The following is a 113,604-nucleotide window of genomic DNA, read 5'->3' on the forward strand; positions in this document are numbered from 1 at the left end:
TGATGACTTCACCGTTGCTCAGAGTGACCTTCATTTCGGTGCCAGCCGGGTTGGTCAGCGTGGCGGTGTAGATGATGTCGCCGCCTTCAGCGACGGAGCCGGTGGCGGTCAGCTTGAGACCGGTAGTGTCGTCGGTGCCTGGACCGTCGGTGACAGTGGTCACTGGGTTACCGGCAGTGTCCAGCTTCTCGTAGTTACCACCGGTGGTACCGGTGATGCTGTTGGTCAGGTCCGGGTTAGTGGTGTGCACGTTGTTTGGTGCAACGAAGTCCACGGTGCCGGAGCTTTGGCCGACTGGAATGGTGATTTGCTTGGCCAGGTTGATGACCAGCGCGGAGCCAGTCACTGGCGCAGTAACCGACGCGGTGTAGGTGACGACACCGCCTTCAGTGACGCTTGGGGTAGCGGTCAGGGTGACGGTCGAAGTATCGATGGTGTCGGTGACTTCAGTCACGGCCGGGGTGTTATCCACAGCCAGCTTCTCGAAGTCGCCGCCGGTAGTACCGGTGACAGTCACGCTGACTTCGCCCGCGTCGACGTACACATCGTCTTCCGGCGCGGGAACAGTGATGCTGCCTTCGGTCTGGCCTTTGGCAATGGTGATGACTTCACCGTTGCTCAGGGTGACTTTCATCTCGGTGCCGGCTGGGTTGGTCAGTGTGGCGGTGTAAACAATCGAACCACCTTCTTCAACCGAACCCGTCGCGGTCAGCTTGAGACCGGTAGTGTCATCAGTACCTGGACCATCAGTAACGGTAGTCACCGGGTTACCGGCAGTATCCAGTTTCTCGTAGTTACCACCGGTGGTGCTGGTGATGCTATTGGTCAGGTCCGGGTTGGTGGTGTGCACGTTGTTCGGCGCAACAAACTCAACCGAACCAGTGCTCTGACCAACAGGAATAGTGATCTGCTGACCATTGGCCAAAGTAATAACCAGCGCAGAACCGGTAACCGGCGCAGTCACCGAAGCGGTGTAAGTAACTACGCCGCCTTCAGCAACACTGCTGTTCGCTGTCAAAGTGACAGTCGAAGTATCAATGGTGTCAGTAACTTGCGTTACAGCCGGAGTGCCATCTACAGCAACTTTCTCGAAGTCGCCGCCAGTGGTGCCGGTAACAGTGACGCTGACTTCGCCAGCATCGATGTATACGTCATCGGCAGGCGCGGCAACGGTAATGCTGCCTTCAGTCTGCCCCGCAGCAATGGTGATGACTTCACCATTGCTCAGGGTCACCTTCATTTCGGTGCCAGCCGGGTTGGTCAGTGTGGCGGTGTAAACAATCGAACCACCTTCTTCAACCGAACCCGTCGCGGTCAGCTTGAGACCGGTAGTGTCATCAGTACCTGGACCATCAGTAACGGTAGTCACCGGATTACCGGCAGTGTCCAGCTTCTCGTAGTTGCCGCCGGTGGTGCCAGTGATGCTGTTGGTCAGGTCCGGATTGGTAGTGTGCACGTTGTTCGGCGCAACAAACTCAACCGAGCCAGTGCTCTGACCAACAGGAATAGTGATCTGCTGACCATTGGCCAGAGTAATAACCAGCGCAGAGCCAGTCACCGGCGCAGTAACCGAAGCGGTGTAAGTGACCACGCCGCCTTCAGCAACACTGCTGTTCGCGGTCAGGGTGACAGTCGAAGTATCGATGGTGTCGGTAACTTCGGTGACCGCCGGCTGGTTGCTGACCACCAGGTTTTCGAAGTTGCCGCCATCGACCTTGTCGATGCTGACGCTGACGTTGCCGGCATCGACATACACGTCATCGCTCGGCGCCGGCACGGTGACGCTGCCTTCGGTCTGGCCGGCGGCGATGGTGATCACCGCGCCGTTGCTCAGGGTCACGGTCACCGGGGTGCCGGCCGGGTTGGTCAGGGTCGCGGTGTAGATGATCGAGCCGCCTTCGGCGACGCTGCCGGTGGCGTTCAGGCTCAGGCCGGTGTCATCGATCGAGTCGGTGATGGTGGTGACCGCCGGGTTCGGGTTCGGTACCAGGTTCTCGAAGTTGCCACCAGTGGCGCCAGTGATGGTGGTGCTGACGCTGCTGCCGTTGTTGTAGACGTCGTTCGGCGGCGTCTGCACATCAACGGTGCCGGTGGTCTGGCCGGCGCCGATGGTGATGGTGCTGCCGTTGGACAGGGTGACGGTCACCGGCGTCTGCGCCGGGTTGGTCAGGGTGGCGGTGTAGGTGATCACGCCGCCCTCGGTGACACTCGGGTTGGCCGTCAGGCTGACCGTGGTGGTGTCGATGGTGTCGGTGATCTGGGTCACTGCCGGGGTGGTGTCCGGGGTGATGATCAGGCCCGCGCCGCCGGTGGTGCCGGTGATGGTCGCGGAGATTTCACTGCCGTCCAGGTACACGGTGTCGTTCGGCGGGATGGTCACGCTGACGCTGCCGGTGGTCTGCCCGGCGCTGATGACGATGACCTGGCCGTTGGACAGGGTCACGGTCAGGTCGGTCAGCGGTGGCTGGCCCAGGGTGGCGGTGTAGATGATTACGCCACCCGCCTCGGTGATCGACGGCGTGGCACTCAGGCTCAGGCCGGATTCGCGCGTAGGCGTGGTGGTGTTGGGGTTGTTGGCATCGTCCAGGCCGCCCAGTTCCTGGGTCGCAGCGCCGGTGGCAAAGCCGATCGGGCCGGTTGGGAAGCCAATGGTCGGGTCGACCGAGCCTGCCGTGGCGTCGAGCATGACGAAGCTATGGCCACCACCGGCCGCGCCGCCGCTACCGGCGGCCGACGGGCCTGCTGCGGTGGCTTCGAGTTCGGTGGTCGGGTCAGCGCCGGCGGCGATGGCCTGCTGCAGCTCTTCGACCGAAGGCGCAGCCTGGGCGGTTGCTGCCGCCAGGTCAGTGCTGCTGTCCGGGGCCTCGGCACTCCACTGGGTGTCACGGCCCAGGTCCAGGGTGCGGCCGTCGGCCAGTTCCAGGGTGACGGCGCCGGCCAGGCCAGTGAGCACCTGCTCGCCAGCGAACAGGCGGTCACCTTCGATGAGTACACGTTGAATCCCTTCTGGGGATACGGCGATTACTTGGCCAACAATGCTTTTGACGATGGCAACAACACTGCTCATTGGACTCTCCGGGCTACCCGTTCAATTTGGCTTCCATGCCAGCCGGCGCTGAATTGCCGCTTTCTGATGGAATGTTTCAATAGTATGTTTGGTGCTTTTGACGTCAATATATTGTCGATAACTGTTGGCTATTAAGTTTATGCCAAAGTATTGACCTTCCTGCTGCCATCCTAAACAATCAGCACCGTAATGTCACATTGATATTTGAGCGGCTGCCACTCTTCCTCCGTACGAACCAAGTACCCCTTCGGAAGTTTCCGACATAAGGTCATTCCGGTTGCCATTTTCTAATGCAGCAACGATTTCTGCTGTGATTTGGGACAAGACGTCCCTGGGAAAAAAGTTAAATGCGCGCGTCACTGTTCACTGCTCTTCCTTTCGTCCTCGCCACCAGTTTCGTTCAAGCACAGAGCCTGCCAGAGGCCATGCAGAAAGCCCTCGAGGTACACCCGGAAATCCAGGCCGGGGTCAACAGCCGAATCGCTGCCGATTACCAACTGCGCGCCGCCAAGGGTGGTTACCTGCCACGTGTCGATGTGCTCGCCGGTTATGGCCGTGAAGGTACCGACAGCCCGAGCACCGGCAACCGCTGGGAAACCCTCAACCGTGGTGAGTCGAGCGTGCGCCTGCGGCAGATGGTCTTCGACGGTTTTGCCACCTCGAGTGAAGTTGGCCGTCAGCAAGCCACCGTCAACTCCCGCGCCTACTCGCTGCTGGGCGCCTCCGAGCGCACCGCGTTGACCGTTGCCCAGGTTTACCTGGACGTCCTGACCCGTCGCGAGATGGTCCGCCTGGCAGAAGACAACCTGCGCAGCCACGAACGCATCTATGACCAGATCAAGCTGCGCACTGCCCGTGGTGTCGGCCGCCTGGCCGACCTTGACCAGGCCGAAGCGCGCCTGGCCCAGGCCCGCAACAACCTGATCACCGAGCAGACCAACCTGGCCGATGCCAAGACCAACTACCTGAGCGTGGTCGGTCAGTTGCCGGACGAGTTAAGCAGCCCTGCGCCGTTTGTCGACCTGTTGCCGGCCAACCTCGACGAAGCCCGTCAGCAGATGGTCGAGAGCAGCCCGATCCTGCGTTCGGCAGAGTCCGATATCGCCGCGGCGGAGAAGCAATACGAGGCTGCAAAGTCTACTTTCTATCCGCGTTTTGATGCAGAACTCGGACGGACGGCCGATAACGATCTGGATGGCATGAACGGCCACAACAACGAATGGCAGGCTATGCTGCGTATGAGTTTCAACTTGTATGCCGGCGGCAGCAACAAGGCCGACCTGGAATCCAAGTCGTACCTGACCAATCAGGCGCTGGACATTCGCAACAATGCCTTGCGCCAGCTCAATGAGGAGCTCGGCCTGGCATGGAACGCTATGGACAACGCCAATGCGCAGGTGCCGATCGCCCAGCAATACGTCGATCACAGCAACAGTGTGCGCAGCGCCTACCAGAAGCAGTTCAGCCTGGGCGAACGTACCTTGCTAGACTTGCTCGACAGCGAGAATGAACTCTTCACTGCCCAGCGCCGTCTGGCTGAAGTGAAGAACAGCCAAGTGTTTACTCAGTACCGAATCAAAGCGACCATTGGTCAACTGCTCAAGAGCCAGGGTGTTGTCGCACCGATGGCCTCCGTGGTGCAGAACGACCTTAAACCGAAAGTGAACCTGCCAGGCATGAACTGAGGTTCACTGTTATAGCCAACCGCAACCGTTAAGAGAGCCCGCGTGGAATCAGAAGTCAGTCGAGTCCAGCTCAGCCATGATCCACGCAGTCAGCACGACGATCCGTTGCTGGACAGCCTGCTGTCTCTCTGCGTGCTGCACCAGAAGCCCGCCAGCCGGGCCATGCTGACCACCGGCCTGCCGTTGCCTGCCCAGCGCCTGAGCCCGGAGCTGCTGCCGCGTGCGGCGGCCCGTGCCGGCCTGCAGGGGCGCTTGCTGCAACGCAAGCTGGAGCAGATCCCGAGCATCGCCATGCCGGCGATGCTCCTGCTCAAGGACGGTCGCAGCACGGTGTTGCTCGGTTGGGAGAATGAGGACACCGCGCGCCTGTTGCTCAGCGAGAGCGACGGCGGCGAGGTGCACGTCAGCCGCGAAGCGTTGCTGAGCGACTACAGTGGCCGGGTGTTCTTCGCCCAGCCGCAGCACAAGTTCGACGTCAACCACGGCAACCTGATTCCGCGTGCGCGTTCGTGGTTCCGTGACACCCTCAAGCGCAGCCGCTGGCTGTACATCGACGCCATCGCCGCAAGCCTGGTGATCAACCTGATCGCCCTGGCCGCGCCGCTGTTCGTGATGAACGTCTACGACCGCGTCGTGCCCAACCAGGCCACCTCGACCCTGTGGGTCCTGGCCCTGGGGATTTCCGGTGCCTACATCTTCGATCTGATTCTCAAGGGTTTGCGCAGTTTGTGCCTGGACCTGGCCGGGAAGAAGACCGACCTGATCATCTCGGCGACGCTGTTCGAACGCATCGTCGGCATGGCCATGAAGTACCGGCCGGCACGGGTCGGCAGCTTTGCCCAGAACATTCATGAATTCCAGGGCCTGCGCGATTTTCTTGCCTCGCTGACCCTGACCAGCCTCATCGACCTGCCGTTCACCCTGTTGATCCTGCTGGTGATCGCCATCATTGGCGGGCACCTGGTGTGGATTCCGATCATCGCCTTCCCGCTGGCCCTGGGTATCGGCTACGCCCTGCAAAAGCCGCTGGTGGCGACCCTGGAGCGGACCATGGCCCTGGCCTCCGAGCGCCAGTCGAGCCTGATCGAAACCCTCGCCGGGCTCGATGCGGTCAAGGTCAACAACGCCGAAAGCGAACGCCAGTACATGTGGGAGCAGACCATCGGCACCCTCAGCCGCCTCGAGCTGCGGGTCAAGGTGCTCTCGGGCCTGGCGATGAACATTACCCTGCTGATCCAGCAACTGGCCGGCGTGGCGCTGATTTGTGCCGGCGTCTACCAGATCATGGCCGGCAACCTGAGCATGGGCGGCCTGATCGCTTGCTACATGCTCAGTGGCCGGGCCCTCGGCCCACTAGGCCAGCTTTCCGGTTTGCTGACCCGTTACCAGCAAGCCAAGGTGACCATGGTCTCCACCGACCAGATGATGGAGCTGCCGCAAGAGCGCAACTTCGAAGAGCGCCCGCTGAGCCGTCAGGTACTGCAGGGCGCCATCGAGTTTCGCGGCGTCGATTTCACTTATCCCAACCAGCAGAACCTGGCGCTCAAGGGCGTCAATGTGTCGATCCGCCCCGGCGAGAAAATCGGCATCATCGGTCGCAGCGGCTCGGGCAAGAGCTCGCTGGCCAAACTCATCGTCGGCCTCTATGAAGCCGATGCCGGCTCGTTGCTGGTCGATGGCGTCGACATCCGCCAGATCGACGTCAGCGAGTTGCGCCACAACATCGGCTACGTGCCCCAGGACATCCAGCTGCTGGCCGGTACCCTGCGCGACAACCTGGTCAGCGGTGCGCGCTATGTCGAGGACGAAATGGTCCTGCAGGCGGCCGAGCTGTCCGGGGTTCACGAATTCGCCCGGCTGCACCCGCAAGGTTACGAGCTGCAGGTCGGCGAGCGTGGCCAGAATCTTTCCGGTGGCCAGCGGCAGAACGTCGCCCTCGGCCGCGCCTTGTTGCTCAACCCGCAGATCCTGCTGCTCGACGAACCGACCAGCGCCATGGACAACACCGGTGAAGAACGCCTCAAGCAACGCCTGCAAGCAGTTATCGAGAACAAGACCGTGGTCCTGGTGACGCACCGGGCTTCGCTGTTGTCACTGGTCGACCGCCTGATCGTTGTCGATCGCGGGCAGATAGTCGCGGATGGCCCGAAAGCCGCCGTCATGGATGCGCTGAAGAAGGGGCAGATCAGTGTTGCTTAAGATGGATATGGGCCAGATCAAGGACAGCCTGCGCAGGTATTTCAAAGGTTCCGAATCGCTCAGCGGCCAGCCGCTGCCCGAGGTCAACAAGGCGCTGATCGAAGATGCGCCGCGCATCGTGCGCCTGACCATCTGGGGGGTAATCGGATTCTTCCTGTTCCTCGGGCTCTGGGCCAACTTCGCCATTATCGACGAAGTTACCCGTGGCGAAGGCAAGGCGATTCCGTCGTCGAAACTGCAGAAGATCCAGAACCTGGAAGGCGGCATCGTCGCGCAGATCTACGCCAAAGAAGGCGAGATCGTCGAAGTCGGTGACCCGCTGCTGCGCCTGGACGACACCCGTTTTGTCTCCAATGTCGGCGAGACTGAGGCTGATCGCCTGGCCATGGCCCTGCGCGTCGAGCGCCTGAGCGCCGAGGTTGAAGACCGGCCGCTGAAGATCGACGAAGAAATCCGCAAGGCTGCGCCAAGCCAGGCCGCCAACGAAGAATCCCTGTACCAGAGCCGTCGCCAGCAACTGCAAGACGAAATCGGCGGCCTGCAGGAGCAACTGGTACAGCGCCAGCAAGAGCTGCGCGAGTTCAGTTCCAAGCAGGGCCAGTACCGCAACAGCCTGCAACTGCTGCGCCAGGAAATCAGCATGTCCGAGCCGCTGGTGGCCCAGGGCGCAATCTCCCAGGTTGAAGTGCTGCGCCTCAAGCGTGCCGAGGTTGAAAACCGCGGCCAGCTGGATGCCACCTCGCTGGCGATCCCGCGGGCCGAATCGGCGATCAAGGAAGTCGAGCGCAAGATCGACGAGACCCGCGGCAAGTTCCGCAGCGAAGCCCTGACCCAGCTTAACGAGGCGCGCACCGACCTGAGCAAGGCCCAGGCCACCGGCAAGGCCCTGGACGACCGGGTCAACCGGACCCTGGTGACCTCGCCGGTGCGCGGTATCGTCAAGCAGCTGCTGGTCAACACCGTTGGCGGTGTAATCCAGCCGGGCAGCGACCTGGTCGAAATCGTCCCGCTGGACGACACCCTGCTGGTCGAAGCGCGCATCCGCCCGCAAGACATCGCCTTCCTGCACCCGGGGCAGGAGGCGATGGTCAAGTTCACCGCCTATGACTTCACCATCTACGGCGGCCTCAAGGCCAAGCTCGAACAGATCGGCGCCGACACCATCACCGACGAAGACAAGAACACCTTCTACGTGATCAAGCTGCGCACCGAGCGCAGCCACCTGGGCACCGACGAGAAGCCGCTGTTGATCATCCCGGGGATGGTCGCTTCGGTGGACATCATCACCGGCAAGAAGAGCGTGCTGAGCTATCTGCTCAAGCCGATCATCCGCGCCCGGGCCGAAGCGCTGCGCGAGCGCTAAAAGCATCGCTGGCAAGCCAGCTCCCACAGTTGGACTTTGTGGGAGCTGGCTTGCCAGCGATGAGGCCCTGAAGCTCACCATATGCTTATGCACTAAAGATATTTAAATTCTTCCTCTTATGACTTTATAGTCACTCCCCTGCGTACCTGCCGACCAATCGGCGCGCCGCACGACCGAATCAACACGGAACACCGTGAGTTTCTGATCGATGCGCGCACCTTTGGGCGCGCTCTGCGTGGGAGTGAATCATGTCAGCGGCCTCTAACGCCTTGTCGTCCATCGACAGCGCACAGCAGCAAGCGTTCGAAATCCTGCCGTTCAGCGGTGCCGTCGGCGCCGAGATCATCGGCCTGGACCTGAGCAAGCCCGTCAGCGGCGAAGATTTCACCCGGATCCACCGGGCTCATCTCGACCACCACGTGCTGGTGTTTCGCGACCAGCGCATCAGCCCCGAACAACAGATCGCCTTCAGCCGCCGTTTTGGTGAGCTGCAGATCCACGTGCTCAAGCAGTTCCTGCTCAGCGGCCACCCGCAAATCCTCATCGTCTCCAACATCGTCGAGAACGGGCAGAACATTGGCCTGGGCGACGCCGGCAAGTTCTGGCACTCGGACCTGTCATACAAGGAACTGCCAAGCCTGGGCTCGATGCTGCACGCCCAGGAGCTGCCCAGCGAAGGCGGCGACACCCTGTTCGCCGACATGCACAAAGCCTGGGACGGCCTGCCCGAGGCCCTGCGCAAAGCCGTTGAAGGCCGCAGCGCCGCGCATTCCTATACCGCTCGCTACAGCGAGACCAAGTTCGAAGGCAACTGGCGCCCGACCCTGACTGCCGAGCAACTGGCGCAGGTGCAGGAAGTGATTCACCCGGTGGTGCGCACCCACCCGGAAAACGGCCGCAAGGCGCTGTTTGTCAGCGAAGGCTTCACCACCCGCATCGTTGGCCTGCCCGACGATGAAAGCCGGCAGATCCTGACCGAGCTCTACGCCCACAGCGTGCTCGAGCAGAACATCTACCGCCATCAATGGCAGCCCCATGACCTGGTGTTCTGGGACAACCGCTCGTTGATCCACCTGGCCAGCGGCTGCCCTGCGCACCTGCGCCGCAAGCTGTACCGCACCACCATCCAGGGCGATGCCCCGTTCTGATCTTTCGAGGAGTACAGCATGCGCAAATCAATCAGCCGCCTGGCGGCCAGTATCGGCCTGGGTGCCAGCCTGCTCGCCGGCAGCCTGGTGGCGCCGGCCACGGCCCAGGCCGAAGGTGAAATCCGCGTTGCCGAGCAGTTCGGCATCGTTTACTTGCTGCTCAACGTGGTGCGCGATCAGAACCTGATCGAAAAACACGGCAAGGCGCAGGGCATCGACATCAAGGTCGACTGGACGCAATTGTCGGGCGGTGCTGCGATCAACGACGCCTTGCTCTCAGGCTCGGTGGACATCGCCGGTGCCGGCGTCGGCCCGCTGCTGACCATCTGGGACCGCACCCAGGGCCGCCAGAACGTCAAGGCCGTGGCTTCGCTGGGCAACTTCCCTTATTACCTGGTCAGCAGCAATCCCAAGGTCAAGACCATCGCCGACTTCAGCGAGAAAGACCGCATCGCCCTGCCGGCGGTGGGTGTCTCGGTGCAGTCGCGCTTTTTGCAGTACGCCGCCGCCAAGCAGTGGGGCGACAAGGAATACAACCGCCTCGACAAATACACCCTGGCCGTCCCTCATCCGGATGCCACCGCAGCCTTGCTGGCCGGCGGCACCGAGCTGAACGCGCACTTCTCCAACCCGCCGTTCCAGGACCAGGTATTGGCCAACAAGGACGTGCACGTGGTGCTCAACACCTACGACCTGCTCGGCCCGAACTCGCCGACCGTGCTGTTCGCCACCGAAAAATTCCGCAATGACAACCCCAAGACCTACAAAGCCTTTGTTGATGCTCTGGCCGAAGCCGCCGAGTTTGCCCAGAACGACAAGGCCGCCGCAGCTGACACCTACATTCGCGTGACCAAGGCCAAGATCGACCGCGAGGCGTTGCTGAAGATCATCGACAACCCGCAGTACGAATTCAGCGTGACGCCAAAAAACACCTACCCGCTGGCCGAGTTCCTCTACCGCGTGGGCGCGATCAAGCACAAACCCGAATCCTGGAAAGACTACTTCTTCCAGGACGAGAAACCGCTGCAAGGGAGCTGACCGGATGAACACCCCATTGCCAGGCCACACGGTCAGCAAGCTGAGCAGCGTCGCCACGCCGCCGCTGCTGCAGGTGGATAACGTAAGCCTCGAATACCGCACCGCGCAGCGCGTGGTGCGGGCTACCCATCAGGTCAGTTTCGAAGTGGACAAAGCCGACCGCTTTGTCCTGCTCGGGCCTTCGGGCTGCGGCAAGTCGACCCTGCTCAAGGCGGTGGCCGGCTTCATCGAGCCCAGGGAAGGGCAGATCCGCCTGCAGGGCCAGGCCGTGCAGGGCCCGGGCCCGGACCGCATCGTGGTGTTCCAGGAGTTCGACCAGCTGCCGCCGTGGAAAACCGTCAAGCACAACGTAATGTTCCCGTTGCTCGCCTCGGGCACGCTCAAGCGCAAGGAGGCAGAACAGCGCGCCTTGCACTACCTGGAAAAGGTCGGTCTGGCGGGTTTCGCTGATGCCTATCCGCATACCCTGTCGGGCGGCATGAAAGCCCGCGTGGCGATTGCCCGGGCGCTGGCCATGCAGCCAAAGATCCTGCTGATGGACGAACCCTTCGCCGCCCTCGACGCCCTGACCCGGCGCAAGATGCAGGAAGAGCTGCTGCTGCTCTGGGAAGAGGTGCGCTTCACCCTGTTGTTCGTTACCCATTCGATCGAAGAGGCGCTGGTGGTCGGCAACCGCATCCTCCTGCTGTCGCCCCATCCGGGCCGGGTACGCGCTGAAATCCATAGCCACCAGTACAACCTGCAAAGCCTTGGCGCCAGTGATTTCCAGGCCTCGGCGCGGCGTATCCACCGCTTGCTGTTCGACGATGATGCCCAGGTCGAGCACGACCCGGCGATGGGTTTCGCCGACATTCGCATTGCCTACTGACCGGGAGTTTTGCCATGACCACGATTGTTACGCCGCGTCAGGAATACGAAGTGGTTCTCGAACCGTTGCTCAGCGTTCCGCTTGAGCGCCAATTGCCGCTCGGCCAGCGCCTCTGGCAACAGGGCTGGCTGCGCAAGGGCCTGATCCTGATTCTGCTGGCTCTGGCCTGGGAAGCCATCGCCCGCTATCAGGGCAACGACCTGCTGCTGCCGAGCTTTTTACAAACCGCCGCGGCCCTGTACGACGGCCTGCTCAGCGGCGAGTTGCTGGCCAAGGTTGGGGTGTCACTGGTGGTGCTGCTCAAGGGTTACCTACTGGGCATCGTTCTGGCTTTTGGCCTGACCAGCCTGGCGGTGTCGACCCAGTTCGGCCGCGACCTGCTCAGCACCCTGACCTCGATGTTCAACCCCTTGCCGGCGATTGCCTTGCTGCCCTTGGCGCTGCTGTGGTTCGGCCTGGGCGACAACAGCCTGATCTTTGTGCTGGTGCATTCGGTGCTCTGGGCCCTGGCGCTGAATACCTACGCCGGCTTTCTTGGCGTCAGTGAAACCCTGCGCATGGCCGGGCGCAACTATGGCCTGCGCGGATTGCGCCTGGTCGTGCATATCCTGATTCCGGCGGCGCTGCCGTCGATCCTCTCGGGGCTGAAGATTGGCTGGGCCTTTGCCTGGCGCACGCTGATCGCCGCCGAGCTGGTGTTCGGCGCCACCAGCGGCAAGGGCGGGCTGGGCTGGTACATCTTCCAGAACCGCAACGAGCTGTACACCGACAAGGTGTTCGCTGGCCTTGCGGTGGTGATCTTGATCGGCTTGCTGGTCGAGAGCCTGGTGTTCAACTCTCTGGAGCGCATCACTGTGCGCCGCTGGGGCATGCAGCGCTGAGCGGCTCAGGCGCTTTGGTACTGCGCCGCGGCATTGTTGAGGGTTTCGGCAATTTGCTGGCGCAGGCTCAGGGGCTGCTCGACGATCAGCCCGTCACCCTGGCTCAGTAGCCACCAGCGCAACTGCCAGCTGTTGCTGACAGTAGCTTTGAGGCGGTGCCCGGCGTCCAGCGGGGTCAGGTGCATATCGGCCGACAGCGGCGTCTCGCGCACCAGGCGGGCGAGGTTGTCGCTGATCCAGGCCTGCAGTTCGATCTTGTCGGTATCGCCGAACTGCAGGGCGTCGCTGCGCAGGTACGCTTGCAGGTCGAAGGCGCGCAGGCCTTCGGTGGGGCTGTCGAGAATGCGCAGTTTGCGAAAGCGATGCACGGCGAACTGGCGAATGTCGGTATAGGGCGCAGCGGTGGCAATCAGGTAGCTGACCTGGCCGCGCTGAATCAACGCCAGCGGGTTGAGGGTCAGTTCGCTGAGCTTGTCGTTGTGCGCCGAGTAGTACTGGCAGTGCAGCTGGTATTCCTCAAGCAGCGCATGCTGCACGGTCTCGAGGATACTGTCGGGCACTTCCGGGGCCTGCATGTTCATGTCCGGGCGTACGCTGGCGACCTTGTCCAGCCAGCGCGCCACCTTGTTCGCTCCCGACAGGTGTTCGAGTTTCTGCCGGGCATGGCTGAAGCGCGGGTCCAACACCTTGAGCATGCTCCCCGGCAACAGCGGGCGTACCGCCTCTTCCACCAGCGCCAGGCTCAGCGCCTCACTGACACTGATACCGCGCAATTCAATGCAGGCGTTGGCTGCCCAGTGCCAGCCGTACGGGATGCTCTTGTCGTTGCGCTCCAGCGGGAAAATCAGCGAAAGCTCGTTGAGATCGCGTTCGATGCTGCGCTTGCTGATGGTGAATCCTGCGTCCTGCAGGCGGCCAACCAGCTCGGCACTGGTAATGCCCGGTGAGCGGCTGGGCAACTGGCGCAGCAACTCCCATTGGCGGCTGAGGGTGGCGCGTGTCGTGGCGGAGGGCAAAAGGTGGCGTCCTTGTCTAGGCTTGCGGTTGTAGCATGGCGCCAGCGCAGTGATATGGCAATTAGCCATTTATGTATCCAGATCAAGGATGAAGCAGTTGAGTGCCCTAACTGAATCGTTCGCGACAGGTTTTGTCGTGGCCGTGCGCAGAATCACGCCTCATCACTCCCGCTGTTGGATCTGTGGGTAGTTCAATGAGGACGAACATGTCAGCTGCAAGCAACATCTACCCACTGCTTGAGCGCCTGTTGCCCGAGCGGATCATCCCTGCGCCCGGCCGCCCTGGCCGCCTGCAGCGGTTGTACGCCGGGGTCGGCATGCCCAGCCAGCGGGCAGTGCTGGGCGAGAGTTTCGCCCTGATCAGCCGCCTGGACGAAGCCAGCGACCTGCAGGCGGTGTACGACGACCTGCGCGCCCAGGCCCTGGAAGGCAACGTCGGCGCGCTCAACGACCTGGGCTGGATCTGGCTCAATGGCAAGTACTGGCGCGCCGACCCGACCCTGGCCGGGCACCTGCTGCGTATGGCGGCCCTGCAGGGCAGTGCCGCAGCCTGGTTCAACCTCGGCCAGCAGCATTACTTCGGCAAGGGAGTGGAGGTCGCCTATGCCAGTGCGGCAGAGTACTACCAGCAGGCGTTCGAGCGTGGCCTGGAACACGCCGCTGCGGCGTTGGGTGATCTCTACGAAGAAGAAATCTGTGACAGCGACAGCCAGGACTGGCAGGTCGACCTGCAGCAGGCCTACCGCTGGTTCCTGCGCGGCGCCCAGCGCGGTGACGCACGCTGCCGCTTCGAGGTCGGCTATCGCCTGCTGCATGGGCTGACGGTCAACGTCGACAGCAAGGCCGCCGTGTACTGGCTGGAACTGGCCGCAGTGGCCGGGGTGATGCAGGCTGCCGAAGAGCTGGCGGTGCATTTCAGCGAGGTCAACAACGCCCTGCGTTACCTGTTCTGGCGCGAGCAGGCGATCAGCCTGGGCAGCAAGCTGGCGCTGAACATGAAGCTGGACGATCAGCTGCAACCTTGAACATGACGTTTGTCAGCCACTATTGACGGCAGGGGCGGTGATCGAAGAATATTGATAGTTAGCAAACTATGAATATAGCCACGAACCTCCCTTCATGACCCTCGACGCACTGCAACTCAACATCAGCAGCGGCATGGTGGTGGCCGGCCGGCACTGGCGGCGCATCTGCCAGGCGACCCTGGCCGGCTACGGCATTTCCGAAGCCTGCGCGGTCCCTTTGCTGATGATCGTGCGCCTGGGCGATGGCGTGCACCAGGTCGCCGTAGCCCAGGCGGCGGGGCTCGAAAGCCCGTCGCTGGTGCGCCTGCTCGACCAGCTGTGCAATGCAGGCTTTGTCTGCCGTACGGAAGATCCGGTCGATCGCCGGGCCAAGGCCCTGAGCCTGACCGCCAGCGGTCGGGTATTGGCCGAAGCCATCGAAGGCGAACTGGTGCGCCTGCGCCGCGAAGTGCTGCAGGGCATCGACGAAGCCGACCTGCTGGCCACCCTGCGTGTGCTGCGCGCCTTCGAAGACGCTGCCCAGCGCACCCCGGGCGTGCCGACGTGAACGGTTTTTTCAGCTCGATGCCGCCGGCGCGCGACTGGTTCTACGGGGTGCGCACCTTTGCCGCGTCGATGATCGCCCTGTACATCGCCTTGCTCATGCAACTGCCACGGCCTTACTGGGCCATGGCTACGGTGTATATCGTCTCCAGCCCGTTCGTCGGGCCCACCAGTTCCAAGGCCCTGTATCGCGCCATGGGCACCTTGCTCGGCGCCGCCGGGGCGGTGTTCCTGGTGCCGCTGCTGGTGCAGACACCGGTGCTTTTGACCGTCGCCGTGGCCTTGTGGACCGGCACCTTGCTGTTCCTCTCGCTGCACCTGCGCACCGCCAACAGCTATGCGCTGATGCTGGCCGGCTACACCCTGCCGATGATTGCCCTGCCGGTGGTCGACGACCCGTTGGCAGTGTTCGACATTGCCTCGTCGCGGGCCCAGGAGATCTGCCTGGGCATCGTCTGTGCGGCAGTGGTCGGAGCGATCTTCTGGCCACGGCGCCTGACCCCGGTGCTGGTTGGCGCCACTGGCAACTGGTTCAACGAGGCGATCCGCTACAGCGATACCTTCCTGGCCCGCGAGGCGACTGCCGATAAAGTCGGCGGCTTGCGTGCCTCGATGGTCACCACCTTCAACTCGCTGGAGCTGATGATCGGCCAGTTGTCCCATGAAGGCGCACGGCCGCAAACGGTGAAGAATGCCCGCGAGCTACGTGGGCGGATGATCCACCTGCTACCGGTGATCGATGCCCTCGACGACGCCTTGCTCGCCCTTGAAGGCCGTGCTCCGGCCCAGAGCGAACAACTGCAGCCATTGCTGAGCGAAGCCCGCGCCTGGCTGCAGGGCACCGCGCAGGATTCATCGCCGGCACGCTGGTCGGCGTTGCGTGCGCACATCGAACATATGCAACCGAGCGCCGCCGCCCTTGATGAGCGCGCCTCGCTGCTGCTGTCCAACGCGCTCTATCGGCTGGCTGAATGGGCCGACCTGTGGCAAGACTGTTGCAGCCTGCAGCACGCCATCCGCAACGAAGACCTCTCGCCCTGGCGCGCGGTGTATCGGCACTGGCGCCTGGGCCGGCTGACGCCGTTCTTCGACCGGGGGCTGATGCTCTACTCGGTGTTCTCCACCGTCAGCGCGATCATCGTTGCCACCACCCTGTGGATTTTGCTCGGCTGGGGCGACGGCGGCAGCGCGGTGATTCTCGCCGCCGTGGCCTGCAGCTTCTTTGCCGCCATGGACGATCCGGCGCCGCAGATCTACCGGTTCTTCTTCTGGACTTCGCTGTCGGTGCTGTTTGCCAGCCTTTACCTGTTTCTGGTGCTGCCCAACCTGCATGACTTTCCGATGCTGGTGCTGGCCTTCGCCATACCGTGCATCTGCGTCGGCACCCTGACCGTGCAGCCGCGCTTCTACCTGGGCACCTTGCTGACTATCGTCAACACCGCCTCGTTCATCAGCATCCAGGGCGCCTACGACGCCAACTTCCTGACCTTCATCAACGCCAACCTGGCCGGGCCGGTGGGCTTGCTGTTCGCCTTCGTCTGGACCTTGGTGGTGCGCCCGTTCGGCGTTGAGCTTGCGGCCAAGCGCCTGACCCGTTTCAGCTGGCACGACATCGTCGGCATGACCCAGCCGGCGACCCTGGCCGAGCACCGGCACCTGGGCGTGCAGATGCTCGACCGGCTGATGCAGCAACTGCCGCGCCTGACCCAGACCGGCCAGGACACCGGCACCGCCCTGCGAGACCTGCGCGTGGGCCTGAACCTGCTCGACCTGCTGGCCTATATGCCACGGGTCGGCGCGCAGCCGCGCCAGTTGCTGGAGCGGGTGGTGGAAGAGGTGGGCGAACACTTTCAGGCCTGCCTGGACGCGCGCCGTCGGCTGCACGCGCCCGAGGTGCTGTTGCAGAGCATGGAGCGCGCCCGTCGCGCCCTCAACCTCAACGACCTGGCCGACAGCGCCGAGGCCCGGGTGCACCTGTTGCACGCCTTGAGCGGCCTACGCCTGGCGCTGTTGCCGGGGGTCGAGGTGGTGCTTGAGCCATCCGACGATCAGCAACAACTGCCCTATGGCATCGATGGAGCGCCGCTGTGATCGGAGATCTGGATATCAGCGGGGTGTTCCTGCCCACGCTGCTGGTGATGATGGTCGTCACCTATTTGCTGTTTCTCGGTGTGCACGCGCTGCTCAACCGCGTGCATTTCTACCGCCTGGTCTGGCACCGGGCGTTGTTTAACGTTGCGCTTTACGCCGTGCTGCTCGGCACGGTCGATCACTTTTGCCGAAACCTGATGCTGCCATGAAAAAACCCTTGTTGACCCTGGGCCGCGTGGTCCTGACCCTGCTGGTAGTGACGCTGGCGACCGTGTTGGTCTGGCAGATGGTCATGTACTACATGTTCGCCCCCTGGACCCGGGATGGGCACATCCGCGCCGACGTGATCCAGATCGCCCCTGATGTTTCCGGTTTGATCCAGCAGGTAGAGGTACGCGACAACCAGGTGGTCAAGCGTGGCGACGTGCTGTTCACCATCGACCAGGACCGCTTCCACCTGGCCCTGCGCCAGGCCCAGGCGACCCTGGCCGAGCGCAAGGAAACCCTGGCCCAGGCCCAGCGCGAAGCCCGGCGTAATCGTGGCCTGGGTAACCTGGTGGCCGCCGAGCAACTGGAAGAGAGCCAGTCGCGCCAGGCCCGCGCCGAATCGGCCCTGGCCGAAGCCCAGGTGGCGGTGGATGCTGCGCAGTTGAACCTCGACCGTTCGGTGGTGCGCAGCCCGGTTGATGGCTACCTCAACGACCGCGCGCCGCGTGCCCACGAGTTTGTCAGTGCCGGGCGGCCGGTGCTGTCGGTGGTCGACAGCGACTCCTACCACGTCGATGGCTACTTCGAAGAAACCAAGCTGGCCGGCATTCACATCGGCCAGGCTGTGGATATCCGCGTGCTCGGCGACAACACCCGCCTGAGCGGGCGGGTGCAGAGCATTGCCGCCGGTATCGAGGACCGCGACCGCAGCAGCGGCGCCAACCTGCTGCCCAGCGTCAACCCGGCGTTCAGCTGGGTGCGCCTGGCCCAGCGGATCCCGGTGCGGATTGCCTTCGATGAGGTGCCGGCAGACTTTCGCATGATCGCCGGGCGTACGGCGACGGTGTCGATCCTTGAGGACAAGGGCCAATGAAACGGCTGTCACTGCTCGGCTTGAGCCTGCTGCTGTCGGCCTGCCAGATGGTCGGGCCGGACTACAACGTGCCCGAGGATGCCGCGATCCAGCGCGCCGACTTGCAGGGCCAACTGCGCCAGGACGCCAGCAGTGTGGTCTCGGCGCCCGTGCCGAAAGACTGGTGGCACCTGTATCAGGACGAACGCCTCAATGAGCTGGTGCGCCAGGCCCTGGCGGCCAACAGCGAACTGCGTGTGGCGGCGGCGAACATCGCCAAGGCCCGTGCCCAGGTCGAAGAGGCCGAAGCCCAGGGTGGCCTGAACGGCGGTGTGAAGCTGGGCGCCCAGCGTTTGCAGGAGTCCGGCGAAGCCTTTTTGCAACCAGAGAAAGTGCCGGTGGCCAACATCGGCGAGGCGATCATCAGCGCGTCATACCAGTTCGACCTGTGGGGCACCCTCAAGCGTGGCGTCGAGGCCGCCCAGGCCAATGCCGACGCGACCCAGGCCGCCGCCGATACCGCACGCATCACCCTGGTGGCCGACGTGGTACGTGCCTACACCCAGGTCTGCGCGGCCAACGAGGAATACCATATCGCCCATGAGTCCCTGGACCTGCAGCAGCAGAGCGTGACCCTGACCCAACGCCTGCGCGATGCCGGGCGTGGTGACGAAACCCAGGTGACCCGCTCGCAAACCCAGTTCAAATCCTTGCGCGCCGAGCTGCCGCGTTACCAGGCTGCGCGTGAAGCGGGCCTGTACACCTTGTCGATGCTGCTGGCCAAGCCGCTCAACCAGTTGCCGGCCGGAACCGCCGATTGCGCCGAGCTACCGCATATCGCCCAGGTGCTGCCAGTGGGCGATGGCGCCGCGCTGCTCAAGCGCCGTCCGGATGTCCGCCAGGCCGAACGCAGCCTGGCCGCGGCCACGGCGACTATCGGCGTAGCCACCGGGCAGTTGTATCCGGACATCAGCATCGGTGCCCAGGTGGGCACCATCGGTATCCTGGAAAATCTCGGCAAACCTGCGACCAACCGCTGGGGCTTCGGCCCGCTGCTGACCTGGAATGTACCGACCAACGGTTCGCGGGCGCGCATCCGTGAGGCGCAAGCTTCGACCCAGGCGGCGCTGGCGCATTTTGACGGGGTGGTGCTCAACGCCATTCGCGAAACCCAGACCAGCCTTGCGCAATACAGCGCCTTGCTCGAGCGCCGCGATGCCTTGGCCGATGCCGAGCGTTCGGCGCAACTGGCGGCAGACCAGACCCATAGGTTTTACCAGGCCGGGCGGGAGTCGTTCCTGGCGGACCTGCAGGCGACCCGCACCTACACCGAGATGCGCGCGCAATTGGCGGCGGCCAATACCCAGGTGGCGATGGGGCAGATCGGCTTGTTCCTGGCATTGGGTGGTGGTTGGTAAAAGCGGCAAGGCTGCGCCTTGCATCGCTGGCAAGGCCAGCTCCCACAGGTGCTGTGTAAACAGAGCACTTGTGGGCGCGCCTTACTTATCCACAAGCCCCTTGAGCATCTCGATCGGCAACGGAAACACGATGGTCGACGACTTGTCGCCGGCAATGCTGCCCAGGGTCTGCATGTAGCGCAGCTGCATCGCCCCCGACTGGCGGCCGAGCATTTCTGCCGCTTGCATCAGTTTCTCCGAGGCTTGCAGTTCACCTTCGGCATGGATCACCTTGGCCCGCCGCTCACGTTCAGCCTCGGCCTGGCGGGCAATGGCGCGGATCATCGACTCGTTGAGATCGACATGCTTGATCTCGACGTTGGCCACCTTGATGCCCCAGGCATCGGTTTGCGCATCCAGCACCTGGCGGATGTCCAGGTTCAGCCGTTCGCGCTCGGCCAGCAGTTCGTCCAGCTCATGCTTGCCCAGCACCGCGCGCAAGGTGGTCTGCGCCAGTTGGCTGGTGGCCATGAGAAAGTCCTCGACCTGGATGATCGCCTTCTGCGGGTCGAGCACGCGAAAGTACAGCACCGCGTTGACCTTGACCGAGACGTTGTCGCGGGTGATGACATCCTGTGGCGGCACATCCAGCACCACGGTGCGCAGGTCGACCCGGACCATCTGCTGGATCCCCGGAATCAACAGCACCAGCCCCGGCCCTTTGACCCGCCAGAAGCGCCCGAGCTGGAACACTACCCCGCGCTCGTATTCACGCAGGATGCGAAAGGCCGACAGCAACAATACCGCCAGCAGCGCCAGCAAGGCGCCAAAGCCCAGTTCGAAAAACATCTCAGTCTCCTTGCGCCGGTGGTTGTGCCTCGGCGCTGACGTCCAGTAGTACGCCCTTGCGTGTCATCACCCGGACGCGTTGCCCCACCTGCAGTGGCGTCTGGCACTGGGCCTGCCACTGTTCACCCTGCGCCTGCACCGAACCGATGAACGGGTCGCTGTCATTGACCGCCATCACCGTCGCCAGGCTACCCACCAGCCCGGCATCGCCACTGACCAGCGCGCGCTGGCGCGCCTTCATGGCCATGCCCAGCACGCCGCCGAGCAGCAGCGCCGAGAGCAGGGCGAGGGTCAGGATCAGCGCCAGGGGGATGCCGAAGCCGGGCACGTCGGTGTCCATCAAGATCACCGCGCCGACCACGAAGGCAACGATGCCGCCAAAGCCGACCACGCCAAAACTGGGCAGGAACGCCTCGGCAATCATGAAGGCGATGCCAAGCAGGATCAGCGCCGCGCCGGCATAGCTCACCGGCAACAACTGCAAGGCATACAGGGCCACCAGCAGACAGATACCACCGATCACCCCGCCGACCCCGGAGCCCGGGCTCATGAACTCGAACATCAGCCCGTAGATACCGATCATGATCAGGATCAGCGCCACGCTGGGGTTGGTGATCACCGCCAGCAGGCGCGTGCGCCAGTCCGGCTCGCGTTCGATGATGCTGACGTTGGCGGTGTGCAACTGCACGGCTTGGCCGGCGGCTTCGAGGCTTTTGCCATCGAGCTGGCGCAGCAGGTCGGGCAGGTCGTTGGCGATGCGGTCGATGACTTTCAGGCGCAAGGCTTCGTTGGCTGGCAGGCTGACCGATTCGCGTACCGCCTGTTCAGCCCAGTCGGCATTGCGCCCGCGCAGTTGCGCCAAACCGCGAATATAGGCGGCAGCGTCGTTGATCTGCTTGCGGGTCAGGGTGTCTTGTTCGCTGCTCGGTGCTGGCTTGTCGCCGGTGGGCGCAGCCGGGTCTTTCGGCGGGCCTGGCATCCCGCCAATCTGCACCGGCGTGGCGGCGCCGAGGTTGGTGCCCGGGGCCATGGCCGCGACATGGCTGGCGTAGAGAATATAGGTGCCGGCGCTGGCCGCCCGGGCGCCACCGGGGGCGACGAAGGCAGCTACTGGCACGGGGCTGGCGAGGATCGCCTTGATGATCGCGCGCATCGAGCTGTCGAGCCCGCCCGGGGTGTCGAGGCGGATGACCACCAATTGCGCCTGCTGCGTCTTGGCCTGCTCCAGGCCGCGTATCAGGTAGTCGGCACTGGCCGGGCCGATGGCGTCGTCGATACTCAGTACCAGCACCGGATTGCCGGGCGCAGCCACACCGCTCGTCAGGGCGCCGAGCATCAATAAAACCAGCAGGTGCCGACACCAGCGAGCGATCACCTGAATTCACCCGGGCTGTGCGTGTCCAATAAGTTTAGTCGGCTGCTTGCGGCAGCACGGCCTAAACTTCAGAAGTGGGGGCGCTGTATCCGGAGGTGCATCATGCGTATGGCAAAAACCCTGCAGCAGTGCCTGGACAAGGCCGGCTGCGATTACGACATCATTTCTCACCCGCACTCATCCACCAGCCTTGAGTCGGCCCGTACCGCTGGTGTGCCCGCCGAGCGGGTGGCCAAGTCGGTCATGCTCGACGACCGCCATGGCAACTATCTGATGGCCGTGCTACCGGCCAACCGTCACCTGGACATGAGCAAGGTGCGGGCCACCGGCGCCTGGCAAATGACCCATGAAAGCGGGCTGCCCCATCTGTTCGGCGACTGCGAGCGTGGCGCCATTCCGGCACTGGGCGATGCTTACTCGATCAAGATGCTGCTCGACCCGACCCTGACCCGTCAGGGCGATATCTATGTCGAGGCCGGTGATCACGATCACCTGATCCACATGAACATGACGCAATACCTGAAACTGGTGCCGAACGCCGAAGTGCGTGAGGTTTGCTGATGATCAACCCACTGCCAGGCTGGCGTCGTGGATGCCCGGCCTGGCCCCAAGGAGTCACGCATGGAATCAAATATTCATCCGTTTTCGGAGCTCTTCAAACAGCTGGGCCTGGCTGATGATGCGAAGGGTATCGACCAGTTCATCACCAGCCACTCGCCACTCAAGGGCGATATCAAGCTGGTGGATGCGCCGTTCTGGACCGACAGCCAGCGGGCATTTCTCAAGGAAAGTATCCTCGAAGACTCCGACTGGGCCGTGCCGTTCGACCAGCTGAACGAGGCGTTGCGGCGTCCGAAAAAATAAACGCCGAGCGGCACATCGACCGGCGAATGGCGTTGCTATGCTCAGGAAAAACAACAAGGGGACAGCGCCAATGAAAGATCCCTATGCCGCCGGTTTCTGGTGTGCCGTGACCGCCCTGGGGCTGCTGACCGTCGGTTATTTCTATGGAATCAAACAGACCCACCAGCTGGGTCAGGCTCTGGTATTTCTTTACGCCGCCGGGGGCGTGATCGGGGCGCTGGCCCTGACCGCGCTGGCGTGGATTGCCTGGCAGCAACTGCGGGTGAGCAAACGCCAGTTGGCCCAAGGGCGAACCTTGGTGGCTATCTGGAACACCAAGGTTGCCTTGCGCCGGGTCGAAACCGTCTTCGACCGTTATTTCTGGGGCAGTTACTGGCAGCCCGGGCGTACCTTCCAGGAGGTAATGGGCGAGCTTGAAGGCACGCCGCTAGAGCAGAGCCTGGAAGCGCTGAAACGCCAATGCCGCGAGCTCGACCGCGAAACCCATGACCACCGCCGCCACTGGCTGGACAACGCCCGCGAGCTGTCTACGGTTGCCACTGCAATGGCCCGGGAGCGTTATCAACTGGACTTGTGCGACTCGCAGCAGAGCAGCGGGCGCGGCGCCGCGGTGCTCAACCGCGACCTGGAAGTGCTGGTGTACACCTGGTCAGCGCGCCTGCGCAGCTTCGACCACCAGCTCGATGAGCTGGAGGGCGAATACCGCTGAGCCCGCCGCGAATCAGTCGCCGCGAATGTACTGTTCCAGTTGCAGAATCATGTTGGCCTGTTCGGCGATGGCTTCCTTGACCAGGTCGCCAATCGACAGCAGGCCCAGCAGCTCGCCGTTCTCGACCACCGGCAGGTGGCGCAGGTGACTGTTGGTCATCATGTTCATGCAGTATTCAACGTTCTGGTGTGGGTCGACGGTAATCACCGGCGCACTCATGATCGCGCTGACTGGCGTGCCCACCGAACTACGGCCCTTGAGCACCATCTTGCGCGCGTAGTCGCGCTCACTGACGATCCCCACCACACGCCCGTCCTGCACCACCGGCAGGGCACCGACGTTCTTCTCGGCCATCAACCTCAGCGCATCGAGCACCATGTGGTCGGGGCCGATGGTGTGAACCTGGTGGTGCTGCTGGGCTTTTGTTTTTAGAAGCTGTGCCACGGTTTTCATAGAGGCCTCTGCGATGCTGGGAGTGGGTGACGGCAGATAGCTAAAGAATCGTGTACAGATCGCTGCAGGGCAAGGGCGAAAGCGGCATCGATGTGATTGAAAAACGTCATGGGCGCAAAAATGCAAAAGCGGCCAATGATGGCCGCTTTGCTTTGACTCTCGATCAAGCCGTGATCAGGTGTTTTTCGGGTTTGGGCCGAAACGGTTCGGGCCACGCTGGCTGTCCTGGCACAGGAAGATCAGGTTGACGAGCGGGAACAGCAGCCACCAACCGCTACGGTCGGTGTCGTGCATGCGCCGAACGGCTACGGCAATGCCCGGGACCAGCAATGCCACGCTGTACAGGTAAGAGAAGAGCGTGCCGGTACGGAGCTCGCGGTCGAGATAGGGCACCAGCATGTACACCAGGAAGGTGACCAGGATGAACAGCCAGTATTCCTGGCGGCGTGACCGACCGGAGAACAGGGCGTATTTCTTCAGTAGTTCAACGTACCAGATGCCGGCTGGCGCAGGTGCTGCAGTGAAGGTTGCAGCAGGTTGCGCTGCACCGCAGGCTGGGCAAGCCACGGCGCTGTTGTGGATTTCCTTGGCGCAGCCACGGCAAAAAACCATATTCATGTGGTGTCCCTTACATGACTAGCCAGATCAGCAAAATGAGCAAAACGCCTGACAACACCGCGCCAGTAATTGCCATGTAGGTTCGCGGTTCTTTTTTGACCAGGCTGAGCGAGCTCAGGACCAGCCCGGTGAGTGAAAACAAGCCCATCCCCCACAGGGTGTTACGATCCCAGCTGGCTGGTTCGAACAGCGTCAATACACAGGCGATGCACAGGATCAGCGAGCTGGCTGCCATCCAGGACAAGCGCTTGCCGGCAGGTTGCGTGGTGGCAGAGGGAGTCTGAGGGGCGCCGCACTGTGGGCAGCTGGGTGCCGTTTCATGGATTTCCATGGCACAACCGCGGCAAAAAACCATTGCCATGACAATTCCTTTTGATAGTTCCGCTTGCGTGACGCAGCGCAGGGCGCGGCGGAGTTTATCAAAGACTTCGACGTTGGCGTAACAGCGACGGCGCCCTGCTGACCTCCGGAGGGATTTGGCAGGGCGCAGTACCTCAGCTCTTCTGCACGATCACCTGACTGTTCAGGTCGTTGAGCATGGCGTCCAGGGTTGGCTTCATCTTTTCGAAGTCTTTCACGCTGCACACCGCTTTCGGGTTGTGGAAGTCCAGGCGGCGTTTGATCACCAGGCTGTTGCCTTGCAGAGCATAGTCGGCGCTGTAGTCGAAGTGTTTGTCCTTGAGGCTCACAGGCTTGGGCGCGGCGATGATCTTGACGTCGGCCGGGAACTCGAAACGCGCTTGTTCTTCGGTGATGCCGGAGATGCAGGTGAAGTCCTGGGTGCGCTGCTTTTCAGCGATAAAGCCGAAGATATTCTGGGCGATGCCGCCAGCCAGGCTGGTCAGGGTCGGTACGCCGATCGGGCCGGGCAGGTTGACCAGGTTTTCGCTGCGGCCGTTGATGTGCATCTCGAAGGCGCCGCTGGCTTCCAGGTCGTCGCTGCTGATCTTGCCGCTACCACGCTGGCCGTAAGCGGCGAGGATGCGCTGGGTCAGCAGGTCGCGCTCGGCCGGTTGCATGTTGCGCATCATCCAGCGGTTCATCTCGGCGGCCCAGCCGTCGATTTTCGAAGCGTGGCTGAAGTCGGCGGCGCCGCTGCTGGCCACGGTGTAGGTGGTGCTGTTGTGCACCAGGCCTGTTTGGGTGGCCGGAGTGTGGCCGAGCTTGCCGGAGCGGGTCAGCACGGTGGGTTTGTCCAGCACCGGAGCGGGCAGGTAGCCGCTGGCAATGGCTTCGGCGGTGGAGTCCAGGTACAGGTCCAGGCTCGGGATGTAGGTGACCACATGGTTGATCACGCCCAGGGTCGGCACCTTGGGCAGGGCGTAGGCATTGCCGAGGTTGATCAGCGCCGGGGTGCTGTCGATATTGACTGCGGCCAGCAGCGCTTCGAGCAGGGCCACGTGGTCCTTGCAGTCGCCATAACGGTTGCTCAGCACGGTATCGGCAGCATGCGGCACCACGCCGCCAGCACCGATGTACACCGCCACGTAGCGAATGTTGCGGCGCACCCAGTCACCCAGGGCCAGGGCCTTGTCGCGCGGGTCGTCGATCTTGGCCGTGAGCTTTTCCGCCAGTTCGCGGATGGCGGGCGTCACTTCGCTGTTGGCGCGCGCCGCGTAGGCTTTGGCGAACTCGCTGTAGTCAGCGAAGGTGGAAACCGCCAGGTACTTGCCGTAGTCCGAGTAGGCTACTGCGCCCAGTTCTGTACGGGCGTTGTCACCCTGCACATAATCCCACTGGTAGACCTTGCGACCAGGCTCGGCCTTCGGGCTGGACGCCTTGAAGCCCTTGGCCTCGGCATTGAGCTTGAGGTTCTTCGGCAGGTCGTAGATCAGGGTGAACTGCTGGGTCGGGTGGAACTGCGGCATCGCCAGGTCTTCGAACTGGCCAGGGAACAGCGGGGTCTTGCGCTGTTTCTTGAAGCTCAGCACCAGGCGATCGCCGACGGCGACTTCGGGGAAGATCACTACCTTGACCAGGCTGTCATGGAACATCGGCGCCTGGGACGATTGCTGCTCCTGTTGCTCCTTGATCTGCTCGGGGCTGACCTGCACTTTGCGGCCATCGGGCTTCTGGGTGTAGGCCTGGGTCACCTCGAGGGTTTCCAGGGTGCGGTTGTAGTACAACGACTGCTGGGCCTTGGCCTGGATCGCGCGTTCTTCATTGATCAGCAGGACCAGGTCCTGGGTGGCGGCGTAGCTGCCGTCTTCGGCCACCACGGTGCGTAGAATGTCCTTTTCGATGGTGACGGAGGGGTCGGTACCGTCGTCCTTGGCCTGTGCGATGTTCAAGGCGAACAGGCAGCACAACATCCCGACCCACCGGGCCGGGGTCACAGCGAACCGCTTCATAAAGATCCTTCTTGCTGGTGTATTCCAGGGGTCTGACTCGTTAAATGCGAATCAGTTAGTAGCATTTTGCCTTATAACTGGCTGTTGCTGCTGCGCCAATTTTTTCAGCGCAGGTTTTCCTGCGTTTTCTGTCCCTATCGATTCAAGGATTCAGCATGTTTACCAGGCGGCACTCCGTCATGACCCTCCTGTTGCTCGGCGCCGGTAGCGCCTGTGCCGACAGCGTCGAACTGGCGCCGCTGGAAGTGACCTCGACCCGGGTCAATTCCGCCTGGTTGCAGACCCCGGCTTCGGTAAGCGCCGTGGACATCGCCGAGAAGCCCGGCGAGCAACTGCTGACCCTCGATGGCCTGCTTTCGGCCGTGCCCGGCACCGTGTCGCAGAGCCGCTACAACATGGCCCAGGGCATGCGCCTGTCGATTCGTGGCTTTGGTGCGCGTTCGAGCTTCGGCATGCGCGGCATTCGCGTGATGGTCGACGGCGTACCGCTGACCATGCCCGATGGCCAGACCGAAATGGACGGCGTTGACCTGGGCCTGGTGGAGCGCATCGAAGTGATCCGCGGCTCGGCCTCGACGCTTTATGGCAACGGTGCGGGCGGGGTATTGGCAATCCAGACCCGCGAGCCGTCGCTGACACCGCAATCGTCCATCGATGTCAGTGGTGGCGAGTATGGCTACCAACGCCTGCGTGCGGAAACCAGCGGCACCTCCGGCAACCTTGGCGGCCTGCTGGCGCTCAATGTCACCAACCTCGACGGCTATCGCCAGCACTCCAGCTCCGAGGCGCGCAACCTTACCGGCAAGCTGCGCTGGCAGGGCGATGCAGGGCAACTGGGGGTAACGTTCCAGGCGCTCGACAACCGTTCCGAAGACCCTGGCGCCCTGACCCTCGCCGAAGTGCACGCCAAACGTGACCAGGCCCGCGCCCAGAGCCTGTTGTACAACTCCGACGAAGACATCACCCAGCAGCGTCTGGCGCTGAACTGGACCGGCGATCTTGGCGAGGCCGACAGTTATCAAGTGCGCAGCTGGCTGGGGCGCCGCGAGTTTGGCAATCGCCTGCCTTACGCCAATGGCGGGCAGACCTCCTACACCCGGCTGTTCGCCGGGGTAGGCGGGCAGTACACCCATAAGGCCAGCTGGTTCGGCCTGGATCAACACGTCACCGCCGGTGTCGATCTTGAACAGCAGCGCGATGAGCGTGAACGCCACAACAACCAGATCGGCGGCGGCACCGGGGCGCTGACCCTGCGTCAGCAAGAGAAGGCCGGCAGCGTTGGCCTGTACCTGCAAGACAGCATCGACCTCAGCGAGCGCTGGCAACTGACTCTGGGCGGGCGCTACGACAGCATGCGCTTGGCGGTGGACGACCGCTTCGAGCGTGACGGCGACGACTCCGGCTCGCGCACGCTGGATGACTGGAACTACAGCGCCGGCCTCAGCTATCGCCTGAGCGAGCATTACCTGGTTTATGCCCGCGTCGCCACCTCGTTCGAAACGCCCACGGTCAACGAACTGGCCAACCCGGCAGGTGGCGGCTTCAACCCGGGCCTGCAACCGGCCAAGGCGCTCAACCGTGAGCTGGGAATCAAAGGCGAATGGAGCGACGTGCGCGCCGAGGCGGTGCTTTACAGCATCGCGCTTGAGGATGAGCTGGTGCCTTACGTCGACGGCGGCCAGACCTTCTACCGCAACGCCGGCAAGTCGCGCCGCGACGGCGTTGAGCTGAGCGCCGACTACCAGGTGCTGGAGCACTGGCGGCTGTCCATGGCCTACAGCTTCAACAACTACCGCTACACCGACTTCAACGGCTTTGACGACAACCGCCTGCCGGGCATCCCGCGTCAGACGTTGTTTAGCGAAGTGGCTTACGAGCGTGATGGCTTTTATGCGCGCGTGAACATGAATGCCTACGGCCCGCAGTACGCCGACAACGCCAACAGCGCGCGGGTGGCCGGGGTCGCTTTGCTCAACTTGCGCCTTGGCAAGCAGTTTGATCTTGGCGGCCAGACCCTGGAGCCGTACCTGGGTGTGGATAACCTCAGTGACCGCCAGTACTACGACAACCTGCGCATCAACGATGGCGCCGGGCGTTACTACGAACCGGGGCCTGGGCGCACGCTGTATGCCGGTGCGCGCCTGAGTTTCTAACCCGGTAGGTGCGGCGGTGCGACGATTCTGCCACATCGCCGCGCGGGGCAAGCCCTCTCCCACAGAGCCTCCAGCGTTCTGGTAGGAGCGGGCTTGCCCCGCGATCGCGATCTACCGGCCGCATCGCATTGCGGGGCAAGTCGTACCGCTCCCACAATACCAGTGGTCAGCGGCTATTCACCCACCCGCTCCTCAATCCCATCCAGCAAGGCATCCACCAACCCTTTGGCCATTTCTACCGAATGCAGGGTCGACCACAAGAAGCCCTTGTGGGCCGGATCAATATCGTCGAAGGCCTTGTAGCCAGTGTCGTAAGCGCAGCCTAAGTAGAGAGAGGCATGCACCAGCGCATCATGGGCGGCGACACCGGAGCAGACAGCGAACAGCGCAGAGTGCCCGGCCTGGCAGTTGCCGAAGACAGAGTGTGCGGTGGTGGTGGATTTATCCAGTGGTGGATCTGGAACGATTTTTTTCATGTCGATGCTCGCAAGTCGGAGCTGACACCACAATCCGTTACCACACGAAAGGGTGGCAGCTGTACACGGGGTGGTAAACCGGGGAGAGCATCAATCCCGGCAGGCTCGAAAGCCTCCCGCATACAGCCGCCATTGACTGTATAGGATGATGCGCACTCCGGGTTACCACGCCCGATCACCGAGTTTTCGGTGACGGGCAAGAGCCTAGAGGCACGAGTTCCCAGGGACAAGCAGACGGGCATCGACAGACCGCGTAGGGTATTTCTTAGGACGACACATTTCGAGACTTCGAAACATAATCTGACATAGATGCGCGCTGGTAGGTGCGGCGGTGCGGCGACCCGACTTGCCCCGCGATTGTGGTCTGCCTGCCGTATCGGATCGCGGGGCAAGCCCGCTCCCACACAGGGAGTAACTGGGCCGGAAAACAAAAAAGGCCCAGGTATTCACCTGAGCCTTGATCGATATGGCGCACTCGGCGGGATTCGAACCCACGACCCCTGCCTTCGGAGGGCAGTACTCTATCCAGCTGAGCTACGAGTGCAACGCGGGCGCCATAATACCCATCTAGGCTGGCGGCGTCCATCGTCGAAATGGCTGTGGTCGATTTCGCACACTCCAGGGGCTATAAGTGACGTTGATCCGAAAAAATCCGCCGCACAGCGCTTTTTGTTCTTTTTTTCGAACACCCTATTGTCCTTTCTCGTCGTTGATCCTAGGATTCGTTTGAGATTTCAAACGCTCTCCTTTTTCTACAATCAATAATTCGCTCCGTGCCTGCACGGTGCAGTTAAGGAAGCCCGACATGCAGCTTAAAGACGCCCAGTTGTTCCGCCAGCAAGCCTTCATTAATGGAGAGTGGCTGGACGCGGACAACGGCCAGACGATCAAGGTCAACAACCCGGCAACGGGCGAGATCATCGGCACTGTGCCGAAGATGGGCGCCGCTGAAACCCGCCGTGCCATCGAGGCCGCCGACAAGGCGCTGCCGGCCTGGCGTGCGCTGACCGCCAAAGAACGTGCTGGCAAGCTGCGTCGCTGGTTCGAGCTGATGATCGAGCACCAGGATGACCTGGCCCGCCTGATGACCACCGAGCAGGGCAAGCCACTGGCCGAAGCCAAGGGCGAAATCGCCTATGCCGCTTCCTTTATCGAGTGGTTCGCCGAAGAAGCCAAGCGCGTGTACGGCGACACCATCCCGGGTCACCAGCCAGACAAGCGCCTGATCGTGATCAAGCAGCCGATCGGCGTGACCGCAGCCATCACCCCGTGGAACTTCCCGGCGGCGATGATCACCCGTAAAGCCGGCCCGGCCCTGGCCGCTGGCTGCACCATGGTGCTCAAGCCTGCTTCGCAAACCCCGTACTCGGCCCTGGCCCTGGTTGAGCTGGCCACCCGTGCCGGTATCCCGGCTGGCGTGCTCAGCGTAGTCACCGGCAGCGCCGGCGACATCGGCAGCGAGCTGACCGGCAACCCGATCGTGCGCAAGCTGTCGTTCACCGGCTCCACCGAGATCGGTCGCCAGCTGATGGCCGAATGCGCCAAGGACATCAAGAAGGTTTCCCTGGAGCTGGGCGGCAACGCGCCGTTCATCGTGTTCGACGACGCTGACCTGGACAAGGCCGTCGACGGCGCGATCATCTCCAAGTACCGCAACAACGGCCAGACCTGCGTCTGCGCCAACCGTATCTACGTTCAGGACGGCGTCTACGATGCCTTCGCCGAGAAGCTCAAGGCCGCAGTGGCCAAGCTGAAAATCGGCAACGGCCTGGAAGACGGCACCACTACCGGCCCGCTGATCGACGGCAAGGCCGTGGCCAAGGTCCAGGAACACATCGAAGACGCAGTCGCCAAGGGCGCCAAGGTGCTCAGCGGCGGCAAGCTGATCGAAGGCAACTTCTTCGAGCCGACCATTCTGGTCGACGTACCTAAGAACGCCGCCGTGGCCAAGGAAGAAACCTTCGGCCCGCTGGCGCCACTGTTCCGTTTCAAGGACGAGGCCGAAGTCATCGCCATGTCCAACGACACCGAGTTCGGCCTGGCCTCGTACTTCTATGCCCGTGACATGAGCCGCGTGTTCCGTGTCGCCGAAGCCCTGGAATACGGCATGGTCGGTATCAACACCGGTCTGATCTCCAACGAAGTCGCGCCGTTCGGTGGTATCAAGGCTTCGGGCCTGGGCCGCGAAGGCTCCAAGTACGGCATCGAGGACTACCTGGAAATCAAATACCTGTGCATCAGCGTCTGATCGCAGCGTAAGGCTTTACCTCTGCCAGCGGGGCGCGAGAGCGACGTCTCGCTGGCCTTTTTTACACCGTACATCCAGTGGCCTGGGCCCCTGCAGCAGTCGATCAACGCATGCTGCCTGCAGTTGAATACCGGCCACTCCGACTTGAATCGCGCCACCTTGTGTGTGGCGAATTGAGGACATTATGAGCAAGACCAACGAATCTTTGATGCAACGTCGTGTCGCCGCTGTTCCACGCGGTGTTGGCCAGATCCACCCGATCTTCGCCGAGTCGGCAAAAAACGCCACCGTCACTGACGTCGAAGGCCGCGAGTTCATCGACTTCGCCGGCGGTATCGCGGTACTGAACACCGGTCACGTGCACCCGAAGATCATCGCTGCCGTTGAAGCCCAACTGCACAAGCTGACCCACACCTGCTTCCAGGTACTGGCCTACGAGCCTTACGTCGAACTGTGCGAAAAGATCAACGCCAAGGTGCCAGGCGACTTCGCCAAGAAAACCCTGCTGGTTACCACCGGTTCCGAAGCCGTTGAGAACGCCATCAAGATCGCCCGTGCCGCCACTGGCCGTGCCGGCGTAATCGCCTTCACCGGCGCCTACCACGGTCGCACCATGATGACCCTGGGCCTGACCGGTAAAGTCGTGCCTTACTCGGCCGGCATGGGCCTGATGCCAGGCGGCATCTTCCGCGCCATCTACCCGAACGAACTGCACGGCGTGAGCATCGACGACTCGATCGCATCCATCGAACGCATCTTCAAGAACGACGCCGAAGCCCGTGACATCGCCGCAATCATCCTCGAGCCAGTTCAGGGCGAAGGTGGTTTCTACGTTGCGCCGAAAGAGTTCATGAAGCGCCTGCGTGCCCTGTGCGACCAGCACGGCATCCTCCTGATCGCCGACGAAGTTCAGACCGGCGCTGGCCGTACCGGTACCTTCTTCGCCATGGAGCAGATGGGCGTTGCTCCAGACCTGACCACCTTCGCCAAGTCCATCGCTGGCGGCTTCCCGCTGGCCGGTGTGTGCGGCAAGGCCGAGTACATGGACGCCATCGCTCCAGGCGGCCTGGGCGGCACCTACGCTGGTAGCCCGATCGCTTGCGCTGCGGCCCTGGCCGTGATGGAAGTGTTCGAAGAAGAAAAACTGCTGGACCGCAGCAAGGCCGTTGGCGAGCGCCTGGTCGCCGGCCTGCGCAAGATCCAGGACAAGCACCCGATCATCGGTGACGTGCGTGCCCTGGGTTCGATGATCGCTATTGAAGTGTTCGACAAAGCCGGTTCCCACACCCCTAACGCTGCCGCTGTAGCCTCGGTTGTGGCCAAGGCGCGTGACAAGGGATTGATCCTGCTGTCGTGCGGCACTTACGGCAACGTCCTGCGTATCCTGGTTCCGCTGACCTCGCCTGATGAGCAACTGGACCAAGGTCTGGCAATCATCGAAGAGTGCTTCGCAGAACTTGCGTAAACTGTGACGCATTAGAAGAAAAACCCGCTTCGGCGGGTTTTTTTTCGCCCAAAGGAAGGCCAGGCGGCTAAGGTTGCCTGTAAGGAGACACCTTGGAAGGTGCACAGGATTGCGTGTAGCGGAATATCGGGAGAGTTGTGTATGAGCGTTGTAGAGCCCGCCCAGGCACCTTGCGTGCTGATTGCCGAAGGCGACCCCTGGGTGCGGGACATGCTGAGCCAGATGCTGCTGAGCGTGCGCTGCGATGCGCGTTTGCAGGTGTGTGCCGATGGCTCGCAGGCGCTGGCAGCGCTGGCCAGCAAGCCGGACCTGATCATCGCCGCGCGCGAGCTGCCCGGCGGCGACGGCCTCGACTTGCTGCGCAACGTACGGGCCAAAGGTCGCCAGCCGGCACTGCCGTTCATTCTCATGAGCAACCGCAGCGATGCCGCCAGTGTCCGCGAGGTGCTGCCGTTCGCACCCACCGCTTACCTGAGCAAGCCGTTGAACATGGATTCGCTGCGTCAGCGCCTGGAAGACCTGCTGCTCAGCGCCGGCGAGGAGGTTGCCTGTCCGGTGCCGCCGTTGCAGCCGGGCTCGACCTTGCCGCGTTTTCTCGAAGGGCGTCGCGCCAATTCCGATGGCGGCCCGCTGTTTGCCGACGTGAAACTGGCGATCAAGCGCAGCCTGCAACCCCAGGGCCTGGACCTCAAGGTGCTGGAGGCCGAGATCCGCAATGACCCGCAGGTTACCGCCGTGCTCATTGCCGCCGCCAACAGCGCCGCATTGCATCGCGATGGCGCGGTGCAGAGCCTGATGCAGGCGCTGAACAAGCTGGGCACCACCCAGAGCATGAACTTGATACTGGGGCTTGCGCTCAAGCGCAGCGCCAAACTCAGTGATCCGATCCTGTCGCGTCATGCCGAGCATTTCTGGGAGTTGTCACTGCACACTGCCGAATACGCGCGAACCCTGGCCCGCATGCTCGAGCTCGATCAGGAGCGCTGCTATTGCGCCGGCTTGCTGCATTGCCTGGGCGATCTGGCGCTGTTGCGTTGTTTGCAGGAATGGCAGCAGGCCGGCGGTGAGCTGGATGAAGACTCGGTGGAGCTGTCGCTCAACGAGTTTGGCGCGGCGTTCGGCTCGGCGCTGCGCACCCGCTGGCGCTTGCCGCTGGAGCTGCGTGAGCTGATTGCAGCGATCTACCAGTTGGGCGGCGGCGTGTATTCACGCGATGCGCTGGTGATGAACCTGGCCGGGCAACTGGCGCGCCTGCCGGCGGATCAGGGGCTCGAAGGCCTGGCTGAAAGCAAGACGGCGCGCTTGCTCAAGGTGGGGATGGCGGAGCTGGGCAGGTTGCGCAAGGTTTGAGACTCTGGGGCCGCTGTGCGGCCCAATCGCTGGCAAGGCCAGCGATGCTTTTCAGCCTCTTACAATCTGATTCTTGCCCTGGCGCTTGGCCTGGTACATGGCCGCATCCGCCCGGGCGAACAGGCTGTCCAGCGACTCATCTTCTTCAGTAATCCCGGTCAGCCCCTGGCTCACCGTCACTCCAAATACCTTGTCGTCATGGCTGAAGCTCAAGCGCTGGATCTCGCGCTGCAGGCGTTCGGCAATCTGCTGGGCGATCTCTGGGGTGCAACCCGGAAACACTGCGGCGAATTCTTCACCGCCAATGCGCCCGAACTGATCACCACGGCGCAACACCGCCTTGCCGGTGTCGGCGATGCGCTGCAGCACATAGTCGCCTTCCTGATGGCCGTAGGTGTCGTTGATCTGCTTGAAGTCATCGATGTCGAGCAGCAGGAACGCCAACGGCGTCTGCTCCAGTCGCGCGGTTTCGAAAGCGTGCTGGGCGCACTCGAAAAAGTGCCGGCGGTTGCTGCTCTGGGTCAGGACGTCGGTGGTGGCCAGGCGCTGCAGCTCGCCTTCGAGCTGCTTCTTTTCGGTGATGTCCTCGGCCATGCCAACGATGATCACCCGCTGGCTGGGGTCGGCTTGCTGGTTGATGAAGCATTTGTCGCTGATCCAGCGCACCTGGCCGTCGGCGGCGATGATGCGGTACTCGCGGTCTTCCACTGCGCCTTTGACCAGCACTTCGGCCAGGCTGCGTTCGGCGTAGTCGAGGTCGTCGGGGTAGATGCTGTCGCGCCACTCATTGAAGTCAGCCAGCAGCAGGCCGGCCGGGCGGCCAAAAATGCGCTCGTAGGCGGGGCTGACGTAAAGCACCTGGCGGCTTTCCCAGTCGAAGGCCCAGAGCACGGCGTTAACGCTGTCGAGCAACGAGCTGAACAGCTGTTCACGCTCGCTCAGGCGCGCGACTTCGCCTTGGGCGTGCATCAGGGCCAGCAGGGTCTGGGCGGCTTCAGGTGGCGGATTGCAGGCCAGGGTTGTTGGTTTGTTCTTGACCATTTGCGCGGAAATTCTCACGACGGGGGCGTGCGGCCACGACCCGGCCCGCCACGCGGGCGATATGCCTGTCAGAGTGAGATTAGGCGGCTAAGTTCCGGTCGGCGCGCCGCGGGACGGGCGCGCCGATCAACGGCATCAGGCCAGGGCAGGGCGCAGCGAGTAGGTCTTGAGCTGGGCGGCGAAGTCGCGCAGCGACTGGATACCGCTGGCTTCGGCCTCGTGTACCCAGTCTTTCATGGCCGCGAGCATGTCGTGGCCGTTGGCGCTGGTACGTACCCAGATTTGCTGCAGGGCCAGGCGTTTTTCGTAGATGGTCTTGAGTGCCTGGCTGTGCTCGAGCATGGTCTGGATGCGCAGGTGATGACGGTCTTCCAGCAGGCTGGTCTCCCGCGACAGCAAGCGCTTGGCGCGGCGGAACTGGTGGCGCACCGAGTCGTCGACGCGAGCCAGCTCCTGCTTGACCAGCGGCGCGATCACCAGCTTGCGGTACTGGGCCATGATCTGGAAGCGGTTGTTGAGGATCGCCATGGCGGTGTCCATGTCCAGCTGGCCCTTGCCTTCGACCCGGTGGGCGATGGGCGCGACGCGTTGCACCTTGGCCAGGCGCAGCCAGCAGAACAGCTTGATCCAGGCCCAGCCCATGTCGAACTCCCAACGCTTGACCGAGAGCTTGGCCGAGTTGGGGTAGGTGTGGTGGTTGTTGTGCAGTTCTTCACCACCAATGATGATGCCCCAGGGCACCAGGTTGGTGGCGGCGTCGCGGCATTCGAAGTTGCGATAGCCGACCGCATGGCCCAGGCCGTTGACCACGCCGGCGGCCCAGAACGGAATCCACATCATCTGCACCGCCCAGATGGTGATGCCGGCGGTGCCGAACAGCAGCAGGTCGATGACCGCCATGAGGGCGATGCCGCCAAGCTTGTAGCGGCTATAGAGGTTGCGTTCGATCCAGTCTTGCGGGCAGTTCTTGCCGTAGATACGCAAGGTTTCCGGGTTCTGTGCCTCTTCGCGGTACAGCTCGGCGCCCTTGCGCAGCACCGTGGACAGGCCTTTGATCACCGGGCTGTGCGGGTCATCGACGGTTTCGCATTTGGCGTGGTGCTTGCGGTGGATGGCAGTCCACTCGCGGGTGTTCTGCGCCGTGGTCAGCCACAGCCAGAAACGGAAAAAGTGCTTGAGCCCGGCATTGAGTTCCAGCGAGCGGTGGGCAGAGTAACGGTGCAGGTAAACGGTGACACTGACGATGGTCACATGCGTCATTACCAGGGTAACTGCCAGCAATTGCCACACTGACAAGTTGAGCAAACCTTCGTACCACATAGGCTAAATGGCCCTCAAAAACATAGGGAACAGCGGGAAACATTATCCCTGCGCCAGCAAATAAAACCAGTCGGCCTTTTAGATAGGAGGTCACCGGATGTTTCTACCCTATAATCCCCCACAAATTTTTGTGGGTTTGCCCGGGACCTTATGTCTGCTTCCATTCGAGACGCCATGCGCATGGCGGCGCTCTACCTCGTGCTGTCGGTACTGTGGCTGGCTCTGTCTGATCAATTATTGAACAGTCTTTTCGATGCTCCCGAGCAGATCGCCCGCTGGCAGCTGATCAGCGCGCATTTCTGGGTGCTGTGCAGCGCCTTGCTGATTTTTGTCTCGCGCGCCCGTTTGCTCAACTTCATTGGCGTCGGCGTGCGCTTGCGCCGCGAGGACCGCGAGCGCCTGCGCATGGCGGCGGCGGTGTTCGACAGCACCCTTGAAGGGGTATTGGTCACCGACCGCGATGGCCTGATCGTGCACGTCAACCGGGCGTTCATGCAGATCACCGGCTACGACAAGGACGAAGTGCTCGGCCAGCGCCCGAGCAAGTTCAAGTCCGGCCGCCACGGCCCGGCGTTCTACCAGCAGATCTACGCCACCCTGGCCGAAAAGGGTGAGTGGAGCGGCGAGATCTGGAACCGGCGCAAAAGCGGCGAGGTGTATCCGCAATGGCAGACCATCTGCGCCATCAGCGATGACAGCGGCGAGTTGAGCCATTACGTTGCGGTATTCAGCGACATCAGCGCGATCAAGCATTCCGAGCGCGAGCTGGCCTATCTTGCCCATCACGACCCGCTCACCGACCTGCCCAACCGCCTGCTGTTCAACGACCGCACCCAGCAGGCCCTGGCCGCAGCGCAGAGCAACAAGCGCGGTTGCGCCTTGCTGCTGCTCGACCTCGATCATTTCCAGAGCATCAACGACAGCCTCGGTCACAACATTGGCGACCAGTTGCTCAAGGTGGTCGGCGAGCGCTTGAAGGCGCTGCTGGGCAACGGCGTGACCCTGGCGCGCCTGGGCGGTGACGAGTTCGCCGTGCTCGCCGAGAACTGCCCGCAGGTCGGCCAGGCCGCGGCCTTGGCCCAGAGCATCATCGACGGCATGAAGGCGCCGTTCGAAGTCGACCACCAGCGCCTGTTCATCAGCGTCAGCATCGGCATCAGCCTGTTCCCCAGCGACGCCCTGAGCGCCGAGCAATTGCTGCGCAATGCCGACTCGGCGCTGTTCAAGGCCAAAACCTGCGGGCGCGCCGGTTATGCGCTGTACACCGAGGAGCTGACCGCCCATGCCCAGCAGCGGGTCGAAACCGCTGGCGAGCTGCGCCGCGCCCTGGAGCAGGAAGAACTGCGGGTCTATTACCAGCCGGTGCACGACCTGTTCAGCGGCAAGATGATTGGCGTCGAGGCCCTGGTGCGCTGGCAGCATCCACAGCGTGGGCTGGTGCCGCCCGGGGAGTTCATCCCGATTGCCGAGCGCACCGGGCTGATTGCCGATATCGACACCTGGGTGCTGCGCCAGGCCTGCCTGCAGATGGTTAAGTGGCAGGCCGAGGGGCGGGCGCTGGAGTTTGTCGCGGTGAATATTTCCAGCCGTCTGTTTGGCCATCGCGACCTCTATCAGCAGGTCGCGCAGGTGCTGCACGACACTGCGCTGGACCCGGCCCTGCTGGAGCTGGAAGTGACCGAAAGCGCGGTGATGGAAGACCCCGAGGTGGCGCTCGAGCAACTGCACCGCTTGCGTGAACTGGGCTTGCGCCTGGCCATCGATGACTTTGGCACCGGTTACTCGTCGCTGCTGCGGCTCAAGCGCCTGCCGGTGCAGAAGCTCAAGATCGACCAGGGCTTTGTCGCCGGCTTGCCTTGTGATGAAGACGATGTGGCGATCGTCCGGGTGATCATCGCCCTGGCCCGAAGCATGGGCATGCTGGTGCATGCCGAGGGTATCGAGCAGGCCGAGCAGGCGCGTTTTCTGCTGGAGCAGCAATGCCAGCTGGGTCAGGGCTACTGGTTTGGCAGGCCGGTGCCGGCGCAGCAATTGCGCTGGGCTTGAGGGCCCTATCGCGGGGCAAGCCCGCTCCTACAAGTGCAGGTGCGGCGGGGCGGCGATCCGACTTGTCCCGCGAAACTCTATTTCAGTTATATAAAAATTCTTAAATAGTATTTTTAAGAATATTCGCGCCCCCCTAAGATTGCCCTCAAGCCAGGCGCAGTCGCTCCCCTTCACGCACTGCACGGCACCCATATCACAGGAGCACGAGCATGAGCGCATCTCTGCGTAGCGTTGACGGTCAGGACGAAGCCACCATTCTGCGCGAAATCCAGAGCGCCCTGCGCGACCTGCGGTTTGGCGCGGTGGAAATCACCGTGCACAACGCCCAGGTCGTCCAGATCGAACGCAAGGAAAAGTTCCGCCTGCAGAACCCCGGCAACAAGCCCAGCTGATTATCGCGCCACCTAATTAGAAAAATACGCCAATCGGGAGCTTCACCATGTCCATCCGCCGTTATGCCCTGGCTGCACTCGCCAGCGCCATTTTTGCCGGTTCCGCAATCGCCAAGGACTACGAACTGCTGAACGTGTCCTATGATCCGACCCGCGAGTTGTATCAGCAGTACAACGCCGAGTTCATCAAGCACTGGCAGCAGGCTCACCCGGACGACAAGGTGAAGATCCAGCAGTCCCACGGGGGTTCGGGCAAGCAGGCCCGCGCGGTGATCGACGGCCTGCGTGCCGACGTGGTGACCCTGGCCCTGGCCGGCGACATCGACGAAGTGGCCAAGCTCGGCAAGACCCTGCCGGACAACTGGCAGACCCGCCTGCCGGACGCCAGCACCCCGTACACCTCGACCATCGTCTTCCTGGTGCGCAAGGGCAACCCGAAAGGCATCAAGGACTGGGGCGACCTGATCAAAAAGGACGTCTCGGTCATTACCCCGAACCCGAAAACTTCCGGCGGCGCCCGCTGGAACTTCCTCGCCGCCTGGGCCTACGGCCTGAAAGCCGGTGGCAGCGAAGCCAAGGCCCAGGAGTACGTGAAAGAGCTGTTCAAGCACGTACCGGTCCTGGACACCGGCGCCCGTGGCTCGACCATCACCTTCGTCAACAACGGTCAGGGTGACGTGTTGCTGGCCTGGGAAAACGAAGCCTTCCTGGCCCTCAAGGAAGACGGTGGCGCCGACAAGTTCGACATCGTCGTGCCGTCGCTGTCGATCCTTGCCGAACCGCCAGTGGCGGTGGTCGACAAGAACGCGCAGAAAAAGGGCAACGAACAGATCGCCGAGGCGTACCTCAAGCACCTGTACAGCCCGGCCGGGCAGAAGATCGCGGCCGAGAACTTCTACCGTCCGCGTGATCCGAAAGTCGCCGCCGAATACGCCAAGCAGTTCCCTAAACTGGACCTGGTGACTATCGACAAAGACTTCGGTGGCTGGAAAACTGCCCAACCCAAGTTCTTCAACGATGGTGGCGTGTTCGACCAGATCTACACGGCGCAGTGATGCCCGGCAGGATAATCGCCGTTCAGTAGCCAGCATGGGCCCGGGATTCGTCCCGGGCTTCGTGCGTTCAACCAGGGACCTTTATGTCACGTCGTATTTCCCCCGTCATACCCGGCTTCGGGCTGACGCTGGGCTACACCTTGGTGTACCTCAGCCTGATTGTGCTGATACCGCTGGCCGCCATGTTCATACATGCCGCCCAGCTCACCTGGGAGCAGTTCTGGGCCATCGTCAGTGCCCCGCGGGTGCTTGCGGCGCTCAAGCTGAGCTTCGGCACTGCCCTCTACGCTGCCATCATCAACGGCATCATCGGCACCCTGCTGGCCTGGGTGCTGGTGCGCTACACCTTTCCCGGGCGCAAGATCATCGATGCGATGATCGACCTGCCGTTCGCCCTGCCTACTGCGGTTGCCGGCATTGCCCTGACCGCGCTGTACGCACCGGCCGGCCTGGTCGGCCAGTTCGCCACCGACCTCGGTTTCAAGATCGCCTACACCCCCTTGGGCATCACCCTGGCGCTGACTTTCGTGACCCTGCCGTTCGTGGTGCGCACGGTGCAGCCGGTGCTGGCCGACATTCCCCGTGAAGTCGAAGAGGCCGCCGCCTGCCTGGGCGCCAAGCCGCTGCAGGTGTTCCGCTACGTGCTGGCGCCGGCGCTGTTGCCGGCCTGGCTGACCGGCTTTGCCCTGGCCTTTGCCCGTGGCGTTGGCGAGTACGGTTCGGTGATCTTCATTGCCGGCAACATGCCGATGAAGACCGAAATCCTGCCGCTGCTGATCATGGTCAAGCTCGACCAGTACGACTACACCGGCGCCACCGCCATCGGCGTGTTGATGCTGGTGGTTTCCTTCATCCTGTTGCTGCTGATCAACTTGCTGCAGCGGCGCATCGAAACCCCTTGAAGGAGGCCACGTCCATGTCTGCGACTTCTATTGGCGCGGCCGCTTCGGCCAATGCCGCCCGCCGTGGCAGCGCCACTTCACGGCGTATCCTGATCAGCCTTGGCTGGTTGATCTTCGCCCTGTTCCTGCTGCTGCCGCTGGTGATCGTGGTGTCCCAGGGCCTGAAAATGGGCCTGGGCACGTTCTTCGAGGCGATCTTCGAGCCCGACGCCCTGTCGGCGTTGAAGCTGACCCTGATCGCCGTGGCCATCTCGGTGCCGCTGAACCTGGTGTTCGGGGTCAGCGCTGCCTGGTGTGTGAGCAAATACAACTTCCGTGGCAAGAGCATCCTGGTCACGCTGATCGACCTGCCGTTCTCGGTGTCGCCGGTGATCGCGGGCCTGGTCTATGTGTTGATGTTCGGCGCCCAGGGCCTGTTCGGGCCGTGGTTGCAGGATCACGACATCCAGATCGTCTTCGCCTTGCCGGGCATTGTCCTGGCGACCATCTTCGTCACCGTGCCGTTCGTGGCCCGTGAACTGATCCCGCTGATGCAGGAGCAGGGCACCCAGGAAGAGGAGGCCGCGCGCCTGCTCGGCGCCAACGGCTGGCAGATGTTCTGGCACGTGACCCTGCCCAACATCAAATGGGGCCTGATCTACGGCGTGGTGCTGTGTACCGCGCGGGCGATGGGCGAGTTCGGTGCGGTGTCGGTGGTGTCCGGGCATATTCGCGGGGTCACCAACACCTTGCCGCTGCACGTCGAGATTCTCTACAACGAATACAACCACGTTGCGGCCTTCAGCGTCGCCAGCCTGTTGCTGATCCTGGCGCTCTTCATCCTGCTGCTCAAGCAGTGGAGCGAGTCCCGTATTAACCGTCTGCGCCATAACGCGGCGGAGGAATAATTCATGTCGATCGAAGTTCGTAACGTCAGCAAGCGCTTCAACGCTTTCCAGGCTCTGGACAGCATCAACCTGGATATCCACAGCGGCGAGCTGGTGGCTTTGCTCGGCCCGTCCGGCTGCGGCAAGACCACCCTGCTGCGGATCATCGCCGGGCTGGAAACCCCCGACCAGGGCAGCATCGTCTTCCACGGCGAAGATGTCTCGGGCCACGATGTGCGTGATCGCAACGTCGGTTTCGTGTTCCAGCACTACGCGCTGTTTCGCCACATGAGCGTGTTCGACAACGTCGCCTTCGGCCTGCGCATGAAGCCCAAGGGCGAGCGCCCGAACGAAAGCAAGATTGCCGAGAAGGTCCACGAGCTGCTGAACATGGTCCAGCTCGACTGGCTCAGCGACCGTTACCCCGAGCAACTGTCGGGCGGCCAGCGCCAACGTATCGCCCTGGCCCGCGCCCTGGCGGTGGAGCCCAAGGTACTTCTGCTCGACGAGCCGTTCGGTGCCCTGGATGCCAAGGTACGCAAAGAGCTGCGCCGCTGGCTGGCGCGCCTGCACGAAGACATCAACCTGACCTCGGTGTTCGTTACCCACGACCAGGAAGAGGCCATGGAAGTCGCCGACCGTATCGTGGTGATGAACAAGGGCGTGATCGAGCAGATCGGCTCGCCGGGCGAGGTCTACGAGAACCCGGCCAGCGACTTCGTTTATCACTTCCTTGGCGATTCCAACCGCCTGCACCTGAGCGAAGGCCAGCACGTGATGTTCCGCCCGCATGAAGTGTCGCTGTCGCGTCACGAGATCGAGGGCCATCACGCGGCGCAGGTGCGCGATATCCGTCCGCTGGGGGCGACGACCCGGGTGACCTTGAAGGTCGAAGGGCAGAGCGAGCTGATCGAGGCCGAGGTGGTCAAGGACCATGACAGCCTGAGCGGTCTGGCGCGTGGCGAGACCTTGTTCTTCAAGCCCAAGGTCTGGCAGAAAGTGGCCAATATCTAAGGGCCTCATCGCGGGTCAGGCCCGCTCCCACAGGTACTGCATACACTGAACCCTGTGGGAGCTGGCTTGCCAGCGATGGGCTGCAAAGCAGCCCCTACCACACCCCGATCTTCACCACGCTGTCCTCGCGCGGTTCGCCATAGCGAAACCATTGCCCACGCCGCTCGATCTCGGCATGGCTGATGGTGGTCCGCCGCTTCAAGCTCCTGAGCCATTCGAACAGATAACCCTGGTGGGCCTCGCGCACGCTGGCATAGGCCGGGTCCGCACCCAGGTCGTGCAGCTCTTGCGGGTCGTTGAGCAGGTCGAATAGCTGTGCGCGAAAGCCGTCATAGGCCAGGTACTTCCAGCGCTCGCTGCGTACCATGGTCATCCGGCAACGGTCGATCGGCTGGCCCAGGCGCTCGCGGGCCGGGGCCTGGAAGGCGTAGTCGTATTCGGCGATGGCATAGCTGCGCCAGGCGCTGGCGGTGCCATGCAACAGCGGAATCAGCGAACGCCCCTCCAGCCGATGCTCGGCACTCGGCAGCCCCAGCGCGTCGAGGAAGGTCGGCAGCGCATCGATGGTCTCAACCAATCGCTCATCCACCGTGCCGCGGCTGACATCCGCCGCCGCCCGTGGATCACGCACAATCAGCGGTACGCCCACCGCAGGCTCTAGCAAAAACTCCTTTTCGCCCAGGCCATGGTCGCCGAGAAAATCACCGTGATCACTGGTGAATACGATCAGGGTGTCGTCCCAGCGGCCATTGCTTTGCAGCACATCGAACAGGCGCCCGAGCTGGTCGTCGATCTGTTTGATCAGGCCCATGTAGGTGGGGATCACTTTCAGGCGCACTTCTTTGCGAGAGAAGTTGAGGCTTTCCTGGTGCTGGCGGAACGCGACATACACCGGATGGTCGTTGCCTGGCTGAACAGCTATCGGCGCCTGCACCTGGCTGGCGTTGTACAGCGCGTGGTAAGGCGCCGGGGCGATGTAGGGCCAGTGCGGCTTGATATACGACAGGTGCAGGCACCAGGGCTGCTCGCCCTGGGCCTGGATGAAGTCGATGGCGCGGTCGGTGCTGTAGACCGTCTCGGAGTGCTGCTCGGGCAGGCGTGTGGGCAGGTCGGCGTTGCGCATGTGCCAGCCGCTGAGAATTTCACCGTTTTCGCCTGCGGCGGCATTGGCCCAGCTGTGCCAGGGGTTGTCGCCGGTAAAGCCGTGGTCGCGCAGGTAGCGGGTGTAGGGCGCGCTTTCGCGCTTGTCGGCGAACAGCGGGTCGTCGGGGAAGATGCCATCGTGGCGGGCAACCGGTTCGAACCCCACCTCGTTGAGCTGCTCGGCCATCAGCGGGTCGATGGCCAGCTGTTGCAAGGCGTCCTGGTTCGGCGTGGCGTGGGTCTTGCCCACCAGCGCGGTGCGGATGCCGGCAGGGCGCAGGTAATCACCGAGGGTCAGTTCATCCAGCGGCAGCGGCACGCCGTTCCAGGCCACCTGGTGGCTGCTGACATAACGCCCGGTGTAGGCCGACATCCGCGACGGGCCGCAGATGGTGCCCTGGGTGTAGGCGCGGCTGAAGCGCACCCCGGCGGCGGCCAGGCGGTCGATGTTCGGCGTGTGCAGATGGCGGTGGCCATAGCACGAGAGGTAATCGCGACGCAGTTGGTCGCACATGATGTACAGCACGTTGCGCACGGCAGTGGGGTGGGGCATGGCAGTCACCTGGGCAGATTTCAGCTGACTGTTTTCGCCGCCCGGGGCGCGCATCACAAGCGCATTTGCCGAATGCAGTCGATGCGTTTTGCGCAATGGCTCAGATCGCCAGTTGCTCCAGGTTGCAGGCGTCGAGGGCGCGGTCGGCCTGATCAGTGAGGATGATCTGTTCGATCATCGCCTCGGCCAGCGGCGACAGGCGCAGGCGCGCCTGGCTGACGATGCCGTAGCGGGTGTAGAGCTCTTCGCAGTCGTCCGCCAGGCCATCGATGCTCAGCCGCACCAGTTTGCCGTTGGCGTTGTGCAGGGCGTCGCTGTAGGCGCCGCAGATGCCGATGGCATCGGAATTGAGCACCACCCCAAGCAGGCTGTAGCTGTTTTCGCATTCGACATTGGCGACGAAATCCGGGCGGCCGCTGAGGTCGGCGATCACCTTGCGCAGGTTGGGTGGGCGCAGGGTGACGGCCAAGGGGTAGTGCAACAGTTGCTCGGCGCTGACGCTCGATAGCGCCGCCAGCGGGTGCCCGGCGCGGCAGCAAAAATGCCAGCGTCGAGGCCGCAAGCGCAGGGTCTGGTATTGCGGGTCGGCCTCGAAGCTGCGGGTGTCGGCGACGAAAAATTCGAACTCCTCGGCCAGCAGGCGCTTGTTCAGGCTCTGCCAGTCATCGACCTGAAACTGCACCCGCGCCTTGGGGTAGCGGCCGATGAAGCCGCCAATCGCCTGTGGTACCAGGCCCGCAGCGGGCGCCGGGCCGCAGCCGAAGCGCAGTTCGCCGGCTTCCAGGCCATTGAACTGGCTGATCTCGTTGCTCAACTGGCGCGCGCCGCTGATCAGCCGGCGCGCGTGTTCGAGCACCACCAGGCCCTGCTTGGTCGGTGGCAGTTCTTTGTGTGAGCGGTCCACCAACTGGCAGCCGGCGCTGTGCTCCAGGGCCTGGATGCTGCGGCTGAAGGCCGATTGCGAGAGGTTCACCGCGGTCGCCGCGGCGACGAAGCTGCGGTGCTCGGCAAGGGCGATCAGGTGGCGGAGTTGGCGCAGGTCTATATGCATTTTTCACATAAAAAGTATCGGGCAAATGCATTTGCTCTGCCTCTGGTGCACTCCTTATAAAGGCAATCTCTTATGCAGTAAATGTATGTCGAATCATAAATAAATAACTTAAAGGAATATAGATTCCTTTGCCAGGAGCCGCCCATGATCCCGACCCTTCGCGCTGCACCCTTGTCTTCACGGCGGCTCCAGCGCCTGCCCCTGGCCTTGCTGCTGGCTGGCAGCGCGCACTGGTTGCCGGCTCAGGCCGCCGACTCGGCAAAGCCTGAGGTCAAGGCCAGCGACAGCCAGCTCAAGACCGTCACCGTCACCGCCCGGCGCCGCGAAGAGAGCGCCCAGGACGTGCCGACGCCGATCAGCGTGCTTGACGGCCAGGCCCTGGAAAGCCAGCGGGTGTATCGCATTCAGGACCTGCAGCAGCTGGTGCCCAGCGTCAACGTCGCCTACATGCACGCGCGCCAGTCCAGCGTGTCGATCCGCGGGCTGGGCAACAACCCGGCCAGCGACGGCCTGGAAGGCAGCGTCGGCCTGTACCTGGACAACGTCTACCTCGGCCGCCCGGGCATGGCCGTGTTCGACCTCATGGACATCGAGCAACTGGAAGTGCTGCGTGGCCCGCAGGGCACACTGTTCGGCAAGAACACCACCGCTGGGGTGATCAACATCAGCACCCGCGCGCCAAGCTTCACCCCCGAGCGCAGCATCGAAACCTCGGTGGGCGAGGATGGCTACTTGCAGACCAAGGGCACCTTGTCCGGGCCCTTGAGCGAGACCCTGGCCGGGCGCATTTCGGCCTACCGCACGCGCAACGATGGCGACATCAAGAACGAATTCGACGGCCACACCCTCAACGGCGGTTCGCGCCAGGGCTTTCGCGGCCAGCTGCTGTACAAGCCCAACGAGCAGTTCAACCTGCGCTGGATCGGCGACTACAACGAAGAAGATTCCAGCGCCGGCACTCGCCTACTGTACAGCACCGGGCCGACCATCAATGACGTCAACCGCTATGAAGCGCGGGCCCAGGCGGCCGGGGCGACGCTGGTCGATGGCAGCAAGCGCAAGGTCAACCTCGATGACGATCAGCAGGTCACGGTGTTCCAGGGCGGGACTTCCCTGGAAGCCAACTGGACCCTGGACAACGACTTCACCCTGACCTCGGTAAGCGCCTACCGCTGGTGGGACTTCACCCCGCGCAACGATGATGGCCTGAACGTGCCGGCGGCCTACAACGCCGGGGTGGCGGTGCGTGATAAACAGTACTCGCAGGAATTTCGCCTGGCCTCGCCAACCGGCGGCTTCTTCGACTATGTACTGGGTGCCTATTACTTCGGCTCCGACCTGGACAACAAATCCTTCGTCCATTACGGGCCCCAGGCGGATATCTGGAACGGTACGCCTACCGGGGCGCTGGCCAATGTCAGCAGCGTCGGCAAGGGTCATATCAAGACTGACAGCTTTGCCTTGTTCGCCCAGGGCACTTGGCACCTGACCGAGCGCCTGGACTTCACCGCCGGGGTACGCGGCACCTATGAAGAGAAAAGCGCCTGGGTCGATCGCGCCGCGCCCGTCGGTGGTGCGGCGGTTGCAGGCGCTGCGGCAACTGCGCGCCAGGGCCGGGTGGGTGCCTATGAATCGGGCGACCTCAACCAGTACAGCACCAGCCCTTCGGGCTTGCTCAACCTGAGTTATCGCTTTACCGATGACCTGCTCGGCTACGCCACCTTGTCCCACGGCGAGAAGTCTGGTGGCGTCAACCTGGCGGTTGGTACTGCCCCGGTTGCCGGCGCCGATTCGCTGCTGATCGGCACCGAGCGCGCCAACAACGCCGAGCTGGGCTTGAAGAGCACCCTCTGGGACCGTCGCCTGCAGCTCAACGCCAACCTGTTCTGGACCGAGGTGCACGGCTACCAGACCAACGCCTACGACGACGCCAACCGCGTGCAATACCTGACCAACGCTGGCTCCGTGCGCTCACGCGGGGTGGAGCTGGAAAGCACGCTGATCCCGGTACGTGGCCTGACCCTGAACATCAACGGCTCCTACAACGACGTGCGGTATCTGTCTTACAAGGATGCCCCGTGCGCGCCGGAAGTCGCCCTGCAACCGGGGGCACCGGCGGCCTGCGACCTCAGTGGCCACCAGGTAGTCGGTGCGTCGAAATGGATCGCCAACGCCAACGGCCAGTACCAGTGGGATCTGGACAACGGCCTGCAACCTTACGTCACCGCCAGTTACGCCTTCCGCTCCAAGGCGGTGGGCACGGTCGAGGACTCGGACTTCGCGCAGATCCCCAGCTACGCCGTGGTCAACCTCTCCACCGGCCTGCGTGGCGACCTTGGCCAGGGCCAGTGGGATGTCTCGCTGTGGCTGAAGAACGCCTTCGACAAAACCTACTACACCACCCTCTGGAGCGCGGCCAACGGCGGTTATGAAGGCCTGCTCGGCACCCCGCGGACCTTGGGTGTGACCGGCCGCTACGACTTCTGAAACGGTTTTTTTCGATGCCTTTGGCGAATATTTTTCATGCCCTGCAGGCATGGCGTTTCAGGGCGTTGGCGCCAGCCCTTGAAGGGCGCGGCTTAGAGCGGTTCGACCCATTTGTATATGTATTTTGGTTCTATTCATAACTTTAAAAATTACTTTAAGACATAAGTAACAGAAGTTGATGATCCACCCCAGCGAAGGCAATTGACCTGCCTTCGACGAAACGCACTCACGTCCCAGGAGTTGATCAATGGGTAATGTCCAGACCGCCGCCAGTGCTCACGATGTGCTTTGGCGCCAGTCGCCGAGCGGCGAGCTGGTCGACCTCGGTCGCCCGCTGCGGTTGCCGCTGGCGCAGTTGCGTCTGCAAAGCACGCCGAAAAGCGCGCTGAGCCGTCGGGAGAAGATTCTGCTCGGGGTGTTTGCCCTGGCCTTGCACGGTGCGCTGGCGTACTGGGTGAGCCAGGCGCCGACCCCGGTGTTGCCGGTGGTGCCGCCGGAAATTCCGCCGATGACCATCGAGTTTTCCCAGCCAGCGCCGCCGGCCGTCGAGCCGCCTCCGCCACCGCCACCGGCAGTGGTCGAGCCGCCGCCACCGGTGGTTGATGAGCTGGCCGCCAAGCCTGCGCCCAAGCCGGTACCCAAGCCCAAGCCGAAACCTGTGCCTAAACCGGTACCCAAGCCTGCACCCAAGGCGGTCGAGCAACCGCCCGCACCGCCACAACCGGCAGCACCACCAGCGCCCCCGGCTCCGCCGGCACCAGCGCCGGTGACCCCGGCGTCGGCCAACGCCGCGTACCTGAAGAACCCGGCGCCGGAGTACCCGTCGCTGGCCCAGCGTCGCGGCTGGGAAGGCACGGTGTTGTTGCGGGTGCGGGTACTGGCCAGCGGCAAGCCGGGTGACATCCAGATTCAGAAAAGCAGTGGCCGCCAGCAGCTCGACGACGCCGCCCTGGCTGCGGTCAAGCGTTGGAGCTTCGTCCCGGCCAAGCAGGGCGACGTGGCCCAGGACGGCTGGGTCAGCGTACCCATCGACTTCAAGATCCGCTAATTCGCGCTAACAGAAGAGAGTATTGATCATGACTGTATTGGCATCCCCCCTCGAATCCATCGAAAGCGCGGTGATCTGGCTGCTGGTGGGCTTCTCCGTCGTCACCTGGGGCCTGGCCCTGGTCAAGGGCGTGCAGTTCGTGCGCCTGAAGAACCAGGACAAACGCTTTCACAAACAATTCTGGGCGGCTTCAAGCCTGGATTCCGCTGCCGAGCTCAGCCATGCACAACCCGGCGCCGCAGCCCGGGTCGCCCAGGCCGGTTACGCCGCTATCGCGGTCGGCGAGCCAGGCCAGCAAGCCAGCGACCTGAGCCAGGCGATCAACCATCAGGACCGCCTCGAACGTGCCCTTCGCCAGCAGATCGTGCGTGAGCGCCGCTCGCTGGAAACCGGCCTGGCGGTAGTCGCCAGTATCGGCAGCACCTCGCCCTTCATCGGCCTGTTCGGCACCGTCTGGGGCATCATGGAAGCGCTCAAGGGCATCAGCGCCGCAGGTTCGGCGAGTCTGGAAACCGTGGCCGGGCCGATCGGTGCGGCGCTGGTCGCCACCGGTGTCGGTATTGCCGTCGCGGTGCCGGCGGTGCTGGTCTACAACTACTTCCTGCGCCGCCTGAAGCTGACCGCCGCCGACCTCGATGACTTTGCCCACGACTTCTACAGCCTGGCGCAGAAGAGCGCGTTCCGGGTACTGGTGCACCCGACTGCCTACAAGGCCGCCGCTGGCCAGCACACCCAGAAAGTGAAGGAGGCATCCTGATATGGCCTTCTCGACCCAGGACAGTGACGAAGTACTCAGCGAGATCAACGTGACGCCGCTGGTGGACGTGATGCTGGTGCTGCTGGTGGTGTTCATCGTCACCGCGCCACTGCTGACCAACGCCATCCCGATCAACTTGCCCAAGACCGAGGCCGTGGCTCCGGTGGAACAGAAGGATCCGCTGGTGGTGAGCATCGACGGCGGCGGCAAGCTGTTTATCAACAAGGACGAGATCCAGCCGGATCTGCTGGAAACCAACCTGCAGGCGGCCAAGGCCAAAGACCCGGAACTGCGCGTACAGCTGCAGGCCGACGATGGCGTTAATTATGGGGAGGTGGCGCGCGCCATGGCCTCGATCGAACGTGCCGGTATCACCAAGTTGTCGGTGATCACCGCCCGCTGAGCAACATCTCTCAGGCAATGCTTCAGGGACCGGTCCTTCGGCAGGGGGTGGTCCCTTTTTTTATGGAAAATTTATATTTTGGCTATTAATAAATAGCTTCTTATTCCTTTACGAATATAACCACCCCCCTATACTGGGCCTCATGCACGCAAACGCAGCAGGAGGCGTCCCATGCGCAACGAGTCGATCCGTTACCTGATTGTGCCGGGCTGGCAAGGTTCGCCAGACGAGCATTGGCAAACCCACTGGCAGCAGGTGCTGCCCAACAGCGCCCGGGTCGAGCAGGCCGACTGGTTGAACCCGCAGCGCCAGGACTGGGTCGCAACACTTGAGCAAGCGGTGGCCGCCGATGAGTCGCCGGTGATCCTGATCGCCCACAGCCTGGGTTGCATCACCGTTGCCCATTGGGCCGCGCAAGCCAGCGCTACCCTGTTGCGCCGGGTACGCGGTGCCTTGCTGGTGGCGCCGGCCGACGTTGAGCGGCCGACCTGTGCGCCGGCACTGCGCAACTTTGCACCGATTCCACAGCTGCTGCTGCCGTTCCCAAGCCAGGTGGTCAGCTCCGACAACGACCCGGCTGTCAGTGCCCCGCGGGCCATGCAGCTGGCCCGTGCCTGGGGCGCCGAAACGGGCTTCCTCGCAGGTGCCGGGCATATCAACGTCAAGTCCGGGCACCGTCGCTGGGAGCAGGGCTTCGCTTACCTGTACCGCCTGCAGAACCGTCTCGAACAGCACGCTCTACGCCGCGCCTGAGCTTCAGGCGCTGACCATTTGCCTTGATTCGAACGCCCGGCCGGAAAGCGCCAAGGGCGGGAGTTTGCCATGAGTAATCACGACACCTTCGGCCAGCCTTTGTTGACGTTTCCCGAGCTGGACAAGAGCCCGCTGAGCATCCGCGCCAAGGCGCTGGTGTTCGTCGATCCGCGGTCGCGGCAATTGCGCGAAGAGCTCGAGCTGCTAGCGCCCCTGGCCCTGCCAGTGCTGATCCGCGGCGAAACCGGGACTGGCAAGGAATTGCTGGCCCGCCAGATTCATCGCGCCAGTGATCGCGGCGGCTTGTTTGTTTCGGTCAACTGCGGGGCGATCAGCCCGACCTATGCCGACGCCGAGTTGTTTGGCTACAGCGCCGGTGCTCACAGCGGCGCGGCCAGCAGCCGGGCCGGCTGGTTCGGCTCGGCCAACGGCGGCACCCTGTACCTGGACGAAATTGCCGACCTGCCGCTGCCGATCCAGATCAAGCTGCTCTCGGCACTGGAAAACCGCGAAGTCACCCGCGTCGGTGCCCAGCAACCGAACCCGGTGGACGTGCGCCTGGTCGCCGCCTCAAGCATCGACCTGGCCGAGGCGGTGAGTGCCGGCAAGTTCCACGACCGCCTGTACCACTACCTGCGCGAAGGCCAGCTGGAGCTGCCGGCCTTGCGCGAACGGGTCGGCGATATCCTGCCGTTGGCCGAGTATTTCGTTGGTATCTATAGCCCGCGCCTGAACCTGCCGGTGCCGTTGATCAGCGAGGCGGCGCAGCGGGTATTGGAGCTGCACAGCTGGCCGGGCAATACCCGTGAGCTTGAGAACGTCATTCACTTTGCCCTGCTGGTCAGCAGCGGTGAAGAAATCCTCCCCGAGCATTTGAACCTGCCAACACCCTTGAGCGCTCTGGCCGGCCAGCTGGAGCAGCTGCTGAGCCTTGGTGAGCCGGGTGAGCGCAGTGCTCTGCAACAATTGCTGGAGCAGACCCTGTTGCGCCTGACGCAACCCGCTGCCTGATGCCATGCATGGGGTGCATGGCGGCGTCCGTTGAAAATGGAATAAGCAGCAAAATAAAAGATATTGTTCTGGTATAAAAAATCTAGGTATTGTCCGCCTCAAGCCAGCTAGCAAAGTGCTGGCAACCCCCACCTTCGCCGTCGCCCGATGGCCGTGTATTCGAATAAGGACTGCGCATGAAAAAGGCTCTGTTGTTGACTGCTCTGGCGGCCGCTCTGTCGGTTGCAGGTTTTGCCCAGGCGGGCGAGAAGCTGGTAGTTGCCGCTACCCCGGTACCGCACGCGGAAATCCTCGAGCTGATCAAGCCGACCCTGGCCAAGGAAGGTGTGGACCTGGAGATCAAGGTATTCACCGACTATGTGCAGCCTAACGTGCAGGTCGACCAGAAGCGCCTGGACGCCAACTACTTCCAGACCCTGCCGTACCTGAAGAACTTCAACGAAGGCAAAGGCACCCACCTGGAAACCGTGATCGGCGTGCACGTCGAACCCTTCGGCGGCTACTCGAAGAAGGTCAAGAGCCTGAGCGAACTGAAGGAAGGCGCTACCGTTGCCATTCCTAACGAAGGCAGCAACAGCGGTCGTGCCCTGCTGCTGTTGCAGAAGGCTGGCCTGATCACCCTGAAGGATCCGAAGAACGCCCTGGCGACCCCGAAAGACATCGCCGAGAACCCGAAGAAGCTGAAGTTCCGCGAGCTTGAATCGGCCATGCTGCCGCGTGTGCTCGATCAGGTCGACCTGGACATGATCAACACCAACTACGCCCTGGAAGCCGGCCTGAACCCGGCCAAGGACGCCCTGGTGATCGAAGGCGCCGACTCGCCGTACGTGAACTTCCTGGTGGCCCGTCCGGACAACAAGAACAGCGACGCCATCCAGAAGCTGGCCAAGGCCCTGACCAGCCCTGAAGTGAAGACCTTCATCGAGAAGAAATACAGCGGCGCGGTACTGCCGGCGTTCTAAGAGGCTACACACACACATCCTGTGGGAGCGGGCTTGCCCCGCGATGCGATCTACCAGTCAAATCGCATCGCGGGTCAACCTTGCTCCCACAGTGCTTTCAATTCCCCGCATTGACCGCCCGGCGCAATGCCGTCAGCCACTTGATCAGTTCTTTTGCATCGAGAGTGGGGGCGCTATTCATCCTTTGTCTTCCTTGTTGGTGTGATGGGTCGACAGCGCTTGGATGGCATTTTCAGCAGAAAGATCCCGTCACCGCCAAGGATTTCGCAGGTTAGCTGTTTGGGTGATATCAATATGCAATAAAGGTATTTAAAGAAATATTTTTATACCTTTAGAGTCTACCTATTGTGCTCACCCGCACTGACAACCCCTGTGTAGAGCCGCCCGTTTACCCTCGGGCCGGTCCGAGATCCTGTCCATGTCGCATCGTCATCGTCTGCCGAGGCTCACTCCATGAGCTTCGACTTCGCCTTTATCCTTAGCACATTGCCAGCCTTTCTCAAGGCGGTGGGCGTCACACTGCAAGTCGGCCTGATCGCCATCGGTACTTCGCTGCTGGTGGCGCTGGTCAACGCCGCGATTCTGGTTTACCGCACGCCGTACCTGCAGCGCCTGGTCAAACTCTACGTGGAGCTGGCGCGCAACACGCCGCTGCTGATCCAGCTGTTCTTCGTTTATTTCGCCTTGCCGGAGCTGGGCCTGAAGATTTCCGGCTTCGCTGCGGCGATCATCACCATGACCTTCCTCGGCGGCGCCTACCTGACCGAGGTGCTGCGCGCCGGCGTCGAGGCGGTGCCGGTGGCGCAACTGGAGTCCGGGCGCTCGATCGGCCTGTCGGAAGGCCAGCTGCTGCGCCATGTGATCCTGCCCCAGGCAGGCATCCTCAGCTTGCCGGCGCTGTTCGCCAATTTCATCTTTTTGCTCAAGGAAACCACCGTGGTGTCGGCGGTGGCGGTGCCAGAGATCCTCTACACCACCAAGAGCTACATCGCCCTGTATTACAAGACTTACGAGATGCTCGCGGTGCTGACGCTGATTTGCGTGCTGCTGTTCCTGCCTTTGTCGCTGCTGCTCAGCCGCCTGGAACGGAGGCTGCAACATGGCCAGTTCGGGTCTTGAGTTGTTGCTGGTGTCTTTGCCGCAACTGGGCAAGGGCGCTGCGCAAACCCTGGCGATTTCGGCGCTGAGCATCCTCTTTGCCACCCTCGGCGGCGTGCTCTACGGCGTGCTGGCGACCTTGGGCAAACGCAGTGTGAACCTGCTGCTGCGCATCTACCTGGAGCTGTTTCGGGCGATTCCGGTGCTGGTCTGGTTGTACCTGCTGTTCTTCGGCCTGCCGATTTTCTTTGCCGTGAGCATCCCAAGCTTCTGGTGTGCGGTGCTGGTGCTGTCGTTGTGGGGCGCCAGCGAAGTCGGCGAGGTGGTGCGCGGTGCGCTGCAGTCGTTGCCGCGCGGGCAGCGTGAAGCGGGGCTGTCGATCGGCCTGTCCGGTGTGCAGTTGTACGGCTACGTGCTGCTGCCCCAGGCGCTCAAGCGCATGACCCCGCCGACCATCAACATCTACACGCGGATCATCAAGACCAGCTCGCTGGCCGTGCTGATCGGCGTGGTCGATGTGATCAAGGTCGGCCAGCAGATCATCGAACGCACCTACGAGTCGGTGCTGATCTACGGCGCGCTGTTCCTGTTCTTCTTCTTCATTTGCTACCCGCTGTCAGCCGCCTCGCGTGCGCTGGAGCGTCGCTGGACACACGCATGAGCGCACTGATCGAGTTCAAGGGCTTCAATAAATTCTTCGGCGAGCAGCAGGTGCTCGACCACGTCGACCTGCAGGTGCGCAGCGGTGAAGTGGTGGTGATCCTCGGCCCCAGCGGCTGCGGCAAGAGCACTTTGCTGCGTTGCCTCAATGGCTTGGAAAGCGCCCACAGCGGCAGCCTGCGCCTGGCCGGTGAAGAGCTGCTGACGCCTGGCACCGACTGGCGCCAGGTGCGCCAGCAGGTCGGCATGGTGTTCCAGAGTTATCACCTGTTCGGCCACATGAGCGTGATCGACAATCTGCTGCTCGGCCCGCTCAAGGTGCAAAAGCGCGAGCGCCGCGAGGCCCAGGCCCAGGCCGAAGCCCTGCTGGCCCGGGTTGGCCTGCTGGACAAGCGCGACGCCTTCCCGCGCCAGCTTTCCGGGGGCCAGCAGCAACGCATCGCCATCGTCCGCTCGCTGTGCATGAACCCGCAAGTGATGCTGTTCGATGAAGTCACCGCGGCGCTCGACCCGGAAATGGTCAAGGAAGTGCTGCAGGTAATCCAGGGCCTGGCGCGCGACGGCATGACCCTGCTCATCGTCACCCATGAAATGGCCTTCGCCCGCGCGGTGGCCGACCGCATCGTGTTCATGGAGGCCGGCAGGATCCTTGAACAGCGCGACCCAGAGAGCTTCTTTACGAACCCGCAGAGCGCACGCGCGCAGCAGTTCCTGGAGAAATTCTCCTTTGTTGAAAGCCTGCCCAAAACACCCGCAAAGGAATTGTCATGAAAACTGCCAAGACGTCGAAACTGCTGTTGTCCCTACTCGGCCTGGCCTTGCTGGCCGGCTGCAACAAGGCTGAAGAACCGGGCAAGCCGGCCGCCGCTGGCGCCGCCCCAGCCACCAGCTACCTAGAAACCATCAAGGCCCGCGACAAGCTGATCGTCGGCGTCTTCACCGACAAGCCGCCATTCGGCTTTGTCGATGAGGCCGGGCGCTATGTCGGTTTTGATACCGACATCGGCCGCCAGTTTGCCAAGGACCTGCTCGGCGACGAGAACAAGGTCGAGTTCGTGGCGGTCGAGCCTGCCAGCCGTATTCCGTTCCTGCAAAGCGACAAGGTCGACCTGATCCTGGCCAACATGACCGTGACCCCGGAGCGCAAGGAAGCGGTGGAGTTCACCAACCCCAACCTGCGGGTTGCCGTGCAGGCCCTGGTGCCGGAAGGCAGCAGCGTGAAAAAACTCGATGACCTGGCCGACAAGACCACCATCGTCACCACCGGCACCACCGCCGATATCTGGCTGACCAAGAACCATCCGGACTGGAAGCTGCTCAAGTTCGAGAAGAACACCGAGTCGCTGCAGGCCCTGGCCAGTGGTCGTGGTGATGCCTATGCCCAGGACAACCTGATCCTGTTCAGCTGGTCGAAACAGAACCCGGGCTACCGCGTGCTGGAAGAAAAACTCGGTGAGGAAGCGCCGATTGCACCGGCGGTGAAGAAGGGCAATATCGAGCTGCGCGACTGGGTCAACGCCGAACTGGCGCGCCTGGGCGAGCAGAAGTACCTGCTCAAGCTGTATGACCAGTATGTGCGCAAGGAACTGAGCGATGACACCAAGCCTGAGAGCGTGATTGTCGAAGGCGGTAACTGGCAGGGCTGACCCTTTGGGGCTGCTGGCGCAGCCCATCGCCGGCAAGGCCGGCTCCCACAATGAACTTGTGTCCATCGGACCTGTGGGAGCTGGCGTTGCCAGCGATGCAAGGCGCAGCCTTGCTAATTCCGGGGCACGAGCTTCAAGGTGCTTTGCGCCGGAATCACCCCCATCTGCGCCTTGTGGTAGCGGCCCTCGATATAGTCCTTGGCCTGGTCGCCATAGTGGCGGTCAAACAACACCCCGCTTTGCCCGACCGGGTTGATGGTCAGTGCCTGGCCGGCATCGGCAAAGTCGATCAGGCGCCGGGTCGATGGCCCATAGGTCACCGGCCAGGGCGCCGGGCCGATTTTCGCCGACAGGTTGTTGGGCACTTCATGGCTGCCCGGCGCGGCGAACGGGCCGACGTTGAACAACAGGTTGAGCGGCTTCTGCAGCCCCAATGGGTGGTTGTGGGTCAGGGTGTGTGCCTTGCCCCATTGCCAGCCGGCCGGGTCGTTGCCGAAGGTCTCGCGCAGGTGCGCCAGGGTGTTGCCCCAGGCCTGCTTCACCGCTGCGGTGCGATCGCCTTGCTCGCTGCTGCCCTGTTTGCCCCACCAGGGTGAACCGACGTCGGCCGCCAGGCGCGGCAATGCGGCGTCGATGGCGCGGGTGCTGATCAGGGTCTGGAACCAGGTGTCGCCCAGCTCGTCGTGCAGCGCCGCGTAGGCCAGTTCGTAGAGGAACTGGTTGAACAGCGTGGCACTGACCGAGTCCACCGGATAGTCACCATTCCACGCCGCCAGTTGCTCGACCAGTTCCTTCTCCTGATCGCCCTCGGCCACTTCGCGCAGCACTGCCAGTAGCGGCGCCAGGGTGCGCGGGCCGTAATCGGTGGCGGTGTCCAGTTGCAGCGCCTGGCTGTTTTGCTGGTCCCACTTGATCTGCGGGTCGGCCAGGTGCTGGTTCAGGCGCTGGCCACGGTCGGCCAGGTTGTAATAGCCCGGCACCGGTATGTTCGCTGGCGGCTGGAAGTTGGCCGAGACGATGTAGCCGCTGGCCGGGTTCTGCGCCTGCGGGTTGGCGCTGAAAGGATAAAAACCGAGCTTGTCGGCCTGCGCCGTACTGCCATCGAGAATGAAGCCCGGGTTGACTCCGGCAGGGCGGATCGGCAACTGCGCCGCCGCCCACCAGCCGATATCGCCACGGGCGTTGGCCCAGATCAGGTTGAGCCCGGGTGCCTGGATCTTCGCCGCCGCGGCGCGCATCTTGTCGAGGGTGTCGGCACGGTTGACCTGGTAGAAGCCATCGAGGATCGGGTTCTCGGTCTCCAGGAACGCCCACCACACGGCAATCGGCGTCGGGCCCGCCATGTCGCCCAGCACCGTGTTGACGATCGGCCCGTGGGGCGAGCGGCGCAGGGTGATGTCCACCGGCGCCTCGTTCTTCACTGCGATCTGTTCATGGGTCTGGCTCAGGGTTTGCCACTGGCCGTTGATCTTGACCTGCTCGGGGTTGTCGGGGTTGACCTGTTCGGCGATCAGGTCGACGTCATCGTTCTGGAACATGGTCAGGCTCCAGCCGAAGTCGCGATTGTGCCCGAGCGATGCGAAGGGATTGAGCGCCTGGTGATAGCCATAGAGGTTGAAGCCGGGCGCGCTCAGTTCCGCCTCGTACCACACCGATGGCACGGCGAAACTGATATGCGGGTCGCCGGCCAGCAGCGGCTTGCCGCTGCGCGTGCGGCTGCCGGCAATGGCCCAGGCATTGCTGCCTTCGTACTGGGGAATGCCGGCATCGCCCAGGGCTTGCTGGCTGAGCTGCGCAAGCTGCTGCAGGCTTTGCCAGTCGCTGGCGGCCAGGGCTGGCGTGCTGGCCAGGGCGCCTTGCGGGTTCCAGTCGAGGTCGAAGATTTTCAGGTAGTCGGCGCCCAGCTGGTCACGGATATAGGTCAGCGCAGGCTCGGTGCGGAACGCTGCGGCAAAGCTGTAGGCCATGTAGCCGGCGATGCTGATGGTGTCCTGGGCGGTAAAGGGCCGTGGCGAGATGCCCAGCACGTCGAACTCCATCGGCTTGGGATGGCTGTCCTGCCAGGCGTTGACGCCCTCAAGGTAGGCCTGCAGGGCCAGCCAGGCGGGCGAGGTTTTGTCCTGGCGTTCGACGTAAAGCTCGGCCTGCTCGCGAATGCGCAGGCTGCGGAACAGGGTGTCGGTAGCGACCAGTTTGCTGCCAAGGATCTCGGCCAGCTCGCCACGGGCCAGGCGGCGGATGATCTCCATCTGGAACAGGCGATCCTGGGCATGCACATAGCCCAGGGCACGGTACAGGTCGGCCTCGTTCTGCGCCTGGATATGCGGCACGCCGCGGGCGTCGTAGCGCACATTGACCGGTGCCTGCAGGCTGCTCAGGGTAACCTCGCCCTGGCGTTGCGGCAGCTTGCCGTGCACGTACCAGTAGCCGCCGCCGGCGGCCGCGGCGATGACCACGGCGAGGAAGGTCAGGCTGCGCTTCATCGTGACTCCTTGTGCTTTTTAGCGGATCGTGTGGTCCGATCATCGAGGTAAAGTCGGACAGAGGATAGCCCCAAAGGAGGGAAGATGAGTCTCAGTGAAAAGCAGAAGATGCTCAGCGGCCAGCTCTATCACGCCAGCTGCCCGCAGCTGCAGGCCGAACAGATCGCCAACAAGCACTGGATGCAGCGCTACAACAACAGCGCCGAGCTGCTCAATGAGCAGCGCCATGGTTTGCTGGTCGAGCATTTCGGCAAGGTCGGTGACGGCGCGGTGATTCGCCCACCGTTCTATTGCGACTACGGCTACAACATCAGTGTCGGCGCCAATGTGTTCATGAACTTCAACTGCGTGATCCTCGACGTCACCCCGGTAAGTATCGGCGATGACTGCCAGATCGGCCCGGCGGTGCAGATCTACACCGCCGACCACCCGCTGGACCCGGCGCTACGCCGCAGCGGCCTGGAAAGCGGGCGGCCGGTGAAGATCGGCAACAACGTTTGGATCGGCGGCGGCGCGATCATCCTGCCGGGGGTGACGGTGGGCGACAACGCGGTGATCGGCGCCGGCAGCGTGGTCACCCGCGATGTGCCGGCGGGTGCCACCGTGGTGGGCAACCCTGCGCGGGTGCGCTAGGGCTGCCAGGGGCAGTAGCAGCCCACCGCCATGGTGTGCGTGGCGCTGACGGCGCGGCCCTGGCTCAGGGCGAGCAGGATCGGCTCGATGAAGCTGTTGCTGGAGTTGCAGGTGGCGCCTTCGCTGTAGGGGCCGAAGTAGGCCAGTTGGCCGTTGCGGTCCCAGATCGCCACGCCGGGGGTGGCCGGCAGGTGTTCGGCGCCGGGCAGCTCGCCCAGCGGTTTGAGCGCACTGAGGGTGGCAGGCAGTTGGCCGCGGGTGCCGGGTTTTTGCACCACGTAGAACTCCACGCCTTGGGGGGCGAAGTGCTCGATCAGCTCACCCAGATGCTGCTGGTTGCCGACGTTGCACGGGCAGGCCGGGTCCCAGAAGTGCACCAGGCGGATCGGGCCGGGGCCGGCAATGCTCGCCGGCAGTTGCAGGCGGTCGCCGGAGAACAGCGCGGTCTGGTTGTCGAAGGTGCGCAGGTAGCGGCTCTGAAAACTGTCGTAGGCCCACCACAGGCCGGCGCCGCAGAGGGCGGCGAGCAACAGGCCAAGCAGGGTACGCAGGGGCGAGCGGGGCATGTCGGCAGTGTCCGAAAAAAGTCGCTTAGCTTGCCATGCCGGCGGCGACAGATGAATATCACAGGTCAATAACCCGCTTTTGCGTCTGGAATTCTTTTATGCCCGCGTCATTTCAGCCCGACTCCCTACGTGCCAGCCTGACCTCCCTGGCGGCGCGGCAGCCGCTGTCGACGCAGGGCCAGGCCTATCAGCGCTTCTACGGGCTGGATCTGCCCGCCCGCGAAGAGGCCCCGCAGAGCTGGCTCGGGCGCTTCGACGCCGCAGGTTTCGAGGTGGTCGGCCAGGTGTGGCTGCCGGCAGCACCAGTGGCAACGCTGATTCTGCTGCATGGCTTTTACGATCACATGGGCCTGTACCGGCATGTCATCGACTGGGCGCTGGACCAGCACTATGCGGTGATTTCCTGCGACCTGCCGGGGCACGGGCTGTCCAGCGGCGAGCGGGCCAGCATCGATGATTTCAGCGCCTACCAGCAGGTGCTGCATGCGTTGTTCGAGCAGGCCCGCAGCCTTGAGTTGCCGCAGCCCTGGCACCTGTTCGGGCAGAGCACCGGTGGCGCCATCGTCGTCGACCATCTGCTGCATCGTGGCGCCGAGAGCCCGGCCCAGGGCGAGGTGATCCTGCTGGCGCCGCTGGTACGGCCACGGGCCTGGCGCTGGTCGAAGTTCAGCTACCGGGTGCTCAAGCCGTTCGTCAACGGCATCGAACGGCGCTTTAGCGAGAACAGCAACGACCCGACCTTCTTGCCGTTCCTGCTGGCCGACCCGCTGCAGCCAAGGCGCCTGCCGACGGCCTGGGTCGGGGCGCTGCTCGATTGGGTCAAGCGTATCGAGGCGGCGCCGCTCAGCCCGCGCCAGCCGCTGATCATCCAGGGCGAATGCGACATGACCGTCGACTGGCCGTACAACCTCAAGGTGCTGGGGGAGAAGTTCGCTGCGCCGCGGATCTTGATGATCCCCGAAGCGCGTCATCACCTGGCCAACGAGCTGCCGGCGATTCGCGCGCGCTATTTCGAGTTCATCGACCAGCGCCTGGGCTGATCACTTCAGCTGCGAGGTTTCCTGGCCCACCGCAAGGCCGGCGCGGATCGCCGCCAGGGCCGCCTTGTAGTACGCCTTGCCTTCAGCAGATTCGGCAAAGGTGGCGAACTCTTCAAGCTCGGCGTCGGACAGGTCGCGATAGACGTACAGCAAGGTGTTGTTCAGCTCGCTGCCGATCTGCTCCATCAAACGCTGGCGCTGGCCGTCGAGCAGGCCCTGGGCCTGGCCGCCACCGAGCAGGCCGGGGATCATCTGGCTGAGGCTGTCGGCGGCGACCCCGGCAATCGCCAGGCTCACTTCGGCACCGGCTTCACGGGCCGGCAGGGCCTGGGCCAGGTGGCCAATGATCAGCAGGCGGTTGTCGCTGGCCTGGACCTTGGGCAGGCCCTTGGCATTCTTGGCCAACTGGTCGCGACGGGTGGCGAGCAGTTCGGCGGCGACGATCTTGCGCCCCAGCGGCGACTGGAAGAACGCCAGGGCCGGCGCTGGATCGCTGAGATTGGCGCGCAATTGGGCCTCGGCGCGTTTATCCACGGCCTGGGCCTGGAAGCGCTGATTGCTGTTATTGACCAGCGCCTGGTAAACCGCAGGCGGCAGGCTGTTGCGATAGCGCTGCTGGGCGGCATCGAGGGCATCGGTAAAGTGGGCGCGCTGCTCGGGCCAGCCGGCGACCTTGTAGAGTTGGTCGAGGCTGTCTGCCCAGACAGGCGTGGTGCAGATCATCATCAGCAGTAAAAACAAACGGCGCATTCAGGACTCCTGTCGGCAGGGCGCTATTGTCCTTGCCATGGCGGGGCTTTGTCGAGAAGCCATTGCATACTCTCGGCCAAGTGGCGCTGTCGGATTTCGCAGCAGATCGATACTATGCGCGACATGCACATATCCCCTGATGACCCCCTGCTGTTGCGCATCGTCGACGACCTGGCCACCCGTGGCTGGTCGCAGCAAGATACCTTTCTTCCAGAGCCTCTGACCCTGGCGCTGGCGGCCGAGTGCCGCAAACGCGCCGCCGAGGGCGAGCTGGAACCGGCAGCCGTGGGTCGGGGCGTTGCCCAGGAGGTCCGCGAGGGCATCCGCGGCGACCGCATCCAGTGGCTGGAGCCCGGCCAGGCCGAGCCTTGCGACCACTACCTGGCACTGATGGACAGCCTGCGCCTGGCCCTCAATCGCGGGCTGTTCCTCGGTCTTGAGGACTTCGAGTGCCACTTCGCCCTGTATCCGCCGGGCGCCTTTTATCGCAAACATCTTGACCGCTTTCGCGACGACGACCGGCGCATGGTTTCGGCGGTGATCTATCTCAATGAAGGCTGGCAGCCCGAACATGGCGGCCAGCTACGCATGACCCTCAAGGGTGATGTCGAGCACGACGTGCCACCGATCGGCGGTTGCCTGGTGATATTCCTTTCCGGCGAAGTCCCCCATGAGGTGCTGCCGGCCCATCGCGACCGCCTGTCGTTGACCGGCTGGTTCCGCCGCCGTGGCAACGAGCCGTTCTGAGATGCACAAGGTTCTGGTCAGTGCCTGCCTGCTCGGCCAGCCGGTGCGCTATGACGGACGCGCCAGCGGCCATCCGGAATTGCTCCAGCAGTGGCAAAACCAGGGGCGCATCGTGCCTTTGTGCCCTGAAGTGGCCGGCGGCTTGCCAACGCCACGGCCACCGGCGGAGATCCTCGGTGGCCAGGGCGCAGCGGTGCTCGAAGGTGACACGCAGGTACTGACCGTCACGGGCGAGGATGTCAGTGTGCAATTTCTGGCCGGTGCGCAGCGGGCGCTGGAGCTGGTGCGGCGGCATGGCATCCGTATCGCGGTGCTCAAGTCAGGCAGTCCTTCGTGTGGCAATCTGCTGACTTATGACGGTACCTTCAGTGGCACCAAAGTCACCGGCGAAGGGGTGACTGTGGCGTTACTGCGCCGGGAAGGGGTGCAGGTGTTCAGTGAGCTGGAGCTTGAGGCGGCAGAGCAAGCCTTGAAACAGCTTTAACACCATCGCGGGGCAAGCCCGCTCCTACCGGGCCCGGTGGGAGCGGGCTTGCCCCGCGAAGCTTTTGTTACTTCGGCGGCTTGCTCGCATCCATCCCGAACCACTTCTGCGACAGCTCGCTCAAGCGGCCATCGGCCTTGATTCGCTGCAGGGCGTTGTCCACAGCGCTCTGGAACGCCGGGTTTCCCTTCTGAAACGGAATCGCCAGGGTCAGGATCGGGCCAACGGTGGCCCCCTTGCTCACCGCTTGCTGGCTGTCGCGGATGGCATAGGGCACCAGCAAACGGTCGCTGATGGCGGCATCGATCTGGTCGCTGGCCACGTCTTTGATCGGCTGCATGGCATCCGCGTAGCTGCGCAGGTCCACGCCTTCGACCACCCGCGCCTGTTCGGCGAACTGGCTGCCCTGGACCACGCCCAGGCTATGGCCCTTGAGGGCCTGGAGGGAACCCAGCGGGCGCTTTTCTTCCTTGCGCACGATCAGTTGGGCACTGGAATACGCGTAGGGCTCGCTGAAATCCAGGCGCTCCTTGAGCTCAGGGGTAGCGGCGATGTGGTTGATGGCGATGTCGTAGCTGCCGCTTTCAACGCCTTGCAGCAGGTCTTTGGCTTCAACCACGACAAACTCGGCGCGCACATCCAGTTCGTTGGCCAGCAACTGTCCAAGCTCGACTTCGAAGCCGCTCAGCTTGTCGTTTTCCTTGAAATTGAACGGCGCCATGTTGGCTTCTACGGCAATGCGCAGTTCACCGCGGTCGTTGACGTCGTCGATCAGCTCGGCCTGTGCCCATGGGCTGAGCAGGGTGGCAAGTAGTACCCCAATGGCAAAACGCATTTAAGCCCCTTGAATGCTTGGCAGTGAAATCGAGTCGCCGCGACTTTCTGGTGTTGTCACGGTCGAACACAACTTAAGACCACGTCAGGTGGAGGATGTTTAACGGGCGGCGAAATTTTTCTGTCACCGTTGTTAAACATGTTTTGACGCATTTGGACTATGGTAATCCACCGTTGCCGTTCGTTCAGTGGCAAGGGTTATTGAAGTAAAACACAGGAGAAGTGAATGAAAAGCCTATTTTCGCGTGCAGCCGTCGCCGGATTGCTGATGGGGGTCTCGGCCTTTGCCGCTGCCGCCGATGGCCTGAAAAGCCAGGAGCCGCCAAAAGCCGCCAAGGTCTTCATCGTTTCCCCGGCCGATGGCGCCACGGTCGACCAGACCTTCACCGTCAAATTCGGCATCGAGGGCATGGAGCTCAAGCCGGCGGGTGATCAGACCCCGCATAGCGGCCACCACCACTTGCTGGTGGACGTCGATCAAGAACCTGCAGCCGACCAGGTATTGCCAACCAGCCTGCTGCCGGAAAACAACGCGCCGCTGGCGGCGGGCCCGCAAGTGCTGCACTTCGGCAAGGCACAGACTGAAGTAAAACTGACCCTGACCCCGGGCAAGCACACCCTGCAACTGGTGCTGGGCGACAAGTTCCACGTGCCGTTCAAGCCAAGCGTCGAGTCGAAGAAGATCACCGTTACCGTCAAGTAAGGCGGGCATAAAAAAGGGAGGCCATCACGGCCTCCCTTTTTTGTCGCACGGAAAACTTAGAACAGAACGCGGGAACGGATGGTGCCCTTGATCTGTTGCAGTTTTTCTTGCGCCAGGTCCGAGTACTCGGCGTCAACGTCGATAACCACGTAACCGACTTTCTCGTTGGTCTGCAGGAACTGACCGGAGATGTTGATCCCGTTTTCGGCGAACACTTTGTTGATTTCGCTGAGTACACCCGGGATGTTTTCGTGGATGTGCAGCAGGCGGTGTTTGCCCGGGTGCGCCGGCAGGGCCACTTCAGGGAAGTTGACCGACGACACGGAAGTACCGTTGTCGCTGTACTTGACCAGCTTTTCGGCCACTTCCAGACCAATGTTGGCCTGGGCTTCAGCGGTGGAACCGCCGATGTGCGGGGTCAGGATCACGTTGTCCAGGCCACGCAGCGGGCTTTCGAATTGCTCGTCGTTGGAGCGCGGCTCGACCGGGAACACGTCGATGGCGGCGCCAATCAGGTGCTTGTCCTTGATCGCCGCAGCCAGGTGATCCAGTTCGACCACGGTACCGCGGGCGGCGTTGATCAGGATCGAGCCCTTCTTCATCGCGCGGATTTCTTTCTCGCCGATCATCCACTGGGTGGATGGCAGCTCAGGCACGTGCAGCGAGACGATATCGGCCAGGCCCAGCAGTTCGTTGAGGCTGGTGACCTGGGTCGCGTTGCCCAGTGGCAGCTTGGTCAGCGGGTCGAAGAAGAACACCTGCATGCCCAGGCTTTCGGCCAGGACCGACAGTTGCGTGCCGATCGAGCCGTAGCCGACGATGCCCAGCTTCTTGCCGCGGATCTCGAAGGAGTTGGCCGCGCTCTTGATCCAGCCGCCACGGTGGCAGGAAGCGTTTTTCTCGGGGATGCCGCGCAGCAGCAGGATCGCTTCGGCCAGCACCAGCTCGGCCACCGAGCGGGTGTTGGAGTACGGCGCGTTGAACACGGCGATACCGCGCTCACGAGCGGCGTTCAGGTCAACCTGGTTGGTACCGATGCAGAAACAGCCGACAGCGACCAGTTTCTTGGCGCAGTCGAAAACCTCTTCGGTCAGTTGAGTGCGCGAGCGGATGCCGATGAAATGGGCATCAGCGATCTTTTCTTTCAACTCAGCGTCGGGCAGAGAACCGGTGAGGTACTCGATGCTGGTATACCCGGCGGCCTTGAGGACGTCCACGGCGGATTGGTGGACGCCTTCGAGAAGAAGGAACTTGATCTTGCTCTTATCGAGAGAAGTCTTGCTCATCTGCGTAAACCTGTGTCCCGGAGAAAAATGGCAGGGAAGTGAAGCTCTCGCAGCATCGGCCTGAAGCACGATCAGCGGGGGGCGTATGCTAGCATGAGTCCCCCCCGATACGCCCATCCCTGGGACGTGAAGAGTGCTCAGGGTGACTATGAATAGTTCGAGAGTTCTATCGATGACCGATTCTGCGCTGATTGATGAGCTGATGACCCTGGTAGAGCCCGGCAAGGTGCTGACCGATGCCGCCTCCCTTGAGGCTTACGGCAAGGACTGGACCAAGCACTTCGCCCCCGCGCCCTCGGCCATCGTCTTCCCCAAGAGCATCGACCAGGTCCAGGCCATCGTGCGCTGGGCCAACCGGCACAAGGTCGCCCTGGTGCCGTCGGGCGGTCGCACCGGGCTATCAGCTGCAGCGGTGGCGGCCAATGGCGAGGTGGTCGTGGCGTTCGACTACATGAACCAGATTCTCGATTTCAACGAGTTCGACCGCTCGGTGGTCTGTCAGCCGGGGGTGGTTACCCAGCAGCTACAGGATTTTGCCGAAGACAAGGGCCTCTACTACCCAGTGGACTTTGCCTCGGCAGGTTCCAGCCAGATTGGCGGCAATATCGGCACCAATGCCGGCGGGATCAAGGTTATTCGCTACGGCATGACCCGCAACTGGGTGGCCGGCCTCAAGGTCGTCACCGGCAAGGGCGACCTGCTCGAGCTGAACAAGGACCTGATCAAGAACGCCACCGGCTACGACCTGCGCCAGCTGTTCATCGGCGCCGAGGGCACCCTGGGCTTTGTGGTCGAGGCGACCATGCGCCTGGATCGGGCGCCGAACAACCTCACGGCGATGGTCCTCGGTACCCCGGATTTCGACTCGATCATGCCGGTGCTGCACGCGTTTCGCGCCAAGCTCGACCTGACAGCCTTCGAGTTCTTCTCCGACAAGGCCCTGGCCAAGATCATGGGCCGTGGCGACGTGCCGGCACCGTTCGAAACCGACTGCCCGTTCTATGTCTTGCTGGAGTTCGAAGCCAGCAACGAAGAGGTGGCCAATGATGCCCTGGCCACTTTCGAGCACTGCGTCGAGCAGGGCTGGGTGCTCGACGGCGTCATGAGCCAGAGCGAGCAGCAACTGCAGAACCTGTGGAAGTTGCGCGAGTACATCTCCGAGACCATCTCGCACTGGACCCCGTATAAGAACGACATTTCCGTGACCGTGTCCAAAGTACCGGCGTTTCTCAAGGATATCGACGCGATCGTCGCCGATAACTACCCGGACTTCGAAGTGGTCTGGTACGGCCACATCGGCGACGGCAACCTGCACCTGAACATCCTCAAGCCCGACAACCTGAGCAAGGACGAGTTCTTTGCCAAGTGCGCGACGGTCAACAAGTGGGTGTTCGAGACTGTCGAGAAGTACAACGGCTCGATCTCTGCCGAGCATGGCGTAGGCATGACCAAGCGCGACTACTTGACCTACAGCCGTTCGCCGGTCGAAATCGAATACATGAAAGCAGTGAAGGCGGCGTTCGATCCTAACGGGATCATGAACCCGGGCAAGATCTTCGCGGTCGAGTAAGCCACAGGCACAAGAGCATCCAATAGCGCCAGGAGTCGGTAATGAGCTATCAGCACCAGTATGTAGACGGCACGCGTATTCACTTTCCGTTGGGCAAGGTGGTGTGCATCGGGCGCAACTATGCAGAGCACGCCAAAGAGCTGGATAACCCGATCCCGAGTGAGCCGCTGCTGTTCATCAAGCCGGGTAGTTGCGTGGTGCCGCTGGACAGCGGCTTCAAGATCCCGACCGAGCGTGGCTCGGTGCACTACGAGACGGAAATTGCCGTGTTGCTCGGCAAGTCGCTGTCCACCAGCCCCACCGAAGAAGAAGTGCTCGACGCCATTTCCGGTTTTGCCCCGGCCCTGGACCTGACCCTGCGCGACCTGCAGGCGCAACTCAAAGAGAAGGGCCTGCCGTGGGAGCGCTCCAAGTGCTTCGATGGCGCCTGCGTGCTGCCGCCGTTCGTGCCGGTCGGTGCCTTTGAGGACCTGACCGACATCGGCATCCGCTTGACCCTCAACGGTGAGGTGCGCCAGGACGGCAACAGCGCGCTGATGCTCAACCCGATCGTGCCGATGATCCAGCACATGGCCACGCAATTCTCGCTGCTGGCCGGCGACGTGATCCTCACCGGTACCCCGGTTGGCGTCGGCCCGCTCAACCCCGGCGACCAACTGGTGCTCGAACTGCCAGGCGTCAGCCGTTTCGAAAGCCAGGTGCTCTGAACCACCGACGTGGCAGCCAGAAATACTGGCTGCCATACTGCCCGTCGGCTTTTGCCATTTTTTTCACAATCGATCCGGATAATGCTTGCGGACCTGGCTCTGCGAAATGTGCCGGTACGGTGTTATCAACTGGCAAAAAGAGCACAAATCCATGGCCACTCCTCTTCCTTCGAGCAATTCCCTGCCGCCTGCGCGCAAGCGTGGCCTGGCCCTGCGCTGGTCCACCTGGCTGGTGGCCGCGGCGATCATCGGCTATGGCGTGGCGATCGCCATGCATTGGGATGACCGTGGCCTGCTCTGGTTGCAGGAGCGTTTCGAAAGCCAGAGCGAGCAACAGGCGAGCATCTGGTTGCCGGACTACCAGGTCGATATCGATGCCAAGGTATTGCCGGGCATGGAGGACGATGAAGCTTCAGACCTGTCCTACAACCCGGTGAGCAAAACTCTGTTCGCGGTCATGGGCAAGAATCCCTTTCTGGTCGAACTGACCCTTGACGGCGATGTGCTGCGCAAGATGCCCCTGGTGGGCTGGAGCAACCCCGAGGGCGTGGCCGTGCTTGAAGGCGGGCGCCTGGCGATCGTCGACGAGCGCGATCACAAGATGACCATCGTCACCCTTGCTGCCGACACCAAGTCGCTGAACATCGCCGATTTCCCCCAATTCGACCTCGGCCCCTCGGCAAACCAGAACAAGGCCTTCGAAGCCGTGGCCTGGGACCCTCTGCAGCAGCGCATCATCCTCGGCGAAGAGCGGCCGCCGGCATTGTTCACCTGGAAAAGCGACGGCCACAGCCCGCTGACCGGCGACAAGCAGCCGCTGCCAAGCGACGAACTGGACCTGCGCAACCTCTCGGCGCTGGGTGTCGACCCGCGCACCGGGCATCTGCTGGTGCTGTCGGCCGACTCCAACATGCTCCTGGAGCTGGACGAGAAGGGCGAGCAGGTCAGCTTCATGACCCTGCTGGGCGGCTTCAACGGCCTGAAGAAGCGAATTCCGCGCGCCGAAGGCGTGGCGATGGACGAACACGGCACGCTGTACATCGTCAGTGAGCCGGACTTGTTCTATCGTTTCAAAAAGCCGTGATTTCAGACTTTTCCTACGTCAGGATTTAAGTTTCACTTCAGTTGAGTGTGGGAAGATTCAGGCTGTCACCCAAAGAGTCCACCTGAATGCGTCGCTACATCCGCCTGCCGCTGATTTTCCTGGTTGCGAGCCTGCTCGCCTTGCTCCTGGTCGCCGTTGCCGGGCAGCAATACCGTTTGTTCGAGCGCGGCTGGTTCAACCTCAAGACCTGGTGGCAGCCGTTCGAGCAGAGCATCGGCCTGGATCAATACCAGGTGGTGCTTGAGGCGCAACCCATCGAAGGCCTGGACGACGATATCTCGGCGCTGACCTTCGACCCTGACCGCAACAGCCTGTTCACCGTGACCAACAAGCGCTCCGAGCTGATCGAGCTGTCGCTGGACGGGCGTATCCTGAGGCGCGTGCCGTTGACCGGCTTTGGCGATCCGGAGGCGGTGGAGTACGTCGGCCCTAACAGCTACGTGATTACCGATGAGCGCGAGCAGCGCCTGATTCGCGTGCGCCTGACCGACAACACGCCGTTTCTCGACGCCAAGGATGCCGAACAGCTGACCCTGGGCATTGGCCTCAATGGCAACAAAGGCTTTGAGGGCCTGGCCTACGACTCGGCCGGCAAGCGTCTGTTCGTCGCCAAGGAGCGCGACCCGATGCTGATCTACGAGGTGCATGGCTTCCCCCACGACAACCCCGAGCAGCCGTATGCGGTGCATGTGGTGCAGGACCAAAAGCGTGATTCGCGGTTGTTTGTGCGTGATCTGTCGAGCTTGCAGTTCGATGAGCGCAGCGGCCACTTGCTGGCGCTGTCGGATGAGTCGCAACTGGTGCTGGAGCTGGATGTGCAGGGCAAGCCGTTGAGCACCTTGTCGCTGCGCAAGGGTTTTCAGGGCTTGAACAAGAGTGTGCCGCAGGCCGAAGGCATCGCCATGGACGATGCGGGGACCATTTACCTGGTCAGCGAGCCGAACCTGTTTTACGTGTTCAAGAAGCCGACCGAGTAGGCATTATCGCGGGGCAAGCCCGCTCCTACATTGTAGGAGCGGGCTTGCCCCGCGATGCTATCAGGCCTTGAGGCTCTTGACCCCTTCCGAAGTCCCCAGCAACAGCAGATCCGCCGGGCGCGCCGCGAACAGGCCGTTGGTGACCACGCCGACAATCGCGTTGATCTGGCTTTCCAGCTCGACCGGGTTGGTGATCTGCAGGTTGTGCACATCGAGAATGATGTTGCCGTTATCGGTCAGCACACCCTCGCGGTACACCGGGTCGCCGCCAAGCTTGACCAGCTGGCGGGCCACATGGCTGCGGGCCATGGGGATGACTTCGACCGGCAGCGGGAAGGCGCCCAGCACCGGTACCAGCTTGCTGGCGTCGGCGATGCAGATGAAGGTCTTGGCCACGGCGGCAACGATCTTCTCGCGGGTCAGGGCCGCGCCACCACCTTTGATCAGGTTCAGGTGCTCGTCACTTTCGTCGGCGCCGTCGACGTAGAACTCCAGGTCACTGACAGTGTTCAGCTCGTACACCGGAATGCCATGACCCTTCAGGCGTGCCGCGGTCGCTTCGGAGCTGGCGACCGCGCCGTCGAAGGCGGTCTTGTGCTTGGCCAGGGCGTCAATGAAGCAGTTGGCGGTCGAGCCGGTGCCGACGCCGACGATGCTCTTGTCGTCGAGCTTGGGCAGAATGAAATCGACAGCGGCCTGGGCGACAGCCTGTTTGAGTTGGTCCTGGGTCATGCGGGCTCCGAAGCGGGGAGGAGTATCGTGAAGGCGCGTAGTATAGCGGCTAAAACCCCTGCCTTGCTGTGGTCGCCCGACAGGGCGCTGGGGTAGACTCGCAAACCCCGCCCAACCGCTCAGTGATGCTTTCCCGATGCTCGAACAGTACGTCAAGAAGATCCTCACCTCGCGCGTTTACGACGTCGCCGTCGAAACTCCGTTGCAGACCGCCGGCCAGCTGAGCAAGCGTCTGGGCAACAACATCCTGCTCAAGCGTGAAGACTTGCAGCCGGTGTTCTCGTTCAAGATTCGCGGTGCCTATAACAAGCTGGCCCAGCTCAGCGCCGAGGAACTGGCCCGTGGCGTGGTCACCGCATCGGCTGGAAACCACGCCCAGGGCGTGGCCCTGGCGGCCCGTGAGCTGGGGATCAAGGCCACCATCGTGATGCCCAAGACCACCCCCGAGATCAAGATCGAAGGCGTGCGTTCGCGCGGCGGCAAGGTGGTGCTGCACGGTGACTCGTTCCCGGAAGCGCTGGCTTATTCGCTGAAGCTGGTGGACGAGAAGGGTTATGTCTACATCCACCCCTATGACGATCCGCACACCATCGCCGGGCAGGGCACCGTGGCCATGGAGATCCTTCGTCAGCACCCGGGTCAGCTGGACGCGATCTTCGTCCCGGTCGGTGGTGGCGGCCTGATCGCCGGCATCGCCGCCTACGTGAAGTACCTGCGCCCGGAAATCAAAGTGATCGGCGTCGAGCCGGACGACTCCAACTGCCTGCAGGCCGCCATGGCTGCGGGTGAACGCGTGGTATTGCCGCAGGTCGGGCTGTTTGCCGATGGCGTGGCGGTGGCGCAGATCGGCCAGCACACCTTCGACATCTGCAAGGACTACGTCGACGCGGTGATTACCGTCAGTACCGACGAGATCTGCGCAGCCATCAAGGATATCTACGACGATACCCGCTCGATCACCGAACCTGCCGGGGCTCTGGGTGTTGCCGGGATCAAGAAGTACGTCGAACTCAATGGCGTGGCCGGCCAGACCCTGGTGGCCATCGACTCCGGCGCCAACGTCAACTTCGACCGCTTGCGCCATGTTGCCGAGCGCGCCGAGCTGGGCGAGGGCCGCGAAGCCATCATCGCCGTGACCATCCCCGAGCAGCCGGGCAGCTTCAAGGCCTTCTGCGAGGCGGTGGGCAAGCGCCAGATCACCGAATTCAACTACCGCTACCATGCCGACGGCGAAGCACACATCTTTGTCGGCGTGCAGACCCATCCGGATACCGACCCGCGTAGCGCGCTGATCCAGAGCCTGACCGAGCAAGGCTTCCCGGTGCTCGACCTGACCGACAACGAGCTGGCCAAGCTGCATATCCGCCACATGGTCGGCGGCCATGCGGCGCGGGTCAGCGACGAGCTGGTGCTGCGTTTCGAGTTCCCGGAGCGTCCGGGGGCGCTGTTCAACTTCCTCAACAAGCTCGGCGGGCGCTGGAACATCTCGATGTTCCACTATCGCAACCATGGCGCGGCCGATGGTCGCGTGGTCGCCGGCCTGCAGGTACCGGATGATGAGCGCCACCTGGTGCCGGCGGCGCTGGCCAAGATTGGCTACCCGTACTGGGACGAAACCGATAACCCGGCGTACCGGCTGTTCCTGGGCTGAGCGTCTACGCTGTTGGGCAACGCCTGAGGAAGAAATAAGAAATGGAACTGCTGACTACCCTGAAAACCGCCCACATCCTGGCCACCGTGTTGCTGCTGGGCAGCGCCCTGGGGCTGGCGATCTGGACCTTTATCGCGCGCCGCAAGGGCGATGCCAGTGCCCACACCCGGCTGATGGCCCGGCCGCTGGTGTTTGTCTGGCTGTTGATGGGCATCTGCCTGGTGAGCATGCCCTTTACCGGCTGGTGGCTGGTGCACCTGATCGGCTGGCCGCTGGGCCAGACCTGGGTGCTGGGGTCCAGCGTGATCTACACCTTCGCAGCGTTCAGCTGGTTCTGGCTGCTGGCGCGGGTCAACCGCCTGCGCACGGCGCCGACTGTGGGCAACCCGAAATTCACCCTGGCGCTGGCGGTGTTCAGCGGTGTCTGTTTTATCGCCATCGCCGGGCTGATGGGTGCCAAGCCGGTCTGATCATGCGGGCTTCGGTGGGAGCGAGCAGTCGCTCCCATAGCGGCGATCAATCGCGCAGGCTGATCACCGGCCAACCGCGCTTTTCAGCTTCGGCGCGCAGGTTCGGGTCCGGATCGACGGCGACCGGGTTGGCCACCTTCTCCAGCAGCGGCAGGTCGTTCATCGAGTCGCTGTAGAAGTAGCTGTCGTCCAGGCTGTAGCCGTTTTCCAGCAACCAGCGGTTCAGACGCGTCACTTTGCCTTCACGGAAGCAGGGTATATCGGTACTGCGCCCGCTGAAACGGCCGTCGAGCATTTCGCATTCGGTCGCCAGCAGGGTCTGTACGCCCAGGCGCTTGGCGATCGGGCCGGTGATGAAACGGTTGGTGGCGGTGATGATCACCAGTTTGTCGCCGGCATCCTGGTGCTTTTTCAGCAGGGCCAGGGCCTTGGGCAGGATGATCGGCTCGACGCAGTCGCGCATGAAGTCGCGATGCCATTCGTCGAGTTGCGCCATTTCCGTGGTCGCGAGGATTTCCAGGCTGAAGTTCAGGTAGGCGTTCAGGTCCAGCTTGCCGGCCAGATAGTCCTGATAGAAGGCGTCGTTGCGGTTCTGGTACTCGACCGGGTCGAGAATGCCGCGTTCGCACAGGTAGTCACCCCAGGCGTGGTCGCTGTCGCCACCAAGGAGCGTGTTGTCCAGATCGAATAAAGCCAGGCGCATTTAAGTCACTCGCATAACATCTGAAAAGTCCCACAGAATACGGACTTTTCACATCGGTGCACATAAGGTAAACAGGCGCGTTGCTGGCCTTGTGACCTTTGTGGAACAATGCCGTGACATGCGTTTGCGAGGTTGCTGCCGTGATCGACCCCGATGGTTTTCGCCCCAATGTCGGGATCATTCTGACGAATGATCTTGGGCAGGTGCTATGGGCTCGACGGATCAACCAGGATGCCTGGCAGTTTCCCCAGGGAGGTATCAACCCCGAGGAAACGCCGGAAGATGCCCTGTACCGCGAGCTGAACGAAGAAGTGGGGCTGGAGCGAGATGATGTTGAAATTCTTGCCTGCACCCGCGGCTGGTTGCGTTATCGTTTACCCCAACGCCTGGTCCGAACCCACAGCCAACCGCTGTGCATCGGCCAGAAACAGAAATGGTTCCTGCTGCGCCTGGTCTCCAACGAGCAACGGGTGCGGATGGACTTGACCGGTAAACCGGAGTTCGACGGCTGGCGCTGGGTCAGCTATTGGTATCCGCTGGGCCAGGTGGTGACATTCAAGCGCGAGGTTTACCGCCGCGCTCTCAAAGAGCTTGCCCCGCGCCTGCTGGCGCGCGACTGACGACGGAGTTCGACCCCGAGCCATGCTCAATACGCTGCGCAAGATCGTCCAGGAAGTTAACTCCGCCAAGGATCTCAAGACGGCGTTGGGGATCATTGTGTTGCGCGTAAAAGAGGCCATGGGCAGTCAGGTCTGCTCCGTCTACCTGCTCGACCCCGAGACCAACCGCTTCGTGCTAATGGCCACCGAGGGCCTGAACAAGCGCTCGATCGGCAAGGTCAGCATGGCCCCCAACGAGGGCCTGGTGGGCCTGGTCGGCACGCGCGAAGAGCCGCTGAACCTGGAAAACGCCGCCGACCACCCGCGTTATCGCTACTTTGCTGAAACCGGCGAGGAGCGCTTTGCTTCCTTTCTCGGTGCGCCGATCATCCACCACCGTCGCGTGGTCGGGGTGTTGGTCATCCAGCAAAAGGAGCGGCGCCAGTTCGACGAGGGCGAAGAAGCCTTCCTGGTGACCATGAGCGCGCAGCTGGCCGGGGTTATCGCCCATGCCGAGGCCACCGGTTCGATCCGTGGCCTGGGCCGTCAGGGCAAGGGTATCCAGGAGGCCAAGTTCGTCGGTGTGCCCGGTTCACCCGGCGCTGCGGTGGGCAAGGCGGTGGTCATGTTGCCACCGGCCGACCTCGATGTGGTGCCGGACAAGACCGTTGATGACATCGACGCCGAACTGAAACTGTTCAACAACGCCCTGGAAGGGGTGCGCGAAGACATGCGCAACCTCTCCGCCAAACTCGCCACCCAGTTGCGCCCGGAAGAGCGCGCGCTGTTCGACGTCTACCTGATGATGCTCGAAGACGCGGCCCTGGGCGGTGAAGTGGTGCAGGTGATCAAGACCGGCCAATGGGCCCAGGGCGCGCTGCGCCAGGTGGTCGGCGAGCACGTCAATCGCTTCGAACTGATGGACGACGCCTACCTGCGCGAGAGGGCTTCGGACGTGAAGGATCTGGGCCGGCGACTGCTGGCCTACCTGCAGGAGGCCCGTCAGCTGTCGTTGGTCTATCCCGACAACACCATTCTCATCAGCGAAGAACTCACCCCGGCGATGCTCGGCGAAGTGCCGGAAGGCAAACTCGTCGGCCTGGTCTCGGTACTGGGCTCGGGCAACTCCCACGTTGCCATCCTGGCCCGGGCCATGGGCATTCCGACCGTCATGGGCCTGGTCGACCTGCCGTATTCCAAGGTCGACGGCATCGACATGATCGTCGATGGCTACAAGGGCGAGGTCTACACCAACCCCAGCGAAGTGCTGCGCAAGCAGTACGCCGAAGTCGTTGAAGAAGAACGCCAGCTGGCCCAGGGCCTTGACGCCCTGCGCGAACTGCCTTGCGTGACCCTCGATGGCCACCGCATGCCGTTGTGGGTCAACACCGGGCTGCTTGCCGATGTCGCTCGCGCCCAGCAGCGTGGCGCCGAAGGCGTCGGCCTGTACCGCACCGAAGTGCCGTTCATGATCAACCAGCGCTTCCCCAGTGAGAAGGAGCAGCTGGCGATCTATCGCGAGCAACTGGCGGCCTTCCATCCGCTGCCGGTGACCATGCGCAGCCTGGATATCGGCGGCGACAAGGCGCTGTCGTACTTCCCGATCAAGGAAGACAACCCGTTCCTCGGCTGGCGCGGTATTCGCGTCACCCTCGACCACCCGGAAATCTTCCTGGTGCAGACCCGCGCCATGCTCAAGGCCAGTGAAGGCCTGAACAACCTGCGCATTCTGCTGCCGATGATTTCCGGTATTCACGAACTCGAAGAAGCCCTGCACCTGATCCACCGGGCCTGGGGCGAAGTGCGCGACGAAGGCACCGACGTGCCGATGCCGCCGGTGGGGGTGATGATCGAAATCCCTGCGGCGGTGTACCAGACCCGCGAGCTGGCGCGCCAGGTGGACTTCCTCTCGGTCGGCTCAAACGACCTGACCCAGTATTTGCTGGCGGTCGACCGCAACAACCCGCGCGTCGCCGACCTCTATGACTACCTGCACCCGGCGGTGCTCCAGGCCCTGCAGAACGTGGTGCGCGATGCCCACGCCGAAGGTAAGCCGGTGAGCATCTGCGGCGAGATGGCCGGTGACCCGGCGGCGGCGGTGCTGCTGATGGCCATGGGTTTCGACAGCCTGTCGATGAACGCTACCAACCTGCCCAAGGTGAAGTGGATGTTGCGTCAGGTCAGCATGAGCAAGTCCAAGGAACTGCTGGCCCAGGCCATGGGCATCGACAACCCGCAAGTTATCCACAGCTCGCTGCAGCTGGCCCTGAAGAACCTGGGCCTGGCGCGGATGATCGGGCCAGGAGTGGGCAAGCCTTTGTGAGGTTTGGGGGCTGCTTTGCAGCCCATCGCTGGCTTGCCAGCGATAGCGTCAGACCTGCAAACACACCTCCCCCAGATGCCCGCCAAGCGGCCCAAAACTGCGCTCCACTAAATGTCGCCGGCCATCGGCCTCGACAATCAGCACGGTACTGGCTCGGGTCCCGTAGTTCTGGCTGGCAATAAACACGCTCGACAATAACCGCTCGGTACCCAGGCCGACGCCGGTCTCTGGCAGCTCGCTGTCTGCCGCCGGCAGGTTATCCCCAAGTAACTCCAGCAAGCGCTGCGGCTGTGGATCGGCCAGTTGCAATTGCAAGCCCGCCCGCGCCTTGACCAGCTTTGGCCAGGGCGTATCCAGGCCGGCGTTGGACAACCCGTAAACCCCGGCGCCCAGCAGCTGCGGCGTGGCTTGCCGGGCATTCAGGTAACCCAGTTGCGTGCTGTCGGCGACCAGCAGGTTGAACCCCGAATATTGCTGGCTGCGGCTGGCCACCTGATCCAGGTAAGCCTCAACCCCAAGCTCCCCGCGCAAAAACGCCGCCACCAGCTCGCCGCGCGAGCGCGCGCCCTGGGGTTGCTGCGGGTCGCGGATATTGGTCAGCGCGGCAAAGCGGCCGTTGGGGCCGACCCCCAGCCAGGTGCCGCCGGCTTCCAGGTCGCGCCCGGCGTAAACCCCGGGCGCATCTTCCCAGGCCCCCATTACGCGGCTGGGGCGGGCGTAGAACTCATCACGGTTGGCCGCGACGATCAGCGGCTGGGCATGCCCAGGCCGCCAGGCAAAGACGATCAGACACATAGGTGGACCTCTGTGTTTTTGCCCACTCTACCGATAGCGTCCGACGCGATCCATCGACTTAATGTGTCTTCACTAGAGCCGCAGGCCTACCTTCCGTTACCATGCCGGACTGAATTTACGGGGGCGACAATGGAATTCGTGCTCTATCTGGCGCTGGGCGCCTGCGCAGGCGTGCTGGCCGGGCTGTTTGGGGTTGGTGGCGGCATTATCATCGTGCCGGTGCTGGTGTTCAGTTTCACCCTGCAAGGCTTCGACGCGTCGGTGCTGACCCACCTGGCGGTGGGCACCTCGCTGGCGACCATTGTCTTCACCTCGGTCAATGCCATCCGCGAGCACCACCGCAAGGGCGCGGTGCAGTGGCCGATCTTTGTCTGGATGACCCTGGGGATCCTGGTCGGTGCGGGTATCGGTGCCAAGACCGCCTCGGCCATTCAGGGGCCAATGCTGCAAAAGATCATCGGCGTGTTCGCTCTGGTGATCGCCGCGCAGATGGCCCTCGACCTCAAGCCCAAGGCCAGCCGCGGCATCCCTGGCAAGCCCGGGCTGACCCTCGCCGGCAGCGTGATCGGCTGGGCCTCGGCGATCTTCGGCATTGGCGGCGGCTCGTTGACCGTGCCGTTCCTGACCTGGCGCAGCCTGCCGATGCAGCAGGCGGTGGCAACTTCGTCGGCCTGCGGCTTTCCGATTGCGGTGGCCAGTGCCCTGAGTTTCATCTGGCTCGGCTGGCACGACCCGCACCTGCCCGCCCATAGCCTGGGTTTTGTGTACCTGCCGGCGCTGCTGGGGATTGCCCTGACCAGCATGTTTTTCGCCCGCTTCGGCGCGCGCCTGGCACATAAACTGTCGCCACGCCTGCTCAAGCGGCTGTTCGCCGCGCTGCTGTTTTGCGTCGGCCTTAGCTTTTTGCTTTAACGAGAGGAGTCACCATGCTGCCTTATCCGCAGATAGATCCAGTAGCCCTTGACCTGAAATGGATCAAAATCCATTGGTACGGTCTGATGTACCTGGTCGGCATCGGCGGCGCCTGGCTGCTGGCCTCGCGTCGCCTGAACCGCTTCGACCCGACCTGGAGCCGCGAAAAACTCTCGGACCTGGTGTTCTGGCTGTCCATGGGCGTAATTGTCGGCGGGCGGTTGGGCTACGTGCTGTTTTATGATCTGCACGCCTACCTGGCCAACCCGACCTTGATCCTCGAAGTGTGGAAGGGCGGCATGTCGTTCCACGGCGGCTTTATCGGCGTGATGCTCGCCGCCTTGTGGTTCGGCAAGCGCAACAACAAGTCGTTCTTCGAGCTGATGGACTTCGTTGCGCCACTGGTACCGATCGGCCTCGGTGCGGGGCGTATCGGCAACTTCATCAACGCCGAGTTGTGGGGCAAGGCCACTGATGTGCCGTGGGCGATGGTCTTCCCGCCGTTCAGCGACCCGGCGCAGTTGCCGCGTCACCCGTCGCAGCTGTACCAGTTCGCCCTGGAAGGTGTGGCATTATTCCTGATCCTTTGGCTGTACTCGCGCAAACCGCGCCCGACCATGGCCGTTTCCGGCATGTTCGCGCTGTTCTACGGTATTTTCCGTTTCATCGTAGAGTTCGTGCGGGTACCCGATGCCCAGCTTGGCTACATCGCCTTCGGCTGGTTGACCATGGGTCAGTTGCTCTGCGTGCCGATGATTGTCGGTGGCATCTTCCTGATCTGGTGGGCCTACAACCGCAAACCCACGGTCAAGGCCGCCGTTTGAATTTCCACGGCAGGGCGATCCCCTGCCGTCTTTGCTACAGGTAAGCCATGAAACAGTATCTAGATCTGGTCCGCGACGTCATCGAAAACGGCACCCTTCAAGGTAACCGTACCGGTATCCGCACCATCAGCCTGCCTGGCGCCATGCTGCGCTTCGACCTGCAGAAGGGCTTCCCGGCCATCACCACCCGCAAGCTGGCGTTCAAGTCGGCTATCGGCGAGATGGTCGGCTTCCTGCGTGGCGTGAAGAACGCCGGCGAGTTCCGTGAGCTGGGCTGCAAGGTCTGGGATCAGAACGCCAACGAAAACGCCCAGTGGCTGGCCAACCCGTTTCGCCAGGGCCATGACGACCTCGGCGAGATCTACGGCGTGCAATGGCGCCAGTGGCCGGCCTACAAGCGCATCCCGCTGAGCAACCCGGCGGCCATCGAACTGGCCAAGAGCCAGGGCTTCCAGCAGATCGCCCAGGCCGAGGAAGACGGCGAAGCCTTCGTGGTGCTGTACAAGGCCATCGACCAGATCCGCCAGTGCATCGACACCATCCACAACGACCCGGGCAGCCGGCGCATCCTGTTCCACGGCTGGAACTGCGCCCAGCTCGACGAAATGGCCCTGCCGCCGTGCCACCTGCTGTACCAGTTCCACCCGAATGTCGAGACCAGGGAAATTTCCCTGACCCTCTACATCCGCTCCAACGACCTGGGCCTGGGCACGCCGTTCAACCTCACCGAAGGCGCCGCACTGCTGTCGCTGATGGGCCGCCTGACCGGCTACACGCCGCGCTGGTTCACCTATTTCATCGGTGATGCGCATGTCTACGAAAACCACCTGGACATGCTGGGCGAACAGCTCAAGCGCGAGCCGCTGGCTGCGCCGAAGCTGGTGATCAGTGATCGCGTGCCGGAATTCGCCAAGACTGGCGTGTACGAGCCAGAGTGGCTAGAGAAGATCGAACCGAGCGACTTCAGCCTCGAAGGCTACGAGCACCACGCGCCAATGACGGCGCCGATGGCGGTCTGATCCTGTAGGAGCGGGCTTGACCCGCGATGCGGTCTGTCAGTCACATCGCATCGCGGGGCAAGTCGGGTCGCCGCACCGCCGCTCCTACAGGTACCTTAATCAGTGCCCGTGGCTTCTGCCCACATGTGAATGCTCCGCCTCTGGCGCCGTTACTGCGCCATTGACCTCAAGATGCTGCAGGATCGAGCACTGGACCTCCTTGGGATGGCAGTGCTGACGCAGTTCCAGCAGTTGCGCCTGCAGTGCCTGCAGCCCATCGATGCGCGCCTTGACGTGCTGGATGTGCTCGTCGATCAACGCATTGACGCTTTCGCACTGGTCATCCGGGCTGTCGCGCAGGTGCAGCAGGCTGCGGATTTCTTCCAGGGTCATGTCGAGGGTGCGGCAGTTGCGGATGAAGGTCAGGCGCTCGACGTGGGCCTGGGTGTACATCCGGTAGTTGCCTTCGCTGCGCGCCGGCTCCGGCAGCAGGTTTTCCCGCTCGTAGTAACGGATGGTTTCCACCGCGCAATCGGTGGCCTTGGCCAGTTCTCCGATCTTCATCTGCAAATACCTCGACAAGTGGCTTGACCCTATAGTGGCTACAGGGTGTTCACTTGGCAACAGGACATTTAAGGATGAACCCATGAATCAGCCTGTCAGCCACACCCCCGGTAAAGCTCCTCACGATCATGACCACAGCCATGATCACGCCAGGCATGAACATGCCGAGCACGCCCACAGCTGCTGTTCCCACGACGCCGCACCGGCGCTGGTGCAACTGAGCGAGGCGAGCAGCGCCGGTGCGCGCCTGAGCCGCTTTCGCATCGAGGCCATGGATTGCCCGACCGAACAGACCCTGATCCAGAACAAACTGGGCAAGCTGGCCGGGGTCGAGCAGCTGGAATTCAACCTGATCAACCGCATCCTCGGCGTGCGCCACACCCATGCCGACACTGTCGCCATCGAGCAGGCGGTCGCCTCGCTGGGTATGCAGGCCGACCCGTTGAGCGAGGCCAGCGAAGAAGCTGGCGCTGCGCCTGCGCCGGTGAAAAAACACTGGTGGCCGCTGGCGTTGGCCGGTGTTGCGGCACTGGGCGCCGAAGCAATCCACTTTGCCGAGCTGGCGCCGTCCTGGGTAGTGGCCCTGGTCGCCCTGGTGTCGATCCTCAGTTGCGGTCTGGGCACCTACAAAAAGGGCTGGATCGCCCTGAAGAACGGCAACCTCAATATCAACGCACTGATGAGCATCGCCGTGACCGGCGCGGTGCTGATCGGCCAGTGGCCGGAAGCGGCCATGGTCATGTTCCTCTTCACCGTCGCCGAGCTTATCGAAGCGCGCTCGCTTGACCGCGCGCGCAACGCCATCGGCGGTCTGATGCAGTTGAGCCCGGACCTTGCCACCGTGCAGCAAGCCGATGGCCAGTGGCGTGAGCTGGACGTCAAGCAGGTCGCCCTCGGTGATCTGGTGCGCGTGCGTCCCGGCGAACGCATCGGCCTGGACGGCGAGGTGGTCAACGGCCAGTCGAGTATCGACCAGGCACCGATCACCGGCGAGAGCCTGCCGGTAGAGAAGGGCCCCGGTGACAAGGTGTTCGCCGGCACCATCAACCAGGCCGGGGCGTTGGAGTACCGGGTGACGGCGGCGGCCGGGCAATCGACCCTGGCGCGGATCATCAAGGCCGTGGAAGAAGCCCAGGGCGCGCGGGCGCCGACCCAGCGCTTCGTCGACCAGTTCTCGCGCATCTACACCCCGGCGGTGTTTGCCTTCGCCCTGGCGGTGGCGGTGATTCCGCCGCTGTTCATGGCTGGCGCCTGGTTCGACTGGATCTACCGCGCGCTGGTGTTGCTGGTGGTGGCCTGCCCCTGTGCCTTGGTGATTTCCACCCCGGTGACCATCGTCAGCGGCCTGGCCGCGGCGGCGCGCAAAGGCATCCTGGTCAAGGGCGGGGTGTACCTGGAGGGCGGGCGCAAGCTCGACTTCCTGGCCCTGGACAAGACCGGCACCATCACCCACGGTAAGCCGGTGCAAACCGACCATGAAGTGCTCGAACCGTTGTTCGAAGGCCGCGCCCAGGCGCTGGCGGCAAGCCTTGCCGATCGTTCCGACCACCCGGTATCCCGTGCCATTGCGGTGTTTGCCAATCAGCAGCAACTGCCCCTGAGCGAGGTCACGGCCTTCGAAGCCCTGGCCGGTCGCGGTGTGCGCGGCGAGATTGATGGTGAGCTGTATCACCTCGGTAACCATCGCCTGGTCGAGGAGCTGGGCCTGTGCTCGGCACAGCTCGAAGCCCGGCTCGATACCCTGGAGCGGCAGGGCAAGACCGTCGTGCTGCTGCTCGACAAGTCCGGCCCGCTGGCGCTGTTCGCCGTCGCCGACACGGTCAAGGACAGCAGCCGCGAGGCAATTGCCGAGCTGCATGAGCTGGGTATCAAGACTGTCATGCTGACCGGCGACAATCCGCACACGGCCCAGGCGATTGCCGCCCAGGTCGGGATCGACCAGGCCCATGGCAACCTGCTGCCGGCCGACAAGCTCAAGACCATCGAGGACCTGTACGCCCAGGGCCATCGGGTCGGCATGGTCGGCGACGGCATCAACGATGCGCCGGCACTGGCCCGCGCCGAGATCGGCTTTGCCATGGCCGCGGCCGGTACCGACACCGCCATCGAGACCGCCGACGTGGCATTGATGGATGATGACTTGCGCAAAATCCCGGCCTTCGTCAGGCTCTCGCGCCAGAGTGCGGCGATCCTGACTCAGAACATTGTTCTGGCGCTGGGGATCAAGGCGATCTTCCTGGCAGTCACCTTCGCCGGCATGGCAACCATGTGGATGGCGGTGTTTGCCGACATGGGCGTGAGTTTGCTGGTGGTCTTCAACGGCCTGCGCCTGCTGCGTAAATAGAGGATCTATGTTGAGTTCCGAGTTGAAAGCCTTCTACATGGTTGCCCGCCTGGGCAGCATTACTCTGGCGGCGAAGAAACTCGGGCTCAGCCAACCGACGGTAACCACGCAGATCCGCAACCTCGAAAGCCAGTACGCGGTGGAGCTGTTCTACCGTGGCGGTCGCCGCCTGACCCTCAGTGACGACGGCACGCGCCTGCTGCCGATGGTCAAGGCGCTGCTGCAGCAGGAGGCCGATATCGAGTTCTTCCTGCGCAACAGTGGCCAGGGCCAGGGCAGTTTGCGTATCGCTGCCACGGCGCCGTACTACATCCTCGACCTGGTGAAGATCTTCCGCGAGCGCTTGCCGCAGGTGGAGGTGTCGGTGGAGATCGGCAACTCCCAGCAGGTGCTGGAATTGCTTGAGGACTACCGGGTCGATCTGGCCGCCTCATCGCAACTGGTCGAGGATGCACGGCTGGTGCGGCGGGTGCTGGGTACCGATCCGCTGGTGGTGGCGGTGCATCGCAACCATGTGCTGGCCAGCCGCGAATCGCTGCCGCTGTCGGCGCTGGCCGGGCATTGCCTGCTGGTGCGTGAGCAGGGCTCGACCACGCGCAAGCTGACCGAGCAGATGCTTGAAGCGGCGGGGGTGAAGGTCGGCTCGCTGCTGGAGATCGGCAGTCGCGAGTCGATTCGCGAGGCGGTGCTGCGCAATATCGGCATCAGCATCATTGCCCGCCATGAAGTGCCGCATAACCCCGAGCTGCGGGTGCTGAGCCTGGAGGGCGCGCCGCTGATGCATGAGTATCTGTATTGCTTGAAGGAGCGGCGCCAGGCGCGGTTGCCGGCGGCGTTTCTGGGGTTGGCTCAGGAAGTGGCGGCGGTAGAGATATAGATAATCGCTGGCAAGCCAGCTCCCACAGGGTACTGCATGCACTGGACCTGTGGGAGCTGGCTTGCCAGCGATGCAAGGCGCAGCCTTGCCAACCGAGATCACACCAAAATCTGCCTATACCACTATCGGCAACTTTTGCCTCTGCGCCACAGAACCTTCGCATTGCCCGCCTAGCATGGCCCTCATTCGTTCGATGAGGTCCTGCCATGAACACTCCGGTCGCAAACCCTGGCGCACAGATGAAAGTGCGCGGTATCCACAAGCGCTTCGGCGCCTTTACCGCCCTGCACGATGTTTCCCTCGACGTCGCCGCCGGTGAGCTGGTGTGCCTGCTGGGCCCCTCCGGTTGTGGCAAGACCACCCTGCTGCGCTGCATCGCCGGCCTCGAGCGCCAGGATCGCGGCACCCTGTACATCGGCGACCGTGATATCTCCGAGCTACCGCCCCAGGCCCGCGACTACGGCATTCTGTTCCAGTCCTATGCGCTGTTCCCCAACCTGACCGTCGAAGCCAATATCGCTTACGGCCTGGCCGGCAGCGGTCGTGACGAAGTGCGCCAGCGGGTGGCGCAGATGCTTGAGCTGGTGGGCCTGAGCGGCAGCGAGAAGAAGTACCCCGGCCAGCTTTCCGGCGGCCAGCAACAGCGCGTGGCCCTGGCCCGCGCCCTGGCCCCGGCACCGTCGTTGCTGCTGCTCGACGAGCCGATGTCGGCCCTCGATGCCCGGGTGCGCGAACACCTGTGCAGCGAATTGCGCCAACTGCAACGCCAGCTCGGCATCACCACCCTGATGGTCACCCACAACCAGGACGAAGCCATGTTGATGGCCGACCGTATCGCGGTGATGAACAACGGCCAGGTCGAGCAGTACGCCACCCCGCAGGAAATCTACGACAAGCCGGCCACGCCGTTCGTTGCCGAGTTCGTTGGCCAGGGTAACTGGCTGCCGTTCCAGCGCCACAGCGACAGCCATGCCCAGGTCGGTGCGCTGAACATGCGCCTGGCCGATGGCGCCAGCCAGGCCCGTAGCGGTCGGCTGTTCTGCCGCCCGGAAGCGATCAGCGTCAACCCGCCGGTGCATGAAGAGAACCTGTTCCCGGCGCGGGTGCGCGAGATCACCTTCCTCGGCAATCGCTGCCGCATGAGTTTCGAATTCAACGAACTGCCAGGCCATGCCCTGCTTGCCGAAGTCGCCCCCGAGTCGATGCCGCGCCTGGGCTCCCAGGACATCTGGGTCGCGTTGCCGCCGCGCAGCCTGCAGGTGTTTGCCTGAGATGGCCGCGCCAATCGCCATGCCGATCGCGCACGCGAAGGCAACCCGGCGCGCCGGTGTTTCGCTGGGTGATCGACTGTTCGTGGTCGGCGGCAAATGGTTGCTGCTGCTTTTGCTCACCGTCGCGGTATTGATGCCGCTGCTGGCGATCTTCTGGCGCGGTTTCAGCAGCGATGCCGGCCAGGGCGGCGGCCTGGCCGCAGCTCGCGAACTGTTTGCCAGCGCCAACTTTCACTGGCTGCTGGGCAATAGCCTGAAGGTCTCGCTCAGCGTTGCGGCCATTGTGGTGCCGCTGGCCTACCTGTTCGCCTACGCTCTGCAGCGTACACTGATTCCGGCCAAGGGCCTGTGGCGCGGCATTTCGCTGCTGCCATTGCTGGCGCCGTCGATGCTACCGGCCATTGCCCTGGTCTATCTGTTCGGCAACCAGGGGCTGCTGCGCGGGCTGCTCAGCGACAATATCTACGGCTTCTGGGGCATTGTCCTCGGCGAGGCGATCTACACCTTCCCGCATGCGCTGATGATCCTGCTGTCGGCGCTGTCGCTGGCCGATGCGCGCTTGTTCGACGCCGCCTCGAGCATGGGCGCCGGGCCTTGGCGGGCGTTTCACAGCATCACCTGGCCAGCCACCCGGCAGGCGGTGTTCGCCGCCTTCTGCCTGGTGTTCACCCTGACCATCACCGACTTCGGTGTGCCGGTGGTAGTCGGTGGCGACTACCAGGTGCTGGCGCTGGAAGCCTACAAGGCCGTGGTCGGCCAGCAGCAGTTCGGCCGTGGTGCCTTGATCGGCATGGTCCTGCTGGTGCCGGCGCTGCTCAGCTTTGCCGTCGATGCCTGGCTGCGCCGCCGTCAGGGCGATTCGATGAGCGGCCGGGCGCAGGTGTTCCAGCCACAGCCGTCGCGGCGTCGCGATGCCTGCTTCATGGCCGTGGTCATCCTGATTTGCGCGGTGCTGTTGCTGGTGGTGGGCATGGCGGTGTACTCATCGCTGGTCAAGTTCTGGCCTTACAACCTGTCGCTGTCGCTCAAGCACTACCAGTTCGACGAAACCGCCGGTGGCGGCTGGCTGGCCTACCGCAACAGCCTGACCATGGCCCTGGGCACGGCGCTGATCGGTAGCGCGGTGATTTTCACCGGCGCCTACCTGATGGAAAAAACCAAGGGCCAGCGCAGCTTGAACCTGCTGCTGCGCCTGCTCAGCTTCGTGCCGATGGCGGTGCCGGGCCTGGTGCTGGGCCTTGGCTACGTGTTCTTCTTCAACCTCAGCAGCAACCCGCTGCATGTGTTCTACGGCAGCATGGCGCTGCTGGTGGTGTGCACCATTGCCCACTACCTGACCACCGCCAACATGACCGCGACCACTGCCCTGCGCCAGCTCGATGGCGAGTTCGAGGCTGCCGCGCTGTCGCTCAAGGCACCGCTGTACCGGCACTTCATGCGGGTCACCGTGCCGATCTGCCTGCCGGCATTGCTCGACATCATTCGCTACCTGTTCGTCTCGGCGATGACCACGGTGTCGGCGGCGATCTTCCTCTACAGCCCCGACACCATCCTTGCCGCGGTCGCCGTGCTGAACATGGATGATGCCGGCAACGTCGGCGGCGCCGCAGCGATGTCGACCCTGATCCTGATTACCAGCGCCACCGTTTCGCTGCTCCTGGCCTGGGCCTCGCGCGGCCTGTTGCAACGCTCCCAAGCCTGGCGCCAGCGCGCGCCGGGTCACTGATTGCCTCTCCCAACCTGTACTGTTCAAAGGAACCGCATCATGTTCAAGCCACTTGCTCTTGCCGCTGCCGTCCTCACTGCATTCAGCGTGCAGGCCTTTGCCGCCGATACCCAACTGACGGTGTACACCGCGCTCGAAGCCGAACAGCTCAAGAGTTACAAGCAGGCCTTCGAAAAGGCCAACCCGGACATCGAAATCAAGTGGGTGCGTGATTCCACCGGCATCATCACTGCCAAGCTGCTGGCCGAAAAAGACCGCCCGCAAGCCGATGCCGTGTGGGGCCTGGCGGCATCGAGCCTGGCAATCCTCGACCAGCAGGGCATGCTGCAAAGCTATGCACCGAAAGACCTCGGCAAGATCGGCGCCAACTACCGCGATGCCGCCAATCCGCCGGCCTGGGTGGGCATGGACGTCTGGGCCGCGACCATCTGCTTCAACACCGTCGAGGCCGAGAAGCAGGGCCTGAGCAAGCCGCTGAGCTGGCAGGACCTGACCAAGCCTGAGTACAAGGGCAAGATCGTCATGCCTAACCCGGCGTCTTCCGGCACCGGTTTCCTCGATGTCAGCGCCTGGTTGCAGACCTTCGGCGAGAAGCAGGGCTGGGCGTATATGGACGGCCTGCACCAGAACATCGGCCAGTATGTTCACTCTGGCTCCAAGCCGTGCAAGCTGGCTGCTGCTGGCGAATTCCCGATCGGCATCTCGTTCGAATACCCGGCCGTGCAGCTCAAGCGCCAGGGTGCGCCGCTGGACATCGTCCTGCCGAAGGAAGGCCTGGGCTGGGAGATCGAAGCCACCGCGGTGATCAAGGGCAGCCAGCATGAAGACGCGGCCAAGCGCCTGGCCGACTTCTCGGCGAGCCCGGCGGCCATGGAGCTGTACAAGGAAAACTTCGCCGTCCTGGCCCAGCCGGGCATCGCCAAGCCGCAGACCGAACTGCCGGCCGACTACGAACAGCGCCTGATCAAGAACGACTTCGCCTGGGCTTCGAAGAACCGCGACAACATCCTCGCCGAATGGCGCAAGCGCTATGACGGCAAGTCGGAGAAGGTCGCGCAGCAGTAACACTGCGTTGACTTCATCGCTGGCAAGCCAGCTCCCACAGGATCGGTGTATGCAGTACCTGTGGGAGCTGGCTTGCCAGCGATGGGGCGACGAATTCTTCAAGGAACCTCAGATGACCGATCTACTCATCGTCGGCGCCGGCATCCTCGGCCTGTCCCATGCCTACGCCGCTGCCCGGCGCGGGCTCAAAGTGCGGGTCTTCGAGCGCAGCGCGACGCCCCTGGGCGCTTCGGTGCGCAACTTCGGCCAGGCCCTGGTAACCGGCCAGCCACCCGGCCAGATGCTCGAACTGGCCAAGGCCAGCAGTGGTATCTGGAAGCACTGGGCGCAGCAGACCGGCTTCGAGCTCAAGGCCAATGGCTCGCTGCTGTTTGCTCGCACTGCGCTGGAGCTGGAACTGCTCGAAGCCTTCTGTGCCGAGCGCGCGCCACAACATGATTACCAGGTGGAACTGCTCAGCGGCGCCGCCTTGAACGACCTGTACGGCGGCCAGTTTCGCCACCACCGCGCCGCCTTGCGTGGCTTGCAAGACCAGCAGTTGTATTCCCGCGAAGCGCTGCCGAGCCTGATCCGCTTCCTGCAGCAGGAACTGGATGTAGCGTTTCACTTTTCAACCTTGGTACGTGCTATCGAACCTGGTCGCGTATCGACCACGGCGGGGGACTTCAGCGCCAGACAGATTGTGGTCTGCTCCGGCCACGACTACCAGACCCTGCTCGCCGAACCCATCGCCGCCCTGCAACCGCAGGTTTGCCGTCTGCAGATGCTGCGCGCCCGGCCGCGCTTCAAACTCGACCTGCAGCACGCCTTGCTGACTGGCCTGAGCTGTGTGCACTACGGCGCCTTCGCCGACCTGCCGCAGGCCCAGGCGCTGAAAGCGCAACTGCAGGCCAACAGCCCGCACCTGCTGGAGCATGGCATCCACCTGCTGATCAGCCCGACGCCCCATGGCGAGCTGATCATCGGCGACTCCCATGCCTATGGCAGCGATGCTTCACCGTTCAACGCCGAGCAGGTCGACAACTGGATGATCGAGCTGGCCGAGCAGACCCTGGGCGGGCGCATCGAGGTGGTCGAACGCTGGCAGGGCGTCTATGGTTCAGGCGGGCCGGGGCCGTTTTCCTTGCTGCAGGTGGCGCCGGGTATCAGCGCTGCGCTGATGCACAGCGGTGTCGGCATGAGCGTCGGCCCGGCCCTGGCCGAGCAACATATCGCCCGTTTGCTGGAGGAGAGTGACTGATCATGGTTAGTGCCGAACAGATTGTCAGCGAGGTCTTCGCCTTGTATCAGCAGCATGGCAATGAGGACTACATTGGCGAGCCGGTTTCGCAGCTCGAGCATATGTCCCAGGCGGCGCAGCTGGCGTTGGCCGAGGGCTATGACGACGAGGTGGTACTGGCGGCGTTCTTCCATGACATCGGCCATATCTGTGGCAGCGCCGAAGGCGACATGGGCGGCTATGGCGTGGTCAGCCATGAGCGTGTTGGCGCCAACTACCTGCGCCGCTGCGGCTTCAGCGAGCGTTTGGCCAGGCTGGTGGAGTACCACGTCGAGGCCAAGCGCTACCTGACCTTGCGCCAGCCGGGTTATTACCAGCGCCTGAGTGAGGCCAGCCGGCGCACCCTGGAGTACCAGGGCGGGGTGATGAGCGAGGCCGAGGCCGATGCCTTCGAGCAAGACCCACTGTGTGCGGTGAGCCTGCGCATGCGCCAGTGGGATGAGCTGGCCAAGGAGATGGATGTGCCGGTGATTGACCTGCAACTGCTCAAGGGCAAGGCGCTAAAGCTCCTGCACTAGCGCATCTATCTGCTCCTGGCGCTCGGCCTGATTCACTTTCGCCCCGGGATTGAGCGACGACCACTGCGGATGCGCCCGGGCCTTGCCCAGCGCTTGCGGCAGCTTGCCTTCGCGCCAGGTCTGCTCTTGTGGCGCCGCCAGCTTGATTCGCTCCAGCGCCGCATGGCCACGGGCATCCAGGGCGTGAATCAGCTGATGCTGACGCAACGCCAGCAGGCGCAACACACTGTCGTCCACCGTCAACTCGCGCTGGCCCTTGAGTTTGCCGAGCAGGCGCGAGCCGTAGCTGCGGGCAGTCTGTAGCGCGCCGCCGGCTATCGCCCCGGCCAGCGCCGCGGCACCGAGGGTCAGGCCGCCGACCAGCAAATCGACCCCGGCCCCGGCCGCCGCACCGGCTGCCACGCCACTGCCCAGGCGTACACCGAGCAGCTTGAGGGTTTCCGGGTTGAACAGGTCATCGCCCCAGCGCCCGTCGAGCAAAGGCAGGTCGCTGCTGGCGGCGTCTTCCTTGCGAAACGCATAGAGCTTGAGCAGCGCTTCGACGCAGCGTTGCTCGCGCTGGCGCACATCGCGGCGCAGGGCTTCGATGGCCACGGCTTCGGCGCCAGGCTCGGCGACCACGCTGCGCCGGCAAGCGGCGCAGTCGAGCAGCAGGTCGGCGACCAGGCGCTTGGCGCTTTCACGCCGGGCCTGGCGCTGGGCCTGCTGATCGTCGATCAGGCGTTGCAGCGCTGGTCGTGAGTGCTCCAGCATCAACGCCAGGCTTTCGTACAGGCGGCGCTCGCCGTCTTCTGGCGGGGCGACGCTGTCGAAGCGCACCAGCGCATGCAGCCCCAGGCGCGCCAGGGCTTCGCGCCAGTCGGCTTCGCGATGGTCGCTACTGGCGACGAAGTTGAGCACCGGTAGCAACGGCCTGCCGCAGCCGGCCAGCACTTGCAGTTCGTCGCGGTACTTGGCCAGCACCGGCTCGCGGGCATCGATCACATACAGGCCGGCATCGCTGGCCAGCAGCTGGCGCAGCACCTTGGCCTCCTGCTCGAAACGCTGGCGCGCTTCGCTGCCTTGCAGAAAACGCTCCAGCCGCGCCGGGCCATCGAGGCGCTCGCCCGGCCGTTCCAGGCGCTCAAGGTAGTCGAGCAGGGCGATGGCATCTTCCAGCCCCGGGGTGTCGTAGAGCTCCAGTAACGGCTCGCCGTCCACCGACAGGCGTGCGCCCTCGACATGACGGGTGGTGCTCGGCCGATGCGAGACCTCGCCGAAGCCGACATCGCGGGTCAGGGTGCGCAGCAGCGAGGTCTTGCCAACGTTGGTGTGGCCGACCACGGCCAGTTTCAGCGGCTTAGTCATGGCCATGCTCCAGCCAGTTCAGCGGGGCGCTGTCGGCGTAGCTCAAACCCAGCTGTTCCAGGGCCTGATGCCAGTCGCCCAGGCGTTCAGCGTCCAGTGCCTGACCGGGCATTGCCTGCAGCAGCCAGATGCGCGTGGCCCCGGCATTGCGCGCAAGCTCGGCGAGCAGCGCCAGGCTGCCACGGTCGGGCGAGCGGCGCGGGTCGCAGGCAATCGCCAGGCGCGCTGGCGGAAAACGGCTGAGCTGTTCCAGCAGTTTGTTGCGCGACTCGCGGCTATCGAGGATACCGGCGTTGCTCACCGTTGCCGGCAGGGTAGGTGGCCACGGGCGTTTGTCGTCCAGCTCCAGGCCGACCAGCAGGGCGCCTTCGCTGTGTTCTTCACCAACGCCACGCACGATCTGCGGCAAGGCATCAGGCGCGGCGTCGTTGACGCCCAGGCGTTCGCTGCTGGGCATCAGCACATCGCGCAGCTGGCTGTAGCCGGGCAGCTTGAGGTCCAGTTGCAGGCGTGCCCGGCCACTGCGCCAGCGCCACAGGCACAGGGCGGCAAGCAGCAGGCGCGGAACGATGCCGTATACCAGCAGCACGCCGAGCAGCCAGCCGGCCCAGGCCTGGCGGGCCAGCTCAAGTGCCGGTTGCGTGTCGCCACTGGCGCGGATCATGGCCACGTCCGGCACGCTGAAGCCGAGTAATGCGGGCAGGGCGCCAAGGGCCTGGGTCAGGGCGACGAAGGTGTCGGCGCCGAGAATGGTAGTTTCCCAGACGAAGCCGTAACGTCGGGTGGCCAGCAGCATCAGCAGCATCAACAGCGCAGTGCTCAAAGCCAGCAGCCACAGGCTGTGCACCAACAGGCCGAGCAGCCAGCGATTGAGTTTTTGTCGCTGCAGCATCACCAGCAGGGCGGGGGCCAGGTGTGCGGCCTGGGCATCGCGGGCGAATTTTTCGCTCAGCCACAGCCACAGGCGACCAAGGCTGGCGCCCTGTTCACCGGCCAGAAAAAAGCCCAGCAGCCAGCCCAGCAACAGCAGCAGGTTCAACCCGAGCAGGCTGCCCAGGGCCCAGAACACGTTGACCGGGCGCAGGCTGTCGCCGAGGGCGGCCAGGGCCAGGCCGGCGCCGCTGAGCACGGCCAGTACCACCAGGGCTGCCAGCGCCAGGCGAGCGCCTTGTTTCCAGTGTTGCAGGGCGCTGCGCATGCCGTCGCGTTCGGCCAGCCACAGGGCGCGGCTTTCGATGCGCGCCGGCAGGTCGCCGCCTGCCTGGCGGGCGCGGCGGTTGGCTTCCTGGTCTTCCAAGGGGCCTGCATGTTCTTCGCGCAGGCGCACGGCTTCGGTGAGCCAGCGTTTGTCCAGGTCAGTCAGTGCAGTCACACGGTCTTCCATTGATCAAGTCAGCCCAAAGCATAACTCAGGCATCGAAGATCGGGCTTTGCTATCCTCGCCGGCATGAAAACATCACTCCCCCTCAGCCTGATCGCGGCCCTCGCCGAGAACCGCGTGATCGGCATCGACAACAGCATGCCCTGGCACTTGCCGGGGGATTTCAAGTATTTCAAGGCCACCACCCTGGGCAAGCCGATCATCATGGGGCGCAAGACCTGGGATTCGCTGGGCCGCCCGCTGCCGGGGCGCTTGAACCTGGTGGTCAGCCGCCAGCCGGGCTTGCAGCTCGAAGGTGCCGAAGTGTTCGCCTCGCTGGAGGCTGCCATTGAGCGTGCCGAGCAGTGGGCACTGGCGCAGGGCGTCGACGAGCTGATGCTGATCGGCGGCGCGCAGCTGTATACCCAGGCCATCGAGCGCGGCCTGGCGGATCGCCTGTACCTGACCCGGGTTGAACTCAGCCCGCAAGGGGATGCGTGGTTTCCTGAGTTTGATGCGGCGCAGTGGAAGTTGGCGTCGAGCCAGGCCAATCCGGCTGAGGATGACAAACCAGCGTATCACTTCGAGGTCTGGGAAAAGGCCTGAAATGCATCGCGGGGCAAGTCGAGGCCCCGCGATGAGGTCGTCAGGAGTGCGTCAGCTGCGCATGTTCCTGCGCATCCAGCACCGACTTGTCGGTCTGTTTGAGCATCTGGCTGGTAATCGCCCCGGCCGTCATTGAGCCGTTGACGTTCAGCGCCGTGCGGCCCATGTCGATCAGCGGCTCGACCGAGATCAGCAAGGCCACCAGCTCCACCGGCAAGCCCATGGCCGGCAATACGATCAGCGCCGCGAACGTCGCACCGCCGCCGACACCGGCAACACCTGCCGAGCTCAGGGTGACGATCGCCACCAGGGTGGCAATCCACAGCGGGTCAAACGGATCGATGCCCACCGCTGGCGCCACCATCACCGCCAACATTGCCGGGTACAGGCCGGCACAGCCGTTCTGGCCAATGGTTGCGCCAAATGACGCGGCAAAGCTTGCGATCGACTGCGGAATACCCAGGCGCAGGGTTTGCGCCTCGATGCTCAGCGGGATGCTGGCGGCGCTGGAGCGGCTGGTGAAGGCGAAGGTCAGTACCGGCCAGACCTTGCGGAAGAAGCGCAGCGGGTTGACGCCGCTCATCGCCAGCAGCACGCCGTGTACCACGAACATCAGGCCCAGGCCGATGTACGAGACCACCACGAAGCTGCCGAGCTTGAGGATGTCGTCGAGGTTCGAGCTGGCCACTACCTTGGTCATCAACGCCAGCACGCCGTAGGGGGTGAGCTTCATCACCAGCCGCACCAGGCGCATCACCCAGGCTTGCAGGGTGTCGATGGCGGCCAGGGCGCGGTTGCCCTTCTCGGCGTCATCCTTGAGCAACTGCAGGGCGGCCATGCCGAGGAACACGGCAAAGATCACCACGCTGATGATCGAGGTCGGCTTGGCCCGGGCCAGGTCGCCTACCGGGTTGCTGGGGATGAACGACAGCAGCAATTGCGGGATGTTGAGGTCGGTGACCTTGCCCACGTAGTCGCTCTGGATCGCCGCCATGCGCGCGGTTTCGGCGGTACCGGCCACCAGGCCTTCGGCGGTCAGGCCAAACAGGTTGGTCAGCACGATGCCGATCAGCGCGGCGATGGCCGTGGTGAACAGCAGCGTGCCGATGGTCAGGAAGCTGATCTTGCCCAGCGACGAAGCATTGTGCAGGCGCGCCACGGCACTGAGGATCGAGGCGAAGATCAGCGGCATGACGATCATCTGCAGCAACTGCACGTAGCCGTTGCCGACCAGGTCGAGCCAACTGATGGTGGCCTTGAGGACCGGGTTGCCGGCGCCGTAAATGGCATGCAGGGCAGCGCCAAACAGCACGCCGAGGACCAGGCCGACCAGCACTTTCTTGGCCAGGCTCCAGTTGCCATGACGGGTTTGCGCCAGGCCTAGCAGCAAGGCCAGGAACGCCAGCAGATTGAGAGACAACGGCAGATTCATTGAAGCTCCAGGAAAAAAGGCGGGGTATCGCCTCTGTGTGCGATTGCGAACAGAAATGCTAACAGCATGAAAACCAACGAATTTATATCGAAATGGAATTTCGATAGTCGTTTTTGGAATAACGCCAGGTCGCAAACAGAATGCTCGTGGCCGCTCAGGGGCGTGTCGGTGTCGCTGTCGGGTCGGTGCGCATTGCAGGCTTTGCTAGCGTGGGCGGGCCACTTTTCTGGAGAAAAGCACATGACGTCTGCTCCGAAAATCCTCGCCGCCGGCCTCGCCCTGTTGCTTACCGGGCACAGCTGGGCCACCGAGCTCAAGCACTGGCCGGCCGAGGCTGCCAAGCAACTGGACAGCATGATCGCGGCCAATGCCAACAAGGGCAACTATGCGGTCTTCGACATGGACAACACCAGCTACCGCTTCGACCTCGAAGAATCGCTGCTGCCGTTCATGGAGAACAAGGGCCTGCTCAGCCGCGACAAACTCGACCCGTCGCTTAAGCTCATCCCCTTCAAAGACACCGCCGAGCACAAGGAGAGCCTGTTCAGCTACTACTATCGGCTCTGCGAAATCGACGACATGGTCTGCTACCCCTGGGTCGCCCAGGTGTTTTCCGGTTTCACCCTCAAGGAGCTCAAGGGCTATGTCGACGAGCTGATGGCCTCGGGCAAGCCGGTGCCGAGCACCTATTACGAGGGTGACCAGGTCAAGCCCATTGAGGTGCAACCGCCGAAAGTGTTCGCCGGCCAGGCCGAGCTGTTCAACAAGCTGATGGAGAACGGCATTGAGGTCTACGTGATCAGCGCCGCCTCCGAAGAGCTGGTGCGCATGGTCGCTGCCGACCCCAAGTACGGCTACAACGTCAAACCGCAGAACGTGATCGGCGTCAGTTTGCTGCTCAAGGACCGCAACAGCGGCGCCCTGACCACCGCGCGCAAGCAGATCAGCGCCGGCAGCTATGACCCGCAGGCCAACATGGGCCTTGAGCTGACCCCGTATCTGTGGACCCCGGCCACCTGGATGGCCGGCAAGCAGGCGGCCATCATCACCTACATCGACGAATGGAAGAAGCCGGTGCTGGTCGGTGGCGATACTCCGACCAGTGACGGCTATATGCAGTTTCATAGCGTCGACGTGGCCAAGGGCGGCATCCACCTGTGGATAAACCGTAAGGCCAAGTACATGGACCAGCTCAACGGCATGATCGCCAAGCATGCTGCGGCGCAGGCCAAGGAGGGCTTGCCGGTGACGGCGGACAAGAACTGGGTGATCGTTACGCCGGAGCAGATTCAGTAAGCAAAATAGATATCAATTGCGAATTCATCTCATCTTCTGCTAGCGTGCGCGCACCTTGAGGTCCATCGCCAGGAAGTACCGTGTCTTCGTGGAATACGCAGATTGCCCGCCTGTTTGCCGAGCACAAGAAAGCGCTGGAAGCCTTTGTTGCGCGCCGCACTGGCAATTCGCAGGTGGCAGCCGACCTGACCCAGGAGTCTTTCCTGCGCCTGGCGCGGCTGCCTGCCGACAAGAAGATCGACAACCTGCCGGCCTTTCTTTTCACCATTGCCAGCAACCTGATCCGTGACCACCAGCGCCAGGCCATCCGCCGCGAGCGCCTGGACGGCGGTGAGCCCAGCGACGAGCTGGCCTGCGAAACGCCCGGGGCCGACGAGCAACTCTCGGCGCTGCAGGAACAAGCGCTGATGCACGAGGCCATTCAGGCCCTGCCCGAGGCGACCCGGCATATCTTCCTGCTTTATCATGTCGACGAATGTTCCTACCGGGAAATTGGCGAGCGGCTGCAGATCTCCCCGCGTAGTGTCGAATACCAATTGCGCCGTGCGCTGATCGACTGCCGGGCCTTTATCAAGGCGCGCTTGCTCAGTGGCACGTCGGGGCCGCGTCCATGAACCGGCCATTTGCAGTGACGGATAGCCCGATGACCGACCCTCACGCCACGGATGCCGACGACCTGTTCGCCGAAGCCAGTGGCTGGTACTACCGCCTGCAGGCCGACGACGTCACGCCCGCAGAGCGTGAGGCCTTCAGCGCCTGGCTGGGCCAGGGCCCGGAACAGGCCCAGGCCTGGGACGAGGTGCTTGGCCTGCTCGGGGCCCTGCGTGAGCCGGCACGGCAACTGCGTCAGGCCCAGCGCGCGCGTTGGCGCCGACCGCGGCGGCAGCTCTGGGCAAGTGCCGCGGCGGTATTGCTGATGGTCGCTTTACTGGTGAATAGCCCCTGGCCGGACCGCTGGCGTGCCGACTACGCCACCGCCACTGGCGAGTCGCGCAGCATTGCCTTGGCGGACGGTTCGCAACTGCAGCTCAACACCGACACGGCCGTGCAGGTCGAGCTGGCAGGTGGCGAGCGGCGGGTGCGGCTGCTGCGTGGCGAGGCGTGGTTCGAGGTCAGCCATGATCCGGCGCGGCCATTCGTGATTCGCTCCGGCGATGGCTGGGTGAAGGTGGTGGGCACGCGTTTCAGCGTCGCCCGGGAAGGTGACCAGACCCGAGTGCGGGTTGCCCAGGGCAAGGTCCAGGTCGGTGCCGACAGCCATCAGTCGGTGCTGCTGGAGCCTGGTCGCGCCGTCGAGTATCGCGGCACACAACTGGGTTCGGCACATGCTTTCGATGTGGCCGCCGAGTTCGCCTGGCGCCAACGCCAGCTGGTGTTCCGCGAGCAGCCGCTGGTCGAAGTGGTCGATGCTCTCAACCGCTACTGGCCGGGGCAGACCCTGGTGCTGGGCGAGGGCCTGCGTCAGCGCAAGGTCTCGGGGGTGTTCGAGATCGACAAGCCCGAGGCGGTGCTCAAGGCCCTGACCCACACCCTGGGCCTGCGCGCCGAGCATTACACCCCGTATCTGCGGGTGTTGCGTGAGGGCTGAAAAATTTCTTACGAAAGTTTCAGGGTTTCCCCAGTAGCTGACGTCCTTGATCTCGTAGGCGCAAATAATAAGCACTCTCAGACAGTGCGGCGCTATTCAACGACTTCGACGATTCTGGGGAGCTTCACTGATGGAACATACCACCGCCACCCGGCGCCTGCCCGGCGTGCCCACCCTGCTGAGCCTAGCCATTGCCCTGGGCTGCGGCACACTGGCAACGCCGATACTGGCCGCGCCTGCCGCGCAAGCGCAGGAGTATCGCTTCGAGATTCCGGCGCAATCGCTGGATGCAGCGCTGGCGGCTTTCAGTGCGGTTACCCGGGTGCAGGTGCTGGTCGGCGCCGAGGTCACTCAGGGCTTGCGCTCCCCGGGCATCAGCGGCAGTTATCCACAGGACCAGGCACTGGCCCGCCTGCTGGCTGGCACTGGCCTGAGCGCCAGCTACATCGATCGCGACAGCGTGACCCTGGAAAAACGCCAGGGTGAAGAGGCGGCGCTGCAGTTGGGCGCGACCATGGTCGGCGGCAAGGTGCTTGGGGCTACTACCGAAGGCAGCCAGTCCTACACCACCGGTGCGTTGACCATCGGCAAGGGCGAACAGAAGCTCAAGGACATTCCGCAGTCGGTGTCGGTGGTCACCCGCCAGCGCCTGGACGACCAGAACATGAACAGCCTGCAGGACGCCATGCGTCAGGTGACCGGAGCGACGATCAAAAGCTACAACTCCGGCTCCAGCCTCAACGACGTATATATGCGCGGCTTCCTGGTCGATCAGGTGCAGGTCGATGGTGTTTCGCAAATGACTGGCCAGGGCGACCTGATGACCAGCTTCGACCTGGCGATGTTCGACCGCGTCGAAGTGCTGCGCGGGCCTTCCGGCCTGTACCAGGGCGCCGGTGAACCTGGTGGCACCATCAACCTGGTGCGCAAGCGCGCCCTCGGCCAGTTCGCCCTGAGCGGCGAGCTGTCGGCAGGCTCCTACGATCATTACCACTCGACCGTCGACATCACCGGCCCGCTCAACAGCGACGGCAGCCTGCGCGGGCGCTTCGTCACCGCCTATGAAGACAACAAGTCCTTCGTCGATTACGCCCAGAACGAGCGGCCAATGGTTTACGGCCGGCTGGAATACGACGTGACCCCGGACACCACCCTGTCGCTGGGTGGCGCCTATCAGAAAAACCACTCCACCCCGGCGTTCGGCCTGCCTGCGTACGCCAATGGCAAGCTGCTGGACGTCAAGCGCTCGACCTTTGTCGATGCCAAATGGAACGAACTGGACGAGCACGTCTGGGAAAGCTTCTTCGAAGTCGATCATGCCCTGGACAACGGCGGCCAGTTCAAGACCTCGCTGACTTACCGCGACGCCGAGACCCCGACCCGCAACTTCACCTGGAGCGACGGTGCGGTCGACCCGGCCACCGGCGCCAGCTCGGCCGTGGCCTATTCCTACTACACGCACATCAAGACCCTGGGCCTGGACAGCTTCGTGACCTTGCCGGTGGAAGCCTTTGGCCGTACCCACGAGCTGACGGTGGGCGCCGAATACCAGCACCTGGACAAGGACTTCACCTACGGCGGCGGAGAATACTTCGACACTAACGTGTTCGACCCGGGCAGCATCAATATCCCTAAGCAGAAGTACCAAATGGACAACGGCAACTGGTCGAAATCGCACCAGTACGGCCTCTACGCCCGCACCAAGATCAGCGCCACCGACTGGCTGGACGTGATCCTCGGCAGCCGGGTGACCTGGTTCGAAAGCGAAGCGCACAACGCCAACGCCTTCTTCAACAACTTCAACAGCACCGAGTCGAGCATCAACCGCAAGGTCATCCCCTATGGCGCGCTGGTGGCCAAACTGACCCCGGAACTGTCGGCCTATGCCAGCTACACCAGCGTGTTCAAACCGCAGACCGATGTGAATGCCGGCGGCCAGACCATCGCCCCGCGCAAAGGCAAGCAGTACGAAATCGGCCTCAAGCGCGAGTTTTATGAGGGGCGCTTGAATGGCAGCGTGGCGCTGTTTCGCATCTACGACGAAAACCGCGCCGAGCTGGTCGCCAACAACCAGTACTACGAGCCGCAAGGCAAGATCCGTAGCCAGGGTTGGGAAACCGAGCTGAGCGGCAACCTCACCGACAACTGGAGCATCAGCACCGGTTATGCCTTCACCATGCTCAAGTCGCTGAGCGGCGAAGACACCAACCAGGGCACCACCATCACCCCCAAGCACAACTTCAACCTGTGGACGCGCTACGAATTCGCCGATGGCCCGTTGAAGGACTTCAGTGTCGGTGGCGGGCTACGGGCGGTGAGCGCCACCTACTACAAGCGTGACGTCGACTTCGTCCAGGGCGGCTACAGCATTGCCACGGCCCAGGTAGGGTACAAAATCAACCAGAACCTGTCGGCAACGCTGACGGCCAACAACCTGTTCGATCGTACCTACTATGAGCGGGTGGACAGTTCGTGGGGGTCGAACTTTTATGGCGAGCCGCGCAATCTGACCTTTAGCGTGCGGGCCAAGTATTGAGTGGGGGGGGCTGCCTTGCAGCCCATCGCTGGCAAGCCAGCTCCCACAGTGGCCCGGTGTACACAGCCACTGTGGGAGCCGGCTTGCCGGCGATAGGTCGCACCGCGTAAACCACAGGCATAAAAAAACCGGCGCACAAGGCGCCGGTTTTTGCACCGCCAGAACGACTTACAGCCCGTCCAGCAGTGCCTTGTTGCGTACCGCGCCCTTGTCGGCACTGGTCGCCAGCAGGGCGTAGGCCTTGAGCGCCGTGGTCACTTTGCGTGGCCGCGCTTCGACCGGCTTCCAGCCTTTCTTGTCTTGCTCGATACGGCGCGCCGCCAGCTCTTCATCGCTGACCAGCAGGTTGATCGAGCGGTTGGGGATGTCGATCAACACCTTGTCGCCGTCCTGCACCAGGCCAATGGCGCCGCCGGCTGCGGCTTCTGGCGAAGCGTGGCCGATCGACAGGCCCGAGGTGCCGCCAGAGAAACGGCCGTCGGTGAGCAGGGCGCAGGCTTTGCCCAGGCCCTTGGACTTGAGGTACGAGGTCGGGTAGAGCATCTCTTGCATGCCCGGGCCGCCTTTCGGGCCTTCGTAGCGGATGATGACGATGTCACCGGCCTTCACTTCGTCAGCAAGGATGCCGCGCACGGCGCTGTCCTGGCTTTCGAAGATCTTGGCGTTGCCTTCGAAGACGTGGATCGACTCGTCGACGCCGGCGGTTTTCACCACGCAGCCGTCCAGGGCGATGTTGCCGTACAGCACCGCCAGGCCGCCTTCTTGCGAGTAGGCGTGCTCGACGCTGCGGATGCAGCCGTTTTCACGGTCGTCGTCCAGGCTCGGCCAGCGGGTCGACTGGCTGAACGCGGTCTGGGTCGGAATACCGGCCGGGCCCGCCTTGAAGAAGTGGTGCACCGCTTCGTCGCTGGTCTGGGTGATGTCCCACTTGGCGATGGCTTCTTCCATGCTCGGGCTGTGCACGGTCGGCAGGTCGGTGTGCAGCAGGCCGCCACGGGCCAGCGAGCCGAGGATGCTGAAGATGCCGCCGGCGCGGTGGACGTCTTCCATGTGGTACTTCTGGATGTTCGGCGCCACTTTGCACAGCTGCGGCACTTTGCGCGACAGGCGATCGATGTCGCGCAGGTCGAAAGCGATCTCGGCTTCCTGGGCGGCGGCCAGCAGGTGCAGGATGGTGTTGGTCGAACCGCCCATGGCGATGTCGAGCATCATGGCGTTCTCGAACGCCTTGAAGTTGGCGATGTTGCGCGGCAGTACGCTCTGGTCGTTGTCGCCGTAGTAGCGCTTGCACAGCTCGACGATGGTGCGCCCGGCCTGCAGGAACAGCTGTTCGCGGTCGCTGTGGGTGGCCAGGGTCGAACCGTTGCCCGGCAGAGCCAAGCCCAGGGCTTCGGTCAGGCAGTTCATCGAGTTGGCGGTGAACATGCCGGAGCACGAACCGCAGGTCGGGCAGGCGCTGCGCTCGTACTCGGCGACTTTTTCATCGCTGGCAGTGGAGTCGGCGGCAATGACCATGGCATCGACCAGGTCCAGGCCGTGGCTGGCCAGTTTGGTCTTGCCGGCTTCCATCGGCCCGCCAGAAACGAAGATCACCGGGATGTTCAGGCGCAGGGCGGCCATCAGCATGCCGGGGGTGATCTTGTCGCAGTTGGAGATGCAGACAATGGCGTCGGCGCAGTGGGCGTTGACCATGTACTCGACCGAGTCGGCGATGATCTCGCGGCTTGGCAGCGAATAGAGCATGCCGTCATGGCCCATGGCGATGCCGTCGTCGACCGCGATGGTGTTGAATTCCTTGGCCACGCCACCGGCGCGTTCGATCTCGCGAGCCACCAGCTGGCCGAGGTCCTTCAGGTGCACGTGGCCCGGGACGAACTGGGTGAACGAGTTGGCGATGGCGATGATCGGTTTCTTGAAGTCTTCGTCCTTCATCCCGGTGGCACGCCAGAGGGCGCGGGCGCCGGCCATATTGCGGCCGTGGGTGGACGTTTTCGAGCGGTAATCAGGCATGAAGCACTCCTGGCGGCTAATCAGGTAACAAAAAGGGGAGTGAGCTTCTCTTGTCCTTTGCACCGAAGGCAGGTGGCCGCTGGTACGGATGAAGCCGAGATCGCCGCGGGATCGCCGTGCGCTCGGCCAGAGCTCATAAACCCGCCGGGGATGACTGGCGATGAATAGCCCGATTCTACACCGCTGCGGCCTTGAGGGAATGGCGTTGTGATAATTGGCCGTTGGCGCAGGCCGCAAGGTAAAGGCCTTGGCGTCGGCTGCCAGGCTTTGGGTAGACTTGCGCGCTTCGCACCCCACTGGCCAAAAGGATTTGCAATGCCTGCGATAAGTCGATCTTTACTGTTCTACCTGGCCATTGGCCTGCTGCAAGGCCTGGTGTTCCTCTTCGCCAGGCACATCCAGATTGATATCGCCGGGCTGCCATTTGGCCTGTGCGCCGCCGTGCTGGTGGCCGGGGTCAACCTGCAACTGCTCGGCAGTGCGGTGTTGCAACGCGGTACCGCCTGGCTGGTCCTGGGCCTGACGCTGCTGATCGGCTTTATCAGCAGTTGGACCTTCAGCCAGGACACGCTGGGCTGGGTCTGGCAGAGCTCATGGCTGGCCGCGGTTGTGGTGACCTACATCGGCACCGCCTTCATCCTCAGCTGGCCGACCCGCGAAGGGCTGCGGCCGCGTTATGAAGACCTGTTCCGGCATGCCTGGAACAACATCTTCATCGTCCTCCTGGCGCTGCTGTTCACTCTGTTGTTCTGGCTGCTGCTGTGGCTGTGCGGGCGCTTGTTCCTGATGCTCGGCATCCCCCAGGTCGAAGATGTGCTGACCTCGGCGCCAGTGGTGCGTATCGGTCTGGCTGTGGTGTTCTCCCTGGGGATGCGCATGGGCCTGGAGAACGAAAAGGTCATCGGCCTGTTGCGCGGTGTGCTGCTGACCCTGTGCCGTGTGTTGCTGCCACTGAGCGCACTGATCGCCTTGCTGTTCAGCCTGATGCTGCCGTTTACCGGGTTGCAGCCGATCTGGAACACCGGCTACTCGACCACCATCCTGCTGTTGCTGGTGGCCATCAACCTGTTTTTGGTCAACGGCGTGTTCCAGGATGGCCATCAGGCCAATCCCTATCCGGGTGTGCTCAAGCGCCTGGTCGAGGCCTGCTTGCTGTGCTTGCCGGTGCTGGTGGCGTTGGCGGGCTATTCAAGCTGGTTGCGGGTGAATCAGTACGGCCTGACGCCTGAGCGTATTCTCGCCCTGTTGCTGATTGGTGTGATGCAGGTGCACAGCCTTGCTGCGCTGTGGGCGGTGTTCGCCTCGGGCAAGGGCTGGCTCAATAGCCTGCGGGTCAGTAACCCGTGGATTGCCCTGCTCAGCGCGGTGCTGGTGGTGCTGTTCTATACCCCGCTGCTGAACCCTTTGCAGCTCAGTGCCAACAACCAGGTCGAGCGCTTGCTTAGCGGGCGCACCGCGATCCAGGAATTCGATGCCAGAACCTTGTATCACGGCCTGGGCAAGCCGGGACGTGAGGCGTTCACGGCGCTGCAAGAGCGGCTCAAGACTGACGAGCTGTTCGACGCTGAAGGGCGCAAGAGGCTGCAGTGGATCATGGAGGAATCCCACGCGCGGTATGGCGAAGACACTCGCGGGCCGAAACTGGAATGGTTGGGCCCCGAGCAGCCTGGCAGCGAGGCGTTCGCCAAGATGGTCATGGCCGAGACTCAATGCACCGGCAGGGGCTGCTTTCTGTGGGGCGTGGACATGGATGGCGACGGGCGCAACGAAGTGTTGATGATCCCGCGGCACACCTACGCATCCAGCGTTTTTCTGTTTGCCCGCGAGGGCAAGGGTGAGTGGCGCGAAGTCGGTAGCCTGCACAGTATTCGCGATAACACCGAGCGCCTGGTTCAGCTGATCCGCCATGGCCAGATGAAACCGGTGATGCCGCGCTACAAGACGCTGACCATTGATGGTGTCGACCTGACCTGGCAGCCCAACCGCTAGCGTCTTGCAGGCGAAAAAAATCCCGGCACCAGGCCGGGATTTTTTATTGCGCCACGCCTTAGCTGTTGGGCAGCAGGCGGCAGGTGATGCTCTTGATGTAGCGGGTTTCCGGGATCGCCGGGTGCACCGGGTGATCCGGGCCCTGGCCGCCGCGCTCGAGCAGCTGGATGTTGCGGTCCAGGTGACGGGCGCTGGTCAGCAGGATGTTCTGCAGGTCGTCTTCAGGCAGGTGCATCGAGCACGATGCGCTGACCAGAATGCCGTCCTTGGTCAGCAGGCGCATGGCTTGCTCGTTCAGGCGGCGGTAGGCGCCTTCGCCGTTTTTCAGGTCTTTCTTGCGCTTGATGAAGGCGGGCGGGTCGGCCACGATCACGTCGAAACGCTCTTCGGAGGCCTTGAGCTCTTTCAGCGCTTCGAACACATCGCCTTCGATGCAGGTCAGCTTCTCGGCAATGCCGTTGAGCCCGGCGTTACGCTCGACGCCGTCCAGGGCAAAGCCCGAGGCATCGACGCAGAACACTTCGCTGGCACCAAAGGCACCGGCCTGCACGCCCCAGCCGCCGATGTAGCTGAACAGGTCGAGCACGCGCTTGCCCTTGACGTACGGCGCCAGGCGCGCGCGGTTCATGCGGTGGTCGTAGAACCAGCCGGTCTTCTGGCCTTCCATGACCGGCGCTTCGAACTTCACGCCGTTCTCTTCCAGGGCCACCCATTCCGGCACCAGGCCGAACACGGTTTCAACGTAACGGCCCAGGCCTTCGGCGTCGCGGGCGGCCGAGTCGTTCTTGAACAGGATGCCGGTCGGCTTGAGCACCTGGACCAGCGCGGCAACCACGTCGTCCTTGTGCTGTTCCATGGTCGCCGAGGCGAGCTGGACCACCAGGATGTCGCCGAAACGATCGACCACCAGGCCCGGCAGCAGGTCGGAATCGCCGTACACCAGGCGGTAGAACGGCTTGTCGAACAGACGCTCGCGCAGCGACAGGGCTACGTTGATGCGGTGCACCAGCAGCGATTTGTCCAGGGCCAGCTTGGCGTCACGTGACAGCAGGCGGGCGCAGATCAGGTTGTTCGGGCTCATGGCGACGACGCCCAGGGCCTTGCCGCCGGCGGTCTCGAGGATCGCCTGGTCACCGGCCTTGAAGCCATGCAGCGGGGTCGCGGCGACGTCGATTTCGTTGCTGTAGACCCACAGGTGGCCGGCGCGCAGGCGGCGGTCGGCATTGGCTTTGAGACGAAGGCTGGGCAGGGACATGACGTCGCTCCGGGAAAAAAGAGCGGGATTATAACCCGATGCCTGACGCCTCGATGGGGAATAGCGACAAATTGCAACAGAGCGATGGCCTTTAGCTTCACCGCTGGCCGGTACGATCAGGTTAGAATCGCCGCTCAGCCCCGAGTGTGTACTTATGTCCCAGGAACTCTCCGCCGAACAGATCCAGCATGCCCTGCAAGGCATCAGCGTACCGCCGCAGCCGCAGATCATGGTTGACCTGCAGTTCGAGCAATACATGCCCGACCCTGACCTGGAGGTGATCGCCAAGCTGATCTCCCAGGACCCGGGCCTGTCCGGCGCGCTGCTCAAGCTGGTCAACTCGCCGTACTATGGCCTGACCAACAAGATCGCCTCGATCCAGCGTGCGGTGAACCTGCTCGGCAGCCGCTCGATCATCAACCTGATCAACGCCCAGTCGATCAAGGGCGAGATGAGCGACGACACCATCGTCACCCTCAACCGTTTCTGGGACACCGCCCAGGACGTAGCCATGACCTGCCTGACCCTGGCCAAGCGCATCGGCTCGCAGGCGGTGGACGAAGCCTATGCCCTGGGCCTGTTCCACGATTGCGGCGTGCCGTTGATGCTCAAACGCTTCCCCGAGTACATGAGCGTGCTCGAGGATGCCTACGCCAGTGCCGGTGCCGAGCAGCGGGTGGTCGACACCGAGAACCAGGTGTTCAACACCAACCACGCGGTGGTCGGTTACTACACCGCCAAGTCGTGGCGCCTGCCCGAGCACCTGAGCAACGCCATCGCCAACCATCACAACGCCCTGGCGGTATTCAGCGATGACTCGGCGCGCAACAGCCAGCTGAAAAACCTGCTGGCGATCCTGAAAATGGCCGAGCACATCTGCGCTTCGTACCGGGTGCTGGGCAACCAGAGCATCGACCACGAATGGAATACCGTCGGGCACCTGGTGCTCGATTATGTCGGCCTGTCCGAGTATGACTTCGAGAACCTCAAGCAGACCATTCGCGAACTGGGCGGTCACTGATCCATGCCGGAATTACCAGAGGTCGAAACCACCCGGCGCGGTATTGCGCCTTACCTGGAGGGCCAGCGGGTCAGCCGGGTAATCGTGCGCGACCGGCGCCTGCGCTGGCCGATCCCCGAGGACCTCGACATTCGCCTTTCCGGGCAGCGCTTCGTCAAGGTCGAGCGGCGCGCCAAGTACCTGCTGCTCAATGCCGAAGTGGGCACCCTGATCAGCCACCTGGGCATGTCCGGTAATTTGCGCCTGGTCGAGATTGGCTTGCCGGCGGCCAAGCACGAGCATGTGGATATCGAACTGGAGTCGGGCCTGGCCTTGCGCTACACCGACCCGCGGCGCTTCGGCGCGATGCTCTGGAGCCTCGATCCGCTCAACCATGAGCTGCTGATCAAGCTCGGCCCGGAGCCGTTAACCGATCTGTTCGACGGCGAGCGGTTGTTCCAGCTGTCGCGGGGCAAGTCGATGGCGGTCAAGCCGTTCATCATGGACAACGCGGTGGTGGTCGGGGTTGGCAATATCTATGCAACCGAGGCGCTGTTCGCTGCCGGTATCGACCCGCGCCGCGAAGCCGGGGGCATTTCCCGGGCGCGCTACCTGAAGCTTGCGATCGAGATCAAGCGCATCCTCGCCTGCGCCATCGAGCGCGGCGGCACCACCTTGCGCGACTTTATCGGCGGCGACGGCCAGCCGGGCTACTTCCAGCAGGAACTGTTCGTCTACGGGCGCGGGGAAGAGCCGTGCAAGGTCTGCGGCAGCATCCTGCGTGAGGTCAAGCTTGGCCAGCGCGCCAGCGTCTACTGCCCGCGCTGCCAGAAGTGAAGGTGCTCAGCGCGGGCTGAGCACTTGCGCGGCGCCCACGCCGCGGGGGTCGCTGGCGGCTTCGAGGGTTTGCCCGGCCTTGTCCCAGTACAGCACTTGCTGATTGCCATAGCTGCGGCCCAGGTCCTTGAGCGGGTAGCCGCGCGCCTGCAGCTCGCGCTGCTGCCCAGTACTGAAAGCCCCCGGTTCGTGTTCGACCACATCGGGCAGGTATTGGTGGTGGTAGCGCGGCACCGCCGGCCATTCGGCCACCGGCCGGCCCTCAAGAAAGCCCATCATCGACAGCAGCACCATGCTCGGAATACGGCTGCCGCCCGGCGTGCCGAAGGCGGCGAACTGGGTCGGGCTCTCGATAAAGCTCGGGCTCATGCTCGACAGCGGCCGTTTGCCGGCGGCCACGGCATTGGCCTGGCTGCCGGCCAGGCCGTAACTGTTGCTGCCATGCGGGTCGGCGGCAAAGTCGTCCATTTCGTTGTTCAGCACCACGCCGGTGCCCGGGGCAGTAAACGCGGCGCCGAACGGCAGGTTGACCGACAGCGTCGCGGCCACGGCATTGCCGTCAGCGTCGATCACTGCAAAGTGGGTGGTGTGATCGCCCTCGCGCCAGGCCGGGGCGGGCGGCAGGCTGCTGCTGGGCGTTGCCTGGTGGACGTCGATGCTGTCGGCCAGCGACGTCAGGTAATTACGCGCGAGCAGCTGTGGTATCGGATTGCTGACGTAGTCCGGATCGCCGAGCAGGCCGCGGTCACGGTAGGCCCGGCGCAATACTTCCAGTACGTAATGGCTGCGCTGTACAGGCTCGGCGCTCTGCCAGGGCAGGCGCTGCAGCATCGCCAGGCTCTGGGCCAGGGCCACGCCACCGGCCGAGGGCGGCGGGGCGCTGATCAGTTCGCGTTGATTGGCCAGCTGGTAGCGCAGCGGCTCGCGTTTGGCGGTGCGGTAGTTGGCCAGGTCATCCAGGCTCCAGATCCCGCCCGCGGCCAGTACCCCCTGCACCATGGCCTGGGCGCTCGGGCCGGCATAGAATCCGTCGTGGCCCTGGCTGGCGATACGTTCAAGGGTTATGGCCAGTTGCGGTTGGCGGATTTTAGCGCCCAGGGCTGGCACTTCACCGTTGTTCAGGAACAGACGGGCGCTTTCTGGATCGTCGCGCAGTGCGCTCAAGCGCATCTGCGCGCGGTCGCGATAGATGCGGTCGACGGCAAAGCCCTGATTGGCCAGGCGAATAGCCGGGGCCAGGGTACTTTTTAGCGGCAGCTTGCCGTAATGGGCAGCAAGGTCGGCGAGGGCTGCCGGCAAGCCGGGAATCGCCGCCGCCAGCGGGCCATTGATCGACAAGCCCGGCTGGACCTTGCCGTCCTTGAGGTACATGGCTTCGCTGGCCTTGCCAGGTGCGCGCTCGCGGGCATCGATAAAGGCATAGCGGGCGGGTGTGTCGCCCTCGCGCAGCAGGAAGAAGCCACCGCCGCCCAGGCCTGAACCATAAGGCTCGACCACCGCCAGCGCGGCGCTGACGGCGATGGCGGCGTCAAAGGCGTTACCGCCCTGCTCGAAAATTTCGCGTGCGGCGGCAGTCGCGTCGCTATGCGGCGTGGCAATCGCCGCGCGGCCCGGGCCTTGTGCCTGGGCACTGGCCGTCCCCAGCGCCAGTACGGCGCCAAGGACCAGCGGGGCAAGCCGGGCGACGAACGGCATCAGGCCTTGCCGGTAATTCGGCGGTATTTTTCCATCAGCTGCGCTTCGCTCTCCGGATGCGCTTCATCCAGCGGGATGCAGTCAACCGGGCAGACTTGCTGGCATTGCGGCTCGTCGTAGTGGCCGACGCACTGGGTGCACAGGTTGGGGTCGATCACGTAGATCTCTTCGCCTTGAGAGATCGCAGCGTTCGGGCACTCGGGTTCGCAGACGTCGCAGTTGATGCAATCGTCGGTGATGATCAGGGACATGGGGACTCCGGCCAGGGCTCAGAACCCGGGCATTTGAAAACCAATGGGCACAATTGTGCCGCATTAGCGCCCGCAGTGCACGCGGGCGCCGTGGTCAAATCGCCGATGTCACTTCTTGAAGCGTTCGGTCAGGGCCTCGGCCACCACCGGGTGGACGAATTTAGTGATGTCACCGCCCAGCGCCGCGATTTCCCGGACCAGGGTCGAGGAAATGAACGAATAGCGCTCTGAAGGGGTGAGGAACAGGCTCTCGACGTCGGGCGCCAGTTGACGGTTCATGTTCGCCAGCTGGAACTCGTACTCGAAGTCTGAAACCGCCCGCAGGCCGCGCAGGAACACATTGGCCTGCTGTTCCTTGGCGAAATGCGCCAGCAAAGTGGAGAAGCCGATGACTTCGACATTGGGCAGGTGCTTGGTGACCTCGCGAGCCAGTTCCACCCGTTGCTCCAGCGGGAACAGTGGGTTTTTCTTCGGGCTGGCGGCGACCGCAATGATCACCTGGTCGAACAGCCGCGAGGCACGCTCGACCAGATCGCCATGGCCCTTGGTAATAGGGTCGAAAGTACCTGGGTACAACACTCGGTTCATCGCGTCGTCCTGGCAGGAGTGCGTTGGGGAGTCGGATGGTATCGCAGCAGTGGCGGTCGGCCAAGTCGCCCGACCACGCTGAAGGCACTATAGACAGTGCGGCCATTTGTTGTCATCTGCCAGCCACCAGGCGCTCGGCCAGGGCGTCGCTGAGCCGGGCACTGAGGCCGTACACCGACAATTGCGGGTTGGCGCCGATGCTGGTGGGGAACAGCGAGCCGTCGTGAATCGACAGGTTTTCCAGCTGATGGTGCCGGCCCAGGCTGTCGCACACCGCCTGGCGCGGGTCTTCGCCCATGGCGCAGCCGCCCATGACATGGGCACTGCCCAGGCGGGTACGAAACAATTCAAGGTTCAGGCCGTCGATCATCTGCCGCGCTTCGGCCAGGTTTTTTGCATGGCGGGCATCGCTGTGCACCGGCATCACGCTGTCGGCGCCAGCGGCGAACTGGATCTCGGCCATGCTCTGGAAGGCCCGGCGCACGCCGTCCCAGGCATAGGCCGACAGCGGGTAGTCGAGCACCGGCGAGCCATCGCCGCGCAACTGCACCTCGCCGCCGACGCTGTCGGGGTGAAAACCGTCGCGCAGCAGGGCGAGCATCACGTGGGTGTGCGGCAGTTGCTCCATGCGCAGGGCGTTGTCCTTGCCGAAGCTGCCCAGCAAGGTGCTGGCCAGCGCCGGGTGCAGGGGCGGCACCTCGAGCTTGTAGCCCATCGGCCCGCTGACGCCGTCGCGCCACTGGAAATGGTCGGAGTAGATCGACTGCGGCGCGCCGTAGAACGGGTTGACCTTGTCCTTGAACAGCCCGGCGCTGAAGTTGACCAGGTGCAGGAAGGTGCGCTTGCCCAGGCGCTCATGGGGGTCCGGAGCGTCCGAGCGCAGCAGCAGGCCGGGGCTGTTGATGCCGCCACCGGCAAGGATGTAATGCCGGGCCTTGACCCGGATCTGCCGGCCAGTGGGCTCGACGCAGCGCGCGTCCATGGCCACGCACTGCAGGCCGCTGATCTGTTCGCCGTTGTGTTCCAAGCGCTCGGCGCGGGCCAGGTACAGCAGCTCGCCGCCGTGCTCAAGGGTCGCCGGGATGCTGGTGACCAGCATCGACTGCTTGGCGTTGACCGGGCAACCCATGCCGCAATAGCCCAGGTTCCAGCAGCCGCGCACGTTGCGCGGGATCACTTTCCAGCTGTAGCCCAGCGCTTCGCAGCCGCGGCGCAGTGCTTCGTTGTTGGCGTTGGGCGGCATGATCCATGGCTCGATACCCAGGCGCTGTTCCATGCGTGCGAACCAGGGCGCCAATTCGGCGCTGCTCAGGCCTTTTACCCCGTGTTCGCTGGCCCAGTGCTCCAGGGTTGGCGCGGGGGTGCGAAAGCTCGAGGTCCAGTTGATCAGGGTGGTGCCGCCGACTGCGCGGCCTTGCAGGATGGTGATGGCGCCGTCCTTGCTCATGCGCCCGATGCCTTCCTGGTAGAGGCTGGCGTAGGCCTGGTCTTCGAGCATGTGAAAATCGCTGCTGGTTTTCAGCGGACCTTCTTCGATCAACAGTACCTTGAAGCCTGCAGCACTGAGCAGCTCGGCACTGGTGGCGCCGCCGGCGCCGCTGCCGATAATGGCGATGTCGGTCTCAAGGCTCAGGTCCTGGTCCAGGCGCGAGGCATCACGGGTTTTCCAGCCACGGCCAAGGCCGTCGCGAAACAGGTCGGGTACGGGCATGTTCAGCCTCTTGTGGTTATCGGTGGATCAGACCTTGGGTGGCCCTGGGTAGCCGCAATGGGCCCAGGATTGCGGCAGTTCGTACCAGGCCATGTGCAGCAGTTGCAGCAGCGAGGCATGGCCCATGCGCAGCAGGTTCAGCGAGCTGTCCTGCCAGCGCTGCAAAAAGGCTTCGATCTGCACGCTGCTGGCGTTGTCCCAACTGCCCCAGATGCCGGTCAACGGCCCGCGGGTGAGCGCCATGGCGAGCACGTCGAACAGTTGCCGGGTCAACTTGAGCATGGCCGGCGACAGCGCGGCGAGCTTGTTGTCCAGCCCGCGCAGCAAGGCTTCGCGGTTGTCCGCCGCCTGGGTGCCAGCCAGGACTACCGGAATCAGCGCGTGGAGGATCGGCAAGTCGTTTTCGCGCAGGGTAATGAAGCCGCTGGCCGGTGTTTGCGCCGAGCAGCCGCTGAGGCTGGCGCCCAACCCTGCGGTGGCGAGCAAGGCGCTGGCGCCGAGGCTGAACTTGAGCAGCCCACGCCGGCTCAGCGCGGGGTTTACAGGCAGGCTTGTGGTCATTGTTATCAGGCCCGTGGGTGGTTTTTCAGCGAATGAACAGTTTGTACACCAGCTTGAGCAGCCCCTTGCCGTAAGGCGGGTAGATCAGCCGCGCGGCATTCAAGCGCTGCTTGGCGAACACCGCCTTGGCCTTGCTGAAGGTCAGGAAACCTTCATGGCCGTGGTAATGGCCCATGCCCGAGGGGCCAATGCCGCCGAACGGCAGGTCGTCCTGGGCGACGTGCAACAGGGTGTCGTTGAGGCATACGCCGCCAGAGTGGGTCTGTTCCAGTACCCGTTGCTGCTCGCTGCGCTCGTAGCCGAAGTAATACAGCGCCAGTGGGCGCGGGCGTTGATTGATGTAGGCCAGCGCCTGGTCGAGGCTGTCGTAGGGCACCAACGGCAGCAGCGGGCCGAAGATTTCGTCCTGCATCACGCGCATGTCGTCGCTGACCCCGAGCAGCAGGTGCGGCGGCAGGCGCCGGCCATGGCGTGGCTCTTGTGGGTACAGGTCGATGATCTCGGCGCCCTTGCTGCGGGCATCCTCGAGATAACTCTCCAGGCGGGCCAGGTGGCGCGGGTTGATGATCGCGCTGTAGTCCGGGTTGTCGGCCAGGGTCGGGTAAAAGCGCCGCACGACGTCGCGGTAGGCCGTGGCGAAGTCCCCCAGGCGATCACGTGGCACCAGCACGTAGTCGGGAGCCACGCAGGTCTGGCCGGCGTTGAGGGTCTTGCCGAAGGCGATGCGTTCGGCGGCGTCGGCCAGCGGCACGCTGGCCGAGACAATGGCCGGCGATTTGCCGCCCAGTTCCAGGGTCACTGGCGTTAGGTTGTGCGCGGCGGCGAGCATCACCTGGCGGCCGACGCTGGTGGCCCCGGTAAACAGCAGGTGATCGAACGGCAGGCGCGAGAAGGCCTGGGCAACATCGGCCTCACCCAGCACCACGCTGACCAGGTCTTCGGGGAAGATCTTGTCGAGCAGTTGCTGGAGCAACAGGCCGGTCGCCGGGGTTGCTTCGCTGAGCTTGAGCATTACCCGGTTGCCGGCGGCCAGGGCGCAGGTCAGCGGGCCGATGGCAAGAAACAGCGGGTAGTTCCACGGCACGATGATGCCGACCACTCCCAGCGGTTGGTACTGGACCTCGGCGCTGGCCGGCTGGAAGGCCAGGCCGACCTTGCGCCTGGAGGCTTTCATCCACTGCTTGAGGTGCTTTTCGCCATGGCGCAGGCCCTGAATGCTCGGCATCAATTCGGCCAGCAGGGTTTCGTTGGCGCTACGGCCAGAGAAGTCCTCGTTGATCGCTGCGATCAACGCGTCCTGTTGCTCCAGCAGGGCTTCGCGCAGGCTTTTCAGCCATTGCCGGCGCTGTGGCGCAGAGGGCAGGGGGTTGCCGGCAAAGGCCTGGCGCTGGGTGGCGAACACCGCGTCAAGGGCGGCGAATTCGGTGGGCGGCAGGGAGCGGGTAGCGTCGGCGAGCATGCGAAACTCCACGGCAAGGCAGGTTTTCTAGAGCATATACTCTAATA

The 113,604-nt window shown here is 63.3% G+C and carries 101 protein-coding genes and 1 tRNA gene; 68 read left to right on the forward strand and 34 right to left on the reverse strand.

The features are described from left to right. Window positions 1–3,067, reverse strand: a 3,067-nt coding sequence (locus tag UB48_RS24800) for a retention module-containing protein (RefSeq protein ID WP_045201704.1), incomplete at its 3' end; no start/stop codon positions are given. Window positions 3,068–3,414: 347 nt separating this feature from the next. On the opposite strand from UB48_RS24800, the gene UB48_RS24805 reads away from it, so the two are divergent. The 7 genes from UB48_RS24805 to UB48_RS24835 all read left to right on the forward strand — a co-directional run bounded on the left by UB48_RS24805 (window position 3,415) and on the right by UB48_RS24835 (window position 12,249). Then, window positions 3,415–4,752, forward strand: coding sequence for a TolC family outer membrane protein (locus UB48_RS24805; protein WP_045201706.1), 1,338 nt, complete (start codon window positions 3,415–3,417; stop codon window positions 4,750–4,752). A 42-nt stretch (window positions 4,753–4,794) separates the two neighbouring features. After that, window positions 4,795–6,951: a type I secretion system permease/ATPase gene (locus tag UB48_RS24810; protein WP_045201708.1), complete on the forward strand. Its 2,157-nt coding sequence runs from the start codon at window positions 4,795–4,797 to the stop codon at window positions 6,949–6,951. A 1-nt stretch (window position 6,952) separates the two neighbouring features. Beyond that, complete coding sequence (locus UB48_RS24815) at window positions 6,953–8,314, forward strand: HlyD family type I secretion periplasmic adaptor subunit (RefSeq protein WP_176794307.1); 1,362 nt, start codon at window positions 6,953–6,955, stop codon at window positions 8,312–8,314. Between the two features lie 248 nt (window positions 8,315–8,562). Then, window positions 8,563–9,462: a TauD/TfdA family dioxygenase gene (locus UB48_RS24820; RefSeq protein WP_045201711.1), complete on the forward strand. Its 900-nt coding sequence runs from the start codon at window positions 8,563–8,565 to the stop codon at window positions 9,460–9,462. A gap of 18 nt (window positions 9,463–9,480) precedes the next feature. Further along, window positions 9,481–10,500, forward strand: coding sequence for an ABC transporter substrate-binding protein (locus UB48_RS24825; protein ID WP_045201713.1), 1,020 nt, complete (start codon window positions 9,481–9,483; stop codon window positions 10,498–10,500). A 4-nt stretch (window positions 10,501–10,504) separates the two neighbouring features. After that, window positions 10,505–11,368, forward strand: a complete 864-nt coding sequence (locus tag UB48_RS24830) for an ABC transporter ATP-binding protein (protein WP_045201715.1) — start codon at window positions 10,505–10,507, stop codon at window positions 11,366–11,368. Window positions 11,369–11,382: 14 nt separating this feature from the next. Further along, window positions 11,383–12,249 (forward strand): ABC transporter permease, encoded by an 867-nt coding sequence (locus tag UB48_RS24835; RefSeq protein ID WP_045201718.1) that lies wholly within the window; start codon window positions 11,383–11,385, stop codon window positions 12,247–12,249. A gap of 5 nt (window positions 12,250–12,254) precedes the next feature. On the opposite strand, the gene UB48_RS24840 is transcribed toward UB48_RS24835, so the two are convergent. Beyond that, window positions 12,255–13,265 (reverse strand): YafY family protein, encoded by a 1,011-nt coding sequence (locus UB48_RS24840; protein WP_045201720.1) that lies wholly within the window; start codon window positions 13,263–13,265, stop codon window positions 12,255–12,257. 206 nt (window positions 13,266–13,471) lie between these two features. Here UB48_RS24840 and UB48_RS24845 point away from each other — a divergent pair, with 206 nt between their 5' ends. The 6 genes from UB48_RS24845 to UB48_RS24870 all read left to right on the forward strand — a co-directional run bounded on the left by UB48_RS24845 (window position 13,472) and on the right by UB48_RS24870 (window position 19,402). Next, the gene (locus tag UB48_RS24845; protein WP_045201722.1) at window positions 13,472–14,290 is read left to right on the forward strand and encodes a tetratricopeptide repeat protein; all 819 of its coding nucleotides are present in this window, start codon (window positions 13,472–13,474) and stop codon (window positions 14,288–14,290) included. 94 nt (window positions 14,291–14,384) lie between these two features. After that, the gene (locus UB48_RS24850; RefSeq protein ID WP_045201724.1) at window positions 14,385–14,837 is read left to right on the forward strand and encodes a MarR family winged helix-turn-helix transcriptional regulator; all 453 of its coding nucleotides are present in this window, start codon (window positions 14,385–14,387) and stop codon (window positions 14,835–14,837) included. Continuing rightward, a complete protein-coding gene (locus tag UB48_RS24855) occupies window positions 14,834–16,924 on the forward strand; it encodes an FUSC family protein (protein ID WP_045201727.1) in 2,091 nt (696 codons plus the stop codon). The genes UB48_RS24850 and UB48_RS24855 overlap by 4 nt, the downstream gene beginning before the upstream one ends. Continuing rightward, window positions 16,921–17,133 carry a DUF1656 domain-containing protein gene (locus tag UB48_RS24860; protein ID WP_045201729.1) on the forward strand — a complete coding sequence of 71 codons (213 nt, stop codon included), beginning with the start codon at window positions 16,921–16,923 and terminating at the stop codon, window positions 17,131–17,133. The genes UB48_RS24855 and UB48_RS24860 overlap by 4 nt, the downstream gene beginning before the upstream one ends. Further along, on the forward strand, window positions 17,130–18,005 hold the full coding sequence (locus UB48_RS24865; protein WP_045201731.1) for an HlyD family secretion protein: 876 nt from the start codon (window positions 17,130–17,132) through the stop codon (window positions 18,003–18,005). Before UB48_RS24860 ends, UB48_RS24865 begins: the two co-directional genes overlap by 4 nt. Next, on the forward strand, window positions 18,002–19,402 hold the full coding sequence (locus UB48_RS24870) for an efflux transporter outer membrane subunit (RefSeq protein ID WP_045201733.1): 1,401 nt from the start codon (window positions 18,002–18,004) through the stop codon (window positions 19,400–19,402). Before UB48_RS24865 ends, UB48_RS24870 begins: the two co-directional genes overlap by 4 nt. Before the next feature lie 81 nt (window positions 19,403–19,483). Here the strand turns inward: UB48_RS24870 and UB48_RS24875 are convergent, their stop codons facing one another. Then, window positions 19,484–20,230 carry a slipin family protein gene (locus tag UB48_RS24875; protein ID WP_038997749.1) on the reverse strand — a complete coding sequence of 249 codons (747 nt, stop codon included), beginning with the start codon at window positions 20,228–20,230 and terminating at the stop codon, window positions 19,484–19,486. Between the two features lies 1 nt (window position 20,231). Next, window positions 20,232–21,605 (reverse strand): nodulation protein NfeD, encoded by a 1,374-nt coding sequence (locus tag UB48_RS24880; RefSeq protein ID WP_045201734.1) that lies wholly within the window; start codon window positions 21,603–21,605, stop codon window positions 20,232–20,234. Between the two features lie 102 nt (window positions 21,606–21,707). On the opposite strand from UB48_RS24880, the gene UB48_RS24885 reads away from it, so the two are divergent. The 3 genes from UB48_RS24885 to UB48_RS24895 all read left to right on the forward strand — a co-directional run bounded on the left by UB48_RS24885 (window position 21,708) and on the right by UB48_RS24895 (window position 23,178). Then, window positions 21,708–22,166 carry an aminoacyl-tRNA deacylase gene (locus tag UB48_RS24885; RefSeq protein ID WP_045201736.1) on the forward strand — a complete coding sequence of 153 codons (459 nt, stop codon included), beginning with the start codon at window positions 21,708–21,710 and terminating at the stop codon, window positions 22,164–22,166. Window positions 22,167–22,226: 60 nt separating this feature from the next. After that, window positions 22,227–22,469 (forward strand): DUF2789 domain-containing protein, encoded by a 243-nt coding sequence (locus UB48_RS24890; RefSeq protein WP_045201738.1) that lies wholly within the window; start codon window positions 22,227–22,229, stop codon window positions 22,467–22,469. A gap of 70 nt (window positions 22,470–22,539) precedes the next feature. Then, on the forward strand, window positions 22,540–23,178 hold the full coding sequence (locus UB48_RS24895) for a hypothetical protein (protein ID WP_045201740.1): 639 nt from the start codon (window positions 22,540–22,542) through the stop codon (window positions 23,176–23,178). A 12-nt stretch (window positions 23,179–23,190) separates the two neighbouring features. Here the strand turns inward: UB48_RS24895 and UB48_RS24900 are convergent, their stop codons facing one another. From UB48_RS24900 to UB48_RS24915, 4 genes are all read right to left on the reverse strand, one after another. Next, a complete protein-coding gene (locus UB48_RS24900) occupies window positions 23,191–23,631 on the reverse strand; it encodes a CBS domain-containing protein (protein ID WP_010222085.1) in 441 nt (146 codons plus the stop codon). Window positions 23,632–23,805: 174 nt separating this feature from the next. After that, entirely contained in the window at window positions 23,806–24,249 is a 444-nt protein-coding gene (locus UB48_RS24905) for a DUF805 domain-containing protein (RefSeq protein WP_052676576.1), read from the reverse strand. Window positions 24,250–24,259: 10 nt separating this feature from the next. Next, window positions 24,260–24,610 (reverse strand): hypothetical protein, encoded by a 351-nt coding sequence (locus UB48_RS24910; RefSeq protein ID WP_045201743.1) that lies wholly within the window; start codon window positions 24,608–24,610, stop codon window positions 24,260–24,262. Window positions 24,611–24,743: 133 nt separating this feature from the next. Then, window positions 24,744–26,600 (reverse strand): DUF3857 and transglutaminase domain-containing protein, encoded by a 1,857-nt coding sequence (locus UB48_RS24915; protein WP_045201745.1) that lies wholly within the window; start codon window positions 26,598–26,600, stop codon window positions 24,744–24,746. A 179-nt stretch (window positions 26,601–26,779) separates the two neighbouring features. Here UB48_RS24915 and UB48_RS24920 point away from each other — a divergent pair, with 179 nt between their 5' ends. Beyond that, window positions 26,780–28,753 carry a TonB-dependent receptor gene (locus tag UB48_RS24920; RefSeq protein ID WP_045201746.1) on the forward strand — a complete coding sequence of 658 codons (1,974 nt, stop codon included), beginning with the start codon at window positions 26,780–26,782 and terminating at the stop codon, window positions 28,751–28,753. A gap of 173 nt (window positions 28,754–28,926) precedes the next feature. Here the strand turns inward: UB48_RS24920 and UB48_RS24925 are convergent, their stop codons facing one another. Further along, window positions 28,927–29,229 (reverse strand): DUF3077 domain-containing protein, encoded by a 303-nt coding sequence (locus UB48_RS24925; protein ID WP_045201747.1) that lies wholly within the window; start codon window positions 29,227–29,229, stop codon window positions 28,927–28,929. Window positions 29,230–29,696: 467 nt separating this feature from the next. Continuing rightward, window positions 29,697–29,773, reverse strand: a tRNA-Arg gene (locus UB48_RS24930). A 261-nt stretch (window positions 29,774–30,034) separates the two neighbouring features. Between UB48_RS24930 and gabD the strand changes: the two genes are divergently transcribed. From gabD to UB48_RS24945, 3 genes are all read left to right on the forward strand, one after another. Then, on the forward strand, window positions 30,035–31,477 hold the full coding sequence (gene gabD, locus UB48_RS24935; protein ID WP_045201748.1) for an NADP-dependent succinate-semialdehyde dehydrogenase: 1,443 nt from the start codon (window positions 30,035–30,037) through the stop codon (window positions 31,475–31,477). A 184-nt stretch (window positions 31,478–31,661) separates the two neighbouring features. Further along, complete coding sequence (gabT, locus tag UB48_RS24940) at window positions 31,662–32,942, forward strand: 4-aminobutyrate--2-oxoglutarate transaminase (protein WP_038997739.1); 1,281 nt, start codon at window positions 31,662–31,664, stop codon at window positions 32,940–32,942. Window positions 32,943–33,083: 141 nt separating this feature from the next. Beyond that, window positions 33,084–34,292, forward strand: coding sequence for a response regulator (locus UB48_RS24945; protein ID WP_045201750.1), 1,209 nt, complete (start codon window positions 33,084–33,086; stop codon window positions 34,290–34,292). Window positions 34,293–34,343: 51 nt separating this feature from the next. Here the strand turns inward: UB48_RS24945 and UB48_RS24950 are convergent, their stop codons facing one another. Both UB48_RS24950 and desA read right to left on the reverse strand, forming a co-directional pair. Next, window positions 34,344–35,333, reverse strand: coding sequence for a sensor domain-containing diguanylate cyclase (locus UB48_RS24950; protein WP_045201752.1), 990 nt, complete (start codon window positions 35,331–35,333; stop codon window positions 34,344–34,346). Between the two features lie 135 nt (window positions 35,334–35,468). Continuing rightward, window positions 35,469–36,653: a delta-9 fatty acid desaturase DesA gene (desA, locus tag UB48_RS24955; RefSeq protein ID WP_045201753.1), complete on the reverse strand. Its 1,185-nt coding sequence runs from the start codon at window positions 36,651–36,653 to the stop codon at window positions 35,469–35,471. Window positions 36,654–36,803: 150 nt separating this feature from the next. Here desA and dibA point away from each other — a divergent pair, with 150 nt between their 5' ends. The 6 genes from dibA (at window position 36,804) to UB48_RS24985 (ending at window position 42,928) form a co-directional block, all read left to right on the forward strand. Further along, on the forward strand, window positions 36,804–38,699 hold the full coding sequence (gene dibA, locus UB48_RS24960; protein ID WP_045201754.1) for a phosphodiesterase DibA: 1,896 nt from the start codon (window positions 36,804–36,806) through the stop codon (window positions 38,697–38,699). A gap of 209 nt (window positions 38,700–38,908) precedes the next feature. Continuing rightward, the gene (oscA, locus tag UB48_RS24965) at window positions 38,909–39,091 is read left to right on the forward strand and encodes a sulfur starvation response protein OscA (protein WP_007941032.1); all 183 of its coding nucleotides are present in this window, start codon (window positions 38,909–38,911) and stop codon (window positions 39,089–39,091) included. Between the two features lie 47 nt (window positions 39,092–39,138). Beyond that, window positions 39,139–40,146, forward strand: coding sequence for a sulfate ABC transporter substrate-binding protein (locus UB48_RS24970; protein ID WP_045201756.1), 1,008 nt, complete (start codon window positions 39,139–39,141; stop codon window positions 40,144–40,146). Between the two features lie 83 nt (window positions 40,147–40,229). Beyond that, window positions 40,230–41,048, forward strand: a complete 819-nt coding sequence (gene cysT / locus UB48_RS24975; RefSeq protein ID WP_010222098.1) for a sulfate ABC transporter permease subunit CysT — start codon at window positions 40,230–40,232, stop codon at window positions 41,046–41,048. Window positions 41,049–41,062: 14 nt separating this feature from the next. After that, on the forward strand, window positions 41,063–41,935 hold the full coding sequence (gene cysW, locus UB48_RS24980; RefSeq protein WP_045201758.1) for a sulfate ABC transporter permease subunit CysW: 873 nt from the start codon (window positions 41,063–41,065) through the stop codon (window positions 41,933–41,935). A gap of 3 nt (window positions 41,936–41,938) precedes the next feature. Further along, window positions 41,939–42,928 (forward strand): sulfate/molybdate ABC transporter ATP-binding protein, encoded by a 990-nt coding sequence (locus UB48_RS24985; protein ID WP_045201760.1) that lies wholly within the window; start codon window positions 41,939–41,941, stop codon window positions 42,926–42,928. Between the two features lie 94 nt (window positions 42,929–43,022). On the opposite strand, the gene UB48_RS24990 is transcribed toward UB48_RS24985, so the two are convergent. Together UB48_RS24990 and UB48_RS24995 are read right to left on the reverse strand one after the other, a co-directional pair. Further along, entirely contained in the window at window positions 43,023–44,624 is a 1,602-nt protein-coding gene (locus UB48_RS24990; protein WP_045201891.1) for an alkaline phosphatase family protein, read from the reverse strand. 100 nt (window positions 44,625–44,724) lie between these two features. After that, entirely contained in the window at window positions 44,725–45,675 is a 951-nt protein-coding gene (locus tag UB48_RS24995; RefSeq protein ID WP_045201762.1) for a LysR family transcriptional regulator, read from the reverse strand. Between the two features lie 144 nt (window positions 45,676–45,819). On the opposite strand from UB48_RS24995, the gene UB48_RS25000 reads away from it, so the two are divergent. From UB48_RS25000 to UB48_RS25050, 11 genes are all read left to right on the forward strand, one after another. After that, window positions 45,820–48,162, forward strand: coding sequence for a TonB-dependent receptor (locus tag UB48_RS25000; RefSeq protein ID WP_045201764.1), 2,343 nt, complete (start codon window positions 45,820–45,822; stop codon window positions 48,160–48,162). 247 nt (window positions 48,163–48,409) lie between these two features. Continuing rightward, window positions 48,410–49,210, forward strand: a complete 801-nt coding sequence (locus UB48_RS25005) for an energy transducer TonB (RefSeq protein WP_045201766.1) — start codon at window positions 48,410–48,412, stop codon at window positions 49,208–49,210. A gap of 28 nt (window positions 49,211–49,238) precedes the next feature. Beyond that, window positions 49,239–49,967 carry a MotA/TolQ/ExbB proton channel family protein gene (locus UB48_RS25010; protein ID WP_038997727.1) on the forward strand — a complete coding sequence of 243 codons (729 nt, stop codon included), beginning with the start codon at window positions 49,239–49,241 and terminating at the stop codon, window positions 49,965–49,967. A gap of 1 nt (window position 49,968) precedes the next feature. Next, window positions 49,969–50,370 carry a biopolymer transporter ExbD gene (locus UB48_RS25015; protein WP_045201768.1) on the forward strand — a complete coding sequence of 134 codons (402 nt, stop codon included), beginning with the start codon at window positions 49,969–49,971 and terminating at the stop codon, window positions 50,368–50,370. Between the two features lie 171 nt (window positions 50,371–50,541). After that, the gene (locus UB48_RS25020; protein WP_045201770.1) at window positions 50,542–51,123 is read left to right on the forward strand and encodes an alpha/beta hydrolase; all 582 of its coding nucleotides are present in this window, start codon (window positions 50,542–50,544) and stop codon (window positions 51,121–51,123) included. A gap of 69 nt (window positions 51,124–51,192) precedes the next feature. Next, entirely contained in the window at window positions 51,193–52,134 is a 942-nt protein-coding gene (locus UB48_RS25025; RefSeq protein ID WP_045201772.1) for a sigma 54-interacting transcriptional regulator, read from the forward strand. Window positions 52,135–52,310: 176 nt separating this feature from the next. Beyond that, window positions 52,311–53,096: a MetQ/NlpA family ABC transporter substrate-binding protein gene (locus UB48_RS25030; RefSeq protein WP_045201774.1), complete on the forward strand. Its 786-nt coding sequence runs from the start codon at window positions 52,311–52,313 to the stop codon at window positions 53,094–53,096. 453 nt (window positions 53,097–53,549) lie between these two features. Continuing rightward, window positions 53,550–54,215, forward strand: a complete 666-nt coding sequence (locus tag UB48_RS25035) for an amino acid ABC transporter permease (RefSeq protein ID WP_038997719.1) — start codon at window positions 53,550–53,552, stop codon at window positions 54,213–54,215. After that, a complete protein-coding gene (locus UB48_RS25040; RefSeq protein WP_045201778.1) occupies window positions 54,196–54,855 on the forward strand; it encodes an amino acid ABC transporter permease in 660 nt (219 codons plus the stop codon). Before UB48_RS25035 ends, UB48_RS25040 begins: the two co-directional genes overlap by 20 nt. Further along, on the forward strand, window positions 54,852–55,625 hold the full coding sequence (locus UB48_RS25045) for an amino acid ABC transporter ATP-binding protein (RefSeq protein ID WP_045201779.1): 774 nt from the start codon (window positions 54,852–54,854) through the stop codon (window positions 55,623–55,625). Before UB48_RS25040 ends, UB48_RS25045 begins: the two co-directional genes overlap by 4 nt. Next, window positions 55,622–56,500 (forward strand): transporter substrate-binding domain-containing protein, encoded by an 879-nt coding sequence (locus tag UB48_RS25050; protein WP_045201781.1) that lies wholly within the window; start codon window positions 55,622–55,624, stop codon window positions 56,498–56,500. The genes UB48_RS25045 and UB48_RS25050 overlap by 4 nt, the downstream gene beginning before the upstream one ends. Before the next feature lie 113 nt (window positions 56,501–56,613). Here the strand turns inward: UB48_RS25050 and UB48_RS25055 are convergent, their stop codons facing one another. Continuing rightward, on the reverse strand, window positions 56,614–58,983 hold the full coding sequence (locus tag UB48_RS25055; RefSeq protein WP_045201784.1) for a penicillin acylase family protein: 2,370 nt from the start codon (window positions 58,981–58,983) through the stop codon (window positions 56,614–56,616). A gap of 84 nt (window positions 58,984–59,067) precedes the next feature. On the opposite strand from UB48_RS25055, the gene UB48_RS25060 reads away from it, so the two are divergent. Then, window positions 59,068–59,616 carry a sugar O-acetyltransferase gene (locus tag UB48_RS25060; protein ID WP_045201787.1) on the forward strand — a complete coding sequence of 183 codons (549 nt, stop codon included), beginning with the start codon at window positions 59,068–59,070 and terminating at the stop codon, window positions 59,614–59,616. On the opposite strand, the gene UB48_RS25065 is transcribed toward UB48_RS25060, so the two are convergent. Beyond that, window positions 59,613–60,182, reverse strand: coding sequence for a DUF6436 domain-containing protein (locus UB48_RS25065; RefSeq protein WP_045201789.1), 570 nt, complete (start codon window positions 60,180–60,182; stop codon window positions 59,613–59,615). The two genes, UB48_RS25060 and UB48_RS25065, sit on opposite strands and share 4 nt — an antisense overlap. A gap of 98 nt (window positions 60,183–60,280) precedes the next feature. Here UB48_RS25065 and UB48_RS25070 point away from each other — a divergent pair, with 98 nt between their 5' ends. Continuing rightward, window positions 60,281–61,222, forward strand: a complete 942-nt coding sequence (locus UB48_RS25070; protein ID WP_045201791.1) for an alpha/beta hydrolase — start codon at window positions 60,281–60,283, stop codon at window positions 61,220–61,222. Here UB48_RS25070 and UB48_RS25075 read toward each other — a convergent pair whose 3' ends face one another. Beyond that, a complete protein-coding gene (locus tag UB48_RS25075) occupies window positions 61,223–61,972 on the reverse strand; it encodes a DUF2059 domain-containing protein (protein WP_045201792.1) in 750 nt (249 codons plus the stop codon). A gap of 114 nt (window positions 61,973–62,086) precedes the next feature. Here UB48_RS25075 and UB48_RS25080 point away from each other — a divergent pair, with 114 nt between their 5' ends. After that, window positions 62,087–62,719: a 2OG-Fe(II) oxygenase gene (locus UB48_RS25080; RefSeq protein WP_045201793.1), complete on the forward strand. Its 633-nt coding sequence runs from the start codon at window positions 62,087–62,089 to the stop codon at window positions 62,717–62,719. A gap of 1 nt (window position 62,720) precedes the next feature. Then, window positions 62,721–63,203, forward strand: a complete 483-nt coding sequence (locus UB48_RS25085) for a DUF523 domain-containing protein (protein WP_045201799.1) — start codon at window positions 62,721–62,723, stop codon at window positions 63,201–63,203. Between the two features lie 67 nt (window positions 63,204–63,270). Here UB48_RS25085 and UB48_RS25090 read toward each other — a convergent pair whose 3' ends face one another. Next, window positions 63,271–64,038 (reverse strand): transporter substrate-binding domain-containing protein, encoded by a 768-nt coding sequence (locus UB48_RS25090; protein WP_045201800.1) that lies wholly within the window; start codon window positions 64,036–64,038, stop codon window positions 63,271–63,273. 225 nt (window positions 64,039–64,263) lie between these two features. Here UB48_RS25090 and UB48_RS25095 point away from each other — a divergent pair, with 225 nt between their 5' ends. Next, a complete protein-coding gene (locus UB48_RS25095; RefSeq protein ID WP_045201806.1) occupies window positions 64,264–64,740 on the forward strand; it encodes a DUF4399 domain-containing protein in 477 nt (158 codons plus the stop codon). A 56-nt stretch (window positions 64,741–64,796) separates the two neighbouring features. On the opposite strand, the gene serA is transcribed toward UB48_RS25095, so the two are convergent. Next, the gene (gene serA, locus UB48_RS25100; protein WP_045201808.1) at window positions 64,797–66,026 is read right to left on the reverse strand and encodes a phosphoglycerate dehydrogenase; all 1,230 of its coding nucleotides are present in this window, start codon (window positions 66,024–66,026) and stop codon (window positions 64,797–64,799) included. Between the two features lie 172 nt (window positions 66,027–66,198). Here serA and UB48_RS25105 point away from each other — a divergent pair, with 172 nt between their 5' ends. The 4 genes from UB48_RS25105 to UB48_RS25120 all read left to right on the forward strand — a co-directional run bounded on the left by UB48_RS25105 (window position 66,199) and on the right by UB48_RS25120 (window position 70,385). After that, entirely contained in the window at window positions 66,199–67,596 is a 1,398-nt protein-coding gene (locus UB48_RS25105; RefSeq protein ID WP_045201810.1) for an FAD-binding oxidoreductase, read from the forward strand. Window positions 67,597–67,637: 41 nt separating this feature from the next. After that, complete coding sequence (locus UB48_RS25110) at window positions 67,638–68,303, forward strand: fumarylacetoacetate hydrolase family protein (RefSeq protein WP_045201812.1); 666 nt, start codon at window positions 67,638–67,640, stop codon at window positions 68,301–68,303. 151 nt (window positions 68,304–68,454) lie between these two features. Further along, window positions 68,455–69,387 carry an SdiA-regulated domain-containing protein gene (locus UB48_RS25115; protein WP_045201816.1) on the forward strand — a complete coding sequence of 311 codons (933 nt, stop codon included), beginning with the start codon at window positions 68,455–68,457 and terminating at the stop codon, window positions 69,385–69,387. An 86-nt stretch (window positions 69,388–69,473) separates the two neighbouring features. Next, entirely contained in the window at window positions 69,474–70,385 is a 912-nt protein-coding gene (locus UB48_RS25120; protein ID WP_045201817.1) for an SdiA-regulated domain-containing protein, read from the forward strand. A gap of 60 nt (window positions 70,386–70,445) precedes the next feature. On the opposite strand, the gene rpiA is transcribed toward UB48_RS25120, so the two are convergent. Further along, the gene (rpiA, locus tag UB48_RS25125; protein WP_010222132.1) at window positions 70,446–71,117 is read right to left on the reverse strand and encodes a ribose-5-phosphate isomerase RpiA; all 672 of its coding nucleotides are present in this window, start codon (window positions 71,115–71,117) and stop codon (window positions 70,446–70,448) included. A gap of 136 nt (window positions 71,118–71,253) precedes the next feature. Between rpiA and ilvA the strand changes: the two genes are divergently transcribed. Together ilvA and UB48_RS25135 are read left to right on the forward strand one after the other, a co-directional pair. Further along, window positions 71,254–72,768: a threonine ammonia-lyase, biosynthetic gene (ilvA, locus tag UB48_RS25130; protein WP_045201818.1), complete on the forward strand. Its 1,515-nt coding sequence runs from the start codon at window positions 71,254–71,256 to the stop codon at window positions 72,766–72,768. Window positions 72,769–72,809: 41 nt separating this feature from the next. Further along, the gene (locus tag UB48_RS25135) at window positions 72,810–73,238 is read left to right on the forward strand and encodes a DUF2269 family protein (RefSeq protein ID WP_045201819.1); all 429 of its coding nucleotides are present in this window, start codon (window positions 72,810–72,812) and stop codon (window positions 73,236–73,238) included. Between the two features lie 46 nt (window positions 73,239–73,284). On the opposite strand, the gene UB48_RS25140 is transcribed toward UB48_RS25135, so the two are convergent. Next, window positions 73,285–73,941, reverse strand: a complete 657-nt coding sequence (locus UB48_RS25140) for an HAD family phosphatase (RefSeq protein WP_045201820.1) — start codon at window positions 73,939–73,941, stop codon at window positions 73,285–73,287. 140 nt (window positions 73,942–74,081) lie between these two features. On the opposite strand from UB48_RS25140, the gene UB48_RS25145 reads away from it, so the two are divergent. Next, the gene (locus UB48_RS25145; RefSeq protein WP_010222140.1) at window positions 74,082–74,561 is read left to right on the forward strand and encodes an RNA pyrophosphohydrolase; all 480 of its coding nucleotides are present in this window, start codon (window positions 74,082–74,084) and stop codon (window positions 74,559–74,561) included. A gap of 22 nt (window positions 74,562–74,583) precedes the next feature. Then, window positions 74,584–76,863 (forward strand): phosphoenolpyruvate--protein phosphotransferase, encoded by a 2,280-nt coding sequence (gene ptsP / locus UB48_RS25150; RefSeq protein ID WP_045201822.1) that lies wholly within the window; start codon window positions 74,584–74,586, stop codon window positions 76,861–76,863. Window positions 76,864–76,911: 48 nt separating this feature from the next. Here the strand turns inward: ptsP and UB48_RS25155 are convergent, their stop codons facing one another. Further along, window positions 76,912–77,658 carry an NRDE family protein gene (locus tag UB48_RS25155; protein WP_045201824.1) on the reverse strand — a complete coding sequence of 249 codons (747 nt, stop codon included), beginning with the start codon at window positions 77,656–77,658 and terminating at the stop codon, window positions 76,912–76,914. A 129-nt stretch (window positions 77,659–77,787) separates the two neighbouring features. Between UB48_RS25155 and UB48_RS25160 the strand changes: the two genes are divergently transcribed. Genes UB48_RS25160 through UB48_RS25170 form a run of 3 tightly spaced genes read left to right on the forward strand, consistent with a single transcriptional unit; the run spans window position 77,788 to window position 80,413 of the window. Next, the gene (locus tag UB48_RS25160) at window positions 77,788–78,570 is read left to right on the forward strand and encodes a sulfite exporter TauE/SafE family protein (protein ID WP_045201826.1); all 783 of its coding nucleotides are present in this window, start codon (window positions 77,788–77,790) and stop codon (window positions 78,568–78,570) included. Window positions 78,571–78,584: 14 nt separating this feature from the next. Continuing rightward, window positions 78,585–79,394, forward strand: coding sequence for a prolipoprotein diacylglyceryl transferase (lgt, locus tag UB48_RS25165; protein WP_045201832.1), 810 nt, complete (start codon window positions 78,585–78,587; stop codon window positions 79,392–79,394). Between the two features lie 47 nt (window positions 79,395–79,441). Then, a complete protein-coding gene (locus UB48_RS25170) occupies window positions 79,442–80,413 on the forward strand; it encodes a thymidylate synthase (protein WP_045201834.1) in 972 nt (323 codons plus the stop codon). Between the two features lie 99 nt (window positions 80,414–80,512). On the opposite strand, the gene cadR is transcribed toward UB48_RS25170, so the two are convergent. After that, window positions 80,513–80,956 (reverse strand): Cd(II)/Pb(II)-responsive transcriptional regulator, encoded by a 444-nt coding sequence (gene cadR, locus UB48_RS25175; protein WP_045201835.1) that lies wholly within the window; start codon window positions 80,954–80,956, stop codon window positions 80,513–80,515. An 82-nt stretch (window positions 80,957–81,038) separates the two neighbouring features. Between cadR and UB48_RS25180 the strand changes: the two genes are divergently transcribed. The 7 genes from UB48_RS25180 (at window position 81,039) to UB48_RS25210 (ending at window position 90,036) form a co-directional block, all read left to right on the forward strand. Beyond that, a complete protein-coding gene (locus UB48_RS25180; protein ID WP_045201836.1) occupies window positions 81,039–83,300 on the forward strand; it encodes a heavy metal translocating P-type ATPase in 2,262 nt (753 codons plus the stop codon). Between the two features lie 7 nt (window positions 83,301–83,307). Next, window positions 83,308–84,177: a LysR family transcriptional regulator gene (locus UB48_RS25185; protein ID WP_045201837.1), complete on the forward strand. Its 870-nt coding sequence runs from the start codon at window positions 83,308–83,310 to the stop codon at window positions 84,175–84,177. 206 nt (window positions 84,178–84,383) lie between these two features. Continuing rightward, window positions 84,384–85,448 (forward strand): putative 2-aminoethylphosphonate ABC transporter ATP-binding protein, encoded by a 1,065-nt coding sequence (locus UB48_RS25190; RefSeq protein ID WP_045201841.1) that lies wholly within the window; start codon window positions 84,384–84,386, stop codon window positions 85,446–85,448. A 1-nt stretch (window position 85,449) separates the two neighbouring features. After that, window positions 85,450–87,174: a putative 2-aminoethylphosphonate ABC transporter permease subunit gene (locus tag UB48_RS25195; protein WP_045201844.1), complete on the forward strand. Its 1,725-nt coding sequence runs from the start codon at window positions 85,450–85,452 to the stop codon at window positions 87,172–87,174. A 39-nt stretch (window positions 87,175–87,213) separates the two neighbouring features. Continuing rightward, window positions 87,214–88,239, forward strand: coding sequence for a putative 2-aminoethylphosphonate ABC transporter substrate-binding protein (locus UB48_RS25200; protein ID WP_045201846.1), 1,026 nt, complete (start codon window positions 87,214–87,216; stop codon window positions 88,237–88,239). Window positions 88,240–88,351: 112 nt separating this feature from the next. Continuing rightward, complete coding sequence (locus tag UB48_RS25205; protein ID WP_045201893.1) at window positions 88,352–89,479, forward strand: TIGR03364 family FAD-dependent oxidoreductase; 1,128 nt, start codon at window positions 88,352–88,354, stop codon at window positions 89,477–89,479. Window positions 89,480–89,481: 2 nt separating this feature from the next. Next, entirely contained in the window at window positions 89,482–90,036 is a 555-nt protein-coding gene (locus UB48_RS25210) for a phosphonate degradation HD-domain oxygenase (protein ID WP_045201848.1), read from the forward strand. On the opposite strand, the gene UB48_RS25215 is transcribed toward UB48_RS25210, so the two are convergent. Further along, on the reverse strand, window positions 90,019–91,383 hold the full coding sequence (locus tag UB48_RS25215; protein ID WP_045201852.1) for a GTPase/DUF3482 domain-containing protein: 1,365 nt from the start codon (window positions 91,381–91,383) through the stop codon (window positions 90,019–90,021). The genes UB48_RS25210 and UB48_RS25215 overlap by 18 nt on opposite strands. Next, on the reverse strand, window positions 91,376–92,767 hold the full coding sequence (locus tag UB48_RS25220) for a DUF2868 domain-containing protein (RefSeq protein ID WP_045201854.1): 1,392 nt from the start codon (window positions 92,765–92,767) through the stop codon (window positions 91,376–91,378). The genes UB48_RS25215 and UB48_RS25220 overlap by 8 nt, the downstream gene beginning before the upstream one ends. 63 nt (window positions 92,768–92,830) lie before the next feature. On the opposite strand from UB48_RS25220, the gene UB48_RS25225 reads away from it, so the two are divergent. Further along, window positions 92,831–93,349, forward strand: coding sequence for a dihydrofolate reductase (locus tag UB48_RS25225; protein ID WP_045201856.1), 519 nt, complete (start codon window positions 92,831–92,833; stop codon window positions 93,347–93,349). 40 nt (window positions 93,350–93,389) lie between these two features. Here the strand turns inward: UB48_RS25225 and UB48_RS25230 are convergent, their stop codons facing one another. Further along, window positions 93,390–94,781 (reverse strand): L-cystine transporter, encoded by a 1,392-nt coding sequence (locus UB48_RS25230; protein WP_045201857.1) that lies wholly within the window; start codon window positions 94,779–94,781, stop codon window positions 93,390–93,392. A 240-nt stretch (window positions 94,782–95,021) separates the two neighbouring features. Between UB48_RS25230 and UB48_RS25235 the strand changes: the two genes are divergently transcribed. The 4 genes from UB48_RS25235 (at window position 95,022) to UB48_RS25250 (ending at window position 100,201) form a co-directional block, all read left to right on the forward strand. Next, complete coding sequence (locus UB48_RS25235; protein WP_045201859.1) at window positions 95,022–96,077, forward strand: phosphorylcholine phosphatase; 1,056 nt, start codon at window positions 95,022–95,024, stop codon at window positions 96,075–96,077. Between the two features lie 80 nt (window positions 96,078–96,157). Further along, a complete protein-coding gene (locus UB48_RS25240) occupies window positions 96,158–96,691 on the forward strand; it encodes an RNA polymerase sigma factor (RefSeq protein WP_045201861.1) in 534 nt (177 codons plus the stop codon). 29 nt (window positions 96,692–96,720) lie between these two features. Then, a complete protein-coding gene (locus UB48_RS25245; RefSeq protein ID WP_045201863.1) occupies window positions 96,721–97,665 on the forward strand; it encodes a FecR family protein in 945 nt (314 codons plus the stop codon). A 130-nt stretch (window positions 97,666–97,795) separates the two neighbouring features. Continuing rightward, a complete protein-coding gene (locus UB48_RS25250) occupies window positions 97,796–100,201 on the forward strand; it encodes a TonB-dependent receptor (RefSeq protein WP_045201865.1) in 2,406 nt (801 codons plus the stop codon). Window positions 100,202–100,369: 168 nt separating this feature from the next. Here UB48_RS25250 and ilvD read toward each other — a convergent pair whose 3' ends face one another. Next, complete coding sequence (gene ilvD / locus UB48_RS25255; RefSeq protein WP_045201867.1) at window positions 100,370–102,211, reverse strand: dihydroxy-acid dehydratase; 1,842 nt, start codon at window positions 102,209–102,211, stop codon at window positions 100,370–100,372. 315 nt (window positions 102,212–102,526) lie between these two features. On the opposite strand from ilvD, the gene UB48_RS25260 reads away from it, so the two are divergent. Next, entirely contained in the window at window positions 102,527–104,200 is a 1,674-nt protein-coding gene (locus UB48_RS25260; protein WP_045201869.1) for a DUF4153 domain-containing protein, read from the forward strand. Between the two features lie 58 nt (window positions 104,201–104,258). On the opposite strand, the gene UB48_RS25265 is transcribed toward UB48_RS25260, so the two are convergent. Then, window positions 104,259–105,455: a class I SAM-dependent rRNA methyltransferase gene (locus UB48_RS25265; protein WP_010222172.1), complete on the reverse strand. Its 1,197-nt coding sequence runs from the start codon at window positions 105,453–105,455 to the stop codon at window positions 104,259–104,261. 154 nt (window positions 105,456–105,609) lie between these two features. Between UB48_RS25265 and UB48_RS25270 the strand changes: the two genes are divergently transcribed. Further along, entirely contained in the window at window positions 105,610–106,476 is an 867-nt protein-coding gene (locus tag UB48_RS25270; RefSeq protein WP_045201871.1) for an HDOD domain-containing protein, read from the forward strand. Window positions 106,477–106,479: 3 nt separating this feature from the next. Further along, the gene (gene mutM / locus UB48_RS25275) at window positions 106,480–107,292 is read left to right on the forward strand and encodes a bifunctional DNA-formamidopyrimidine glycosylase/DNA-(apurinic or apyrimidinic site) lyase (RefSeq protein WP_045201873.1); all 813 of its coding nucleotides are present in this window, start codon (window positions 106,480–106,482) and stop codon (window positions 107,290–107,292) included. Window positions 107,293–107,298: 6 nt separating this feature from the next. Here the strand turns inward: mutM and ggt are convergent, their stop codons facing one another. From ggt to UB48_RS25305, 6 genes are all read right to left on the reverse strand, one after another. Beyond that, a complete protein-coding gene (ggt, locus tag UB48_RS25280; protein ID WP_045201876.1) occupies window positions 107,299–108,987 on the reverse strand; it encodes a gamma-glutamyltransferase in 1,689 nt (562 codons plus the stop codon). Beyond that, a complete protein-coding gene (locus UB48_RS25285) occupies window positions 108,987–109,238 on the reverse strand; it encodes a YfhL family 4Fe-4S dicluster ferredoxin (RefSeq protein ID WP_045201878.1) in 252 nt (83 codons plus the stop codon). Before UB48_RS25285 ends, ggt begins: the two co-directional genes overlap by 1 nt. 108 nt (window positions 109,239–109,346) lie before the next feature. Beyond that, window positions 109,347–109,826 carry a pantetheine-phosphate adenylyltransferase gene (gene coaD / locus UB48_RS25290; RefSeq protein WP_038997673.1) on the reverse strand — a complete coding sequence of 160 codons (480 nt, stop codon included), beginning with the start codon at window positions 109,824–109,826 and terminating at the stop codon, window positions 109,347–109,349. A 112-nt stretch (window positions 109,827–109,938) separates the two neighbouring features. Then, entirely contained in the window at window positions 109,939–111,537 is a 1,599-nt protein-coding gene (locus tag UB48_RS25295) for a GMC family oxidoreductase (protein ID WP_045201881.1), read from the reverse strand. Between the two features lie 27 nt (window positions 111,538–111,564). Then, window positions 111,565–112,098, reverse strand: a complete 534-nt coding sequence (locus tag UB48_RS25300; protein WP_045201883.1) for a hypothetical protein — start codon at window positions 112,096–112,098, stop codon at window positions 111,565–111,567. Between the two features lie 25 nt (window positions 112,099–112,123). Then, the gene (locus UB48_RS25305) at window positions 112,124–113,557 is read right to left on the reverse strand and encodes a coniferyl aldehyde dehydrogenase (protein WP_045201885.1); all 1,434 of its coding nucleotides are present in this window, start codon (window positions 113,555–113,557) and stop codon (window positions 112,124–112,126) included. Between the last annotated feature and the right edge of the window lie 47 nt (window positions 113,558–113,604).

It is taken from the genome of Pseudomonas sp. 2(2015), assembly GCF_000955865.1.
In the GTDB taxonomy this organism is placed as follows: Bacteria; Pseudomonadota; Gammaproteobacteria; order Pseudomonadales; family Pseudomonadaceae; genus Aquipseudomonas.

Excerpts from the sequence above, each read along its gene's own strand:
- UB48_RS24985 (WP_045201760.1), top strand. The coding sequence starts at position 41,939 with ATGTCGATCGAAGTTCGTAACGTCAGCAAGCGCTTCAACGCTTTCCAG.
- UB48_RS25105 (WP_045201810.1), top strand. The coding sequence starts at position 66,199 with ATGACCGATTCTGCGCTGATTGATGAGCTGATGACCCTGGTAGAGCCC.
- UB48_RS24820 (WP_045201711.1), top strand. The coding sequence starts at position 8,563 with ATGTCAGCGGCCTCTAACGCCTTGTCGTCCATCGACAGCGCACAGCAG.
- UB48_RS25085 (WP_045201799.1), top strand. The coding sequence starts at position 62,721 with ATGCACAAGGTTCTGGTCAGTGCCTGCCTGCTCGGCCAGCCGGTGCGC.
- cysT (WP_010222098.1), top strand. The coding sequence starts at position 40,230 with ATGTCACGTCGTATTTCCCCCGTCATACCCGGCTTCGGGCTGACGCTG.
- UB48_RS25260 (WP_045201869.1), top strand. The coding sequence starts at position 102,527 with ATGCCTGCGATAAGTCGATCTTTACTGTTCTACCTGGCCATTGGCCTG.
- UB48_RS25215 (WP_045201852.1), bottom strand. The coding sequence starts at position 91,383 with ATGACTAAGCCGCTGAAACTGGCCGTGGTCGGCCACACCAACGTTGGC.
- gabD (WP_045201748.1), top strand. The coding sequence starts at position 30,035 with ATGCAGCTTAAAGACGCCCAGTTGTTCCGCCAGCAAGCCTTCATTAAT.
- UB48_RS25245 (WP_045201863.1), top strand. The coding sequence starts at position 96,721 with ATGACCGACCCTCACGCCACGGATGCCGACGACCTGTTCGCCGAAGCC.
- UB48_RS25070 (WP_045201791.1), top strand. The coding sequence starts at position 60,281 with ATGCCCGCGTCATTTCAGCCCGACTCCCTACGTGCCAGCCTGACCTCC.
- UB48_RS25035 (WP_038997719.1), top strand. The coding sequence starts at position 53,550 with ATGAGCTTCGACTTCGCCTTTATCCTTAGCACATTGCCAGCCTTTCTC.
- UB48_RS25230 (WP_045201857.1), bottom strand. The coding sequence starts at position 94,781 with ATGAATCTGCCGTTGTCTCTCAATCTGCTGGCGTTCCTGGCCTTGCTG.
- UB48_RS25295 (WP_045201881.1), bottom strand. The coding sequence starts at position 111,537 with ATGCCCGTACCCGACCTGTTTCGCGACGGCCTTGGCCGTGGCTGGAAA.
- UB48_RS25075 (WP_045201792.1), bottom strand. The coding sequence starts at position 61,972 with ATGCGCCGTTTGTTTTTACTGCTGATGATGATCTGCACCACGCCTGTC.
- dibA (WP_045201754.1), top strand. The coding sequence starts at position 36,804 with ATGTCTGCTTCCATTCGAGACGCCATGCGCATGGCGGCGCTCTACCTC.
- UB48_RS25090 (WP_045201800.1), bottom strand. The coding sequence starts at position 64,038 with ATGCGTTTTGCCATTGGGGTACTACTTGCCACCCTGCTCAGCCCATGG.
- UB48_RS25110 (WP_045201812.1), top strand. The coding sequence starts at position 67,638 with ATGAGCTATCAGCACCAGTATGTAGACGGCACGCGTATTCACTTTCCG.
- coaD (WP_038997673.1), bottom strand. The coding sequence starts at position 109,826 with ATGAACCGAGTGTTGTACCCAGGTACTTTCGACCCTATTACCAAGGGC.
- UB48_RS25220 (WP_045201854.1), bottom strand. The coding sequence starts at position 92,767 with ATGGAAGACCGTGTGACTGCACTGACTGACCTGGACAAACGCTGGCTC.
- UB48_RS25200 (WP_045201846.1), top strand. The coding sequence starts at position 87,214 with ATGTTCAAGCCACTTGCTCTTGCCGCTGCCGTCCTCACTGCATTCAGC.
- UB48_RS25170 (WP_045201834.1), top strand. The coding sequence starts at position 79,442 with ATGAAACAGTATCTAGATCTGGTCCGCGACGTCATCGAAAACGGCACC.
- cadR (WP_045201835.1), bottom strand. The coding sequence starts at position 80,956 with ATGAAGATCGGAGAACTGGCCAAGGCCACCGATTGCGCGGTGGAAACC.
- UB48_RS24900 (WP_010222085.1), bottom strand. The coding sequence starts at position 23,631 with ATGAAAACCGTGGCACAGCTTCTAAAAACAAAAGCCCAGCAGCACCAC.
- UB48_RS25300 (WP_045201883.1), bottom strand. The coding sequence starts at position 112,098 with ATGACCACAAGCCTGCCTGTAAACCCCGCGCTGAGCCGGCGTGGGCTG.
- mutM (WP_045201873.1), top strand. The coding sequence starts at position 106,480 with ATGCCGGAATTACCAGAGGTCGAAACCACCCGGCGCGGTATTGCGCCT.
- UB48_RS25285 (WP_045201878.1), bottom strand. The coding sequence starts at position 109,238 with ATGTCCCTGATCATCACCGACGATTGCATCAACTGCGACGTCTGCGAA.
- UB48_RS24865 (WP_045201731.1), top strand. The coding sequence starts at position 17,130 with ATGAAAAAACCCTTGTTGACCCTGGGCCGCGTGGTCCTGACCCTGCTG.
- UB48_RS25000 (WP_045201764.1), top strand. The coding sequence starts at position 45,820 with ATGATCCCGACCCTTCGCGCTGCACCCTTGTCTTCACGGCGGCTCCAG.
- UB48_RS24885 (WP_045201736.1), top strand. The coding sequence starts at position 21,708 with ATGCGTATGGCAAAAACCCTGCAGCAGTGCCTGGACAAGGCCGGCTGC.
- UB48_RS25205 (WP_045201893.1), top strand. The coding sequence starts at position 88,352 with ATGACCGATCTACTCATCGTCGGCGCCGGCATCCTCGGCCTGTCCCAT.
- cysW (WP_045201758.1), top strand. The coding sequence starts at position 41,063 with ATGTCTGCGACTTCTATTGGCGCGGCCGCTTCGGCCAATGCCGCCCGC.
- UB48_RS25225 (WP_045201856.1), top strand. The coding sequence starts at position 92,831 with ATGAAAACATCACTCCCCCTCAGCCTGATCGCGGCCCTCGCCGAGAAC.
- rpiA (WP_010222132.1), bottom strand. The coding sequence starts at position 71,117 with ATGACCCAGGACCAACTCAAACAGGCTGTCGCCCAGGCCGCTGTCGAT.
- UB48_RS24835 (WP_045201718.1), top strand. The coding sequence starts at position 11,383 with ATGACCACGATTGTTACGCCGCGTCAGGAATACGAAGTGGTTCTCGAA.
- UB48_RS25190 (WP_045201841.1), top strand. The coding sequence starts at position 84,384 with ATGAACACTCCGGTCGCAAACCCTGGCGCACAGATGAAAGTGCGCGGT.
- oscA (WP_007941032.1), top strand. The coding sequence starts at position 38,909 with ATGAGCGCATCTCTGCGTAGCGTTGACGGTCAGGACGAAGCCACCATT.
- UB48_RS25120 (WP_045201817.1), top strand. The coding sequence starts at position 69,474 with ATGCGTCGCTACATCCGCCTGCCGCTGATTTTCCTGGTTGCGAGCCTG.
- UB48_RS25185 (WP_045201837.1), top strand. The coding sequence starts at position 83,308 with ATGTTGAGTTCCGAGTTGAAAGCCTTCTACATGGTTGCCCGCCTGGGC.
- UB48_RS24970 (WP_045201756.1), top strand. The coding sequence starts at position 39,139 with ATGTCCATCCGCCGTTATGCCCTGGCTGCACTCGCCAGCGCCATTTTT.
- UB48_RS24910 (WP_045201743.1), bottom strand. The coding sequence starts at position 24,610 with ATGGCAATGGTTTTTTGCCGCGGTTGTGCCATGGAAATCCATGAAACG.
- UB48_RS25080 (WP_045201793.1), top strand. The coding sequence starts at position 62,087 with ATGCGCGACATGCACATATCCCCTGATGACCCCCTGCTGTTGCGCATC.
- UB48_RS24870 (WP_045201733.1), top strand. The coding sequence starts at position 18,002 with ATGAAACGGCTGTCACTGCTCGGCTTGAGCCTGCTGCTGTCGGCCTGC.
- UB48_RS25135 (WP_045201819.1), top strand. The coding sequence starts at position 72,810 with ATGGAACTGCTGACTACCCTGAAAACCGCCCACATCCTGGCCACCGTG.
- UB48_RS25265 (WP_010222172.1), bottom strand. The coding sequence starts at position 105,455 with ATGTCCCTGCCCAGCCTTCGTCTCAAAGCCAATGCCGACCGCCGCCTG.
- ptsP (WP_045201822.1), top strand. The coding sequence starts at position 74,584 with ATGCTCAATACGCTGCGCAAGATCGTCCAGGAAGTTAACTCCGCCAAG.
- UB48_RS25040 (WP_045201778.1), top strand. The coding sequence starts at position 54,196 with ATGGCCAGTTCGGGTCTTGAGTTGTTGCTGGTGTCTTTGCCGCAACTG.
- UB48_RS25015 (WP_045201768.1), top strand. The coding sequence starts at position 49,969 with ATGGCCTTCTCGACCCAGGACAGTGACGAAGTACTCAGCGAGATCAAC.
- ilvD (WP_045201867.1), bottom strand. The coding sequence starts at position 102,211 with ATGCCTGATTACCGCTCGAAAACGTCCACCCACGGCCGCAATATGGCC.
- UB48_RS24895 (WP_045201740.1), top strand. The coding sequence starts at position 22,540 with ATGAAAGATCCCTATGCCGCCGGTTTCTGGTGTGCCGTGACCGCCCTG.
- UB48_RS24850 (WP_045201724.1), top strand. The coding sequence starts at position 14,385 with ATGACCCTCGACGCACTGCAACTCAACATCAGCAGCGGCATGGTGGTG.
- UB48_RS25060 (WP_045201787.1), top strand. The coding sequence starts at position 59,068 with ATGAGTCTCAGTGAAAAGCAGAAGATGCTCAGCGGCCAGCTCTATCAC.
- UB48_RS24875 (WP_038997749.1), bottom strand. The coding sequence starts at position 20,230 with ATGTTTTTCGAACTGGGCTTTGGCGCCTTGCTGGCGCTGCTGGCGGTA.
- UB48_RS25160 (WP_045201826.1), top strand. The coding sequence starts at position 77,788 with ATGGAATTCGTGCTCTATCTGGCGCTGGGCGCCTGCGCAGGCGTGCTG.
- UB48_RS25270 (WP_045201871.1), top strand. The coding sequence starts at position 105,610 with ATGTCCCAGGAACTCTCCGCCGAACAGATCCAGCATGCCCTGCAAGGC.
- UB48_RS24920 (WP_045201746.1), top strand. The coding sequence starts at position 26,780 with ATGACCCTCCTGTTGCTCGGCGCCGGTAGCGCCTGTGCCGACAGCGTC.
- UB48_RS24950 (WP_045201752.1), bottom strand. The coding sequence starts at position 35,333 with ATGGTCAAGAACAAACCAACAACCCTGGCCTGCAATCCGCCACCTGAA.
- UB48_RS25020 (WP_045201770.1), top strand. The coding sequence starts at position 50,542 with ATGCGCAACGAGTCGATCCGTTACCTGATTGTGCCGGGCTGGCAAGGT.
- UB48_RS25025 (WP_045201772.1), top strand. The coding sequence starts at position 51,193 with ATGAGTAATCACGACACCTTCGGCCAGCCTTTGTTGACGTTTCCCGAG.
- UB48_RS25095 (WP_045201806.1), top strand. The coding sequence starts at position 64,264 with ATGAAAAGCCTATTTTCGCGTGCAGCCGTCGCCGGATTGCTGATGGGG.
- UB48_RS25250 (WP_045201865.1), top strand. The coding sequence starts at position 97,796 with ATGGAACATACCACCGCCACCCGGCGCCTGCCCGGCGTGCCCACCCTG.
- UB48_RS24805 (WP_045201706.1), top strand. The coding sequence starts at position 3,415 with ATGCGCGCGTCACTGTTCACTGCTCTTCCTTTCGTCCTCGCCACCAGT.
- ggt (WP_045201876.1), bottom strand. The coding sequence starts at position 108,987 with ATGCCGTTCGTCGCCCGGCTTGCCCCGCTGGTCCTTGGCGCCGTACTG.
- UB48_RS25045 (WP_045201779.1), top strand. The coding sequence starts at position 54,852 with ATGAGCGCACTGATCGAGTTCAAGGGCTTCAATAAATTCTTCGGCGAG.
- serA (WP_045201808.1), bottom strand. The coding sequence starts at position 66,026 with ATGAGCAAGACTTCTCTCGATAAGAGCAAGATCAAGTTCCTTCTTCTC.
- UB48_RS24945 (WP_045201750.1), top strand. The coding sequence starts at position 33,084 with ATGAGCGTTGTAGAGCCCGCCCAGGCACCTTGCGTGCTGATTGCCGAA.
- UB48_RS25055 (WP_045201784.1), bottom strand. The coding sequence starts at position 58,983 with ATGAAGCGCAGCCTGACCTTCCTCGCCGTGGTCATCGCCGCGGCCGCC.
- UB48_RS25050 (WP_045201781.1), top strand. The coding sequence starts at position 55,622 with ATGAAAACTGCCAAGACGTCGAAACTGCTGTTGTCCCTACTCGGCCTG.
- ilvA (WP_045201818.1), top strand. The coding sequence starts at position 71,254 with ATGCTCGAACAGTACGTCAAGAAGATCCTCACCTCGCGCGTTTACGAC.
- UB48_RS25115 (WP_045201816.1), top strand. The coding sequence starts at position 68,455 with ATGGCCACTCCTCTTCCTTCGAGCAATTCCCTGCCGCCTGCGCGCAAG.
- UB48_RS24905 (WP_052676576.1), bottom strand. The coding sequence starts at position 24,249 with ATGAATATGGTTTTTTGCCGTGGCTGCGCCAAGGAAATCCACAACAGC.
- UB48_RS25305 (WP_045201885.1), bottom strand. The coding sequence starts at position 113,557 with ATGCTCGCCGACGCTACCCGCTCCCTGCCGCCCACCGAATTCGCCGCC.
- UB48_RS25235 (WP_045201859.1), top strand. The coding sequence starts at position 95,022 with ATGACGTCTGCTCCGAAAATCCTCGCCGCCGGCCTCGCCCTGTTGCTT.
- UB48_RS24825 (WP_045201713.1), top strand. The coding sequence starts at position 9,481 with ATGCGCAAATCAATCAGCCGCCTGGCGGCCAGTATCGGCCTGGGTGCC.
- UB48_RS25210 (WP_045201848.1), top strand. The coding sequence starts at position 89,482 with ATGGTTAGTGCCGAACAGATTGTCAGCGAGGTCTTCGCCTTGTATCAG.
- UB48_RS25180 (WP_045201836.1), top strand. The coding sequence starts at position 81,039 with ATGAATCAGCCTGTCAGCCACACCCCCGGTAAAGCTCCTCACGATCAT.
- UB48_RS24915 (WP_045201745.1), bottom strand. The coding sequence starts at position 26,600 with ATGAAGCGGTTCGCTGTGACCCCGGCCCGGTGGGTCGGGATGTTGTGC.
- UB48_RS24990 (WP_045201891.1), bottom strand. The coding sequence starts at position 44,624 with ATGCCCCACCCCACTGCCGTGCGCAACGTGCTGTACATCATGTGCGAC.
- UB48_RS25065 (WP_045201789.1), bottom strand. The coding sequence starts at position 60,182 with ATGCCCCGCTCGCCCCTGCGTACCCTGCTTGGCCTGTTGCTCGCCGCC.
- UB48_RS24845 (WP_045201722.1), top strand. The coding sequence starts at position 13,472 with ATGTCAGCTGCAAGCAACATCTACCCACTGCTTGAGCGCCTGTTGCCC.
- UB48_RS24815 (WP_176794307.1), top strand. The coding sequence starts at position 6,953 with ATGGATATGGGCCAGATCAAGGACAGCCTGCGCAGGTATTTCAAAGGT.
- UB48_RS24995 (WP_045201762.1), bottom strand. The coding sequence starts at position 45,675 with ATGCATATAGACCTGCGCCAACTCCGCCACCTGATCGCCCTTGCCGAG.
- gabT (WP_038997739.1), top strand. The coding sequence starts at position 31,662 with ATGAGCAAGACCAACGAATCTTTGATGCAACGTCGTGTCGCCGCTGTT.
- UB48_RS25195 (WP_045201844.1), top strand. The coding sequence starts at position 85,450 with ATGGCCGCGCCAATCGCCATGCCGATCGCGCACGCGAAGGCAACCCGG.
- desA (WP_045201753.1), bottom strand. The coding sequence starts at position 36,653 with ATGTGGTACGAAGGTTTGCTCAACTTGTCAGTGTGGCAATTGCTGGCA.
- UB48_RS24925 (WP_045201747.1), bottom strand. The coding sequence starts at position 29,229 with ATGAAAAAAATCGTTCCAGATCCACCACTGGATAAATCCACCACCACC.
- UB48_RS24830 (WP_045201715.1), top strand. The coding sequence starts at position 10,505 with ATGAACACCCCATTGCCAGGCCACACGGTCAGCAAGCTGAGCAGCGTC.
- UB48_RS25005 (WP_045201766.1), top strand. The coding sequence starts at position 48,410 with ATGGGTAATGTCCAGACCGCCGCCAGTGCTCACGATGTGCTTTGGCGC.
- UB48_RS24890 (WP_045201738.1), top strand. The coding sequence starts at position 22,227 with ATGGAATCAAATATTCATCCGTTTTCGGAGCTCTTCAAACAGCTGGGC.
- UB48_RS25155 (WP_045201824.1), bottom strand. The coding sequence starts at position 77,658 with ATGTGTCTGATCGTCTTTGCCTGGCGGCCTGGGCATGCCCAGCCGCTG.
- UB48_RS25030 (WP_045201774.1), top strand. The coding sequence starts at position 52,311 with ATGAAAAAGGCTCTGTTGTTGACTGCTCTGGCGGCCGCTCTGTCGGTT.
- UB48_RS25140 (WP_045201820.1), bottom strand. The coding sequence starts at position 73,941 with ATGCGCCTGGCTTTATTCGATCTGGACAACACGCTCCTTGGTGGCGAC.
- UB48_RS25010 (WP_038997727.1), top strand. The coding sequence starts at position 49,239 with ATGACTGTATTGGCATCCCCCCTCGAATCCATCGAAAGCGCGGTGATC.
- lgt (WP_045201832.1), top strand. The coding sequence starts at position 78,585 with ATGCTGCCTTATCCGCAGATAGATCCAGTAGCCCTTGACCTGAAATGG.